Raw genomic sequence first — 109,902 nt, forward strand, 5'->3', positions numbered from 1 at the left:
AGAGCGGGCCATCCTCGGTGTGCTCCGGCGCGATCTTCAGGTAGCCGCTCACGTGGTGGGTGACCAGCTCCTTAACGTATTCCGGTGATTCCACCGCGAGGTCGTACCGGAGGCCGGAGCCGATGGTGATCTTCTTCACGCCGGGAATGGCGCGCGCCTTGCGATAAAGCTGGATCAGGCTGCTGTGGTCGGTATCGAGGTTCTCGCAGATGCCTGGGTACACGCACGAGAGGCGTCTACAGGACTGCTCGATTTTCGGGTCCTTGCACGCCAGCCGGTACATATTGGCGGTGGGGCCGCCCAAGTCCGAGATATGGCCCTTGAAGCCCTCGGTCTTGTCACGGATGTCCTCGATTTCCTTGAGGATCGAGCCTTCAGAGCGGCTCTGGATGATGCGGCCTTCGTGCTCGGTGATCGAGCAGAAGGTGCAGCCGCCGAAGCAGCCGCGCATGATGTTGATCGAGAAGCGGATCATTTCCCAAGCCGGGATATGCGCCTTGCCATAGCTCGGGTGCGGATTGCGCGCGTACTGCAGGCCGTAGACGTAATCCATCTCCGGCGTGGTGAGCGGGATCGGCGGAGGATTGATCCATACATCGCGCTCGCCGTGCAATTGCACCAGCGCGCGGGCGTTGCCCGGATTGGCTTCCAGGTGCAGCGTGCGGCTGGCGTGGGCGTACAGCACCGGATCGTGCGCGACGGCCTCGTAGGCGGGCAGGCGGATCACTGTTTTCTGCCGCTCGGCCTGCTTGGCGGCAAGGCGCTCGGCCTTACTGATGATGCGGATCGGCTGGGCGCCTTCGGGCATCGCAGCCTTGGCGGCGGCCTGTTTTTCCTCTTCCATCGCATACGGATCGGGATGCGGTTCCACCCGACCGGGTAGGTCGACGGTGGTTGAATCGAGCACCGCCCAGTCGCGTGCCGGCATCCAGCCATGCGACGTCATGAAGGCGGTGCCGCGAATGTCGCGGATGTCCCGCAGCTTTTCACCGGCGGCGGCGCGATGCGTCAGTTCGACCAATGCGCGCTCGGCATTGCCGAACAGCAGGATGTCGGCCTTGGCGTAGACCAGTGCCGATTGCCGCACCTTGTCGCTCCAGTAGTCGTACTGGGCGATACGGCGCAGGCTGGCCTCGATGCCACCCACCATGATCTGCACGCCGGGATAGGCTTCGCGGCAGCGTTGCGCGTACAGCGTCACCGCCCGGTCCGGCCGCCGCCCCGCCACGCCGTCCGGCGTATAGGCGTCGTCCGAGCGCGGTTTACGGTCGGCGGTGTAGCGGTTGATCATCGAATCCATGTTGCCGGCGGTGATGCCGAAGAACAGCCGCGGGCGGCCCAGCGCCTTGTAGGGCTCGGCGCTGTCCCATTCCGGTTGGGCGATGATGCCCACCCGGAAGCCCTGCGCTTCCAGCAGCCGCCCGACCAGCGCCATGCCGAAGCTTGGATGGTCGAGATAGCAATCGCCGGTCACCAGGATGACATCGCACTCGTCCCAGCCCAGTGCCGCCATTTCGTCCCGGCTCATCGGCAGGAAGGGGGCGGGCTGGGGGCGGCGTGGCGGCGCGTAGTCGTAGAGGGCGGTAGCAGCGGGATTCATGGCGGCGTGAACAAGGCTAATCGCGGATTGTCGCAGATTTGCCCGGTGCTGCCAAAATCGATCAGCGGAAAAACCTGAAAATTCAGTTGGATATGATCAAACGGGGGTCGCTTGCATGGTACGCAGCTGGGCCTGGATCGCGGCGCGCAGCAAGCGCACTGCTGCCCGCAACAGCCAGAGCAGCAAGCCCAGCGCCAATCCGCCCAGCAGCAGCAGGGCCAGGCCGAACAGCGCAGAGCCAGTGCGGCTGGGTGCGAGTCCGTGCAGGGTGAATTGCGCTTCGCCATCGCGCAGCAGCAGGCGCCCGCCTTCGAGCCGCACCGCGTCGTCGCCCGACTCGATCAGCACAGAGGCTCGCCCGGCGGCATCCGGCTGGATTAGTATCCGGTCCGTGCCGTCGCTCACGGCAATGCGTGCCTGCGGCGCCAGCCAGCGCTCCAGCGCGGCATCCACGCTGCCGCTGTTGCCAAACAGGGCGCTGCCGAGCACGACGATCCCCAGTCCGGCGATCAGTGCGGCCACCAGGCTGGCACCACTCAGCAGCAATAGCCAGAGCAGGGTGGGCAGTGCCAGCAGCAGATTGACTGCACCGAGGCTTGCCGTGGCCAGCACCACTTGCCACAGGGCCGGCAACGAGCGCCGGGTTTCCCAAGCAGCAACCGAGCGCTCCACCCGCAGGGTGCGGCCCAGCTCGCGCGGATCGCCCAGCGCGGCTGCGATCTCGGTTTCGTTGCGCCCTTCCGCCAGGCCCTCGCGAAAATACTCACGGTAATCGGCCAGGATGTCGTCCCGTTGTGCCTGCTGCAGTCCGGCCAAGGCGGCAGCCAGTTGTTGCAGGAATTCGTGCTGGGTCATGACGATGCTCCAGATGCGTCGGGCGCGAATACCACGGCCTCGACCTCGTTGACGAAACTGCGCCACTCATCGCGCATGGTGGCAAGCGCAGCGTGCCCGGCCGTGCTGAGCCGGTAGTACTTGCGGGAGGGGCCGCTGGCCGATTCGACCAGGTAGGTCTCCACCCAGTCTTCCTGCTGCAGCCTGCGCATCAGTGGGTAGATGGTGCCCTCGCTGATGTCCATGCCCGCGCTCAATTGCGTCACCAGCTGGTAGGCATAGCTGTCGCCGCGGGCGAGGACGGCAAGCACGCACATGTCGAGCGTGCCTTTCTTCAGTTGGATTTTCATCGTTCAGGGCCGCAGTGAATGAGCGCAATATATGGCAAGGTATCTTGTATTGCAAGATAGTTTGCGTTGCGTGTCGAAGCGAGCGCTCGTACCCGCTGGTCCGGTTGTCTTTGAGGGAGAGGCTAGATGGCGTTCCCGCGCAGCATATGGCACTCCAGCTCAGCCGCAGTGCGCCCAACCAGCAGGGTCAGCAGGCCCTGCATCCGTTCCAGGCGATTCAGCGCGCGATCGTCCGCGACTGCCAGTAGTCCGATTACCTGACCATCGCTACCGGGCAGCGGCAGGCCACAGTAGCCGGAGTACACGCCGGTGGCGGCTGGGAATTGCTGCTGCACGTCGCACGGCATTGATACCGCATTGCCAGCCAGCACGCTGGCGCATGGTGTGTTCTGCAGCTGGTAGCTGACGGGTGCCTTGGGATTGGCACCGTCGACGAACACCAGGCTATAGCCCTGGCCGGCATGCCGGGCGTCGCGCAACGTGACAAACGCGAAGCGCGCGCCGGTGAGCCGGGTCAGGCACAGCGCCTGCGCCACGAAGAACTTGGGGCCGCGATAGTTGGCCGTGGCGCGGGCGATGTCGGCTTGGGTCTGGTTGATCCACTCGGTTTCGGTCATGACGTACTCCGCTGGCAGATGGTGGCAGTATGGCAAAGCTGTCACTCAAGCCCAGAGGAAACATGGCCAATCTTTACGACCAGCTGCCGATTGCCTTGCCGGACGAGGTGTTTACCGATCTGGTGCGCCAGGACGGCGTGCGGATCGAACGCATCGTCTCCCATGGCCAGGCCACGCCGGATGGCGTGTGGTACGACCAGGCCGAATACGAGTGGGTGCTGCTGCTGGCTGGGGCCGCCGGACTGATGTTCGACGACGGCACGCCGCCGCTCGAACTCGCGCCGGGCGAGCATGTGCTGCTGGCGCCGCACCGGCGCCATCGCGTCAGCTATACCGCGCCGCAGACGGTGTGGCTGGCGGTGTGGTGGTCGCCCCAGGCCTGAATCACGGGCATGCCACCCGCCAGGCATCCAAGTTGCGCCGCTTGAGTACGCCGGAGAACTTCAGCTGCTTTGCCTGCGGGCAGAACTGGCTGGTGTCGCCGGTGAGATCGGTGTACTCGGCCATGAACACCGCCTTGCCGGCGTCGGTATAGGGCTTGAGGTCGGCGCACCAGCCGTAGTGCGCGCAGTCTTCCGTTTTTGCCCACCTTTTCTTACATCGCCGTTCGTCGGCTTGTTGGTCTAATCTGTCAATTGTCGCCAACAACATACAGAACAGCATGCTGATTGGATACGCACGGGTTAGCACTGATCATCAAGTAACTGACGTCCAACGTCGGGAATTGCAGCGTGTTGGCTGCAAAGTCATCTACGAAGAAACGCGATCAGGCGCCACCATGCGCCGACCAGAACTAAGAGCAATGCTTGAACGTCTCCAGCCCGGGGACGTTGTTCTAGTCTACAAGCTGGATCGCATCGCACGATCCCTGAAAGACCTGCTGACCATCATCGAGCACATCGAGGACTCGGGAGCAGAGTTCAAATCCCTGACCGAAATCATCGACACCACCCAGCCATCGGGACGCATGATCCTACAAATCCTCGGGGCATTTGCCGAGTTCGAGAAAGAGCTAACCCGGGAACGCACGAAAGCTGGACTAAAGGCAGCCAAAGAGCGCGGTGTCCGGCTAGGCCGAGAGCGTGTGCTATCCGACGATGAGGCTGCAAAGATAGTAGCGCTATGGTCTAACGGATCATTCAACAAGCTGCAGCTATCCCGCAAATTCAACATATCTCGCCGAACCATCAGCAGAGCAATTGACCGCGCTAACCGCGAAGCTCAACCCGAGCTGTTCGCCCATGTCCTGGCCGGGGATTAACCCGGCCACCCTACGGGCAAGGGACGGCATGGGCTCTACCCACATCCGCTACGACGACACGCCGCCCGGCTAGCAGAAAGACCGTCTGGCCCGTCACGGCCCGGTGTCGGCTTCGCCTGCCCCCGGCCGTGCCCAGCCATCGACGTAAAAACCACCCGGGCGGCTTTTCGTGACGGTCGCTTTATTCCGACAGACGGCTTTGCGTATTTATGTGACAGTCACTATAATTTGAGTGTGGGCAACGTGCGTTAAGGGGATTGAAATGCGTGACAGTCACGATGACAAAACACTGCAGCTAGATGTGGGCGAAACACCAAAGAAACGCGGTAGGCCAGCACTGGGCGATAAGCCAATGACTGCTGCTGAGCGCAAAGCCAAATCCCGACTTCAAGCAAAGCGCACAGCCTTGAGCATCGACCTCGATAACTTGAAAACCTTAAGCGATGAACAACTCCTTTACCTAATGAGAAACATGGTAGGCATAGCTAGTCGCGCCAGGCTTGCATGGGCCGAATATGGTCGCCGTCACGAAATCCTTGTTTTCGATCCTAGCGATGCGGTGCGAGCTCAGATACAGAGCCTGAAGGCAGCGGAAAGCAGACTTCAAAAAGCTATCGAGGTGACTGTCACAAAAGAAGCGCCCGCTCCTGGAAAGCCGAATAAAGTGACTGGCACAAAAGAAAAGAAGGACGAAGCGGCCCCACCAGTGCAAGAACGCCTGCCGATGGCAGACTTGATCCGCGAAGCAAAGACGCGAGGTAAATTCGCGACTGTCACTAATTCAAAGCCTACACAGAAGAATAAAGCGGCAGTCACTAAAACGCCCGCTGCAAAGTACCAGCATCCTACCGAGGCAAACGCCACGTGGAGCGGGCGAGGGAAGAAGCCTCAATGGGTTATCGACTGGATGGCATCAGGTAAATCGCTCGAGGCTCTCGAGAGCAAATGAAGCTGACGCCGGCATGTAAGCACTCATGTCAGCAATGGCCACACTAATTTCTCTGAAAACAGAAAAGCCCGCGATCGCGGGCTTTTTGGTCTGTAGCTATCAAGAATCAGCGTTTTTAACTCGTCGACGGCTTCGGCCGGGGTCCACCTGGTTGTTTTCCAATAGGTTGCATCTATCCAGATCAACCACACGCCGCCCACTCTCTTCACGCATCTGCCGCAGCAACTCAGCCTCAAATAGCTTCGTCAACCGTCCCATATGCCACGTAAACGCACTACAACCAACATAGGCGTATGAAGCAAAAGCAGCATGACGGCTGGACCAGTTGCAATAACGTCCATTGCGTCGGCGGAAGCGCCAATACAGAGAGCTGAGCTCGCCCCAAAACGCCCAAGCCATTACCGCCACAAACAGCATAAGCAACACACCGAGCTGAAATCCCGCCCAAAACACCTGCATGGCGGCCTCAGCAAGTTGCTGCGTTTCCAATTCACTCATTGTCTTTCCTTTTTGTGACCGTCACTCAGCGGCAATCCGTCGGGCGAGGTGAACGTATCGGGCACTCAGCCCATGCGATGAAATCGATCCGCCGTTGCTCTGGCGTTCTATCGAGAGATGCGCAGCCAGAAAGGATCAGCACAAGGAGAACGGCGCACCTCATACCGATGCCCCGCCGTGCTCAACTGGTTGTAGCTGCTGCTGCTGCTGCTGCGTCTGCTGCTGATCCGGTGCAAGGTGCGGCAGGAAGATGCCATTAGCGACGATGTTGCGGCACAAGTCATCGTCCATCTGAATCGGCGTGGCTTGATTGGTGTAGCACTTGCAGCGGTCGCCGATGGTGACGCATGCCTGAGGCGCCGGAATCTGCTGCGGCTTGGCCAAGTCGTCGTAGGCCGGGGCGGTGTGCGGGAGCCCGTCCAGGCGCGGCTGCTGTTTCTCGATCCACGACAGCTCTGGCTTTGCCATGGCGGTCTGCTGGGGTGTGTAGCCGGCAGGCATTGCTTGCCCTTCCGCCACTTCGGCAGCTTGAGGATTCTGCAAGCGGTTTAGGTACTTGGTGGCAGTCCAGATCAGCCCGGCCAGCACGAACGGCAGTAGCAGCAGGAAGAAGACGCGGGGCGGTATACGGCGCTTATGCGTGTGCATCTCAGCCGACTTGTAATAGCTAAATACCTCCTTCGGGTATCCCCACTTGGTTTTGACGGCATCGGCGCGGGAGGTATCGCAGTTGAGCTTTACTTGAGCCCATTCGTTGAGGTTAGCGGCATGCATGCCAAAGGCCCGCATGACATGGACGTGGCGCCCCACGAGCGGCCGCACGTTGCCATCGAGTAGGCGCGGGCCTTGCGTGATCAGAAACAGATCGTGGCCATTGTGACGGTGCGTTTCGCACTTGGAGACATGCTCGGGCACTTGCGATCCATTGGCACGGGGCCGAAACACGCGCTGGCACTCATCAATGACGATGATGGCGCCGGGCGGTAGCTTGTGCCAATCCTCGGCTTTGTCGAGCTCAAGCCACGGCAACTTGAGATCCGAGATCCCGGAGTAATAAACCTGCCGACCCTCTTTTTCGGCCATCTGGTTCACATACCAGAGCGTATATAGCGTTTTCCCAGCGCCGGGCTGTCCAGTAATGAGCGTAATCATTTAGTCACCCACTTTTTAACGGTTTCGCCGGTCAGGCCGTTGAGTACCATTCGCGCGACGATGGCCGAAAAGACAATAGAAAGCACGACGTCGAGCTTCATCACGCCGAGCACCTGTAAAACACCCGGCGGCGCACCTGAAATCACGGATTTGACGTTGTTGAATATGCTATCCAGACCAGTGCGCAGGCCGGTATAAGTCACGACGCCAACACCCATTGCAATAATGGCGCGACCGATAATCGTGCCAGCAGCACTGGCAAGGGCGCCAACAAGGGCGGGAACGAATACAGCAAGTAACGGTACTGGCATGATTAACCCCTAAATACGATCAATGCGGCGATGATCCATGCACCGGCAACCATTAATTCGCCGATGATTTGTAGCGTTGAACAGATTTTAGATAGCGCAATGGTGACGCTTCGACCCATTACCGACACCTGTATGTCTTGAGGGCAGGAGCGCGATAACCATGCATCGGTTTTGATGGCGCCTTGGAAGCTAATAGCATCGGACGAGTCGCCAAAAATTTGCCCTTTCACTTCTTCGAGACCAGTACCATCCATGGCACCTTGCCCTTTTTTATACAGGTCGCCCTCTTCAATTGTTTTAGCGTCTTGATCAGCCCGGCAGTACTCTTTCCAATTCACCTTTGCTATTTCACAACTGACCGCATCATCTGATTCACAGGTAAATGCTTCGCATGAAGCAGTTACGCTGCTTTTCGTGCCTTTGCATTGCTGTGCATTGGGATTGTTTTTGCAGTATTCCTCGGACGGTTGATCCGTCGTTTCCGTGCGCGTTGTCGTGCAACCTTCAGGCTTGGTGCACGTAGAACCGTCCGGCATCTTTCCACCATTGGGAACAGTCGTCGTCGTGGTGTCCGTAGTCTTTACACCAGTGCCGGTATCAGTAGTGCTCTTGGTTGTCGTTTCCGTTGTCGGTTGACCACTGTCGGTGGTAGTTGTCTTAGTCGTTTGCGTTGTCGTCGTTACCGGCGTATCAGGCGAAGGATTGACGCATCTCACTTCACCATTGACGTACCCGAACGACTTTCCCTTAGCCAAGCAATCCCCCTCGGTTGTTTTAGGAACCGGCGTGGGGCCGGGCGTAGGAGAAGGACCGGGCGTTGGATTGACGGGCGTAGGAACTGGCGTAGGCTGCGCCGCAGGGTCTAATTCACCCCTTTCGCACGCCTCACCTATTGAGCGCTTGGCAGTAGACGTGCACGTATAGAAACCATTTTGCTTATTGCCGCAATAGAGACCGCCCGATGCCGCATACAAACAACCGTTGTCGCAGCGCAATACAAAATCGTCTATCGAGCTAGATTTAAACGTCATGCGCCCACCCATTGTGCCCTCGGCAGGGCATGGCTTTGGCGTCGGAGTCGGTGCAGGCGTCGGAGTCAGCGCTACACATTGCCCAGTTACAGGATCAAGCGTTGATGGCGAATTACAGGCTAAACCGTCATCCGACAACATGGCAGCGGTTACAAGGCCCGTCCAAGTAGAGCCCGTCCACCGATCAACAGAACAGCCACTGCCAGCGACCTGCTTCATGTATGTATTCGTTTTGTACGAAGACGGCGTCGCCGCATACCAAGCTTCACATGCGCCCCAAGCAGTATTCCCATATGCAGTAATACCCGGTGACGAATATGGAGACTCGTTTGAAACGGCTTTCCATTTGGCAAGTGCTGGATTTGCGATTAGCAGCAGTGCAATTAATCCAATACCCAATAGAAGGCGACGAGCACCGCAAAAATATAGAGCCATACCATTCATTTCATCCCCGCCTAGGCAATAAAAAAGCCGCCGCCAGATAGCGACGGCTCGACCGGACCAGATGGATTTACAGCGCGCCGCGAATCCACTTGTAAACCTTGATGCCGACGTAGATCAGCACCACGGCAGCACCGATGACACCAACGGCAGTCGCTGCATCGGTAATGCCGGCCGTAATCGATGCGGTGTCGATGGCAGCAAAGGCCGCAGAAGTCGCAGCCATGAAACCTGCAGCGACAGGAGCAAAAAACTTAATCTTCTTGAACATCGTCTTTTTCCTTGATTTGACGGGCTATGGTTCGCCATCCCCATGCTATAGCCCAAAGCACGAGAATGGATGTGAGCAAGGAATTGGCTTCCGCCATGCTCAAATCTGGTAGTGTTTTTAACGACTGAATTTCGGCATGTGTCATCAGAATAAAACCCGGGCATTGTTCTGGCGGCACATCCCGATAGACCAAGGTATTACCCGTGCCCGGCGCATCCAAAGGACCACAACTAGCCGGCCCTGTACCACATAGCTTTACTTCAAAGCAGGTGGGCATATCAATTTCTCGACTTCCAAATTACAACGCCAATCACCAGAGCGAGACCGGCAATGCTCATTACAGTTAATGTGACAGTCACATATAAAGCAATTTGCGGAATCATGCGGCCACCCGTTGTGCATGCTTGTAATCGCGCATTGCCAATAGATCGCGAATATCCAGCGGATTCATATTGAATAGGCTGGAATTACGCACCGGCATGACGCAAAGGCGATTGCTCGATTTAAATGGCTTGAAATCGCGCGGCACTTTAAGCGCCTCATCGAGCAAATAGACATTGCTGGCAAGCCAAGAGACGCCCGCGTCAATCAGCTTCTTACGGTTTTCGTAGAATTGCGTCTTTGAATAGTCCATGCGCACAAGCGATTCACCTTCGGCCGCTAAGCGCATCCAGAAGGCGAGCAGGTTATTTGCAGAACGCGTGCCATACACGGATTGCAGACGGCTACGGACAGCTTCGTGATTGCGGACGGTTTCCATGTCGGAATCCCCCTCTTTAAGCAACTTTTGAACTTCGGTCGAATAAACGGATTCTAGGTATTCGTCAGTAATTTCTGAAACGAGCGGGTAACGGTCGCCAAAGTCATAATTCAATTTTGGCGCATTGATTTGCACTTCTACCCGTAGCCGTGAATCAGCTATCTTCGCAAGTGCGCGCAAGGTGCGATGAACTTTGTTAACTTTTCTTGATTCGGTCCATTCGGACATATTCTTGTATTTAGCATTAAGAATCACCGGCAGGATACGGCGGATTCTCGGCAAATCATGGGCGCGGAATTCCGGGCCTTTGTGATACAGCCGCAATGTCGTCATTTCGCCCGGAAAATGCAACGAGTGGTCGCCATGCTGGCTTGATTTATCTTTGCGACGCGGAAATACGGCTTTCTTCAATGCGCGGAAATATTCGGCTATTGCATCTGGGCTGAGATAGAACATATGCGCCCAGTCAATACGACGTACTTCCCAGTATTTTGCCGATGGCAATTCCCAATTCGGGTCTTGCTGCGGATTAAGCAGTAATTCGGTTGTCGATATCAGCAAAAAGCACAGGGTTTGCACGTCAACGGGATTGCCATAGACATTTTGGCCATATAGCACTTTATGAACCGAGCACTCCAAGAGAATGTACGGTTCGCAAGGTACTAATTCGCAGCGACCTTTGATGTTGACCCAATCATCGCGGCAGACACGGAAGCTAATGCGGCTGTCGTAGCTGCCATCCAATTTGCCTGTCGTCATTTCGTAGAGCATTTCGCCGCTACGCAGATCGATACCTTGTTTGAGCGTGCATTGCTGTTCGAGGTAATCGGCCAATTGCGGATTAATGATCGGCGAACGCAGCTTGATCGTATCGACGGCCATTATTCGATCACCGCCACGTTGATGGCCTTGAGATCTGCCACGTATCTGGCCCAGCGCGTCGGGCCGTAGACATTGAGCACGCCCGGCAGACCTTGGTGGTCCATCAGACACCACGCCATGAACAGCTCGGTGGCGTGAGGCTCTTTGTGGAACTCGTCGATGCGTTGCTGCACTGCCGGAGTCGTCCGGGCCATCGTCGAGAGGGCCACAGCGCGTAACCGCTCTTGCTGGTTCAGGGCCTTTTGGCGATGCGAGACACGTGTCATGGGGCTCTAGCGCTGTAAGGAAGTCGGTTTTCCGGTAAACCGGACTGATTCGGGGTGCTACATCCCGAACCCCGAAAAATCCGCCCCGGTTGGGGCGGCTTTTTGGGAAAGGTTTCCGCTGTTTTTCTGACGAAGCCTTTAAGCTGGCTTGTGTTGCGGCTGAGGATCGCCATAACCAATGACGATGGGCTGCAAACGGCCAAAGCGCATGACGTTGTCCGTCACCAGATCAAGCCAAGCGGGGAACTTGACCTTTTCGAACTGAGGAAGCGTCTCGACTGCGAGATCAATCTCGCCGGGCTCAAAACCAAAGCCCTCTTTGGTGAAGGCTTCAGTCGCTGCAGGCTGGATGGGCGACCCGATGATCAGGGTGCACATGTCGTAGGGTTTCTTGCTGGCTTTGGCGATGCCTTTTTGGCGGCGGACGCCCAGAACGAGAGCTTTCATGCTGCTTCCTTTGAACGGTGAACGCGAAACGGTTTAGGATTCGCAATGAACCACCGATTAAAAGAAGGCTTACCCCGTTCAACCAGTGATTGAATGCAAGCCGATAGAACCATTCAACGAGTGATTGAATCAATACCCGTAAAGAGGCCCAGTCATGAAGACCAGCATAGATTTGCTTACTGAGTACCTAAGAGAGCATGAACAAAACGACGCAGCAAAGCTCTGCAACGTAAGCGCAGCAGCCGTAAGCGCATGGAAGAAGCGAGGAAGGGTTAGCCCTGCAGCAACAGTCAAAATCGGACTGTTCCTAGACTATCCCTATGATTTTCTTGTGAAAATTGTTGCGATCGAACAAGAAACGACCGAAGAGGGCCGCAATTTTTTGACTCAACTGGCCCATACGCTACGCCCAGCGATGAGGACCGAGACTAATGGGCAGAAACGTCCGTCATGGCCCAGTCGAAGTGCGAGACCAGATCGCCGGTGAGCGCGGGCGCGTTCTTCTGGCCGATGGACAGCCCGCGTGCATGCGCCTCGTCCGCCAACCAGCGGTTGTAGGCCAACTGATCGGCGCGGGTCAACGTAAAGCCGGTGTCGTTGGTGTAGCCCTCGATATTGTCCGGCTCCACGCCGTCGAAACCCTTGTCACGGCACAGGTCCAGCCGCGCACGCATGATGGGCGCCAGCTCGTCGATGCGCCGGATGTCCAGCCAGCGCTCGCCCGCCCAGCTGGCGTAGTCCTTGCCGAGTACGGCGGCGGGGAAGGCGTTGCGGTCCGGCCGCCAGTTTTCCCAGGCGCCGGCGTTCAGGTAGCAGATCACCCGCTTGCCGCGCGCCTTGAGCTGGCTTACCAGCTGGCTGGGCGTATCGAACAGGTCCAGATCATAGATGGCAACGTCCTGCGTGCTGTCGATATTGCCGTCGAGCTGCCATTGCCAGCTGGCGCCGGGTGCGGGAATCCAGCGTGGCTGCGGATATGGCGTCGGGGTGGGTGTGGGATTCGGATTGATCACGATGCCGACCTCGGCATTGCAGCCGGCCAGCAGCAGCGCGGCACCGGCGACGGGCGTGGCCAGCCACCACAGCAGGGTTCGAGGCGAAGACATGGCGGTACTCCTGACGTTGCCGGCCAGCATACGCCGACGCGCTAGCGGTCGACGACGCCTGGGCTGCGGAATGGCGAGTGCATTTCCAGTTCGTCCCGGTAGCCGGCGACGAGTTCGCGTTCCTGCGCGAGGAAGCGGCCGACGGCATCGGCAAAGCCGGGGTGGGCCAGCCAGTGGGCGGAATGGGTGACGACCGGCGAGAAGCCGCGCGCCAGCTTGTGTTCCCCCTGCGCACCGCCTTCGAACACGGCGATGCCGTGGCGAATCGCCCAGTCTATGCCCTGGTAGTAGCACAGCTCGAAGTGCAGGCCCGGCACCCAGCCGGCCTGGTCCCATTGCGCGCCCCAGTAGCGGCCGTACAGGCGATCCGGACCCACCAGGTCAAGCGCACAGGCAATGGGCTGACCATGCCGGCGGGCAAGGAACAGCAACCACTGCTCCGGCGCGGCGGCGTGGCTACCGGTGAAAAAATCGGCGTTGAGATAGGGGCTGGAGCGGTGCTCGTGATAGGTCTGTGCATAGCAGCGCAGGAAGAACGCCCAATGCTCGGCAGTGATCGCCGCGCCGTGCAGGGCTTCCACCTCGACGCCGGCTGCTGCCACCTTCCGGCGTTCCTGGCGGATCTTCTTGCGCTTGTCGTGTGACAGGCTCATCAGGAAGTCGTCGAAATCGTGCCACGCGGGATCGCGCTGCCAATGGAACTGCAGCTGTTCGCGTCGCGCCAGCCCGGCCGCGTCGGCCGCGGCGAGATCGTCGGCGTCGCAGAACAGCAGATGCAGTGACGAGGCATCCTGCTGTCGCGCCAGCTCCTGCGCCGCGGCGAGCAGCTGCAGCCGGTCTTCATGGCTGCGTGCCAGAAGGCGCGGGCCGGGCAGCGGCGAGAATGGGATGGCCGACACCAGCTTGGGGTAATAGTCGTGGCCGTGCTCGGCATAGGCACGCGCCCATGCCCAATCGAAGACATATTCGCCGCGTGAATGGGACTTCAGGTACAGCGGCAACGCGGCAGCGAGGCGCTCGTTGCGCCACAGCGCCAGGTGGCACGGTTGCCAACCGCTGGCGGCACTGGCGCAGCCGCTGGCTTCCAGCGCGGCGAGAAAACCGTGCTGCAGCGCCGGATGCGGGCCGGCAAGGCGGTTCCAGTCCGCGGCGGGCAGTTCGGTGAGGTCGGTGTGGATGCGGATCATGGCTGACGGCCTGTAGCCAGGGGCAGACGAAGCGAGGGTGACAGCGCCGGGGCGGCGGCTTACAGTATCGCCCCGCTGCAGTGCAACAAACATACGCTAAAGCTGTAGCGGCGGCGATGGGGGACTGAGGGACATGCCTTAGCGACGCCTTGTAAGCATCAGACTACCATCGCCTCACGCTTTCGGAGAGTGGTACGCATGCCTCAGACTTTACGCGTCGGCCTGATCGGTTACGGTTACGCTGGCAAGACCTTCCACGCGCCGCTGATCGCTGCGACGCCGGGCCTTGATTTCGTGGCGGTGGCGAGCTCGCGCCCGGCCGACGTGATCGCCGACTGGCCCGATGTCGCGGTCAAGACCGATCCGGCCGCGCTGATCACCCGGCCCGATCTCGATGTGGTGGTCATCGCCACGCCCAATGATACCCATGCGCCGCTGGCGCGTGCCGCGCTTGCCGCCGGCAAGCACGTGGTGGTCGACAAGCCGTTCACCGTGACGGTGGCCGAAGCCGAGGAGCTGGTGGCCGCAGCGCAGAGCGCCGGCCGCGTGCTGTCGGTGTTCCAGAATCGCCGCTGGGATGCGGATTTCCTCGCCTTGAAAGCGCTGATCGCATCCGGCCGGCTGGGCCGCATCACCGAGTTCACCAGCCGTTTCGACCGCTATCGGCCGCAGGTGCGCCAGCGCTGGCGCGAAGGCGCCGGACCGGGTGCCGGCCTGTGGTACGACCTGGGCCCGCATGTGATCGACCAGGCACTCGATCTTTTCGGCATGCCGCAGGCGGTCAGCGCCGAGCTGGCGATCCGTCGCGATGGCGGCCTGTCGGTGGATGATGCGCTGGTGGTGCTGCACTACCCGGACAAGCGCGCGGTGCTGGGCGCCAGCATGCTGGTGTCCGGTGGCACGCCGCGCTTCCTGGTGCATGGCACCGCTGCGAGCTTCATCAAGCACGGGCTTGATGGCCAGGAGGACCAGCTCAAGGCCGGGTTCGACCCGCGCCACGCCGACTGGGGCATCGATGCCAACGCCGCCACCTTGTTCAGCCACGATGGCGATACGCCGCGGAACGAGCCGGTGACGCTGCCGCGTGGCGCCTACCAGGACTACTACGCCGGCGTGCGCGATGCCGTGCTCGGCATTGCGGCCAACCCGGTGCCCGCCACCGAGGCGGTGCGCAGCATGCGGGTGATCGAGGCCGCAGTCCGCGCCGCCAAGACCGGCAAGCGCGAGAAGCTGTAACGGCGGCAGCCAGCAAAAAGGCCGGGGTGACCCGGCCTTTTGCGATGTCGGGCTGCGCTACAGCGTGAAGCGCTGCACGCTGCTGCCAAGGTCATGCGCCAGCGCTTGCAGCCGCCGCGCCGCGCCGCTGCTGTCCTCGGCGGCCTGGCTCGATGCATGCGCCATCTGCACGATGCGCTCCACATTGCGCGCGATGTCCTGACTGGCGCTCGATTGCTCCTTGAGCGCGAGCGAGATGTCGTTGGCCACCGCCTCCAGCTCGTGCTGGCCGGACTGGATCTCGCCGATGGCAGCGCCGGCTTCGCGTGCGCCGGCCACGCCGGCGGTGACCTGGGCCACCGCCGACTGCATGGTGCCGACTGCTTCGCGCGAGCGCGATTGCGTGGTGGCGATCATTTCGCCGATTTCCTGCGTGGCCCGGCCGGTGCGCTCGGCCAGCTTGCGTACCTCGTCGGCGACCACGGCGAAGCCGCGACCTGTCTCTCCGGCGCGCGCCGCCTCGATGGCGGCATTCAGCGCCAGCAGGTTGGTTTGGTCGGCGATCTCCTTGATCACGGCGACGATGCTGGAAATACGGTCGGCCTCGCTGCCGAGTTCATCGATGCGCTGTGCGGCGGCGGTGATGGTCGTGGCCACCTGGTCGATCTCGCCGCCGACACGAGTGATCACGCGGTTGCCGGCCTCGGCGCGGCGCCCGGCATCGTCGGCCAGTTGGTGAGCGCTGGCGGCGTTGTCGGATACATGGTTCACCGACACGCTCATTTCCTCGATCGCCGCCGCCATGCTGGCGGCTGCATCGGTCTGGGTGCGAACGCCGCTGGAGAGCTGGCTGGCGGTGCTGCTCATGCGCTCGGCTTCGCGATCCAGGTCGAGCGCGTTCTCGCGCAGCGAGCGAATCATGTCGGCGAGGCGTTGCCGCACTTCTTCCACGGTGGCCATCACGCTGCTGCGATCGCCGGTCTTCACGGTCACCCGATTGGCGAGGTTGCCTTCGGCCAGCGCCTGCATGGCACGGCGCACGTCGGCCGGATCGCCGCCGAGCTGGCCCATCACGGTGCGCTGGATGCGCAGGCCCAGCACCAGCCCGACCACGATGGCAGCGATGGTGAGCAAGGCGGACAGCGTCAGCGCTGTGGCGTTGGCGCGCTTTTGCTCGCCGTGGCGCTCGGCCACGCGCTGGCGTGCCTCACTGGCCCAGGCATTGAGCTCGGCAGTCAGCGGCTGCGAGGCCTTCACTGCTTCCTCGGTATTGATCTTCTCGCGGGCGACGTCGAGCTGGCCGTTGTCGATATAGAGCGCGATCTCATCCTGCATCTTTTGCTGCAGGCCACGCAGCGCCACCACCTTCTGCAGCCGCGCTTCACCCGCAGCATCGCCGGCAACGAGCTTGGCGAGCTGGGCACGGGCGGCATCGAATTCGGCCGGCACGGCTTTGAGGATGGTCATCGCGGCGGGATTGGCCGGATCGACGAAGAAGCTGCGGATGGCGGTGCTGCTTCGGCTGGCCGCTTCTTCCAGTGCATTCACCGCGATCAGCTCGGCCTGGTAGTGCTCGACGAAATCGTCGAGTTCGGTCGAGGTCTTGAGCAGCGCCCCCAATGCCAGCAGCGTGGCGATGGTGAACAGAATGAAGGCGCCTCCCAGCGAGAACGCCATTTGCTTCGACAGTGTCATCTCTTTGCCCCCTGCATCGGCCGTATTTCGGCTCTGCGATCATCATTGCATGGCGTCCGTCATCCCAATGTAAAGAAGTCTTGCGCCGCACCGTTCGTCCGAGGACGCACAAATAAATTGTGTGCAATTTATTTGTGCGTTATGTTTGAGATGCCCCTTGGAAGTCCTTCCCCATACCCTCAGGAGAACACCATGCCCAGCCAGATCCTCTATACCGCCGAAGCGCGTGCCACCGGTGGCCGCGAAGGCCGCGTGCAATCGTCGGACCAGGTGCTCGATGTGGCGCTGGCGGTGCCCAAAGCGCTGGGCGGCCCCGGCGGCGAGGCGACCAACCCGGAGCAGCTGTTTGCCGCGGGCTACGCTGCCTGCTTTGAGTCGGCCGTGCGTTTCGTCGCGCGCCAGGCCGGGGTGAAGATCGAGCAATCGAGCGTGACTGCGCGCGTTAGCATCGGCCCGCGCGAGGCCGGCGGCTTCGGTCTTGCGGTATCGCTGGAGTTGTCGCTGCCGGGCATTGCCCGCGAACAGGCCGAGACCTTCGCCCGCACTGCGCATGAGCAGATCTGCCCTTACTCGCATGCCACGCGCGGCAATGTTGACGTCACCGTGACCGTGGCGTGAAATCGCGGGCCCGGCAATCCGCCGGGCCCTTTGCCGGATTGCCTGGATGACCACGCCTGACTGGCTGCGGCTCGACGCCCAGCTCTGTTTCCGCCTCTACACCGCCTCGCGACTGATGACGCGTTGCTACCAGCCGTTGCTCGCCGAGCTCGGCCTGACCTATCCGCAGTACCTCGCCATGTTGGTGCTATGGGAAGGGGATGGCGTGACGGTGAAGCAGCTGGGCGAGCGGCTGCGGCTGGATTCGGGCACGCTCACGCCCCTGCTGAAACGGCTGCAGGCGCTCGACCTGGTGGCGCGTACCCGCCGGCCGGACAACGAGCGTGAACTGGCGGTAACGTTGACCGCCGCCGGCCGTGCCTTGCGCGAACGGGCGGCGGAAGTGCCCGCCGCGATGCTGGAGCGCGTTGGGCTGGATGCGGGCGAGGCCGCCGAGCTGGTGGGCCTGCTCGACAAGCTGACCACCGCTGCGGGTCGCGCCGACTGAGCGCTCAGCGCAGCAGCGAGGGATCGGCGGCGAGCGCGCCGAGGTCGCCCTGGTCCGGCAGGCGAGGCCGCGCGGGATTGGGGTTTACCCGGCGGATCCAGATGCCGGCGATCCGGTCCGGATATCGCTGGCGCAGCTGGTCATAGATTTCCGGATCCTGCTCGCCATCGTCGCCGAACAGGTAGAACCGCACCTTGGGCAGCGCCGCCAGCACCGCTTCCAGCCGCGCCGTCTTGTAGCTGCGCTGGTCGGTCAGCGAGCCTTCGCCCCAGCGCTTGGTCAACAGCACGCCCTGCGGAAACGCCTGGGCGGCGAGAAAGCGCCGCAGGTTGTCGGTGAACTGGCGCGGCGACGCAGAAAGGTAGAACACCGCCATGGTCGCTGGCTGCGGGTTGCTCGCGGCGATGCGGGTGTAAAGCTCGGCAGTGCCGGCGAAGGCCTGCCGCCCTTCCGCCGGGCGCATCAGGCTGTTGCGCAGCAAGCTTGACTTGGCGTTCACCTGCGAGACCACCAGCGTGTCGTCGACATCGGAGATGATGCCGATGCGGTTGTCCGGATGCGGCACCAACAGGCGCGCTGTGCTGGATGCCGGCGGAATGCTGCTCATTGCGTGCCAGCCCGGCGCCAGCGGCAGTGGCGTGTCCTGCGCCAGCAGCCAGTAACCCTGGCTGTCGACATGAGTGCGCCACTGATAGTCACTGATCGAGAGCTCGACCACCGCCTCCTCGCCATCGGTCAGCAACTGGCGGGCGCTGCGGTACAGCGTCTTGAAGCCGTTGCTGCCTGCATGTGCCGCGGCACGTGCCTCGGTGACGCGGCCGGAGAGCTGGTAGCCGTTCGCACCCAGTACCGCGTCGTCGACAGTGTTATGCAGCGGGTCGTCCGCCCAGGCGAACACGTTCCACATCAGCAGCGTTCCCGCGAGCCAGCGCATGTCATGCCACTGCCTGCAGGGCCGCGGCCACTGCCTGTGCCGCGTCCGGGTAGGCGATGCGTTGTGCGTTGCGGCCCATCGCGCCGAGGCGCTCGCTATTGGCCAGCAGCCGGCTGACGTGGTGGCAGGCGTCGGCGCCGTCGTATAGCCGCACCGCCGCGCCGTTCTCCAGCAGGTATTCGCAGTTGCGCTGCTCCTGGCCGGGGATGGGCGCCACCAGCATCATCGGCTTGCCCTTGGCCAGGATTTCGCTGGTGGTGAGCCCGCCGGGCTTGGTCACGATCAGGTCGGCGGCATCCATCAATTGATGGATGTAGTCGACGAAGCCAAGCACGGTGACTTTGATGGGCAGTTCGGTGGCGAGGCGCTCGCACTCGGCCTTCAGCTCCGCGTTGCGGCCGGCGACCACGACGATGGACAACGGCACGGCGCATTCGCGGAACGACGCCAGCATCGCGGCAGTGGGGCCGACGCCGAAGCCGCCGCCGAGCAGCAGTACCGTGGGTTGCTCGGGCAGGCTCAGTGCAGCGCGGGCGGCTGGTGCTGGCGTACGTGCAGCGAACACCGGATCGATGGGAATGCCGGTGACGGAGATGCGCTCGGCCGGCACGCCCTTGCGCACCAGCTCGCGCGCACCGTCCGGTGTCGCGACGTGGTAATGGTCGATGTGCGGGTAGATCCAGAAGGCGTGCGGGCTGACGTCCGTGATCACCGCGTGCACCGGCACGGCGAGCTTGCCGCGCGCCTTGAGGTCGGACAGCAGCTCCAATGGCAGGAAGTGGCTGCAGCCGATGGCGGTCGGGGCGATCTCGGCGATCAGGTGCTTGAAGGTGCGGCTGTTCACCTTGTTGAAGGCCAAGCGGTTGCGTGCAGTCTTGGAGGTGGGCTTTACCGCGTCGGTGCGCTCGTACACATAGCCCCATAGCGCCGGCATTTTCTGCACCAGGTCGATATAGGCCTGCGTATACATCTTGCGGAAGAACGCCGTGGTGCAGTCCAGCGTATCGACGACGCGGTGCGTTGTATCGCCACGCTGGGCCAGCGCAGCGGAGATGGCCTGGGCGGCGCGGGTGTGGCCGGCACCGGCGGTGGCATGCAGCAGCAGGATCGACATGGTGGTAAGAAAAATGTAATGGGGTGGTCATTGTCCACGCCATGCCGGCTGCTGCAAAGTGCGCTGATGCGACGCTGTTCGGCGTGGCGCAACCGCATGCCTATCAGCCTTGGCTTATTTATCATGGCATCGGTATGATCGTGCGCATGCTGGCGCCCTATGCGTCCTCCACGCTATGCTTGGACGCAAGCGGGCCGGCCGGTCAAACACAATACGAATTCAGAGCGGCCCTCAAGGAGGAGTCCATGTCGAATCTCGCCGGAATCAAGGTGATGGTCATCGACGACAGCAACACCATACGCCGCAGCGCCGAGATCTTCCTCGGCCAGGCCGGCTGCGAGGTCATCCTCGCCGAAGACGGCTTCGATGCGCTGGCCAAGATCAGCGACCATCAGCCGGACGTGGTGTTCGTCGACGTGATGATGCCGCGGCTCGACGGTTACCAGACCTGCTCGCTGATCAAGAAGAATCCCCGCTACAAGGCCACGCCGGTGATCATGCTGTCGTCCAAGGACGGCCTGTTCGATCGCGCGCGCGGCCGCATGGTCGGCTCGGACGAATACCTGACCAAGCCGTTTACCAAGGACAGCCTGCTCGCCGCCGTGGGTGCGCACGTGCAGAGCGCGGCCTGAACCCGCTACAGACTAGGAAGCAAGCAATGAGCATCAAGAAAGTGCTGATCGTCGACGACTCCCCCACCGAGCGCCATTTCCTCGGCGAGTTGCTGACCAAGAACGGCTACCAGGTGGTGACGGCCGAGTCGGGCGAAGAAGCGGTCGAGAAGGTCAAGGACATCATGCCCGACCTTATCCTCATGGACGTGGTGATGCCCGGCATGAACGGCTTCCAGGCCACCCGCACCATCAGCCGGGAAGAGGCGACCAAGCACATTCCGATTATCATGTGCACGTCGAAGAATCAGGAAACCGACAAGGTGTGGGGCAAGCGCCAGGGCGCGGCCGAATACGTGGTCAAGCCCGTCGATCCGCAGGAACTCTTGACCAAGATCGCTGCGCTGTAACGCGTACCACAGAACAAGAACGGGGGGAGGGCACATGGCCAAGCGCATCAGCCTGCGTGAATACCAGGAAGGCGTCGTCGCACGTCTGAAGACGGCAGCGGCCACTGCGCAGGTCGACGCACGCCTCGGCGTGCGTGTGTACGACCGCAACTGGCTGCTTGACCTTGCCGATGTCGCCGAGGTGATGCCGGTGCCCACGATGTCCGCCGTGCCACTGGCCCAGCCATGGTTCCGTGGCACCGCCAATATCCGCGGCAACCTGGTCAGCGTCAGCGATCTGTCCACCTTCTTCGGCGGCCCCGGCCTTGTCGCCAACCCCGCCAATCGGCTCATCCTGTTGCATCCGCGCCACTTGCCGCACGCTGCGGTGCTGGTCGAGCGCATGCTGGGCCTCAAGCACTTGGCGGATCTGACCGAAATTACGGCCCACGGTGATGCACCCTGGGCCGGTGCCCGTTACCAGGATGCCGGTGGCACCGAGTGGCAGGTGCTGGATATTCCCAAACTCGCAACCGAAGCGGCCTTCCTGCAGGCCGGGATCTAAAAACAGCAGGATCGGGAGAGGAAAATGGCATTCAATATGAAGTCGCTGTTCGGCAAGGGCAACGCCAGCAGCACGGCCAAGAGCAAGTACGATCCGCTCAAGACCACGTGGATTCTGGAGCGCATCCGCCTGCCGGAAGCGGACGAGAGCAAGTTGCTCAAGCCCGTGCCCTTCATCGGCCACCTGCCCAGCCGCCAGCAGATGGCGCTGTTGCTGCTGACCATGATCGGCGCCGTGCTGCTGTTCGCGCTGGTGGCCTTCCTCTCCTTCCAGTCGACCAGTATCAATAGCGAACGCCGCTCGATCGCGACCGAGATGCAGATGTTGTCGCAGCGGATCGCGCGGGCCTCCACTCAGGCGGTGCAGGGTTCGCCCGAAGGCTTTTCGGTGCTGGAGCAATCGTATGCCCAGTTCAACGACAACCTGGAAAAGCTGAAGTCGCGCACGCTGTTCAGCTGGCTGGCCCGCCATCCGGGCGAGCTGCTCGATTCGGTCGAGACCACCTGGAATACCAATTACCGCCCTAACCCGAGCCGGCCGACGGTGCAGACCATCGTCGACCAGAAGCCCGCGCTGATTGCCGTGGGCAAGAGCGTGTCCGGCATCAACGCCAACGATGCCAAGCTGCTGGAAATGACGCAGCAGTTCACCACCATGCTGGCTGAGGGCGGTGGCAACATCCGCGAGCTGGACTACGCCAACCAGCTGTCCATGCTGAGCCAGCGGATGGCCAAGAACGCCAACGCGATGCTGGCCGGTGAGCTGATCAACCCCGAGGTGGTGTTCCTCTTGGGCAAGGACGTGTCGACCTTCAAGGAGATCGTTACCGGCTTCGTCGATGGCAACGACGAGCTGCAGCTGCGCCCGGTGCCGAGCTCGGCGATGGTCGAGCGCCTGAACGAGATTAGCAAGCTGTTCGGCGACTTCGAGACGGTGGTGGCCTCGTTTGCCAAGAACATGCAGCCGCTGGTCAACACCCGTCTGGCCAACCAGTCCATCGTCCGTGAATCGGACAAGCTGTTGAAGGAAACCCAGCAACTGGCCGACGTGTACGAAAACACCGCCGGCAACACCGTGATCACCGTGTTGGAACTGCTGCTGATCGTGGTGGCCCTCGCGGCGCTCTACTTCCTGATCCGCGTGTTCAACCAGGAATCGCTGCGCCGTCGCCTGATGCTGGAAGCGGAGAACAAGAAGAACCAGGAAGCCATTTTGCGGCTGCTGAACGAAATGTCGGACTTGGCCGACGGTGACCTCACCGTACGTGCCCAGGTGACCGAGGATCTGACCGGTGCCATCGCGGACTCGATCAACTACACCATTGAAGAGCTGCGCTCGCTGATTACCGAAATCAACCGCGCCACCGACCAGGTGAACCGCGCAACTGGCGAGGCGCAAACGATCTCGGGCGAGCTGTTGGCCGCTGCCGAGCGCCAGTCGCAGGAGATTGTCGACACCAACCAGAACGTCGAGCACATGGTGCGCTCGATCCAGGGCGTGTCGCACAGCGCGGCCGAATCGGCCCGCGTGGCGCAGAGCTCGCTCGTTGCCTCGGAAAAGGGTGCCGATGCTGTACAGAACCAGATCAAGGGCATGAACGAAATCCGCGAGCACATCCAGGAGACCGCCAAGCGGATCAAGCGCCTGGGCGAAAGCTCGCAGGAGATCGGCGAAATCGTGGAACTGATCTCGGACATTACCGAGCAGACCAACGTGCTGGCGCTGAACGCAGCCATTCAGGCCGCTGCAGCTGGCGAAGCCGGTCGCGGTTTCTCGGTCGTGGCCGAGGAAGTGCAGCGACTGGCCGAGCGCTCGGGCGAGGCGACCAAGCAGATCGGTGCCATCGTGAAGACCATTCAGACCGATACGCATGACGCCGTGGCAGCCATGGAAGTGTCGACGCAAGGCGTGGTCGAAGGGGCCAAGCTGTCCGACGCTGCCGGCACCGCGCTGACCGAGATCCGCCGGATTACCGACGAGCTGGCGCGCCTGATCGAGTCGATTGCCCGCGAAACGGAAGACCAGACTGCCCTGGCCGCACGCGTGAACACGTCGATGCGCGACATTCTGGGCATTACCGAACAGACCTCGCAGGGCACGCGCCAGTCGGCCGCTGCCGTGGGCCAGCTGACCGGCCTTGCGCAGGAGCTGAAGGAATCGGTTTCCGGCTTCAAGCTGTCCTGAACCTAGCCAGGGGGGCCGCGGCGCGGTACCCACAGACGCCCTGCAACCGTACGAGAACAAAGCATGAGCGTGCACACCGAATTCGATCAGGGCTCGCTGGTCTGGCTCAAGGGTGAGCTGGACCAGACGCTGGCCCGCGCCGGCGAGGCGCTGAAGAAATACGCGTCCGAAGCGGACTCCGCCCACCTCAAGCACGCCCAAACCCATCTGCACCAAGCCGTTGGCGCACTGGAAATGGTCGAGCTCGCCGGCCTTGCCCGCTTCTGCGAGGAAGTCGAGCAGCTGGTGGCCGCGCTGGGGCGCGGCGATGCCGAGCCGGCCGCTGCCGAGCTCGCGCAGGCGGCGCTGGCCGATGCCGCACTTTACCTCGACCGCATTGCAGCCGGTGCACCCAATGTGCCGCTGACGCTGGCGCCGCGCTTCGCCGAACTGGCCGCCGCCCGGCGTGGCAGCGGCAGCGGTTCCGAGCTGTTCTTCCCGCAATTGTCCGATCTGACGCTGCCGGGCGGCCTGCCCGCGCGCAAGATCGATGCGACCAACTGGCCCGCCTTCGTCAAGCAGCAGCGCACCCGTTTCGAAGCGGGCCTGCTGCACTGGCTGCGCAGTGGCGAGGCGGGGGCCGCCGTGGCGATGAGCCGCGCGCTGTCCGAGCTTGCCGCCTCGCAAAGCGGCGGCGTGGTGCGTACCTTCTGGTGGTCGGCGGCCGGCGTGCTCGACGCTGTGGCGCGCGAAGCATTCGCCTGCGATCTCGATCCCAAACTGCTGCTGATGCGGCTCAACCTGCAGCTGCGCCGTCTCGCCGACGGCTCGGGCAAGGTGGCCGAGCGGCTGTTCCGCGATCTGCTGTATGTACTGGCCAATGCCAAGGATCCGAACCACCTCGGCGGTCATCTGGCGCGTGCCTTTGGCCTCGAAACCCTCAAGCCCGATTTCTACGGTGATGCGCTCAGCCCCGAGGCTGAGGCGCACCGCCGCGAAGCCCGCGCGCTACGCGACGAGCTCGCGACGGCCAAGGAGCTATGGAGCCGCGTCGCCGCTGGCCAAGCGGAGCGCCTGCCCGCACTGGCGGGTGAGTTGCAGCGCCTTGCCGAGCGTTCGCGCGAGCTGAAGATCGAAGGGCTCGACGAGCTGTGGCTCGGTGTGGCCGAAGCCTGCGAGCGCTTGAAGCACAGCCGCATCAACGAATCCGACGCATTGGAAATGGCGACTGCGCTGTTGCTCGCCGACAACGCCCTCGCCATCTACCCACAGATTGCCCCTGATTTTGCCGATCAAGCGCAGGCGATGCGCCAGCGTTTGGCTCAGCCCGATGCCGATACCGCCGTGCCGCAGCTCGACGCAGTCAGCCGTGCGGCGCAGGAAAAACTGCTGCTGGCCCAGCTCGCGCAGGAAATGCGCAGCAACCTGCAGACGATCGAGGAAACGCTGGATGGCTATTTCCGCGATCCGGAGCGCGCTCAGGACCTGACGCGTCTCGATGGCAGCCTGCGCCAGCTCCAGGGCGCGCTGATGATGCTTGATCGCGCCGAGGCCGTACTGCTGCTGCAATTGTGCGCACAGCGCATCCAGCGCTATGCCTCCGGCGAGGAAACGCCGAGTGGCGAGCAGCTGGAAGAACTGGCCGAAGGCTTGTCCAGCCTTGGTTTCTATGTGGATGCGCTTGAGCGTGATCAGAACGAGGCCGACAAGCTGATTGGCCCGGCGCTGGCGCGCCTGGCCGGTACCAGCGAAATCGATACCACGCCGGATGAACTGACCACCACGCTGGAAGCCGAGCCGCCGATTGGCCCGGCTGCTGCCGAGCCGGAACCGCTGCCCGAGCCTGCTGCACCGCCGCGGCCATTGCCGCAGTCGGATGCCGCGGTCGATGCCGAGCTGCTCGACGTGTACCTCGAGGAAGCCGTCGAGGTGCTGGCCACCATCGCCGAGAACCTCGAAAGCAGCCGTGGCGCCCCGTCTGATCGCGAAGCACTGACGGTGATCCGCCGCGGTTTCCACACGCTCAAGGGCAGCGGCCGCATGGTCGGGCTCAACCACCTGGGCGAAGCCGCATGGGCGATCGAGCAGGTGCTCAACAAGTGGTTGCAGCTGGAACACCCGGCCTCGACCGGCTTGCTGGACCTGATCGCCGATGCCCACACTGCGTTCACCCGCTGGGTGGGCGAGCTCTCCAGCAGCGGCACGGCCCAGGTTGATGCCGACGAGCTGACCGACCGCGCCGATCGCCTGCGCCACGGTGCCGATCAGGCGCCGCAGCCGGCCGAAGCCGAGCCCGTGGTCGAAATGGCTGCCGCCGATGTGGTGCCGCCTGACGGCGAAACCCAAATCGGCGATGTCGTTGTTTCCAACACGTTGTTCGCCATCTTCCGCGAAGAGGCGCTGCATCACCGCGAGCGTCTCAACGATGGCGCCTCGCGCCTGAACCGCGGCGAAGCGCTGGCCGCCGATTTTCTGCTGTCCGCGCACACGCTGGGCGGCATTGCCTCTACCGCCGGCTTCCGCCCGCTGGGCGAGCTCGCCTATGCGCTCGAGCACGCGGTCCAGGAGCTCGGCGATCGCGTGCCGGCCCACGCCGCAACACTGCAGGCGGCCATCGCCCGTGTCGATAACATGCTGACCGACGTGTTGGCGTTGCATGCGCCGGCCGATCCGCACGAAGAACTGGCTGCGCTCAATGCGCTGCACGAGTCGTTGGCGCCGACGCTCGACGCCGCACCGGCCGGTGACGAACTGGCCTTCGAACTGCCGACCGAGCCGGAGCAAGCCCAGACCGAAGCCGAATTCGATCTTGGTGATCTGGGTCTGCTGGATGGGGCCGCCCCGGCCAGCCCGCCGGCGTTCGAGGATGCGCTGGCCGGTGTGCTTGATGTCAATCCGGCGGACGACGCATTCGCCGCCGATGTGCCGGTCGAACCGGCGGTCATCGTCGAGTCTGCAGCGCTGATCGAGGAACAGGCAGACCCGCTGGAAGGCCTGGCGCTCGACCTGCCGGAACTGCTTGATGCGTCCCAGTCGGTCGACGAGACGCAGGGCGCCGCAACGGAAGAAATCTCGCTTGATGCGCTGATGCTGGATGTGCCGGCCATCGAGTTGGGCGAAGCCGATCAGGTCAGTGTGGAAGAGCCCGCCACAGATCCGCTGGCTCCGTTTCAAGCGCTGCTCGATACCGCGTTGCAGCTCGATAGCGAAACCGTCGTTGAGCCACATGTGGCAACGCCGGTGCCGATGGACGAAGCACAACCGGCTGATCCAGAGCTGCAGGCGCTGACCATTGCGCTCGACGACTTCGACGTGCCGGCCCAGGAAACCCCGGCGCCCAGCCTGAGCTGGGACGAAGTGGTACCTGCAGTCGAGGCGAAAGCCGAAGCGCTGTCGGTTTCACTTGACGACGTGCAGTCGGCGCCGCTGCCGGCAGAAGCAGAAGCGGCTGAATCGTTCAGCATCGAACTCGATGCCACCGAGCCCGTTGTTGAAGCCGTCGAGCCGGAACCGGCCCCATCGTTCGACAGCATTGCCCCGCCCGAGGCAGAGGCTGACGCATTGCTGGTCAGCCTGGATGAAGAACTCGAGGTGGCCGAGCCCGCGCCGGCCAGCCTCGACAACATTGCCGAGCTGGCTGCCGCGCTGGAAACCGAATTCCGGACCGAGCCATCGCGCGATGACGTGCCGCCGGCCGAATTGACCGTGATCGACGAGACGCCATCGGCGTTGGAGGAAATCCTCGGCAGCGACAATCTCACGCTGGCCGATCGCAAGACCGAGCTTGAAGCCGCGCTGACCGACGATATCGACGACCAGCTGCTGCCGATCTTCGTCGAGGAGGCCGACGAGCTGTTGCCAGCGGTTGGCGCACAGTTGCGCGGCCTGCACCAGGGCGATGCCCATCAGGCCGACGAGCTCAAGCGGACCTTGCACACGCTCAAGGGTAGCGCGCGGATGTCGGGTGCCATGCGCATCGGCGAGGCGACGCACCGGATGGAGTCGCGGCTGCTGGCCACCGGCGAAACGCTGTCACAGGCGCTGCTCGACGAGCTGGAGCTCGATTACGATCTGATTTCCTCGTTGTTCGACGATCTGACCGGCCGCGGCAAACCTGCGCCGGCACAGGCCACGGCCGCACCGCAAGCGATGCCGGGCCTGGCCCAGCCGACTGCCGCCATGCCGCAGACGGTGGTGGCGGGCCTTGCCGATCCGGAAGCCAAGGCAACGATCCGCGTGAAATCGGAACTGGTCGACGAACTCGTCAACCAGGCCGGTGAAGTGTCGATCGCCCGCGCGCGGATCGAATCGGAAATGCTGGCGCTCAAGAGCTCGCTGCTCGATCTCACGGAAAACGTGACCCGCCTGCGTGGCCAGATGCGCGAACTGGAAATCCAGGCCGAATCGCAGATGCAGGCCCGGGTGAAGGAATTCGAGGGCAAGCACGAGAACTTCGACCCGCTGGAGTTTGACCGCTTCACCCGCCTACAGGAAGTGACGCGTTTCATCACTGAAAGCGTGAATGACGTCTCGACCATCCAGCAGAACCTGCTGAAGAACCTGGACGAATCGTCGCTGGCGCTGACCGCGCAGGCGCGGATGACCAAGGAGCTGCAGCAGAGCCTGATGCGGGTGCGCATGGTGCCGTTTGGCAGCGTGTCCGATCGCCTGTATCGGCTGATTCGCCAGACCGGCAAGGAAGTGGGCAAGAAGGTCAACCTGGAACTCAAGGGTGGCCGCGTCGAGATCGACCGTTCGGTGCTGGAAAAGATGGTGTCGCCGTTCGAGCATATGCTGCGCAACGCCATCGACCACGGCCTTGAGACCACCGACGAGCGCCTGGCTGCCGGCAAGGCTGAGTTCGGTGAAATCCAGCTCGAGGTGCGCCAGGAAGGCAACGAGCTGGTGCTGACGATCAGGGATGATGGCCGTGGCCTCAATCTGGAGAAGATCCGTGCCAAGGGTCTGGAACGCAACCTGATCACGCCCGAGCAGAAGCTCAACGAGCGCGATCTGATGCAGCTGATCTTCGAGCCGGGCTTCTCCACCGCTTCCGCGGTGACACAGCTCTCCGGCCGTGGCATCGGTATGGATGTGGTCAAGAACGAAATCAGCAACCTCGGCGGCCGCATCGAGGTGGGCAGCGTGATTGGCCAGGGCACCACCTTCACCATTCACCTGCCGTTGACGCTGGCCGTCACTCAGGTGCTGTTGGTGAAGGCAGGCACTCGCCTCTATGCGATTCCGTCGGTGATGATCGAGCAGGTCCAGGAACTGAAGCAGGAGGCGCTGGCCCACCTGTACGAGACGCGTTCGGCCGAGTGGCTGGGGTCGAGCTACCCGTTCGCCTACTTCCCGCGCCTGCTGGGCGACGGCGAGACCGTGCCGGAACAGAAGCGCTTCTCCACCGTGCTGCTGCTGCGTGCCGGTGCCAGCCGCATGGCGCTGCACGTCGACGAGCTGGTGAAGAACGTTGAAGTCGTGGTCAAGGCCATCGGCCCGCAGCTCGCCCGGATCTCGGGTGTGGCTGGTGCCACCGTGCTGGGTAACGGCGACATCGTGCTGATCCTGAACCCGATCGCGTTGCTGGATCGCGGTGAAGTGGCTGCGGGTGGTGGATCGATCGGCCAAGCGGCGCCGGAGCAGTTGCAGACGTCACCGGTGGTGATGGTGGTCGACGATTCGCTGACGGTGCGCAAGATCACCGGCCGCCTGCTGGCGCGCGAAGGCTATCAGGTGGTGACGGCCAAGGATGGGGTCGATGGCCTGCAGCAGCTGGGCGACGTGAAGCCGGCGGTGATGCTGGTCGATATCGAGATGCCGCGGATGGATGGTTTCGAATTCACCCGCAACGTACGTGCCAACGAAGGCACGCGCGATATCCCGATCATCATGATCACCTCGCGCACCGCGGACAAGCACAAGAACTATGCGTTCGATCTGGGCGTGAACGTGTTCCTGGGCAAACCGTACCAGGAAGACGAACTGCTGGGGCATATCCGTCACTTCGTGGCGCAGCAGTAAAGAAAACAAGGGGCGATTAAGTCGCCCCTTGTTGTTTCTACGCGCCGAATGTACTGCCAACGGATTGCCCGAGCCTCGTGCCTATCGTCGTTGTTTCCGGGTGGCTGCCCGGCTTCAAGAAAGTCGCTCACACCGAGGTGCTGCAGCGCCATGCCGGCATGTCGCTCATTGCGGCGAAGTCGTTCACCGACTGCATCCTGGCGGGAGAGCAGGTCTGGTTCGAGGTTGCGCAATGGGCGGATGCCGTGTCGATTGCGGCTCGATTGTTTGAGCTGGGGGCGATTGCCCAGGCCCGGCCTGATTGATCGTGCTGCGCAGTGGCAAACAAAAAGGGCAGGATTCCTGCCCTTTTTGTTTGCCAACTTGAGAACCCTACTTCTTGGCCGGTGCCGCCGGTTTGGCGGCGGGCTTGCTGCCACGCTCCTTGGCGAGCAACTCGTCAATCACCTGGAACACGCGGCTGTCCTCGGTGCCGACCATGCTGGGTGACGTCACGTACTTGCCGTTGACGATGAAGGTCGGCACGCCCTCGATCTTGTAGTCCTGCGCGGCCTGCGACAGCTTGGCCAGCGACACGCCCATGGAGAAGCCGTTGTACGCGGCCTTGAACTTGGCCTGATCGATGCCCTGCTTCTTCACCCAATCGAACAGCGTATCGGCGCGGCGCAGCTCAATGCGATCGGTCTGCACGGCGCGGAACACCGGCATGGCGTACTTTTCGCCGATGCCCATCTGTTCCAGCGCGACGAAGATCTTGGCATGGCCTTCCAGATCGCTGCGGCCGGGCCACATCACGTGCACGCGGCGGAAGTTCACGTCGGCGGGCAGCTTCTTGGCCCACGTCTCGACATAGGGCTCGACTGCGAAGCAGTGCGGGCAGCCGTACCAGAAGAATTCGACCACTTCGAGCTTGCCCGGCTTGGCGACCGGCTGTGGCTTGGCCAGCCGCTTGTATTCCTTGCCTTCGGTCGCGGCAAACGTCAGCGAAGCCGCCAACAGGCCGGCTGCGAGCACACCCCACTTCAACATCCGAGCAAACATCGTTACTCCCCTTTTGGTCTTGGTATCAGTTGCCGCGCACCACGGTGCCATCGACGCCATTGTTCTTCAACAGTTCGCGTGTTCTTTCCAGATCGCCGAGGCTGTTGAACGGACCAATGCGTACCCGGTGCCATACGCCCTTGTCCGGCACGTCCGCTGTGTAGATCGATGCCTCGACACTGACGAGCGCGAGTTTGGCCTTTAGGTTGTCGGCATCCTGCTCGTTCTGGAACGCGCCCACCTGCAGGTAGGTGCCCTTGGGCGCCTCGACCTTGGCCGGGACGCTGGCCTCGGGGGCCGGGACCGGGCTGGGCGCGGACGTCGGTTTGGCGTCTTGCCCTTCGGAGAGTTCCGGCAGCACCTTGTAGAAGTCGAAGTTGGTCTGGGTGTCGCCCTCTTTGTCGCTGCCCGGGCGCAGCACTTCCGGACCCTTGCCAGCAGGAGCAGAGGCATTGCCCACGGCATCCGGCGGGGTTTCCTTACCGGCACTACTGAACGGGTTGCTGCCGCGGTTCAGGTAGAACGCCAGCACCACGGCGGCGAGCACGCCGGCCAACAGGCCGATCAACAGCCCGGTCAGCAGCGACGAACCGCCGCCACCGGAACCGCTACTGCGGGAACGCTTCATGTCCTTGCTCATTGCCTCGCCTTTGTTCCTAGTCACTGCGCGTGCCTGTGGTCAAGCGCGGGATTATACGGCGGATCGCTGGTGCTGGGCGGCGCGGCGTGCGCAATCTGGATCACAAGCTGCTGTTATTGCTGCAGTGCGGTGCTGCGGACCGTATAATCGCGACCGTTCAAAAGCTCGCTCTGGGATGTCGTCATGCAGGATAACGCCAACAAGACTTGGTCCGGCCGCTTCAACGAGCCCGTGTCGGAACTCGTCAAGCGCTACACCGCGTCCGTTTCATTCGACAAGCGCATGGCCGAGGTCGACATCCAGGGCTCGCTGGCGCATGCCACCATGCTGAACAAGGTGGGTGTGCTGTCCGCAGAGGATCTGCGCGCCATCCAGGGCGGCATGGCCGACATCCTCGACGACATCCGCCACGGCAGCTTCGACTGGTCGCTCGATCTCGAAGACGTGCACATGAACGTCGAGCGTCGCCTCACCGAGAAGATCGGCGATGCCGGCAAGCGGCTGCACACCGGCCGTTCGCGCAACGACCAGGTTGCCACCGATATCCGTCTCTACCTGCGCGGCGCCATCGATACGCTGGTCGGCCTCGTCGGCGAACTGCAGGGCTCGCTGTTGGAGCTGGCCGACAAGCACGCCACTACCGTGATGCCGGGTTTCACCCACCTGCAAGTGGCGCAGCCGGTCACCTTTGGCCATCACATGCTGGCCTATGTGGAGATGCTGGGCCGCGATGCCGAGCGTCTTGCCGATTGCCGCCGCCGCGTGAATCGCATGCCGCTGGGCTCGGCAGCGCTCGCCGGCACCACCTTCCCGGTTGATCGCCGCTACACCGCAGAGCTGCTCGGCTTCGAGGCCGTGTGCGAGAACTCGCTCGATGCGGTGTCCGATCGCGACTTCGCCATCGAATTCACTGCCGCCGCCGCGCTGACGATGACCCATCTGTCGCGGCTGTCGGAAGAACTGATCCTGTGGATGAGCCCGCGCTTCGGCTTTATCGACATCGCCGACCGCTTCTGTACCGGCAGCTCGATCATGCCGCAGAAGAAGAACCCGGACGTGCCGGAGCTGGTGCGGGGCAAGACCGGCCGCGTCAACGGCAGCCTGATCTCGCTGCTCACGTTGATGAAGGGCCAGCCGCTGGCGTACAACAAGGACAATCAGGAAGACAAGGAGCCGCTGTTCGATACCGTCGACACGCTGACCGACACCCTGCGCATCTACGCCGACATGATGCGCGGCGTGACGGTGAAGCCGGAAGCGATGGAACGCGCTGCCCGCCAGGGCTTCGCCACTGCGACCGACCTCGCCGATTACCTGGTGAAGAAGGGCCTGCCGTTCCGTGATGCACACGAGGCTGTCGCGCTCGCGGTGCGCTATGCCGAGGAAAAGCGCAAGGATCTGTCGGATCTGACCCTGGTCGAGCTGCAGAGCTTCTCGCCATTGATCGGCAGCGACATCTTCGAGGTACTCACGCTCGAAGGCAGCCTTGCCGCGCGTGACCACGTCGGCGGCACCGCGCCGAACCAGGTGCGGATGCAGGTGGCCCGCTGGCGCGAGAAGCTGGTTGGCTGATCACCCGGTATCGCCGAAATACCCGATAGCCCCGCCACCGCGCGGGGCTTATCGTTTGCCCGGGAGAACATCATGCATATCACCTGGACCTGGCGCGCGCTTGCCGATTTTGACGCCTTAACGCTGTTCGACTACCTGCGGCTGCGGCAGGACGTTTTCGTGGTCGAGCAGACCTGCGCCTACCCGGATATGGACGACTACGATGCGCCATCTCTGCACCTGACCGGGCATGATGACGCCGGCCGGCTGCTTGGATGCCTGCGGCTGGTGCCACCGGGACTCAAGTACGCTGAGCCCTCGCTCGGCCGCGTGGTGATCGCGCCGGTGGCACGCGGCACCGGCATGGGCCACCTGCTGATCGCTGAGGCGCTGCGCCAGGCCGCTGCACGCTACCCTGGCCAAGGCCAGCGCATCGGCGCGCAGGCCCACCTCGAACGCTTCTACGGTCGGCACGGCTTCATCCGGACCGGTGACGAATACGACGAGGATGGCATCGCCCACATCGACATGGTGATCGATGCAGCGGCGATGGCCCGTTACGCGCCGGCTTGATCCGGCCTCAATTCTTCCACTTGATGTTGCAGCCTACGCTGGGCAGCTGCTCGGTCAGCGGCGGCTCGCCTGCGACCAGCGTGGCGACGGCCGCGCGGATGGCATTGCCAGTGGCGGGTGCGCCGCCAGGGCGGGAGTCGTCGAACTGGCCGCGATAGACCAGCTTGCCGTGTGCGTCGAACAGGTAGAGATCGGGCGTGCAGGCCGCGTCGAACGCCCGGGCGACGGCCTGGCTCTCGTCATAGAGATAGGGGAAGGTGTAGCCGTGCTCGGCGGCATGCGTGACCATCAGTTCGGGCGCATCGGCCGGATAGCTCGCGACATCGTTCGACGAGATCGCCACCATGCCGACGCCCTGCGCTGCGAACTCCGCGCCGAGTGGTGCCAGTGCCGCGTTGATGTGCTTCACGTACGGGCAGTGGTTGCAGATGAAGATCACGAACAGCCCCTTGGGGCCGGGCAATGCTGCGTGGCGATGAATGCGGCCTTCGCCGTCGGGCAGTTCGAAGCCGGGGAGGTGGCTGCCCAGCGGCAGCATGGTGGAGGGGGTGAGGGCCATGAGGTGTCCTTTGGTGAAATCGGGGTGAGGCGTTGATCGGTTAGTCCGGCATCGGCAGTGCCTGCGTTTCCTTCACTTCTTCCATCACGATATAGCTGCGCGATTCGGCGGCGCCGGGCAGGCGCAACAGGATGTCACCCAGGAGGCGCCGGTAGTGCGTCATGTCCGGCAGTCTGGCCTTGAGCAGGTAGTCGAAATCACCGGCGATCAGGTGGCACTCCAGCACTTCGGGAATGGTGGCCACGGTGCGGCGAAAGTCGTCGAAGATCTCGCCGGATTTGTGCGAGAGCTTGAGCTCGACGAACACCAGCAGCGGGGCGTCGAGCTTCTGTGGGTTGAGCCGGGCGTGGTATCCGGTGATGACCCCGGATTCCTCCAGCCGTTTCACCCGTTCGGCGCATGGCGTGGCGGTGAGGCCGACGCGTTCGGCGAGCTCGGTGATCGACAGCCGCGCGTTGGCCTGCAGCGCCTTGAGGATCTTGTAGTCGATGCGGTCGAGCTCGCGCCCGGTTTTGTATTGGGTTCTCATCGATAAACCTCCGAAAAACCGTTCATCATCAGAGAAAAGCACTGAGTGTTGGTCAATATACTCGGAGTATCAACTATGCGCATCGCATCCGAGGTGGACCATGAAAGTCACGGTGATCGGCGCCGGCGTGGTGGGGGTCACAGCCGCTTGGTATCTGCGGCAGTCCGGCTGCGAGGTGACGGTGCTGGAGCGGCATGCCGCGCCAGCGGAGGAAACCAGCTATGCCAATGCCGGCCAGGTTTCGCCCGGCTATGCGGCGCCGTGGGCGGCGCCTGGCGTGCCGCTGAAGGCGATGAAGTGGCTGTTGCAGCGTCATGCGCCGCTACGCATCCGGCCTGATGGCAGCCTGTTCCAGCTGGCCTGGATGGCGCGGATGCTGGCCAATTGCACGCCGGCTGCGTACGAGCGCAACAAATCGCGCATGGTGGCGCTGGCCGAATACAGCCGCGACGAACTGCGGCGGCTGCGTGATGGCCTCGGCATCGGCTACGAGGCGCGCAGCCTTGGTACGCTGCAGCTGCTGCGTAGCGCGGCGCAGATGGAAGGTGCCCGGCGCGATGCGGCCATTCTCGCGAACCTCGGCGTCCCGCATCGGCTGCTCGATGTGGACGAGCTCGCCGAGGTGGAACCGGCGCTCGAGCGCGTGTCCGGCAAGCTCGCTGGCGGCCTGCAGATGCCCAACGACGAAACCGGCGATTGCCGCTTGTTCACACAGCAGCTGGAAACCGCGGCAAGGGCAGCGGGCGTCGATTTCCGCTATCTGGTCGATGTCGAGCGGCTGATCGTCGAGCGCGGCCGCGTCACCGGCATTGAGCTGGACGATGGCGAGGCGCTGGCCACTGATGCGTTGGTGATTGCCGCCGGCTGCGCCAGCCGCGTGCTGGCTGCACCGTTGGGGCTGGATCTGCCGGTGTACCCGGTCAAGGGCTATTCACTGACCATGCCGCTGGCACACCATGCCGCCGATCCCGATGCGGCGCCGCGCTCCACCGTGCTTGATGAAACCTACAAGATCGCGCTGACCCGCTTTGATGATCGCCTGCGCGTGGGCGGCATGGCCGAACTGGTCGGCCATGATCGCCGGCTCGATCCGGCGCGCGTCGCCACATTGCAGATGGTCACCCGCGATCTGTTCCCCGATGCCGGCGATCCGGAACAGGCCGAGGCTTGGACCGGCTTGCGGCCGATGACGCCGGACGGCACGCCACTGGTGTGCGGCACAACACTGCGCAATGTGTTCCTCAACACCGGCCACGGCACGCTGGGCTGGACCATGGCCTGCGGTTCGGGCCGGGTGGTTGCCGACCTCGTCACCGGCCGGGTGCCGGAAATCGATGTGGCTGGCCTGTCGCTGGCGCGTTACCAGCGCCCCGATGCGGCGCCACGCCCGGTACCGCAGGGTGGCCGGCAGCCGGCGCATGCCTGAGGTCGGCAGACGCGCAGGATTAGCGGCCGATACGGCGCCAGTGCTCGTATTCGACGCAGACGCCGTTTTCCCAGCGCTCGTTGTGCCAGTCGTCACCGTCCACCCGGGCGCGGAACACGTAAGGACGCATGGCCTCGGCGGGAAACGTGCCCATGTCCGGGGTCTCGGTGTATTGCTCGCCGTCGAGCACGTAGCGGCCGCTGCCGGCAGACCAGAACTTTTCGCCCTGATGGCTCACGAAGGTGAAATGGCCCCCGGCCAAGAGCTTGCGCGAGCGCATGCCGAGGCTTTCGTAGTGCAGCGTTTCGCCGTTGTCGTCGCAGCGTCCGCCCACAAGCTCCCAGGCGCCGTCTAAAGGGGTGGACATCGTGTGTGCTCCTGCCATCTGAAAGCCGTCAACTTATGCCTGCGTCGTTCCGTTGCCCATTGCCCAAATTGCCCTCTCGCAATCCGCGCTGTTTCAGATGCTGCCCGGTTACGGTTTCGGGCGCTTGGCAAGCAGCGTATCGAGCGCGCGGGCGAAGGCCTGGCGGTCCGACTGGCTGAGGCCGGCAGGGCCGCCGGTTTCGACGCCGGCATCGCGCAGCCCTTGCATGAAATCACGCAGGTTGAGGCGCTCGCGGATGTTCTCCGGGGTGAGGCGTTCGCCGCGTGGGTCCAGCACCAGGGCGCCACGTTCGATCACGGCGCTGGCGAGGGGGATGTCGGCGGTGATCACCAGATCACCCGCCGCTACGCGCCGCACGATCTCGTCGTCGGCCACATCGAAGCCGTGCGGTACCTGCAGGGCGACGATCCATGGCGACGGCGGCACGGCCAGCAGTTGGTTGGCGATCAGCGTGGTACGCACCGCTGTGCGCTCGGCGGCGCGGAACAGGATGTCCTTGATCACGCGGGGGCAGGCGTCGGCATCGACCCAGATCTGCATGGCTTATTCCTTGGCGGCGGCGTGGCCCAGCCGCTCGGCTTGTTGTGGCTGGCGGAACCAGTCGGTGAGAAAGTCCACCAGCGCGCGCACCTTGGCCGGTTGCGGCAGGCGTTGCGGGTAGATCAGGTAGAGGGGCTGCGCGGGCAGCTGGTAGTCGGGCAGCAAGCGTTGCAGGCGGCCACCGGCGACATCGGCGGCGACGAGATAGGCAGGGATGCGCAGCGCGCCGCTACCGCGCAGCGCCAGGTTGCGCAGCAGTTGGTAATCATTGGCGCGCAATGCCACCGGCCCGGCGGCGCTGTGCAGTATGCCACCACGTGATAGCGGCCACGGCAGGTCCTGGCGGAAGAAGCTGTTGGCAAGGCAGGGCCACGCAGTGAGGTCGGCCGGGTGTTGCGGTACGCCGAGATGGGCAACGAGTTCGGGGGCGGCCACCAGCCAGTCCTGCGCCATGGCGAGCGGCCTGGCGACCAGCCGCTCAGGCGGCGGCAGATGCGAGCGGATCGCGGCATCGAAGCCGTCCGCTTCCAGATCACGCACCTCGCGGCTGAGGTCGAGCTCGATCTGCAGTCCGGGGTGGCGCTCATGCAGCGCGGCCAGTGCATCGGCCATGAACACACCGCCGAAGCTCGTCGGCACCGTCAGCCGCACGGTGCCGGCCACCGCCCGTCCCAGCTCGGCGATCGCCTGGCGTGCGGCGCTGAGCCCGGCGCCCCAATCGCGGCAATGCGCGAGATAGAGCTGCCCCGCCTCGGTGAGCGACAGCTTGCGCGTGCTGCGATACAGCAGTTGTGTGCCGAGCAGCGCCTCCAGCTGCGCGACCTGCTTGCTGACCAGCGCCTTGGAGCAGGCAAGCGCAGCGGCGGCGGCGGTGAAGCTGCCGTGCTCGGCGACCGCGGCAAAGGCGATTGCCCACTGCATCTGTTGCCCGGCGCTCGAGATTGTTTCCATTTGGTTGACGATATGTTCGATTGTGGGCCGATTATCGCGCGGTGTGGCGAGGAATAACATGGTTTCCGTCAACAACAAGGAGCAGCACCATGCGTATCCTCATCATCGGTGCCCACGGCACACTGGGCCAGGCCATCACCCGCGAACTCAGCAATCATGAACTCGTCACCGCCGGCCGCAGCAATGGCGATCTGCGGGTCGACATCAAGGACGCGGACAGCGTGGCGCGGATGTACCGCGAGGCCGGGCCGCTCGACGCGGTGGTGATCGCGGCCGGTGGCGGCGTGATGGCACCGCTGGCCGAGTTCACCGTCGAGCAATACCGCGCCTCGTTCAACGACAAGCTGCTGGGCCAGGTGAACGTGGTGCTGGCGGGCCAGCATGTGCTGAATGACGGCGGCAGCTTCACGCTGACCAGCGGCATCCTGTCGCACGAGCCGATTCCACTCGGCAGTGCCATGACCATGGGCTCGGCCGCGATCGATGCCTTTGCCGTCGCCGCGGCCATCGAGCTGCCGCGTGGCCTGCGCATCAACGTGGTCAGCCCCGGCATGCTGGTGGAATCGCTGCCGGTCTACGGCGACTACCTGCGCGGCTTCGAGCCAGTGCCGGCCGCGCGCGCCGCATTGGCGTTCCGCCGCAGCGTGGAAGGGCGTGACACTGGCCGGGTCTACCGCGTGTATTGAGCGTCGGCGTCAGTCCGCAGTGATGTCCAGGGCCTGCGGATTGCGCCGGATCATGAAACGCTCCGGCGTCGGATAGGCCTCGAAGCCGAAGCGGCGATAGAGCGGCTGCGCATCGCCGGTGAGCAGATAACCATTGGCTACCCGTTCCAGCAACGGGTGCGCCAACAGTTGCTGCACCAGCTTGCTGGCAATGCCACGGCCGCGCCAGGCTTCATCGACGTAGATGTCGGCCAAGTAAAGAAAGCGCACCGTATCGCTGACCGCGCGGCCATACCCGACCTGTTCGCCACCGACGTAGGCGCTGATCACCACGGTCGAGGCTCGTGCGCCCTGCTCGACATGGCGCCGGCTGATGCCGGGCGACCAGTAGCTGCTGGCGAGCCAGCCTGTTATGCGCGGCCAGTCCATGCGATCAAGGTCGGTGGTGAATTGGATATCCATTGCGGTTCATGATCCTGGGCGGCATGAGAAATGGCATGCCCAATCCGTGCTTTGAAGGGACGGAAGCGGGCGCGGGCGATTCTATCGGGATTTGCCGGTCGTTTCCTGCGATGACTGCCGCCGCCATCAGCAAGGTGGTGGCCGGCGGAAGCGGGGATTGATCCCGAACAAAGTCCGGGGCGGGGCGGGCCTCTAAGCTCCCTGCAGTCCACCCGGGAGTGCGTGCCTTGTCTGCCCTGCCTTGCCCCAAGCTCGTGTGTCCGGCCGGCAGCCTGCCGGCGCTGCGTGCCGCCGTCGATGCCGGGGCCGACGCGGTCTACGTGGGTTTTCGCGACGCGACCAATGCGCGCAATTTTGCCGGGCTCAACCTTGCGGATGCACAACTGAGCGAGGGGCTGGCCTATGTGCGCCGCCACGGCCGCGAGCTCTTGGTGGCGATCAATACCTATGCCCAGGCCGGGCAGAGCCGGCAATGGCAGCGCGCGGTCGATGCCGCCGCCGAACTCGGCGCCGATGCCATCATCGTCGCCGACCTGGGCCTGCTCGACTACGCGCATCGCGTCCACCCGCAGCTGAGGCTGCACCTGTCGGTGCAAGGGTCGGCCACCAATCCGGCGGCGATCCGGCTGGCACATGAGTATTTCGGCATCCGCCGCGCAGTGCTGCCGCGGGTGCTGACACTGGCGCAGGTGCAGCAGGTGATCGCGCAGACCGAGGTGGAGATCGAGGTGTTCGGCTTCGGTAGCCTGTGCGTGATGGTCGAGGGGCGCTGCATCCTGTCGAGCTATGCCACCGGCGCTTCGCCCAACACTGCCGGCGTGTGCTCGCCCGCGAATGCAGTGCGCTGGCAGGAAAAGGGCGGTTGCACCGAGGCACGGCTTGCCGGTGTGCTGATCGATCGCTACGGCGCAGGCGAGGCAGCGGGCTATCCCACGCTGTGCAAGGGCCGCTTCGATGTGGCGGGCGATACCTATTATGCGCTGGAGGAGCCGACCAGCCTCAACACGCTGTCCATCCTGCCCGAGCTGATCCGTGCCGGCGTTGCGGCGATCAAGGTGGAGGGCCGGCAGCGCAGCCCCGCGTACGTGGCGGCGGTCACTGCCACGTTGCGCGCGGCGCTCGATGCCGCGGCGCGGCCGGGTTTCTCGGTGAGGCGGTCGTGGGATGCCGCGCTTGCCAGCGTTTCCGAAGGCCACCAGCAGACGCTGGGTGCCTACAGCCGGCCATGGCGGTGAACGATGCGTGCCTGCTCAGGCCTCGGCCAGCCTTGCCGTATCACCCCACACCGCATCGAGCCGCACATAGGTGGAGAATTCCCGCGGATCGACCGTCTCGCGGATGGTGTAGAGGTCGACCGAGGTATCGCGGCGCAGCACCAGCGACAACGGGGCGCCGCGCGGGCCGATCAGGCTGGCGACGATCGGGCAGTTGGCCTTGCTGCCGTGCTTGGCGACGACGCCGATCTCCCCATTGGCGAGCCGCACCATCAGCCCCGGCGGGTAGACGCCGAGTGTCTTGATGAAATGGCCGGCCAGCACCGGATCGATGCCCTTGCCGCGCTCGAGCAGGATGCCGCGCAGCGCCACGTTCGACGCCACCGCGGCGCGGTAGGCCCGCTGGGTGACGCGGGCACAGAAGAGGTCCGCCAATGCCAGCAACTGTCCGCCGCTGGTGATCGCAGGGCCGGTCAGCTTGGCCGGGTAACCGCTGCCGTCGAGATGCTCGTGGTGGTGCAGCACCGCATCCAGCCACAGCGGATCGTCCACACCGGCACGCCGCAGCAGCGCCACCGCATCGGCCGGGTGGCGCTCCAGCGCCTCGCGTTGCGTCGGCGACAACGGATCGGTCTGCTGCTGCAGCACTTCCTGCAGCGTGATCATGGTCAGGTTCATCGTCAGTGCGGCGCAGACCATCGAGCGCACCTGCTCGGGCGGCAGGCCCATGGAAATGGCCACCAGCCGCACCACGATGGCGACGTTGACCATGTGCCGCGTGGCATAGCGACCTTCCTGGCGCAACAACACCATGGCGATCGAGACGTCGGGGTCGCAACGGCTGCCGTTTTCCACCGCAGCCGCCAATTCGCCGACGGCAGCGGTGAGCGCCTTCTGCTCGACCAGGGGGGCGAGGTTGAGCGCCAGCTGGTCGAGCTTGCGTCGCACCAGGTCGAGCATGCACAGCACCGATGGTGGCCGCGCCGAGCCGATGGTGAGTCGATCAGGCTTCTTCGGCGCGCTGCGCGTGCGTTCCAGTGCGGCGGTTTCGGCAAACACGCCGATCTCCAGCAGCCGCTGCAGCTGCGCTTCGCCCATCACCTGTTGGCCGCGCGACAGCAACAGCAGGCCGCGCTCGTCGTAGACATCCCAGGGCAGCGACTGGCCGACCTGCACATCTGTGGGCCGGATACGCGAAAAATCCATCGTCTACCCTCCACGCACCATGCCTACCACCCTGGTAAGCACGTCGGAATAACAGTTTTTTCTTACATACTGGGCTTGTCGCGGGAAAAGTCAACATTTGCCGATAAAACAGCGAGATAAGGCGATGTGCATCGCCAGTTCCGCCTCTTTCACGCAACACGAATGGATACATGAAAGTATGAAACTGACACTGGGCCCATTGCTGTACTACTGGCCGCGCGCCACCACGCTCGCGTTCTACGAAGCCGTCGCCGGCTGGCCGGTGGACGTGGTTTATCTTGGCGAGGCGGTATGCGGGCGTCGGCACGAACTGCGTGCTGCCGACTGGCTGTCGCTGGCCGCGTTGATGCTGGAAGCGGGCAAGACGCCGGTGCTGGCGAGCCAGGCGCTGATCGAATCGGCCGGCGATCTCGCCGCGGCGCGGCGGCTGGTCGAGAGCGGCTGCCTCACCGAAGCGGGCGACCTGGGCGCGGTGCAACTGGCGCGCGAGGCCGGCGTTGCCTTCGTCGCCGGTTCGCAGCTCAACCTCTACAACGGCGCCACGCTGGACTGGATGGTGCGCGCCGGTGCCATTCGCTGGCTGCCACCACTGGAGCTCGGCGGCAGCGCCATCGCCGCGGTGCTGGCCGAAGCCACGCTGCCGATCGAGACGGAGGTGTTCGGCCATGGCCGGCTGCCGCTGGCGCATTCGGCACGCTGCTTCACCGCGCGGCATCACAGCCTCAACAAGGACAGCTGCGAGTTCGTCTGCCAGCAGCATCCGGATGGGCTGATGGTGCTGACGCAGGACGAACAACCATTCCTGCGGCTCAACGGCATCCAGACCCAGTCCGCCGCGTGCCATGCGCTATGGGATCACCTCGACGAGCTGGGCGAGCTGGGCGTGAGCCATCTGCGCATCAGCCCGCAGGCCAACCACACCGGCGACATCGTTGCCGCCTATGCCGCCCGGCTGCGCGGCGAGGCGGTCACGCCGGACTGGGCGCGCTGGAATCCCGAGGGCCTGGTCGATGGCTACTGGCGCGGCACTGCCGGCATCGCGGCGCCGCAGGGGCAGGCGGCATGAAGCCGCCGCTGTGGATGCGCGCTGCGGCGCTGCTGCCGGAAACGCCTCCCAGCCACGCCGCCGCGCTGGCGCTGAATCTGCTGCGCCATCGGCTGTGGCCGCATGAGCCGTTCGACTGGCTGGCGGGCCGCACGCTGCGCTTCGAGGTGGCTGGGCCCGATCGTGGCGTGACGCTGGGTTTTGACGGTAAACGCTTCATTGCAGGTCAAACGCCGGCCGATTGCCGCTTCATCGCCAGCCTGGCCGACTACCTGCACCTGGCGTGCGGCGACGAGGATCCGGATACGCTGTTTTTCCAGCGCCGCCTGCGTATCGAAGGTGATGTCGAGCTGGGCCTGCGGCTGAAGAACCTGCTCGACGCCACCGACTGGCAGGTGCTGCGGCCCGGCCTGCAGCCTTATCGCTCACGGCAATAAACAAGCAAGCGCAAGTTTCTTTCGGCCGCGCAGGCCTGCTGATAGATTGCCGTCAGTTCCCACACCCTAAGCAGGAGCGCACGATGAAGTTCGACACCCAGGCCATCCACGCCGGCTACAGCCCCGATCCGACTACTCGCGCGGTGGCGGTGCCGATCTACCAGACCGTGAGCTACGCCTTCGACGATACCCAGCATGGCGCGGACCTGTTCGATCTCAAGGTGGCGGGCAACATCTACACCCGCATCATGAACCCGACCAACGATGTGCTGGAAAAGCGCGTCGCCGCGCTGGAAGGCGGCATCGCCGGGCTGGCGCTGGCCTCTGGCCAGGCGGCGATCACCTACGCGATCCAGACCATCGCCGAGGCGGGCGACAACATCATCGCCACCTCCACGCTGTATGGCGGTACCTACAACCTGTTCGCGCACACGCTGCCGCAGTACGGCATCGAGGTGCGTTTCGTCGATTACCGCGATCCGGCAGCGATCTCGGCGCTGGTCGATGCGCGCACCAAGGCGGTGTTCGTCGAATCGATCGGCAACCCGCTTGGCAACGTGGTCGATTTCGGCGCCTTCGCCGAGGTGGCGCACCGCAACGGCCTGCCGCTGATCGTCGACAACACCGTGCCGTCCCCCTACCTGACCCGGCCGATCGAGCACGGCGCCGACATCGTCGTGCATTCGCTGACCAAGTACATCGGCGGCCACGGCAACAGCGTGGCCGGCATCATCGTCGACTCGGGCAAGTTCCCGTGGGCCGAGCACAAGGCGCGCTTCAAGCGGCTGAACGAGCCGGACGTGAGCTACCACGGCGTGGTCTACACCGAGGCGCTCGGCCCGGCGGCCTTCATCGGCCGCGCTCGCGTGGTGCCGCTGCGCAACACCGGTGCTGCGCTGTCGCCGTTCAACGCCTTTTTGATCCTGCAGGGGCTGGAAACGCTGGCGCTGCGCATGGAGCGGCACAGCGAGAACGCGCTGAAGGTGGCCGAATTCCTGCAAGGACACCGCGCGGTGGAATGGGTGAACTACGCTGGCTTGCCAGGCCATGAATCGCGGCCGCTGATCGACAAGTATTTCGGCGGCAAGGCTTCGGGCCTGTTGACCTTTGGCGTGAAGGGCGGTCGCGAAGCGGGCGCACGCTTCCAGGATGCACTGCAGCTGGTGACGCGGCTGGTGAACATCGGCGACGCCAAGAGCCTGGCTTGCCATCCGGCCAGCACCACGCATCGCCAGCTCTCGCCCGATGAGCTGAAGAAGGCAGGCGTGACCGAGGAGACGGTGCGGCTGTCGATCGGGATCGAGCACATCGATGACATCCTCGCCGATCTGGAACAGGCGCTCGCCGCCGCTGCCTGACGCCGGGGCCGGGGCGCGGCCCCGGTTGTCATCGCAGAGCGGCTGGCAACATCCGGCGCAGCGGTTCTGGCTGACGCGCGAACCGTCCTGAAAGGCGATGAGCCGGACTACCTGCGGTTGCAGACAGTGCAAGGCGTACGGCTTGCGAGCGCGACGCAGCTTGAGGGGTTTGTCGGCCGCGCTCAGTCCGGCACGCCGTAGGCGGTGAGGATGTAGTCGTACCGGGTCGGGTCCAGCTGTTCGGCCACGTAGGGCTGCAGCTTGGCGACGCGCTCAGCGTCCAGCATGTAGGACAGCTTCATGTCCGGGTCCGGCTTGTCCTGCTCGTGGGCAAACAGCGACAACAGGAACACCGGGGAAATCGTCTCGGCGACGGGCAGATGGGCGAGGAAGGCGCCTTCCATGCCTTTTTCCCAGACTTCGATGGCGCGGACGATCTTCATGGCGTGTTTCCAGTGGGGAACATAAAGGGCTGACAGCGCCGATTATACCGCCAGCACCGTCACGGCCATTGCCACTGCCGCCAGCGCCAGCAGCGCGGATTCAGTCAGCTCGATGCCGGCGCCCAGGCAGTCGCCCGATACGCCCCCGAGCCGCCAGCGCAGCCACCACCGATAGGCCCAGACCAGCAGTGGCGCCGCCAGCAGCCACGGCGCCAGCCACGCCGACAGTGCGGACAGCACCAGCCACCACAGCCATGGCGCGTACCGGGAATGCGCCCAGGCGAAGCGCTCGGCCATGCCGGGCGCCAGCGGCGGCAGGGTCTGCCAGGCGTAGACGCCCCAGCGTGCCCATGCCGGCACGAGCAGCAGTATCGGCCAGGCGCCGGCACGGGCCAGCAGCATGGCCAGCACCAGCTTGGTGGCGCACTGCGCGATCAGCGCCAGCACGCCGAAGCTGCCCAGGTGGGGGTCTTTCATCACCGCCAGCAGCCGTTCCGGGCTGCGGTGCGCAGCCCCCAGCGCATCGGCCAGATCGGCAAGGCCGTCGAGGTGCAGGCCGCCGGTGATTCCCATCCAGCCCAGCAACACTGCGAGCGCTGCCAGCCACGGATCGAGCGACAGGCCCGCCCAGGCAAGGCCCGCCAGCAGCGCGCCGATGATCAGGCCCACCAACGGAAACCAGCGGCTCGAACGGGCCAGCAGCGCCTCGCTGAAATCGCGGACTTGCGGGGTGGGCAGGCGGGTGAGGAACTGGACGGCGAGGACGAATTCGCTGGCCGCGCTCATGGCAGCTCGCGGCTGATCGGGGAGTTGTCGATGCCGAGCAGGATGGGCGGATAGCCGTCGTCGCACCACAGGCTGACGGCCGCCGCATAGTCGAGCCACAGCTGCGACTGGCGTCGGCTGTGCAGCCCCAGCCAATCGCTGAGCAGCGCGCGCAAGGTGCCGCCATGGGCGATCAGCACGCGGTGGCTGCCCTCGCTGCTGGCCAGCCAGTGTTCGGTGGTGTCGAGCACGCGGCGCTGGAATGCTCGCCAGGTCTCGCCGCCGGGCAGCGTGTGGCGTTCCGGCTCGCGTTGCCAGTCGGTCAGCGCGGCCAGTTCGTCGATATCGAGCTCGGTGCGCACCCGGCCATCCAGCGTGCCGAAATGACATTCGCGCCAGCCGGCGTCAAGGCGCAGCGGCAGGCCCAGCGTCTGTGCCCGCTCGCGGGCGAAGGCGGCGCAGCGCAGCAGGTCCGAGGCGCCGACCGCGGTGACGGCGTGGCGCTCGATCTGGCGCCAGCGCGTGCGCAGCTGGTGCCAGCCCTCGCCGGTCAGCGCCGGATCGGTGTGGCCCAGCAGGCGCTCGGCGCTGCCCTCGGCCTCGCCGTGGCGCAGCAGGGTGAGGCGGAACGCGCTCACGCGGCGGCCCCCGCGACACCGGCCTGGGCAAAGGTCGCCATGTCGCGATGCAGCGTCAGCGCGGCCTGGACAAGGGGCAGCGCCAGCGCGGCGCCCGAAGCCTCGCCCAGGCGCAAGTCCAGCTCCAGCAACGGGGTGAGCCCGAGCGCGGCCAGTGCATGGCGATGGCCTTGCTCGGCCGAACGGTGGCTGGCCAATAGCCAGTGCCCGATCTCGGGCTGGTGCCGCACTGCGACCAGCGCTGCTGCCGTGGTGATGAAGCCGTCGAGCAGCACCGGCACGCCGGCTTGCGCCGCAGCGCTGTAGAAGCCAGCGAGCGCGGCAATCTCCAGCCCGCCCACTTCGCGCAGCCAGTCCATCGCGCTGGCGGCGCCGCCGACGCGGCGCAGTGCTGCTTCGACCACGGCGCGCTTGTGTGCATGGCGGGCGTCGTCAATGCCGGTGCCGCGGCCGACGATGGCCGCCGGATCGGCGTCGGCGAGCGCGCAGACCAGCGCTGCTGCCGCCGTGGTGTTGGCAATGCCCATCTCGCCGCCGATCAGCAGCGTATGGTCGGCTGCGATCAGTGCCTGTGCCACCTCGGCGCCAGCCTGCCAGGCAGCAGCACATTCGGCCTCGCTCATTGCGGCCTCATGCAACAGGTTGCGGCTGCCGGGGCGTACCGGCCGCGAAATCAGCCGCGCCGCGGCGCCTTCGGGCACCGGCACCGGGTGGGCCACGCCGACGTCGACCACCTGCAGGCTGGCGCCATGCTCGCGCGCTAGCACCGAGATCGCCGCGCCGCCGGTGACGAAGTTGGCGACCATCTGGCCGGTGACGGCCATCGGAAAGGCCGATACGCCCTCGACGGCCACACCATGGTCGGCGGCGAATACGGCGATGGCGGGCACCAATCGCGGCGGGCGCTCAGTGCCGCTGCGGTCGGCGAACCATACGGCAAGGTCTTCGAGCCGGCCGAGGCTGCCGGGGGGCTTGGTCAGTTGCGACTGGTGCGCGCGGGCGGCAAGGCCGGCGGCAGTAAGGATAGGCATGGGGACACAGCAGAAGGGATACAACGATGGATGCAGGCTAGCCTGCCGTTCGCGGACGGCGCAAGCGCAGGCTGCATGCGCAGATGGCGCGCGGTGCCCTGCCGGACGAGCGGCGGCAGTTGTAAGCTGATAGAATCGCGCCCTGCGTCGAGGTGTCGTGCCGGCCCAGCGGGCCGCGCACGGTGAAACGGGAACCAGGTGCAAGACCTGGGCTGCCCCCGCAACGGTAAAGCCGCAACAACGGATGTCCCCCGGTCTGACCAGACCAGCCACTGCGCCACGGCGCGGGAAGGCGGACATCCCGAGCGGCAAGCCCGGAGACCGGCCTCACGTTGTCGTTGCGCATGGCCCGGGGTGTGGCTGCTGCTGCCGTCGTGGCCTTGCCGCGACGCGGGGTTGCTCGTCCGGGTGCTGCGCGTGTTCCAGCCAGCCGTGCTCGCGTGGGGCGAGCACGAGGAGTCCCCAATGTTTCCGCATGCCCTGCGGCCCCTGCCGCTTGCCCTCGCCCTGATCGCCACCACTGCCGGTGCCGATACCACGCTCGACCCGGTGATCGTCACCGCCACCCGTATCGAATCACCGCGCTCGTCGCTGTCCAGCGATACCACCGTGCTGACCAGTGAAGATCTCGCCCGTAGCGGCGCCACCAGCGTCGGCGAAGCGCTGTCGCGTGTCGGCGGCGTCGAATTCGCCCGCACCGGCGGCCTGGGCCAGCCGGCCAGCCTCTATCTGCGCGGCGCCAATGGCAACCACACGCTGGTGCTGGTCGATGGCCAGCGGTTGGCGCCTGGTGCCGACGGCGCCTCGTCGTTCGATACCGTGCCGCTGGCGCTGATCGATCGCATTGAGATCGTGCGCGGCTCGGCATCCGGCCTCTATGGCGCCGATGCCGTTGGCGGTGTGGTGCAGATCTTCACCAAGACCGGCAACGGTGCGCCGGCAGGCAGCGCCAGCATCGACATCGGCAGCTTCGATACCGTGGGCGGCAGCGCCAGCTACGGCGGCGCGATCGGCAACACCCGCTTCAACGTCGGCGCCGATGCCCGCAACAGCCACGGTTACAACCTCACCAAGCCCGCCAGCAGCATGTACGAGGCGGACAAGGATGCCTGGCGCCAGCGCAGTGCCAACTTCAGCCTGGCGCACGACCTCACCGCGAACAACGAGATCGGCATCCGCGGCATGACCATCGATACCGACGCGGCCTACGACGGCGGCGCGTTCGATGACCAGCCGTGGTCCAAGCGCGAACAGACCAGCCTCGCGCTGTTCAGCAACAACCGCTTCACCGACAGCTGGCAAAGCGATCTGCTGCTGGGCCAGGGCCGCGACCGGTACGAGACCACCGGCAACTACCCGTCCAAAACCAAGCTCAAGCAGACCCAGGCGCAATGGACCAATACGCTGGCGAGCGCCGCCGGCCAGTGGCTGCTGGGCCTGGAATACCTCGAGGAGAAGCTCGCCAGCGATACCATGTACGACCAGACCCGCCGCGACAACAAGGCGGCACTGGTGGGCTGGCAGCAGGACTTCGGCACGCACCATCTGCAGGCCAACGCGCGCATCGACGACAACAGCCAGTTCGGTGACAAGACCACTGGCGGCATCGGCTACGCCTGGCGCTTCACCCCGGGCTGGCAGCTGTTCGCCAATGCCGGTACCAGCTTTCATGCGCCGTCCTTCGTCGATCTGTACTACCCGAGCTGGCCGGGCATGCCGCCCGCCGCCAATCCGGATCTCAAGCCCGAGCAGGGCCGCTCGATCGATGGCGGCCTGCGCTGGCAAGGCGCCGGTTGGACCGCCGATGCCACCGCGTTCTACAACCGCGTGCGCGACCTGATCGTGCTCGATGCCAACTACACGCCGCAGAACGTCGCCGAGGCCCGTATGCGCGGCCTGACGCTGAACACCGCCGGGCGTCTGGGCAGTCTGGAGCTGGCGGCCAGTGCCACCTGGCAGAACGCCGAAGACGAGGCCACTGGCACCATGCTGCCGCGCCGCGCCAAGACCTACGGCAACATGAGCCTGGCGCAGGACATCGGCGACTGGCGCTGGAGCGCGGCGCTCGCTGCATCCGGCAAGCGCTACGACCGGCGCGACGAAGTGGGCGAGATGGGTGGCTATGCCGTGCTCGATCTGGGCGTCGACTACCGCATCGCCAAGGCGTGGCGCGCCAGCCTGCGGTTGAACAATGCCTTCGACCGCGACTACGAGTATGCCGCCAACTACAACACCGCCGGCCGCAACTGGCTACTGAAGCTGGCCTACGACGCCCGCTGATCCGGCACACGGGGCGCCGCGCTACACTGCGGCGTCCCGTCCCTGCTGGCCCATTCATGCCCCACCTGATCACCGGCGGTGCCCGCTCGGGCAAGAGCCGCCATGCCGAAACGCTGGCCCTGGCACACGCCGGGCCGGTGGTCTACGTCGCGACTGCTGCGCTGCCGACGGGCGATGCCGAGTTCGCTGCGCGCATTGCCCATCATCGTGCCCGGCGGCCTGCGCACTGGGCGCTGGTCGAGAGCGATGCCGCGCTCGGCGCCTGCCTCAAGGCGCAGGCCGGTCGCGACACCTTGTTGCTGGTCGATTGCCTGACGCTGTGGCTGGCGCGCTTCTGCGCCGCCGAATGCATCGACGAGGCGGGATTTGCACACGAACGCGCCGCCTTGCTGCAGGCGCTGGCCACGTTGCCGGGGCCGGCGCTGCTGGTGACCAACGAGATCGGCTGGGGTGTGGTGCCCATGGGCAGCGTGACGCGCTGGTTTGTCGACGAGCTGGGCCGGCTCAACCAGGATGTGGCGGCCTGCTGTGAGCGGGTGACGCTGGTGGCGTGCGGGCTACCGCTGGTGCTGAAAGGCTGATCAGCCGCCGAGCAGTACGTCGGTCTCGTCGTCGCGCCGCGCCTTGGCCCGGCGCAGCGAGCCGTCGGCCGCCAGCAGCAGGTCTTCCGCGTCCTCGACATCGCTGACGAGTTCGGCCACGCCGATGCTGGCGCCGACCGGAAAGCTGCGGCCGTCCTCCAGTTGCACGCTGCTCGTTGCCACCTGCTGGCGGATGCGCTCCAGCACCTTGCGGGCACCGACCAGCTTGGTATCGGGTAGCAGGATGGCAATCTCCTGGCTGGAAAACCGGCCGCAGACATCGAAATCACGCACGTGGGCACGGCAGACTTCGGCCACATGGCGCAGCGCCAGATCGCCGCCGTGATGCCCGTACTGCGCATTGATGTGCCGCATGTCGTCGACTTCGACCAGCAGTACCGACAAGGCGTGGCCGGCACGCTGGCTACGGTTTACCTCGTGCTCGGCGCGGGCGAGAAAACCCGCCCGGGTGGCAAGGCCGGTGAGCACGTCCACGCCCAGGCGGCGCTCGATGCCGGCGCGCAGCAGGCGCCGGGCGCGGCGCTGCCGATACCAGGCGACGACGGCGAGGAGGGCAATCAGCCAGCCGATGACGGCCAGCCAGAGGGCGAAGTGCAGCGGTTCAGCCATGACGGAGATTCACGATGCTCACGGTAGCAGTCTAGTTGCGGTGTGAACTGTGTGCTCACTGTCTGTTTGCTTTCAATTAAATCAAGTGTTTGAAACTGGCCAAGGAAACGCATGCCGCATGGTGCCAACCCGGCATAGAATGCCGGCTATGCAAAAAACCGCGTTCCGCCCAACCGTGGCGGCTGCTTCCGCCGCGCCATGACCGTTTCCGCCACCACGCCGCTGCGCGTGTGCCTGCTGCGGCTGTCGGCGCTGGGCGATGTCGTGCTGACCTTGCCGCTGGTGCAGGCGCTGCTGGAGGCCGGTATCCGACCGACCTGGCTGATCGAGCGCCGCTGGCTGCCGGCCGCCGCGCACCTGGCGGACCGGGTCGAGCTCTACCCGGTTGACGGGCCGCGCAGCATGGCCGAGTACCGCCGCATTCGCCGCGACTTCGCCGAGCGCGAGTACGACGTGCTGCTGGCGGCACAGGCCAAGCTGCGCGTGAACGTGCTTTATCCGTTGATCCGTGCCCGCCGCAAGATCGGCTTCGACAGCCGCCGTGCCCGCGAAGGGCAGTGGCTGTTCGTGAATGAGCATATCCCTTACGCCGACCAGCACCTTGCCGATGGCATGCTGGCGTTCGGCCGCATGCTCGGCGTCGATGGCCCCAAGGGCGCCTGGACGCCACCGTTGTCCGACGAGGCGGTGGCCTGGCGCGAGGTGCTGAGCGGCGGCCAGCCCTATCTGTTGCTCAACCCCACTGCCAGCAAGGCCGAGCGCGACTGGCCGTTGGCGCGGCAGGTCGAGTTTGCCCAACGCCTCATCGAAACCGGCTGGCAGGGCCGATTGGTCGTCAGCGGTGGCGCCAGCGCGCGCGAGCGCGATTGGGCGGCGGCGATCGCGGCGGCGCATCCGCACGGGGTATCCGTGGCCGGGCAGACCGATCTGCCCAAGTTGTTTGCGCTGTGCGCCGGCGCCAAGGCGCTGGTATCGCCGGATAGCGCGCCGGTGCATCTGGCCGCGGCCTACGGCGTACCGGTGGTGGGACTCTATGCGGTGGCGCGCAGCGCGCTGTCCGGGCCGTGGCGCGCAGGGCAGTACTGCGTCGACCGCTATGCCAAGGCGGTGCGCACGCTGCTGAAGGCCGATCCGCACAGCGTGGATTGGCATCGCCGGGTGCACCATCCCGAGGCGATGGCGCTGATCAACGTCGACGACGTGCTGGCCCAGGTGCAGTACGCGCTGACCGATACCGGGGGCATCCGGTGATCGCGCGGCTGCTCTACACGCTGTTCCTGTACTTGGTCACCCCGCTGGCCATGCTCTATCTGCTGTACCGCAGCCGGCGCCAGCCGGCATATCGCCGGCACTGGCGTGAACGCTGGGCGCGCTATGGTCAGCCGCGGCCGTCGGGCCCGCGCCTGATCTGGCTGCATGCGGTGTCGGTAGGCGAAACCCGCGCTGCGGCACCGCTGGTGCAGGCCTTGCAGGCCCGTTACCCGAACCACCGCATCCTGCTCAGCTGCATGACGCCGACGGGTCGTGCCACGGCCGAGGAATTGTTCGGCGATCGCGTGGACATCGCCTACCTGCCCTACGACTATCCGGGCGCGGTGCGGCGTTTTCTCGACCACTACCGACCGGTGCTGGGTGCGGTACTGGAAACCGAGGTCTGGCCCAATCTGATCTACGCCTGTCGCCGGCGTGATGTGCCGCTGTACCTGGTGAATGCACGGTTGTCGGACAAATCGTTCCGCGGCTATGCGCGCTTGCGCTCGCTGGTCGGCCCCGCGTTCGCCCAGTTTGCCGGCGTGCTGGCGCAAAGCCAGGACGACGCCGATCGCTTGGCACGACTGGGGGCGCGCGACATCGGCGTGATGGGCAACCTGAAGTTCGACAACCTGCCGCCGCAGGATGCGGTGGCGCGCGGCTATCGCTGGCACCAACAGCTGGGTGAGCGGCCGGTGCTGCTGTTCGCCTCCAGCCGCGATGGCGAGGAGGCATTGCTGCTCGATGCGCTCGCCGGCAAGACCTTGCCCGAGCAATTGCTGACGGTGATCGTACCGCGCCATCCGCAGCGCTTCGATGAGGTTGCGGCGCTGCTCGATGCGCGTGGTGTCCGCTACGTGCGCCGCAGCAGTTGGGACGAGCAGGTGCTACCCGCTGAGGTGACGGTGCTGCTTGGCGACAGCATGGGCGAGATGGCAGCGTGGTACGCGCTGGCGGACGTGGCTATCATGGGCGGCTCGCTGCTCGACTATGGCTGCCAGAACCTGATCGAACCGGCGGCGCTTGGCACGCCGGTGCTGATCGGCCCGTCGACCTTTAATTTCGCCGATGTGGCGCGTGCCGCGCTGGCGGCCGGTGCTGCCTGGCAGGGCAAAAGCGCCGATGCTGTCGCCAGTCGTGCGCTGCGGCTGTTGCGCGATGGGGCCGTGCGTGGGCGGATGCGCGCTGCCGGCCTGGCTTTTGCCAGCGCGCATCGCGGCGCCACCGAGCGGGCGCTGTCCTACCTGGAAACCCGGCTGGCGCCACCACCGCGTTGATCGCCGTGACACCAAGGAAGCACGGCGGCCTGCGGGCCGCCGTGTCGTTTGCATGCGGGGTTCGATGGAATCGTCAGGCTGCGGCATCGACGGTTGCGCTAGGCCGGCGCAACAACCAAATCGCCAGGCCCGTTGCTGACAACACTGCTCCGATTGCCGACACCCCCAGCCAGCCAGCCTGCTGGTACGCAAAGGCCGAGAGCAGCGAGCCGCTGGCGCCACCGATGAAATAGCTCGTCATATAGGCGGCGGTGATGCGGCTGCGGGCATCTGGCCGCAGCGCGTAGATCACGCTCTGGTTGCTCACGTGCACCGCCTGCACTGCCAGATCCAGTACCAGTACGCCGACGATGAACGCGATCAACGAATACTGTGCCACCGCGATGGCGCCCCACGACGCCAGCAACAGAACAAGCCCCCACAGCGTGGTGCGATTGCCGTGGCCCTGGTCGGCCCAGTGGCCGGCCCGATTGGCGCCCAGCGTGCCGGCGGCGCCGACGAGGCCGAACAGGCCGATCACCGCATCGCTGTAGTGGTAGGGCGCACCGGCTAGCAAAAAGGCCATCGAGGTCCACAGCACGCTGAAGATGGCGAACGACAAGCCACCCAGCAACGCACGCTGGCGCAAGATCGGCTCGTCGCGCATCAGTGCCCAGACCGAAGCCAGCAGTTGCGGGTAGCGCAGCCGTGTCGGCTCGCGCCAGCTGGGCAGCGCGCGCCACAACGCGAAGGCGGTCAGCAGCAGTAGCGGCGCGGCGACGAAATAGACGGTGCGCCAGCCGCCCAGCTCGGCCAACAGGCCTGCTGCGGTACGCGCCAGCAGGATGCCCAGCAGCAGCCCGCTCATGATCAGCCCCACCGCGCGGCCGCGCTGCTGCGGTGCCGCCAGCGTCGCGGCGAATGGCAGCAGCACTTGCGCCACCACGGTGAAGAGGGCGGTAAGGGCGGTGCCGAACAGCACCATGCCGGCATGTTGGGCGCTGCCGGTGATCAACAGGCCGAGCGCGGCCAGCACCGTCATGCCGACGATCAGCCGGCGGCGCTCCAGCAGATCGCCCAGCGGCACCAGTAGCACCAGGCCGAGCGCGTAGCCGAGCTGGGCCGCAGTGACGATCAGCCCGGCCGTGCCGTGCGAGATGCCGAAGCGTTCGGACAGCGTGCCCAGTAGCGGCTGAGCGTAGTAGTTGCTCGCCACGGCCAGGCCGGTGGCGAAAGCCATCAGCCAGGCCAGCGGCCGGCTCAGGCCAGCGTGGGCCTGCGGGTTTGCGCTTGTCATCGTGTTCTCCTTGGCGCCCATCAAAAATCCCTGCTGGCATTGCAATGGGCTTTGTTGATTACGCTTGGTGTTGTTCTGCGAATCCTGTTGCAGCCATGGATCGCGAACTGGCTGTTTGCATGCATGATCCGCTCGTGTGATCCAGCGATCCAATGTATTGTTTTCATCAAATTGATCACGAAATCAGATCGATGAACCTGCGCCAGATCGAATACGCGCTGGCGGTGGCCGAGACTGCCAGCTTCACCCGCGCCGCCGAGCGCTGCCATACCGTGCAGTCCGCGCTGTCGCACCAGATTGCCCGGCTGGAGGAGGAGCTTGGCGCACCGCTGTTCGAGCGCAGCTCGCGGCGAGTGAGGCTCACGCCGGCGGGTAGCGCCTTTCTGCCTGCGGCACGCCAGCTGCTGCATGCCGCACAATGCGTGCGCGACGAAGTGGCGGCCGCCAGCGGCCAGGTGCGCGGCAACCTCGCGCTCGGCGTGATTTCGGCGCTGCCGCAGCTCGACGTGGTCGCGCTCGCTGCCGCCTTCCAGCACAGCCATCCGCGCGTGCACGCCAGCATCGCCATGGGGCTGTCCGAAATCCTGCTGGTCGATGTACTCGAGCATCGCCTCGATGTGGCCTTTGTCGGGTTGTGGCCAGGTGAGACGCTGACCGATGTAGAGGCGCTGCTGCTGGCGGAGGAGCCGCTGATGGCGGTGGTGGCGCCAAGCCATCCACTCGCCGTGCACCCGGCGCTGACGCTGGCCGATCTCGCGCCGTATCCACAGGTCGATTACTTCGCGGGCAGCCGCGCCCGCCGCCAGACCGACGAGGCGTTCGCCGCGGCCGGCAGCAGCCGGCGTATCACCTTTGAGATCGGTCATGTGGAACTGCTGGCGCGACTGGTGCGCCAAGGCGAGGCGGTCGGCTTCATGCCCACCGGAACGACCGCCGCCTATCCCGATCTCACTGCCATCGCGCTGACCGATGCGCCGCGCCGCCGTGTGTACTGCGTGTGGGGCCGGCACCCCACCCCAGCGGCGGCTGCTTTCGTCGAGACGGTACGCATGCACGTCGCCGGCACGGCAAGCCCGGACAAAGCCTGACTTGCCCGGCTGCCCCGCCTCAGCCACGCTGTGAACAGCTTCCAAGGAGAGCACCATGCAAGACGACATTCAGATTGAAATCTGTGCAGGTTCCATCACCTCGGCGCTGGCTGCGCAGCAAGGTGGCGCGGTGCGCATTGAATACTGCGACAACCTGCTCGAGGGCGGCACCACGCCCTCGCACGGCGCCATCGCCGCCGCGCGCGATCAGCTCTGGATCACCTTCAATGTGATCATCCGCCCGCGTGGAGGCGATTTCCTCTACAGCGAGCTCGAATTCGACGTGATGCGTCGCGACGTGCTTGCCTGCAAGAAGCTGGGCGTGGATGGCGTGGTGATCGGCCTGTTGACCGCCGATGGCGAGATCGACGTGGCGCGTACCCGCGAGCTGGTCGAACTCGCCGCGCCAATGCAGGTGACCTTCCACCGCGCCTTCGATGTGGCGCGCGAGCCGAAGCAGGCGTTGGAGGACGTGATTGCCACCGGCTGCAACCGCCTGCTCAGCAGCGGCCAGGCCCCCTCTGCGCTGGAAGGCGCGCTGTTGCTGGCCGAGCTCAACCAGCAGGCCGGCGGCCGCCTCGCCGTGATGCCCGGTGCCGGCGTGCGCGCCAGCAATATCGGCGAGCTGGTGAAGGTGACCGGCTGCCGCGAATTCCACACCTCCGCCCGCGCGCCACGCCCCAGCGGCATGGTCTGGCGTAATGAGCGGGTGAAGATGGGCGCGCCGGGGCAGGATGAATACGAGATTCTTGATACCGCTGCGCCGTTGGTGGCGGAGATTCTGGCCAATGCGCGGGCGGCGTTGCATCCGTAGACGATGCGTCAATGTCGCCCCGTGCGAGCATTGTTGGCTTGATGCTTTCCTTGGCGTTTTTAGGACTTATTACGCCGTGGGGGCTTTATGCCGTGGGGCTGCATGTGGCAAACGGGAGGCCTGAATTATCACAACGACAGGCTGTTGCCCTTGCTTGGCAAGTTGCATGGGAAAGTATCGGCGGTGTTGGTCAGCCTGTGATCCGACCGCTCAACCCATATACCTATTGGCGATTGGACGGTGCCGCAGCGCCAGAGTGCGCTTCGGCCAAGCTGGCCTGGTTGGTTGCCAGGCGGCAGGTGTCTGAGCATCGCCGCTACGACGGAGCGGGATGGTGGCATTTCTCGGGTATTGCCCTGACGATTTGGTTGACGAGGCATTGGACTGAGGAACAGCTGCTCAGCAAAGCAATCGAAGACCATCTGGTCGACGCAGATTTGCGGCGATCATCCTAAAGGCGACGGGTTGGGTTTGTCGTGGTGCTGAGCTGGTTTATGGGAATAATGGTCAGCGCCTGCGGCGCGGTGCTTTGATGCCGGTTCCGCCCGGCGGACGGGTTCATTTCTTTTGCTTCGCCAAAAGAAACGAACCAACGGAAAACGGAGTTTCGGCGTAGCCAAAAGAGCGTGCGCTGCATTGCGCGTCGCTTGGCGGCAAAGCCGCCAAGCTTTGGCGTGACCCGTGCCTTGCGTGCCGGCAAGCCGGCATCCCGCGTCGCCGGGCGGCGAAGCCGCCAGGCTAGGGCGTCACCCTCCGGGCTGCCCTCAGTCGGTCGCGAGCCTGAGGTCTCGCTCCACGCCCTCGGCGCTTGGCAAGGTGGAGGAAAACCAGGAGCCAGGATTTGCTGATCACTTTGCCGCAAGCGGTTTCGGAGATTTTCTTCACTCTCTTTTGTAAAAGGGAATCTGGCACGCCAAGAGTGAATGAGTTGCCCAGCGATCCTTGCATACCGCCCGAATCCCCTCAGGAGCGCCGAGCGAGGAACAAGTGCGGATTCCGGTCGAGTTGATCACCCATGCCGGCCCACGTCGACCGCTTCCGTTAAATACCGCTGGTTGTGACCTCTCCTGGCTGCCAATCAGATTTAGAGGTCATTTGAGTGGTGATGTGCTTGTCGGGTCATCGGCCAGAGCCGCCGTTGCTTACAAATCTCAAGCCCGGAGCCCTTGTAAATGCGCTCAGCGAGTGATCAAGCGCTGATAAGGCGCTGCGACTTTGTGTTTGCATCATGCCCGGCACGACGCTTCGACGCCGACTTCAAACGGGGGTGAACTGAAACGGATTGCTGCAATGCAACGTAAAACCATGCATAAGCTGCTGAATAATGTTTGGTTTTTTTAAGCGCGGTACATTTCCCCACCGCTTATGTACTGAAATTTAACGTCCGGCGGTTGCACGCGTGTAGTTAAATTCTATGGGCTACGGCTGTAGCCCGCGTTGCCAGCCAATACTCGTCTTGACGAAGGCGTGTTGTAGGGTAATGCATTTACTTGTGTCAGCTTGCGGTTCAAACAATCATGATAGCGCTTTCAAAAGGTGTGACCAGAACCGGAGAGACAACTAAATGCAAGGCAAGAATAAGTATGAAATGGGCCGGCAACGCTTGCTGGCATTGACGATGGCGGCTATCACCGCGATGCCGACGCCGCTGGTTGCAGTGGGTTTGGCGGCGATTGCGCCCGCAGCCCACGCGGCAGCGACCACCGGCTATACGCAGCTTGCGGGCGGCAAGGTCCAGTTTTATGTGAATGGTGCTGCATGGGTGGATATCCACTACACCGTTGCTGGTGGCGGCCAGCTGAATGTGCGCATGACCAATAGCGGCACCAACAACACCTATACCGTGAGCGGTATCCCCACGAACGCCGTAGTCACTTATTCCTTCACGATAGGCGCCAGCGACGGTTCCGCTATCGATACCGCAAAGTCCAGCTTTACCTATACCGGTGCCGTCACGACGCCGACACCGGCGCCAACGCCTGTACCCACACCAGCCCCGACCCCGGCCCCAACGCCCGCTCCTACGCCATCAGCGTCTTATGGGGCAACGCAGCTCAGTGGTGGTGTCGTCGCGTTCTATGCCAATGGTGGGGCATGGGCGGATATTCACTACACGGTGAATGGCGGCGGACAGATCAATGTGCGCATGGTCAATAGCGGCACCAACAATGCGTACCAGATCACTGGCGTGCCGGCCAACGCCAGCATCGTCTATTGGTACACCATCGGTCAGGCCAACGGCTCCGCCATAGATACCCCGAAACAGACCCTCACCTACACCGGATCTGCCACAACGCCGACGCCAACCCGGGCGCCGACTCCAGCCCCTACACCCGTTCCGACACCCGGCCCTACACCTGTGCCGACGCCTGTACCAACCCCGGCTCCTACACCAACGCCCGTACCGACATCACCCACTTCCGACACGCCAAACTTTGGCCCCAATGTGCAGATTTTTGACACCAGCACGCCGATCGGAACCATCCAGACTGCATTGAACAACGCGTTCAACCCGCAGCTGAATAACCCCAATGCACAGTTTGGCCCGCAACGTTATGCCTTCATGTTCAAGCCGGGCACCTATCGCGGCGTCTATGCCAACCTCGGCTTTTATATGTCGGTGATGGGTCTAGGCAAGCATCCTGACGATGTGACCCTGACCGGCAACGTGAATGTCGACAGTGGCTGGAACTACGGCGACATCTCCAATGCCACGCAGAATTTCTGGCGGTCGGCAGAAAACATGGCCATCGTTCCGGACGGCGGTACGAATCGTTGGGCCGTCTCGCAAGCGGCGCCAATGCGGCGTATCCACGTCATGGGTAACCTGCACCTCGGGCCTTCCAACCAGGGCGATGGCCAGGGCTATGCCAGTGGCGGATATCTTGCGGACAGCAAAGTGGATGGCAGCATCAGCTCGGGTTCGCAACAACAGTGGTACACCCGCGACAGCAATATTGGCCGTTGGTATGACGGCGTGTGGAATATGGTGTTCTCAGGCGTAGCCGGCGCACCTGCACAATCGTTCCCCGCGGTTTATGGCACCGCCAGTCCGTACACGACGCTGGCCACGACGCCGGTATCCCGCGAAAAGCCGTATCTGTATTTCGACACGGCGTCGGGCAAATACCTGGTGTTCGTACCGGCATTGCGCACCAACGCGTCCGGCGCAAGTTGGGCGAATGGTTCAACGGCGGGTACAGCCATTCCGATGAGCAAGTTCTACGTTGCGAAGCCCACGGACACATCGGCCACCATCAACGCGGCACTGGCGCAAGGCCTGAACCTGTTCTTTACGCCAGGTACGTATCAGTTGTCGGCGCCGATTCATATCACCCGGGCAGACACCGTGGTGCTGGGTATTGGTTTCCCGACCCTGGTGCCCACCAACGGTGTGACCGCCATGCAAGTGGATGACGTCAACGGCGTACGCATTGCGGGCCTGTTGTTTGATGCCGGCACGGTGAACAGCGCATCGTTGCTGACCGTGGGCCCGGCCGGATCATCGGCAAACCATGCGGCTAATCCGACCACGATTCAGGACGTGTACTTCCGTATCGGTGGTGCTGTGGCAGGGAAGGCCACCAACAGCCTGACGGTGAACAGCAACGACGTGATCCTTGATCATATCTGGGCATGGCGTGCCGATCATGGCATCTCGCCGACCGGGTGGACCGTGAACCCGGGAGAGACGGGCGTGATCGTGAACGGGAATAACGTGTTGGCGACCGGCCTGTTTGTCGAGCATTACCAGAAGCACAACGTCGTGTGGAACGGTCAGGGCGGCAAGACCATCTTCTTCCAGAACGAACTGCCTTATGACGTACCCAACCAGGCCTCCTGGATGAGCACACCCACCACCAATGGTTACGCCGCCTATTACGTGGCCAGCCACGTAACTTCACACACGGGTTACGGCATGGGTAGCTACTGCTACTTCAACGTGAACCCTGACGTGAATGCATACCACGGCTTTGAAGTGCCCAATGTGGCCGGTGTGTCGCTGCACGACGTATTTACGGTGTCGCTGGGTGGCGTGGGTACCATCACGCATGTGGTCAACAACGTAGGCGGTATGGCGCAGGGCGTTTCGACCCAACCGCAGAACGTGCTGAACTACCCCTGATCTGGCACTGGATCTGCCAGGGGCCGAGTAACAGTCAGGCCCTTCTGGCCCATAGCCACTGGGACTCAGGCTGATGATGAACCCCGCATCGCAAGATGCGGGGTTTTGTCTTACCTAACTCGCCCGACGCAATCATCCTGAAAGGCCCTGGTTTTCATGGCCAGGCAATGGCCGCTTTCCGCGGTAGAGCAAACTTGAGCTGCTGGGCGCATCAACGGCTGCTTTGGCCGACAAGTTGCCGCTCAGATCGTGCGTCCAGTGACGGCTCTACTTCGAGATCGCGTAGCGGTATTCAACACCAAAGCTGCCCACTTGCTGGCATCATCCCGTCATCCATCGCCACTCCCCAGCCGCAACCATGTCCATCACCCGCATCAACCCCACCCCCCGTTGGTCCGACGCGACCGTGTTCCAGAACGTCATTCATTTTGTTGAAGTGCCGAACGACGTGAACACCGACATGGCCGATCAGGTGCGGCAGGTGCTGGCGCAGGCCGAGGCCACCTTGCAGCTGGCGGGCAGCGACAAGTCGCGGCTGTTGATGGCGACGATCTACGTCACCGATGCGGCTGACGTGCCGGCGCTGAATGCCGCGTGGGAGGCCTGGCTGCCGGCGGGAGCGGCGCCGTCGCGTGCCTGCATCAAGGTGGAGCTGCTCAATCCGGCCATGAAGGTGGAGATCGCCTTCGTCGCAGCGCGCGCCTGATGCGTACCCTGGTGCTGTTTCCCACGGCGATGGAAGCCGCGGGATTCGCCTATCCGGGCGTCGAGGCGATGGTTAGTGGCGTGGGCCTGGCTGCCACCGCAGTGACGACGACGCGGTTGATCCACACGCACAATGTGGATTTGCTGATCCTCGCCGGGATTGCCGGCGTTTACCCGGATTCGCGGTTCGAGGTGGGCGACGTGGTGCTGGTGGCGAGCGAGACCGATGCCGATCTGGGCTTCTTTCATCGCGGCGGTTTCAGCCACCTGTCGCAGATCGACCTGGGCATGGATATCGCGGTGCCGCCGCGCTATGACTGCCCTTACCTTCCGGAAGAGCCACCATTGTCGCTGGCGCACAGCAACACGCTGAACGCCGCGCTGGCGCCGCATGCTGCACTCGCTGGCATTGATATCGAGAACATGGAAGGCGCTGCTTTTTTTCACGCTTGCCTCGAAGGCGATCAGCGCTTTCTGGAGGTGCGCGCCATTTCGAACGAGGCGGTGATCGATCATCTGCCGTGGGATTTCGCTGGTTCGATTGTCAGCCTGCACCGGGGGCTCACGGTGCTGCTGGATGCGCTCGAGGTCGGCTCATGAGTACCGGCGCAATGGTGCGCTGCAAGCATTGCGGCGGTATCTGTGACTGGTCGGCGACCCGTCACAAAGAGTTTTCGCGGGCCCGGCAATTCGCCGTATTTGCCGCGGCCCTGGCGCTGGTCGGGGTGGCGTTGCAGCTATCCGGTGTCGCCATCTGGCCGTGGTGGCTGTATGGCAGTGCGCTGTTCGTCGCTTCCCAGTCCGTGTTGAAGTGGTTCAACGGTTGCTGGCGCGTTTGTCGGGTTTGCCACCAGGGGCAGCGCGGCTTTCGCAACTGACGGCACAGCGTGCGCTGGCGCGCTACGCTGGGATGACTCACGTTGGGAGCTTGCCATGTTCGTGATCGAAGCCGATGCCCATCATGCCTTGCTCAAGGTGACGTTGCGCGACGTGGCCGACCACGATGAGCTGGCGCGGCTGCTGATGGGTATCGAAACCACCCGCCCCCATTTCCCCCATGGGTATCGCTTGTGGCTGGTCATCGCGGGCCAAGTCCGCCCACTGCAGGACGTGCCGGGCCGACAGTTCGATGTGCGTACGGCCGAACGCCATGCCCCACCATTGCGGCAGGTGGTGATCGAGCTGGCACCGGGTGATCGCCATGCGCGCGACGTGGCGTCGCAACTGGCGGATTTCTACCGCGCGCTGCCGGTGCCCGTGGCCCTGGTGCTGGATGCCAATGAAGCCCGCGACGCGCTGGCGTGGTCCGGCGCGTTGCCTGTTGGCGGAATTGCCTGAGCGGCGGGTTCAGTACGGCTCGTCACGGCGCGGCCCCCAGTTAGCTTGCCAGGATAGGCGTTCACCAGGTTTCCTGGCGCCCGCTCCGTCGAGTGGACGCAGACGTGGCAAAGGCAAGGAAGGCGCTCCGCTCGCGACAGGCCGTGTTTATTGCAAGCCGCTCAGCTACGGTCGGCCAACGCCGCCTTCAGCGCTTCCGGCAATTCGGTCAGGATCAGCATCTGGCGTTCGCGGTCGTAGATCACTGCGCCGGATCTGAGGCTGGCGCGGTCGAATTCGATCTTCCAGTGTTCGCCGTTGGCGGCGAAGCGGCGCAGCGGCTTGATGGCGCGGCGGTCGGGGACGAAGCCGTCGGCGAGCTCCAGCGCCTCGTCGTCCAGCGCCCGGCTCAGCCGCTCGGGCGCATCCGGATACGCGCGGCGTACCAGTTCGTCGAGTGCCAGCGGCGCGTGCTCGTCACCGCGTTCATCCAGGTACTGGTGGGCGCGCTCGAACAGTGCATCGCGCTCGGGCTGGGCCAAGGCTTCGGCCTCGGCGAACTGGGTGAGGCCCTGCACCAGCTTCTGTGTTTCCTTCAGCGCCAGGCGCACGTCGTTGCAGCCGAGGAACAGCTTGAAGTAGTTGGCCACGTCGCCCCGGCCCTTGAGGAAGCTGATGTAGCGCTCGGCGCCGGCGGAGAGGGCGGTCAGGTCGATGCGCCCGGCCACGCGCAGGTTATCGAGATCGAGCTGTGGGCTGTCCACCAGCTCGAAATCGCCGGTGATCGCCATGCCGACCACTTCGGTGACGAGGGCGACCAGCAGGCAATCGGCGCCACCATCGGCTATGCGGGCAATCAACACGTAGCCACCGCTCGCGAGCTGTTCCTCACCGGCACGCTGTTGCAGGTGCTGCATCATCAAGCGGGAGAGGTCGAGGAAATCGATGCTGTGATCGTAGGCGTACTGGCGCACGAAGCGCGGCATCGGGAAGTTGTCCTCGTCCTCCTCGAAGCGGCCGTAGCCTTTGCCGAAACGGCCGGCGTAGCGCTGGCACAGGTGTTCGATCAGGCGCTGGGCCGCACCATTCACTGGCATTTCGCCGGCGCGCAGCGCGATCGTGGCCTCGCCGTGTGGCGATTTCAGCAACTGGTGGACGACGAGATGGCGAACGGTGGGTGGCGTGGCGGTCATGGTGGATCCTGGATACTGGCCGCTATTTTCCCATGCCGGGCACCCGCTGGGGCGCCCGGCATGGTGGTTCAGTTTTCCTCGGCCAACGGTTGTGCCACCGGTGGTGCGGCGCTGCGGGTCAGCGCGTACCAGTCCACATGCCGCGTCAGCACCATCACCACCGCGAGCAGGGCGAAGAGGGCGATGCTGCCCATCAGGAGCGCCATGTCCTCCGACTGCAGGATGCCGAACAACAGGCCGTAGAGCCCTGCCAGCAATCCGGCGAAGCCGCTACCTGCGCGCCAACCGCCCAGCACATGGCAGCCGTAGTAACCGAGCAGCAGCGTGGAGGCGGCGGCGGCGATCCAGTAGGCGGCCCAGAAGGCGATGTGTTCGGACAGTGCCAAGGTCAAGAGGAAGAACAGCGCGAGCGCTAGGCCGACGAGGCCGTATTGCACCGGGTGCACCGCCACGCGGCGCAGCACTTCCACCGTGAGCACCGCGCCGAAGATCAACAGCAGAAAGAGTTCGCCGTATTTCACCGTGCGCTCGGTCAACAGGTAGCGATCAACCGGATCGACCAGCTTCAGCCCCAGCTGCTCGCCCTGGAACAGCGCGCATTGGGCACCCTGGGCCACGCATTGCGCCAGCGCCTGCTCGTTGAAGCCACTGGCCCAGTCGCTGGTCTGCCATTCCACGGCGAAACCCTTGGCGTCGATGTTGCGGCGCTGTGGCGCGAAACGACCGGCAAAGCTGGGGTGTGGCCAATTGCCGGACAGCGTGACATTGCTGCTTTTGCCCACCGGTGCGATGGCAAGCTCGCCAGTGCCGGAAAGCTTCAGTTGCAGCCGGAACGGCAGTTTCTGCTCGTCCTCTGCAAGCGCGACATCGAGCGCCGCGTGCAGGCCGGCGGGCAGCCACGGCATCACCGCGCCGGGCTTGAACGACAGCGGCAGCTCGTTCAGCGAGCCGGACAGTGCGCCGATGCCGCGTGCATCGCTCACGCCCAGCACCAGCATGGGCTTGCCCCACTGGTAGTCGTAGCGCTTGCCTTCGGCCGCGGCGACTTCCAGTGTCTTCTTCGCCGGGATGGTGAAGCCGCCGGCGACGCCGCTGTCGGCGTGGTAGAGCCGCGCCTCGTAGATGCCGCGCTGCAGCGCCTCGGTGGCGAGCGTGGCGTTCACCGTCAGTTGGTCCGGCTGCAGCACGGTCACGGCTTCCTCGCTGCTGGTGGCGTACCACTCCTGGCGTTTCTGGCCGTTCTCGGTGATCTCACGTTGTGCCCATTCGGTGCGGCGATAGGGCAGCACCAGCAGGGGGCCGACCAGCGTCTGCGGCCGCGCCGCGTATTCGGCCATCTCATTGCGCACTTCGGCCGCGCGTTGCTGCCGCTCTCCGGCGAGGCCGCGCACCATCGATAGCGGAATCATCAGCAGCAGGATCAGGAAACCGAGCGCGATCAGTTTCCAGGCCAGGGGTTTGTTCATTGCTCTCTCCTTGTGTAGCGCGAGTCGCGCCAGTGCCGGCACCTTAGGGCGCGCATGTCGAGGCTTGATGCGGCTGTGTGGAGATTGTGTGGAGATCGCGCGAGAAAGGGCGCGCAGCAAGATCGGTCAGGCTGGCCACTGACAGCCTTGCTACAGTGCCGCCATGAACGATGCGCTGAACCGTGTACTGGCCGGTATCGAGGCGAGCCTCGATGCGGACGAGTCCGCCTGGCCCGACCTGGTGGCGCTGGCGCACCTGGCCGGTTGCTCGCCCTGGCATTTCCACCGCCAGTTCGCCGCCGCATATGGTGTGGCACCGGGCCGTTACCTGCAGCTGCTACGGCTCAAGCGTGCGGCCTGGCGGCTGGCCTTTCGCAACGACAGCGTGATCCGCATCGCGCTCGATTGCGGCTATGGCAGCCCGGAAGCATTTGCCCGGGCGTTTCGCACGGCATGTGGGCAGAGCCCCAGCGCATTTCGTCGCCGGCCCGATTGGCCGGCTTGGCAGCAGGCCTTTGCCGCCACGCGGGCGGCCCGGAGCAGCAGCATGCAGATCACACCCCACGCAGACCAGGTCCGCATCGTCGATTTTCCCGCTACGCCGGTGGCGGTGCTGGCGTATCGTGGCGATCCGGCAGGGCTGGCGGACAGCATTCGCGCCTTCATCGGCTGGCGGCGCAGCGTTGGCCTGCCGCCGGCGAAGAGCGCCACCTACAACGTGTTGCGCAGCGGCCCACCCGGCGAGGTGGCGCCGGCCGAGTTCGCCATCGACCTGTGTGCCGTCACCGCCGCGCCCATTGCGCCCAATCCGGCTGGTGTGGCGGCGGGGTTGATCCCGGCAGGGCGCTGCGCGGTGCTACGGCACGTCGGTTCCGACGACGCACTCGAAGCACTGGCGCGCTGGCTGTATCTGCAATGGCTGCCGGCCAGCGGCGAAGCACTGCGCGATTTCCCGCTGTTCGTAGAGCGGGTGCGCTTCTTCCCGGACGTGCCGGAGCGCGAGGCAGTGATCGACCTCTTTCTGCCACTGGCCTAGGCCCGCGTGAAGGTCAGCGCCTCACCGTCCTCCGGCACCTGCAATCGGGACGACAGCCCGAGTTGTTCGGCGCGCTGCCGCAGCGTGGCGCGGCGCACCGGGCAGTGGTCGAGCGCTTCCAGGTGGTTGGCGATGAACACGCCGCTGCCGAGTTGCGCCAGCGCCAGCACCTGTTCGTCGTCCATGATCAGCTCGGCACCGAAATCCATGCTGGCGCCGCCGGCCGGCACGACGCTTACGTCCGGCCGCCGCTCGGTGATGCAGCGGCGCACGTCAATGGTGAGTACGGTGTCGCCGGCGATGTAGACGCTGGGCGCATCCGCCTGCTCGATGTGGTAGCCGTAGCCATGCATCATGAAGCGGCCGATCCAGCCCTCGCCGTGGCGGCAGGGTATCGGCGTGATGATGCCGTTGCGGAATGGCGTTGATCCCGCAGCATTGAGCGGCTGCACGTCGAGGCCGCGCCGGCGCAGGAAATCGGCATCGCCCGGCATGCACAGTACCGGCACGTCGCGCTCGCGCAGCCAGCGCGTACCGGCCCGGTCGAGGTGGTCGACATGGCCCTTGCGGCAATGGGTGATCAGCGCATGGGTGATGCCGGCCAGATGATCTGCCGTGCCCGCTGGCAGCGGCACGATGGGGTTGCGGCGACGCTGACCGGTGAGCCACTTGAATGGCGGGATCGCGCCCTGGTCGGCCAGCATCGGGTCGACGAGGATGCGGCAATCGTCATAGGCCACGACGATGGTGGCATTGCGCAGCTGGGTGATCTGCATGGCGGGCTCCGGGGTGGATTCGGCATTGATTGTGGTGCCCACCCTGGCCAGCTACCATGGCCTGATCTGCCATATGGATTGCATATCGTGCCAACGTTCCAGGTCGGCCTGTTGCTCTATCCCGAATGCATGCCGGCGGGCCTCTTGGCCACCGCGGATCTGCTGCAGGCGGCCAATCGCCGCAGTGGTCGGAAGCTGTTCGCCTGGCGCTGGCTGGGCTTGCATCCAGGGCCCGTTCGCTGTGCCCACGGCGTCACTTTGCAGGCCGATGCGCCGCTGGCCGAGGCCGCGTGCGATGCGTTGCTGCTGCCGGGGCTGTGGGCGGAATCGGTCGATGCCGTCGAATCGGCGCTGGCAGGGCAGCAGGCGCTGATTGGCGGCATCCATGCACTGCCGCCGACGGTGCGGGTATGGAGCTACTGCACCGGTGTTGCCCTGGTCGCCGAGGCGGGGCGGATCGCGGGGCAGGCGGCAACGGCCACTTGGTGGATGGCGCCGTGGCTGCAGCAGCGCCATCCAGAGGTGCGCTGGCAATGGGAGCACCACTGCGTGGTCAATCCCGGCAACGCCACCGCCTCGGGCGTGCATGGCTATCTGCCCATCGTGTGCGAGCAGCTGGAGCGGCAGCTGCCGGCCGAGCTATGGCGTGACTTGGCGCGAATGATGGTGTTGCCGCGGCCGCAGCCGGCGGCGCCGGTGTTCCAGTCGCTGGCACTGATCGGCACGGCAGATCCCTGGCTGCGGCGCCTGCGCCTTGCCATCGAAGCCTGCCCGGCGGCGGAGCTCACCGCGGCACGGCTGGCAGCAGCGCTGGCGGTGTCGCCACGCACGCTGGCGCGCAAGGCCAGCGCGGCCGGGGCTGCAGCAGTGGGGGACTATGCGCGGCGGGTGAAGCTCAACCAGGTGGCCGAGCAGCTGGCACATACGGCGCTACCCCTGGCACGGATCGCCGAAGTGCTGGGCTTTGCCGACGAATCGAGCCTGCGCCGCGCCTTCCGGCAGGTGGCCGGGATGACGCCGGCCGAGTATCGCCGCACCTACCAGCGCTGAATGCCAGTCAGGGATGCATGGCAACGCCGTACCGGACGCTGCTCGTCAGCGGTATTCCCGCAGGCTGCCTACTCACGCTCTGCGCGTTCCCGTTCCGCTGCCTCGTCCAGCGTCTTCTGGCGGACATGGGCGGCGCTGCCGAGGGCGGCGGTATAGGCCGTGCGTTGTTCGTCGGTCATCTCGGCCTTGAGGATTTCCAGCTGCTGCGCTGCCTCGTAGGCACGCAAGCTGCCGCTTTCCTGAACCTGGGCGATCAACGTGGCGAAGTGCTCGGGCAGTACCGGCATGGCGGGCTTCCTGATGCGATGGAGAGCCTCACTATACGCCGCCCTCATTGCGGCGCGATCGTGTAAAAGTCGCACCGCTTCGCCCGGTTGCCGCAGCCGGTTTCAGGTTGGCCGGGTCTTGTGGAAGGTGATGGGCTGCGCCGGAATGATGGAAGGCGGCGGCGAATTGAAGATATGCGGCTTCATCTTCCCGATCACATGCATCTCGCACGGCTTGCAGTCGAACTTGAGGGTGTAGGTCTCGTTGCCCGACTTCAGCGTCATCGGCTCGGCGCGCACCTGGCCCTTCACGCCGATCACGCCTTTGGCCTGCTTGGGGCAGAGGTTGTACGAAAAGCGCAGGCAGTGCTTGGTGATCATCACGCTCACCTCACCCGGTTCCTCGTGCGCCTCGTAGGCCGCGGCGATCAGCTCGACGCCATGCTTGGTGTAGAAGTCCCGCGCTTTCTGGTTGTAGACATTGGCCAGATAGGTCAGTGCCTTGTCCGGATAGGGTGTAGGCGGCTCGACCGGCGTCTTGCGTGTGGGGCGCAACCAGGCCTTGAGGCGGGCGGCTTCCAGGCGTTCGATCGCGTCGCGGCGCAGCGCGTTGATCGTGGAATTGGGCACGAACCATGGTTGCGTCAGCGCCAGTGCCACCTCGTGCGCGGTGAACATGGTGTTGCCCAGTTTGGCGAGGGCATCGCGCAGCCCGCCCTCGGCGCGGGCCGCATCCTTGGCCGCTTCGAGCACGGTGTCGACCGTGGCGGTCGCACGGATGCCATCCTCGTCGGTCACGGTCAGCGCGAGGCCAGTGGCGGTTTCCGCCAGGCTGAGCCAGACAGCGATGCGGCGATCCGACGACTTTTGCGTCAGCGCCTTCTCCCAGGCATGGTCGCGGTTGCGGTTGATGGAGAGGCCTGTTTTCAGCCCTTCCAGCGTATTCATCGGCTCGTTCGGGAATACGCGCCACACGGTGCTGCCGCCCTCGCCGGCGCCGATCTTTTCAACGGTATTCGCCTGCAGGCCGACCACTTCGCGCTTCTTCATGTAATTGAGGCCGTCGCCGTTGGCGAGCGGCTCCAGTGCCTCGAGCTCGAACCACTTCGGGCCGATCCGGGTGACGTGGCCCAGTTCGATGCCGACGTACTTGGGCGAATCGAAGGCGCCGATGTCGCCGTCCTCGCGGCCGTTCACGAAGTAGTCGGTGTGGCCGCGGTGGAAGTTCTTGTCGACGTTGGGTGAGAAGAAGATCTCGGTGCTGCCCGAGGCGGCGCGGGCCAGCTCGGGCCGGCGGGTAAGGATCTCGTCGAGCAGCAGCCGGTAGTGGGCGGTGATGTTCTTCACGTAGCCCATGTCCTTGTAGCGGCCCTCGATCTTGAAGCTGCGCACGCCGGCATCGATCAGTGCTTCCAGGTTGCGGCTCTGGTCGTTGTCCTTCATCGACAGCAGGTGCTTCTCGAACGCCACCACGCGACCGGCGCCGTCGGTCAGCGTGTACGGCAATCTACAGGCCTGCGAGCAGTCGCCGCGATTGGCGCTGCGGCCGGTGTCGGCGTGGCTGATGTTGCACTGGCCCGAGTAGGCCACGCACAGCGCGCCATGGATGAAGAATTCGATGGTGGTATCGAGTGGCAACTGCGCGCGCACGGCGGCGATCTTGTCCAGTGTCAGCTCGCGCGCCAGCACCACCTGGGAAAAGCCGGCGTCGGCAAGAAAGCGCGCTTTTTCCGGCGTGCGGATGTCGCACTGCGTGCTGGCATGCAGCTGGATCGGCGGAATGTCGAGCTCGAGCACGCCCATGTCCTGCACGATCAGCGCATCAACGCCCGCGTCGTACAGCTGGTGGATCAGCTTGCGGGCGGGTTCGAGCTCGCTGTCGTGCAGGATGGTGTTGAGCGTGACGAAGATGCGGCTGTGATAGCGGTGGGCGAATTTCACGAGCTCCGCGATCTCGCCCACCTCGTTACAGGCGTTGTGCCGCGCGCCGAAGGTGGGGCCGCCGATGTAGACCGCATCTGCGCCATGCAGGATGGCCTCGCGGCCGATCTCGACCGTCTTGGCGGGGGACAGCAGTTCCAGTTGGTGCGGGGCGAGGCTCATGGCGCGGAGAACAGAACGGGAAAGGGGCGGAAGTATATAGGATTCAACGACTTGTCGCTCACGCTTATCGCGGTCGCTTCACCTTGAGTGCGGCATTGAAACGGTGCAGCCAATCCTCGTCCACGCGCCGGCTGCAGATCAGGTAGAGCGGTTCGCCGATCACGTCGGCCAGCATCGGCGACTGCAGCTGGCTCTCCGGATGGGTGGCGAGATAGTGCTCCAGTACGTCCGGCGGCTGGATCGTGTAGTCGCCACGGCCGGCATCGAGCATGCGCAGCAGGTTGTCGGCGTCGGTGGTCACCCGGATGGCCGGCTGGCGGTGCAGCAGGCCGTCGATGTAGCTGCCGTAGCTTGCGCCGTCGAGCAGGATCAGCTGCAGCCGGTCGCTCGGCAGCAGTGCGTGCAGTGCGCCGAGCTGGCGCACGGCCACGGTGTGCTGGCGCCGGGTGACGACCAGCCAGGGGCGCTCGTAGTGGATGGGGGCGGAAAAGCGGGCATAGCGGCGGCGCTCTGCCGTCATCAGCCAGCCCAGCGCACAGACCGGCGCCTGATTGCGCTCGACTTCGGCGAGCTGGCGCTTGGCTGGCACCGACACGAACTGGGCATCGAGCCCGGCCGCATCGAGCGCGGCGCGCACGTTGGCGTAGACCGTGCCGGTGAGCCGGCCGCCGTGCCCCAGGTGATACAGCGGTGCGCGGTCGTGGTAGAGGATGGTCAGGCGCGGCTCGGCGGCCAGCACCGCCGGCATGGCAAGCAGCAGGGCAAGGCGATGCATGGCAGTGGCCGCAAGCGGAATGCTTACAGTGTCGACCGGGTGATGCCGATATGCCAGCCGGGGTGCTGCCGTTCAGCGCCCCGCCTGCCAGGCGGCGTTGAACTGCCCCAGCCAGGATGGCGGCACGCGCTTGTTGCACATCAGGTAGACCAGCTCGCCCTCGACATCGCTCGGCGTCACCGCGCGCAACGGGCTCTGCGGATCGACGCGCGTCAGGTGATCTTCCAGTGAATCGATGGGCACGATGGTGTATTCGCCGTGGCCGGCCTCGATCATCTTCAGCACCGTGGTCGGCCCGGCCGATACCCGCTCCACCGGATAGCGCTTCAGCTGGCTGTCGATGGTGTCACCGAACGAGATGCCGCCGATCAGCGTCGCCGACAGCGTGCGCTTGGCCAGCACGGCCTTCAGCGAGCCGAGCTTGCGGATCTCCGCCTCGTGCTCCGGCCGGGTCACGATCACCCAGGCGCGATCGCGATGCAGCGGCACCGAGAATTGCGCAAACGTTGCGCGCTCGCGGGTCTTGAACCAACCCATCGCGCACAGCGGCTCGGCGTTGCCCTTCACCTGCGAGACCACGCGCGCGCCGGGCATTTCGCGGAACTGCGCCTGCAGCCCGGCGCGCAGCAGCGCATCGCGCACCTTCTCGTAGACATGGCCGGCATACACCGGCTGGCCACTGGCATCGGCCTCGATGTAGTAGAGCGGCGGGCGCTGGTTGAACAGGATGGGCATGGGCTCGGTGGCGAGCACTGGCAGGGTGGTCAACAGCAGGCTGAGCGTCGGAAGCAGTTTCATGGAAGGTCGATTGCTGGCGGGGGCTATCTGGATATAGCCGAAGTGGTTGCCCCGGGCGTGGCCACGAGCCCCAGGCGCTGCGGATGGCTGTAGACCGTCAACCGTTCGCCCCGGGCGAAGCCGATCAGCGCGATGCCGGCTTGCTCGGCAAGGGAGACCGCCAGCCGCGTCGGCGCCGAGATCGCCGCGACGATGGGCAAGCCGGCGCTGGCCGCCTTGTGCACGATCTCGGACGAAGCGCGCGAGGTCATCAGCAGCACGCCGTCGCGCGGCGCGCGCGCGGCCGCGAGCGCACCGACCAGCTTGTCGAGCGCATTGTGCCGGCCCACGTCCTCGCGCACGGTGAGCGTGTCGCCAGCCAGCCAAGCCGCTGCGTGCACGGCACCCGTGGCCTGGTTCAATGGCTGCGCCGCTGCCAGCCGTGCCATGCCAGCGAGCACCGCATCGGGCGTGGTGCGGAAATCACTGGCGATCGGTGCAATGGCTGGCAAGGCCTGCTCCAGATGCTCGATGCCGCACAGCCCGCAGCCGGTACGCCCGGCGAGCTGCCGCCGCCGCGCCTGCAGTGCCTGGAATCGCGATTCGATCAGCGTGACCCGCGCCTCGACGCCGGCCGCCACCGGCACGATCGCCACGTCGACGATCTCGTGCCAAGCCGCGATGCCCTCGGTGAGCGTGAAGCCGATGGCGAAGTCTTCCAGATCACCCGGGCTCGCCAGCATCACTGCGTGCGAGACGCCGTTGTAGACCAGCGCCACCGGCGCCTCGTCGGCCAGCGCTTCCTCGCGCGCAGCGAGCGCACCCGCCTGCCAGCACAGGGCTGAGTGATTCACCGCGCCACCAGATAGACCGGAATCGCCTTGCTCGCCGGCGTCTGCGCGTCGACAGCGTGGTGGCTCAGCGGCACCAGCGGGTTGGTCTCGGGGAAGTAGGCGGCAAGGCTGCCGGGCGGGATGTCGTAGGGCTGTAGTCGGAAGTCCGTCACACTGCGCTCGCCGTCGAACCACACCGAGACCAGGTCGACCTGCTGCCCCGCCTGCCAGCCGCGCGAGGCGAGGTCGTCCGGGTGGATGAACACCACGCGGCGTTCGCCCTTGATATCGCGGTAGCGGTCGTTCAGGTCGTAGACGGTGGTGTTGTACTGATCGTGGCTGCGCACTGTCATCAGCGTGTAGAGCGGCTGATCGGTCAGTGCGGCGAGCCGGTCCAGCAGCGGGGCGCTGAGCGGATGCACCACGAAGCGGGCCTTGCCGCTTTGCGTGCGCCAGTCGAGTTCGCGCGCGCTGTTACCCAGATAAAAGCCACCCGGCTCGCGCACGCGCTGGTTGAAGTCAGTGAAGCCCGGCACCACGGCGGCGATCAGCTCGCGGATGCGGTCGTAGTCGCGGGTCAGCGCAATGAAGTCGACGGGGCTACGCTCGGCCAGCGTCGCCGCGGCCATACGCGCGATGATCACCGGCTCGGCCAGCAGATGTTCGGACGCGGGCGGCTTCACCCCGCGCGTCAGGTGCACCATGCTCATCGAATCCTCGACCGTGATCTGCTGCGGCGTGCCGTCCTGCACGTCGATCTCGGTGCGGCCAAGGCAGGGCAGGATCAGCGCGTCCCGCCCCACGATCAGGTGCGAGCGGTTGAGCTTGGTGGAGATTTGCACGGTGAGCGCCTGGCGGCGCAGCGCGGCTTGCGTTGCCACCGTATCCGGCGTGGCGGCGGCGAAGTTGCCGCCCAGCGCGATGAACACCTTGGCGCGATCCCCCGCCATGGCGGCGATGGCCTCCACCACGCTGTGGCCGTGCGCCTGGGGCGGCGTGAAGCCGCAGGCTTCCTCCAGCCTGGCGAGAAAGGCCGCACTCGGGCGCTCGTTGATGCCCATGGTGCGATCGCCTTGCACATTGGAATGTCCGCGTACCGGACAGGCGCCGGCGCCGGGCTTGCCGATGTTGCCGCGTACCAACAGCGCGTTGCACAGCATCTGGATGGTGGCGACCGAATCGGCGTGCTGGGTGATGCCCATGCCCCAGGTGAACATGGTGGCGCCGCTGGCGGCATAGATCGCGCCGGCCTCCTGCAGCTCGCCGATGCTGAGGCCACTATGATCGGCGAGTTCATCCCAGCCAGTAGCGGCAATGTCGGCGGCGAGCGCGGCAAAGCCGTCGGTGTGGCGGGCGATGAATTCGGCGTCCTCGCAACCCGTTTCCAGCACGTGCTTGATCAGCGCCTTGGCGATGGCGAGGTCACCACCGATGCGCGGCTGGAAATAGCGGGTGGCGATGGCGGTGGCACCATTGCCCAGCATCTCGGTGGGGCTCTTTGGGTCCTGAAACGCGATCAGCCCGCGTTCGCGCAACGGATTGAACACGACGATGCGACAGCCGCGCCGAGCGGCCTCGCGCAATTCACCCAGCATGCGTGGGTGATTGGTGCCGGGGTTCTGGCCAAAGATGAAGATCGCCTCGGCGGCCTCGAAATCGGCCAACGTCACCGTGCCCTTGCCGGTGCCGATGCTGGCGCTGAGCGCCCGGCCGCTGGGCTCGTGGCACATGTTCGAGCAATCGGGCAGGTTGTTGGTGCCGTAGGCGCGCACGAACAACTGGTAAAGAAAGGCCGTTTCATTGCCGGTGCGCCCGGAGGTATAGAACAGGGCTTGATCTGGCGTGATGGCGTTGAGGTGCTGCGCAATCAGCGCGAAGGCATCGTCCCAAGCGACAGGCAGGTAGCGGTCACTCGCCGCGTCGTAGCGCATCGGCTCGGTGAGCCGGCCCTGCTGCTCCAGCGTGTAGTCATCCCAGGTGTTGAGTTCGGTCACCGTATGCGCGGCGAAGAATTCGCGGGTGACGCGATGGGCGGTGATCTCGTGCGTGATCGCCTTGGCGCCGTTCTCGCAGAACTGGATGGCGGCACCCGGCTTGTCCGGCCAAGCACAGCCGGGACAGTCGAAGCCTTCGGGCTGGTTGGCGCGGATCAAGGCTTTCAACGTGATCCGGGCATTGCCCGGTTCGATCCGCTGCAGCGTGGTCTTCAGCGCGCCCCAGCCGCCGGCGGGGGGAGTGGTCGGTTTGCTCATGTGGCATCGCTCGCGTGATCGATTGATGGTGCGATGCCGTCACCGCTTTGGCAAGCCGCTTGCCACCCGTCACCCCTGACCGGCAGCCGGTTGGGTACGCGCCACGGCGCGGATGCCGTTCGCACCGCGAAAGCGTCTGGCCGTCGTCGCTGCGTTGCGCGCATGGGCCGTCAATTGCAAGCTGCGCGCCAGAGGCCAGACCATGGCCCGGCCCGCTCGCCCACGGGATGCTTGGAGTCGAGACGCGAGTGCAGTCATCCAACTGCATGCAGTCTTGAGGAGTAAACACGCATGAACCATCCCGTGCACTGGCTGGCGCGTTCGCGCCTGGCTGTCGCGCTGGCGAGCCTGGGCCTGTCTGCCATCGCGCTGGGCGCATCGCCCGCCTGCTTCTACGAACACATCAACTACACCGGGGCGAGCTTCTGCGTCGGCGAAGGCACGGCCAACGTCGATCTGCGCAGCTGGAACGACCGCATCTCCTCTGTAAAGCTGGAGTCGGGCTATCAGGTACAGCTGTTCGAGCACATCAACCAGGCTGACCGCGCACTGGCGTTGAGCACGAGCGAGGCCAATCTGGTCAACCGCCGCTTCAACGATGCCGCCTCGTCGTACCGCGTGGTGAAGGTGGCCGGCCCGACGCCGCAGCCGACGCCACGCCCCACCGCAACGCCCACGCCGCGGCCAACCCCGACATTGGCGCCAACGCCCCGGCCTACTTCGTTGCCGACGGCCACGCCGACCCCGCGTCCAACCCCGGTGCCGACGCTTGCCCCGACACCGACTCCGCGGCCCACGCCCATCCCGACGCCAACGCCACGCCCCACCGCCGTGCCGACGCCGGTACCGGGCGGCCTCGTTGCCGCGCTGCCGAACAGCGCGCAGTTCGATCCAGCGTGCAATCCGACGGTGGTGATCGATCTGCAGGATCCGGTGGGCTTTGCCGCCTTCACCAGCAAGGCCACGCTCGATCAGTTGCGCCAGGCCATCGCCCAGTTCGCACGCAACGATTGTGCAGTGCTGTTCAAGTCGCCGACCGAGGTGGAGAACCAGCCGGCCACGCTGCGTGTGGTGATCAAGGCCATGGACGGCGTCGCCTACGCCGGTGGCAACGAGATCACGCTGTCGAGTAGCTATATCGCCGGCCATTCGGATCCGGTGAAGGAAACGCTGGGCGTGTTCGCCCACGAAGTCACCCACATCTACCAGAACAACGACCGCGATGCGGCCGAAGCGGAAGGCCGTGGCGCCATCATCGAAGGCATCGCCGACTTCGTGCGCTATCGCAACGGCTACAAGACGCTGGCCAATCGCCGCCCCGGCGGCAGCTGGAAGGATGCCTACGACACCACCGCCTTCTTCCTCGACTGGCTGGACCAGCGCTATCCCGGCTTTGTCTACCGGTTGAACCAGGCGCTGAGCTCGCGTGATCGCAAGCAGTGGACCTCCGCCTTCTTTGCTAGCGACACCGGCAAGTCGGTCGACACGCTGTGGGCGGAATACCAGCAGGCGCTGAACCCGGCCCTGCCGACCACCGGCGCGGTGTGCTTCTACGAGCACATCAACTACGCGGGCAAGGTGTTCTGCAGCAACGAAGGCGCGACCGAAGTGCTGAGCGGTGGCTGGGACAACGGCGCCTCGTCGGTGAAGGTGCAGGCCGGCTACCAGGTCGAGCTCTATGACGGCACCAGCTACACCGGCAGCCGGCTGGCGCTGACCGCCGACGAGCCCAATCTGGTCGGCCGCGGCTTCAACGACGCGATGTCCTCCTTCCGCGTCGCCAAGACCGGCAGCGGTGGCGTCACGCCAACGCCCACACCGCTGCCCGGCGGCGTGCTGACCGGCGATACTCCGGCGGCGCAAGGCCTGTTGGCCGCGCATAACACGGTGCGCGCCGGGGAGAACGCTGGCCTGCCCGCAATGCGCTGGGACAACGCGCTCGCCGCCAGTGCCCAAGGCTGGGCCGACGAGCTTGCCGCCACCAACAACTGCGATCTCAAGCACAGCGGCCACAGCTTCCAGGGCCAGTGGATGGGCGAAAACCTGTTTGGCGGCTGGGGCTCCAACCCCACGCCGGACTATCGCTGGAGCCCGGCCCAGGTGGTCGATTCCTGGGCGAGCGAGAAGCCCAACTACAGCTTCGCCACCAAGAGCTGCGCCGCCGGCAAGGTGTGCGGCCACTACACGCAGGTGGTGTGGAAGAACTCCACCCAGCTCGGTTGCGGCCGCGCCCGCTGCGGCGGCAATACCAAGGAAGTGTGGGTGTGCAACTACTTCCCCGGTGGCAACTACGTGGGACAGAACCCGTATTGATCCTGAACCTGCCGGTTCGGGGCCGTGCCCATGTGGCATGGCGCCGGCCGGGGCGACTTTCCTTCTCCTCCTGATTGCACACCGGCCTTGCGCCGGTGTTTTTTTATCAACAAGGTGCGTGGTCAGTTTCTGCTGGCAGGGCTCAGCACAGCGCCACCGACTTGATCTGCGCCCACACCGCCATGCCCGGGGCCAGCTGCAGCTGTGCTGTCGAGCGCCGGGTGATCCGTGCGACCAGCATCGTGCCGTGGCAATCGAGTTCGACCAGCATGTGGGCTGTCTGCGCCGCGGGGGCCAGCCGGGCGACGCGTGCCGGCAGGCGATTGACGATACTGGTATCCGCTTGGTCGGAGAGGGCGATGCTCACATCGCGCGCGGCGATGCGTAGCCGCAGGGATGATCCGCTACGGGCGGCATCGAGCGGCGCCCACAGCGTGATGGCGCCGACATGCAGCGCGGCGAGGCCATCCGCGGCGACCTCGCCCACCGTGGCGTCGAGTACCACTGACAGCGCATCGTCGAACGCCGGTGGCAAGTCGAAGCGCGATAGCGTGGCGGACAACGGCCCACTGGCGCGCACGCGGCCCGCCTCCAGCAAGACCAGGTGGTCGGCCAGTTGTGCCACCTCGGCGATCGCATGGCTGACCAGCACCACCGGCAGATCGAAGGTGCGTGGCAGCGCGGCGAGGTAGGGCAGGATGTCGGCCTTGCGCGCCGCATCGAGCGCGGACAGCGGCTCGTCGAGCAGCAGCAGCGCCGGCGCTGCCAGCAGCGCACGGGCAATGGCTACGCGCTGGCGCTCGCCGCCGGACAATTGCGGCGTGCGCCGCTCGAGCAAGGGCGAGAGATCAAGCGCATCGATCACGCGATGCCAATCCGCTTGGCACGCGGCGCGGGTCCAGCCGAATTCGAGATTGCCGCGCACCGACAGGTGCGGGAACAGGCTGGCTTCCTGGAACACCAGCCCCACGCTGCGCTGGTGCGTCGGCACGAACGCGTCGCCGTCCTGCCAGCGCGCGCCGTTCACGGTGAGCGAGCCATCGGCGCGCTCCAGCCCCGCCAAACAGCGCAATAGCGTGGTCTTGCCCGATCCCGATGGCCCGAACAGCGCGCTGATGCCACTGCCGGGCAAGGTGAAGGTGGCGTCGAGCGTGAATTCGGCGCGGGCGAGGCGGAAATCGGCACCGATGCTCATCGCTTGCCCCGCCACAGCTGCAGCGCCAGCAGCACGGCAAAGCTGAATACCAGCAGCCCGCCAGCCAGCCAGTGCGCCTGCGCGTATTCCAGCGCCTCCACATGGTCGTACAGCAGTACCGATACCACCCGCGTTTCGCGCGGAATGTTGCCGCCCATCATCAGCACCACGCCGAATTCGCCCACGGTATGGGCAAAGCTCATCACCAGCGCGGTGATGAAGCCAGGGCGGGCCAGCGGCAGCGCCACGTGGCGAAAGGTATCCCATGGTGCAGCGCGCAAGGTGGCCGCCGCCTCGAAATGGCGCACGTCGATGGCGGCGAACGCCTGTTGCAATGGCTGCACCGCGAAGGGCAGCGAATAGAGCACCGAGGCGATGACAAGGCCCGTGAAGGTGAACGGCAACAGCCCCAGGCCCATGGCCTGCGTCAGCGCGCCGACGGGGCCGTTGGCGCCCATCAGCACCAGCAGGTAGAAGCCCAGCACCGTGGGCGGCAGGATCAGTGGCAGCGTCACCACTGCGCCAATCACGCGGCTCGCTGCCGTGCGCGAGCGTGCCAGCCACCACGCCAGCGGCGTGGCGAGGATCAGCAGGATGACGGTGCTCACCGCCGCAAGGCGGGCGGTGAGCCAGATGGCGGACCAGGTTTCGGCGTTCATTGCTCGGCATCGTACCAAGGGAGCGGCGCGTTTGGCCCCGCACAACCGGCTGGCTTCAGCGCAAGGGGCCGAGATAGCGCGCGGTCATCCCGTCGAGCAGGAACAGGTGCTTGTTGCGCAGATCGGCGAAATCGCCCTGATTGAGCACGATGTCGATCTGGCTGTCGGTCCAGCGGGTGGGCACCTGGACCACGGCGCGGCTGCGCTCGGCCCAGACCGCCGAGTCGGCGAGCTCGATACGGCGATGGCTGAAATCGAGGTAGGGCATGGCGTGGCCGATGAACTCGCCGGCTTCGCCGTTCATGTCGACGGTGTTGGACAGCAGGAAGTAGTTGAGCCGCCCGCTGGTGCCCAGCCAGCCGCTGATCTCACCGTGGTAGTTGCGCGATACATCGCGCAGCAACTGGCCGTCGGCGTAGAAGGCGATGCGGTCATTGGCGAAATCGGCCAGGATCTCGTAACGCATCCAGCGGTTGTTGCTGTAGCCGGCGGGTGGGTCGGCGTAGAGGCCGGGCATGCCGTCGTTACTACCCTCGGCGCGGGCGGTCAGCGTGCTGCCTTCCTTGGCCACCCAGACGTTGTGGTTGATCACGTTGGAGTTGGTCCAGTAAAAGCGCATGAACTTGCCCGGCGCGGCGATGGTGGAGAGGTTCACGTAGCACGACACATAAAGCTGCGGGTAGTCACCGTTGCGCTCCCACAGGTTCCAGTTGCGCAACCGGTAGTTGGCTGGATAGGCATCGCGGATGGACTGGGTGATCTGGCGGCGCAGCCAGCGCCCGGAATGGGTGACGCCGCCACTCAGCTGCACCGTGGCGCCGGAGGCCGTGGCCTGGCTGTTGAAATCGGTCGAGGTCAGGATAGGGTAGATGCCGTCGAGCTGCGCCTGCCAGCCGGCCTTGGTGTTGCTGGCGGGTGCGCCACCCACGGCGTTGTCGAAATCACTGAATCGAGCCAGCAGGTGGCGCTGGCCGAAATAGCGATGATTGTCGGTGTTGTAATCGGCTTTGCTGCCAAACCCGCTTCCCTGAATCACATAGCGCGCACCGTGGCTGGTGGCAGGGACAACCGCTGGCGTGGGGCTGGGTGACGATGCCGCGGCCGACTGGGGGGCTGCATCGTCGCTGCCCTCACCTCCGCCACAAGCGGCAAGCAGCACGGTGAACAAGACCGGGAGGGCGCGGCGGGTCATGGCAGTCTCGATAGTCGGGGGCTTCGTTGTACGAAGCCCTGCCCGGGCTGGCAAGTACGATGGCTTTCCGGCCGGCCAGTGGCTGCTCGGCGATGATCGGCGGAGAGGAATCAGCGATAGCCGAAGCGGGTCAGCACTTGTTTGGCTGCCGCCGATTTCAAGTAGTCCAGCAACGCCTTCGCCGCCGCATTGTCCGCACCACGCTTGAGTAGCGCGGCATCCTGGCGGATCGGCTGGTGCAGTTGCTCGGGCACGATCCAGCCGGCGCCGCTGGTGATGTGGCCGTCGTCGAATACCTGCGAGAGCGCCACGAAGCCGAGATCGGCATTGCCGCTGGCGACGAACTGGTGGGTCTGCGCAATGTTCTCGCCCTGTACCAGCTTCGGGATCACGGCCTCGTAAAGCTTGAGCGCAGTCAGCGCCTCGACGGCGGCGCGGCCGTAGGGGGCGACCTTGGGATTGGCGATGGCGAGCTTGCGCCAGTTGCCGGCTTTCAGCGTGGCTTCGTCCACCGGGCCGGCTTCGGCGCGCCACAGCACCAGCCGGCCAACCGCATAGGTGAAGCGGCTGCCGGCCACGGCCTGGCCTTCGTCTTCCAGCTTTTTCGGCGTTTCGTCGTCGGCAGCCAGCAGCACGTCGAACGGCGCGCCGGCGACAATCTGCGCGTAGAACTTGCCGGTGGCGCCGGAGGACATGACCACGGTGTGGCCGCTGGCGCGCTCGAAATCGGCAGCGATGGCCTTCATCGGTCCGGCGAAATTGGCGGCGACGGCGATGCGCACTTCGGCGGCATGCAACGGCAGGGCGGTGAACAGGGCAAGCAAGGCAAGGCGCAGCATCGGCAAGCTCCAAGGACGATGCGCGGACTGTAACGGCCTTGCGCGATGCTGACCAGCCTCTGCCGATGCGCAATGAGCAGTGCTAAGCTGACGCCGATCGAACAGGAGTCAAAATGACCGACCAGCCCGCCTTCCTGCCGCCCGCCCGTTTTGTCGATGCTGGCGAGGCGCTTGCCCGCGTGTGTGAAATCTACGAGGCCAGCGTGGCCCACCTGCGCGAGGCGATGCAGCGCTTTGTCAGCCAAGGCACGCTGCCCGAGCGGGTACGGGCGTGCTATCCCTATGTGGCGGTGCAGACGCACAGCTCCGCCCGGCACTTCCCGAGCGATCTGTCGCACCTCTCCTACGGCTTTGTCGCCGGCCCTGGTCGGTTCGAGACCACGCTGACCCGGCCCGACCTGTTCGCCGGCTATTACCTCGAGCAGTTCGAGCTCTTGCTGAAAAACCACCAGTGCGAGATCGAGGTCGGCGTCAGCAGCCAGCCGATGCCGGTGCATTTCTCCTTTGGCGAGAACGACCATGTGGAAGGCCAGATGACCTCGGCCCATCGCGTGCTGCTGCGCGATCTGTTCGATCTGCCGGATCTCGCGGCGATGGACGACGGCATTGCCAACGGTACCTACGAGCCGGGGCCGGGCGAGCCGTATCCGCTGTCGCTGTTCACCGCGCCACGCGTCGACTACTCGCTGCATCGGCTGCGTCACTACAGCGGCACCAACCCGCAGCATTTCCAGAATTTCGTACTGTTCACCAACTACCAGTTCTATATCGACGAATTCGTGAAGCTGGGCCGCGAGGAAATGCAGAAGCCCGATAGCGAGTACATTGCCTTCGTCGAACCGGGCAACGTGATCACCCGCCGCAGTGGTCTGCCGGCCGAGCCGGGCGACGCCGCCGGCACCGTGCCGCCGCGCCTGCCGCAGATGCCGGCCTACCACCTGATTCGGTCCGACCGCAGCGGCATCAGCATGGTCAACATCGGCGTCGGCCCTGCCAATGCCAAGACCGTCACCGACCACATCGCCGTGCTGCGCCCGCACGCCTGGATCATGCTTGGTCATTGCGCCGGGCTGCGCACCACGCAGCAGCTGGGCGACTACGTACTGGCGCACGGCTACGTGCGCGAGGATCACGTGCTGGACGAGGACCTGCCGTTATGGGTGCCGATCCCGGCACTGGCGGAAATCCAGGTGGCGCTGCAGCAGGCAGTAAGCGAGATCACCCAGGTGCCGCCGGCCGATCTCAAACGCATCATGCGCACCGGTACGGTGGCCAGCACCGACAACCGCAACTGGGAGCTGCTGCCGGACAACACGCCCCAGCGCCGTTTCAGCCAGAGCCGCGCCGTGGCGCTGGACATGGAAAGCGCCACCATCGCCGCCAACGGTTTCCGCTTCCGCGTGCCCTACGGCACCTTGCTGTGCGTTTCCGACAAGCCGCTGCACGGCGAGATCAAGCTGCCGGGTATGGCCAACCACTTCTACCGCGAGCGGGTGGACCAGCACCTGCGCATCGGCATCCGCGCCGTGGAAATGCTGCGCAAGGGCGGCTCCGCGACGCTGCATAGCCGCAAGTTGCGCAGTTTTGCGGAAGTGGCGTTTCAGTAGGCTTGGCGCTATTTGGCGCAGAAAAGGGCAGTCGGACTTAGGAGTCGGGCATGGCCGGCGGTATGGCGCATTTTGGGTTAACCGGAATAGGGGCCGTATCGCCTTCCTGCAAACGGAGAATCAGGGAATTCAGGTCGTCGGGTAGGGTGGGGCTGTCGTAATCTGGATCTTCAACATAGATGTTGCTATCCCAATAAAAACGCAAATTGGGTTGTTCGGTCGTATTGTTGCTTAGTAGTAAATAAGCATACCCGTCCTTGTCTTTACGGATTGTTGTCGTGCCGTACGTGTTCAACAGCAAGGAGCAAATGGCGGTGTAGGGCTCTTGGCGGATATATAAATCCTCATTCTGTTCCTGAATGCGAATGCCTTCCTCTGTTCTGACTCGACGCTTGCTGACTGAAATGGTGGCAACCCCTTGTCGTTCTTGCAGCTGTATGCCTGCCTGCCCGGATAGACGCCCATCGGATGAGATGCTGAACTGGGCGGCCAGATTTGATTCTTCGATGGCATCCTCCTCTTGCTGGCGATGGATAGTGAACAAACGAGGGTGGGCAGAGGGATTCCAGAGGTCGAATAACATCAATTTGCTATAGGGGTGGCCATAGTTATAGGTCACCACATATCTCTCATCAGGCGAGAATTTTATGGGTGTGTCATCGACGCAGCGCCTAGGCAAACGAAGGAGTTTTCCTGTTTTGATGTTGAGAAGATTTTGGGCATCCAACATCAGATATTTTGCAGTTGGATCGAGTGAGGAGCTTGTTTTGGCGCCATGTTCGTCAATGTAGAAAAAGCCGTTGTTGAGTGATACATAGGTCATGCGCTGGCATTGTCTGGTTGGCAGGGGCGCAGTGCTCGACAACCGGGAAATCGAAGGTCCGCCGTCGACAACATTGAGCAAGAACATCCCCGGTTTTGCCGCGAAATCGCGATCGCTTGCTTCCGCCAGGACCAATAGTGCAGATTTGCCAAGGGAAGGGAGTGGCGTGTAGATCCGGCCATGGATCGGGGCGCAACGATCGCGATCTCGTTCGCGCTCGCAAATTACAATTGGTTTCTTCTTGAAGAACAAGCGGGAGGTTTTCATTGCCTCCTGTTGTTGGTCGACGTAATCGATGGTTGTTCTGATGGGTGCCTGGAATGTGAATTCCCCGATCTGCAGGGATTTCTCGTTGTAGTGATTGATCTTTGCCTTTTGGTCTTCGTTTGCCTTGATCAACCACACGATTATGGCCAGTGCGGGAATTAGAAGCCAATACGCATTTTTCTGTTTTGCGGCGCAGATGCTGCTGAATAAAATGCTCATCAAGAAACAAAAGCCCAGCAAGAGCAGGTTCAGGGCCAGCCAGAAAACGCCTCCTGCTAGGCTGGTGTCGTTCTGCCCTAAGGGAATCGCGAGCAACAGCAGAAAGCAGAGCAATGAAACAATCGCGATCGTTGCCAGGGCGGGTGGGAGAGGGGGTTGGGTCGATTTTGAATCGCGATGAGTGTTATCCATAAATCAATAATAGAGATTGCAAAAAGGGTTGGTTCGGCAAGTACTAGATTCGCCCCGTATCCATCCTATAGGGATTTCGCTGAAGGGTTTCACTGGGTTGGCGTGGCCTGTGTGCCAGAGCCGGCCTTCATCCTCATCAACACCGCATGCAGCATCTCGGTCGATAGCCCGTGCAGCACCAGGCGATAACCGGCGCGCAGCGTACTCATGGGCAGTAGCGGATGCTTGTTGTTCAGCAGCACCAGGTGCTCAGGCGTACCCAGCAACGTTGCGGCGTAAAGGCCGATGGTTTCGTCGAGCTGCAGCGAGTTGGCGGCGCGCCAGAAATCGTTGTCGGTGAGGAACAGCTGGTACACCGGGGTGAAACATTCGATCGCGGTCTGCAAGTCGATGAAGTTGAGCCGGCTGTGCGGGAAGTCGGCCAGCATCAGCGGTGGCTCCTCGATCATGCTGAAGTCGGGGGCTGCCACCGGCGCGAGCTGGCGGTCGGCGAAACGCAGGCCCTGGCCCAGGCGGATCACGAAGTTGAACAGGTTGAGATCGTGCTTGAGAAACAGGTCGTCCTTCAGGTCGTCGAGCACCAGCGGCTTGAGCGGGGCGGTTTCCACCGGCACCGGGGCGTTCCTGGCGATGAATTCGAGGATCTGCGCGCCCAGATGAAAGTGGCGCATCACCAGCCAGTTGGCTTCGGGCGAGACGAAGCGTTTCAGGCCTTCGGCCAGCAACCAGTGCAGCAGGCGCGAGGCGGCCCAGCGGCGCGGTAACACCGTCTTGATCACCTGGATCAGCACGATGGTGATGCGGGCCAGCGGCCGCACGAAAGGCAGCAGGAACTGGCGTGAGGCAGAGCTGGAATCGGCCAGCCAAGCCTGCTTCACGTGATCCGGCAGTGGCGTGCTTTGGTCGAGATAAAGCGCCAGCCAGGGATTGGGGTCGCGCGGGTCGTGTTCCTGCGCGAGGAAGTCGGGCAGACGCTTCATGCGATGGCCTCGATATGATCGAACTGCATCAGGTAGAGCTGGGCGGTGCGGCGTGCGGTGGCGACGATGGCGGCGGCGGCCTGTGGATCGATGGTGAGTACCAGCTCGACCGCCAGCAGCCAGCGGGCCAGGTGATGCTCGTCGTTGGCGCCGTGGTATTCGAGGAAGCGGAACGCGGCAGGCGGCAGCGCCACCTGCCGGCGCAGCAGCGGCAACAGCGCCGGTACGATGCGCTGGCCGGTACCTTCGATGATGTAGATGGCGCCGAGCAGGCCGACCGGGTTTGGCGTGGCGGCCAGCGCGTGCAGATAGGCGTTGAGCGCTTCGCCGCCGGGGTTACGCCGTAGTGCATCAAGCGGCTGCGTACCACCGGCAGCTTGGTAGTCCTGGTAGAGGATCATGAAGTCGTTCTGCTCGTCGCTGGCGTGGGTCTCGATCAGTGCGGCCAGTGGTGCGTAGTCGCCGGTCAACGAGGCCACGGCCTCGCGCATCCAGCGGCTGCCCTCGCGCACCTGCGGTACCCATTGCCCGGTCCAGTTGCGATAGGCCGCCACATCGAAGCGGCCGGACACCAGCTTGTGGATCACCGGGCTGCGCCACACTTGCGAGCGGTAGTCCTGCCACAGGCTGGCGAGTTGCAGCAGCAGCGGTTGCAACGGTTCCGGGGCGCTGGCCGGGTCGTGCGGCGCGGCGACGGTGCTGCCGGCTGGCGCAGGCGTATCGCGCAGCTGCCGGCCCGCGGGAGGCATCGGCGCATCGGCTGCCTCCACTTCCAGCAGCATGTAGGCCGCGCTGATGCGGCCCGATTCCGGGATGAAGCACAGGATCTGCTCGCCCGGCTTGATCGCGCGGGTATCGAGGAACTCGGCCAGCATCACGAAGATGGAGGCGGCGCCGGTGTTGCCGCGCGTGGTGAGGTTGCTGTACCAGCGCTCGCGGGGGATGCTGAGCCCCGCCTTGTAGAGCAGATCCTCGACCACCGGGATGAACTTGGCCGACGAGTAGTGGCAGAGGAAATGATCGATCCGTGTGGGCTGCACCCAGCCGGTTTCGACCAGCTTCACGTATTCGTGGATGGCCACGTCAAAGAGGTGGGGTAGCAGGCGGATGTCCTGGCGCAGCGACAGCGCCCCGGCCGCCTCGGCCTCACTGCACGAGGGGAAATCGAGGAATGAGGTGCTGCGGTCCTCGGTCAGGCCGAGCTGCATGCAGACCGGATAATCGCCGGCGAAGCTCTGCTGGTGTATCCATTTGAGCTTGAGCCGTACACCGCCGCGCCCGCTCGGCGTATCGGTCAGCAGCACGGCGCCGGCGCCGTCCGACAGCATCCAGCGCAGGAAATGGGCGTCGAAATCACTGTCGTAGCCACGCGGTGCAAAGCGGCTCTGCTTGAACATCCGTGATGGCATCTCGGCGGCCACGGTCAGCGCCTGGCGGTGGCCGCCCAGTGCTATCCCTTGCGCGGCATGCGCCAGGGCGGTGACGCCGGCGGCGCAGATACCCTGGCTCGACAGCGTGCTCATCGGTGGCGCGCCGAGCTCGCCCTGGAGCATGCTGGCAAAGCCCGGCATCAGCGCATCGCCACCGCTGGAGCCCACGGCCAGCAGCGATACATCGGCCAGCGTCGTCCGGGCGCGGTTCAGGCAATCGCGCACTGCTGCAGCGGCGAGCGCAGCGTGCGACATCGTGGTGCTGCCATCCGGGGCGATCGCGTAGTGGCGCGTGGCGATGCCGTTCTCGGCTAGGATGCGCGCCTTGATCCGGCCGGAAATCCGGTTGATCGGTGCGATATAGACATCCATCTCGTCGTTGGCGATAGCCGGGCCGGGCAGGTGGAAGCCGGCGGCTTCGATATAGACGCGGTCGAACGCGGTGGGCATGTCAGGTTTCCTCGTGGCGCATCAGGGAACGGCTGCGCCAGCGCGGCACCACGGCGCTGGCGATGAAGGTGCGGAACATGTAGGGCAACAGCGGCCCGGCATTCAGCGCCGGGTGCAGTCGCTCGCGGTAGTGGCGATGCAGCGCGGGTAGCTCGGACCAATGCACGCGTGGATGCTCATGGTGCGCGGTGTGCAGGCCGATGTTGAACAACAGCGGATTGATCCAGCCCTCGAAGTTGCGGGCGTAGTCGAGCCGCGAATGGCCATCGGCGTGTGCGTGCTGCAGGTAGTTGGTCGCCAGCAGCCAGTGCAGGCCGTGCAATTGCGGAATCAGCACCAGGACCAGCCAGCGCCGCCAGTCCAGCATGGCAAGGCCCAGCCACAGCGCGGCCACCAGCGCATATTGCTGCAGGCAGTAGCGCCAGGCGCCGGGCTGGCGGTGGCGCAAGCGTGCGAGCCAAGCAAGGAACAGCGGATACAGCGCCCATACCGCATGGAACGGATGTGCGAGGTAGCCCCACAGGTCGTTGCTGTCGCCGCCGAAGCGGTAGGTACGCGCCACGTCGTGCGGGCCATGCCGGTAGCGGTGATGATTGCCGACATGGGCCGGGTAGAACACGAAGGTTGGATGGCCCTGCAGGGCAGTCAACCACAGGTCGGTCAGCCGGTTGAGACGGCGGTGACGCCACATCCGCCGGTGAGTGTGATGATGGTGAATCACCCCGACGCCCAGCGTGAGAAACAGCGTGATGACGTAGGCCAGCGGATGCCAGCCATGGCGCCACTGCCAGGCCACCAGCGCTGGCAGGGCGATAAGGTAGGCAAGCGCGTGCAGATCGCGCCGGTTATGCAGCATCGTGGCCCTGCTGCTGGCGCCACGTGGCAATGCGTTCGGCGGCGGCATTTGGCGGCAGCGCAGTGCCGCACAGTCGGTCCATGAACGGGAACATGAAGCCGTAGTTGCCAGTAAAACAAGCGTGATGCAGATGGTGGCGTCGCGCGCCGTTCAGCCACCAGCGGTCGTGATGGGCGTCGGGCAGGAAGTCGTAATTGGAATGACCGATGCTGTTGAACAGCAGGCTGAACAGCGGCACGGCTGCCAGTGCCCACACCGAGAAATCGTGCAGCAGCATCGGCAGCAGGATCACGTTACCCAGCATCACCGCTTCCACCGGATGGAAGCTGTAGGTCGCCCAAGGCGTCACCACCACCGAACGATGGTGAGGCGCGTGAAAGCGCCGCAACCAGCGTGTGTGCAGCAGCCAGTGGTTGAGGTAGAAGTGCACTTCGTTCCACACCAGCAGCACCGCGATCTCGATGGCGGTCTGCCACCATGGCGGATCGATGGCGAGTCGGGCCCAGCCGAGCTGCAGCAAACCCCAGGGAAACACCAAGCCACAGCCGAAAATTGCGACCGATAGCGCCGATTGGCCGAGTTCGCGCCGTACTTGGCCGGCGGGGACCGGCCGCGGATCGAGTACGCCGCCATAGCCAATGGCAGGCAGCAGGTGACGCGTGAGCAACAGATTCACGAGGCCGAAGGCGAAATAGATGCCACCAAAGAAGATCAGCCCCGCCAGCATGATCTGTCCCGCGTTGGCGCCGAGGATGAAATCGCGCATTGCACTGCAAGCATGATGAAAAGATGCGGCGATTCTGTGCCAGCGTCATGCGTGCCGCAATGACGTGGCACTATTTGCGACGTTTTTGTAAGTAAAAGCACAAACGAATGTGCGCTTAGCGGAAACATGAAAGCAACGATGAGCAGTTGCTTCAGCTGGGCGTCATAGCTTGCTGAACGCTGAATATTTCGTTAATTTTCTCCAACCTCATTGCATATATTCAACTCATGAACGATTCGGTCCGGCTGGTATTGACGGGCGAAATTCTTCCCGGCAACGAGCGTGGCGACGTACGCGACCGACTGGCCGCATTGCTGAAGATCGATGCTGCGCGTAGTACCCAGCTGCTCGATGAGGCGCCGACGGTGATCAAGCAGCAATTGCCGCTGGCGCATGTGCACACCTATCTTGGCTTGCTGGCAAAGGCCGGTGCCGGGGTGCGGGTGGAGCACCTCGATGGCCGGCCCTGGCAGGCACCGGCGGATGATCAGGCCTTCCCGGCGCTGTTCGCTGAAATCGAGGCACGCCCCATCCATCCTGAGTCGGTGACGCCGCGCGTGCCGGATCCAGTTCCGGCCGCGCCTGCAGCGTCGATTGCCCAGGTTGCGCCAGTGGTGGTTGCCTCCAATGCAGCCGAGCTCGCGCTGGTCGAGCCTGCGCCGCCCGAAACCATCAAGTGCCCGTCGTGTGGGCTGGAACAGAACAAGCGCACCCTTTGCACGGGCTGCGGCGTGGACATGCCGCGCATGATTGCTGCGCAGAATCAGGCCAAGGTCGAGGCTCGCCAGGCGCAGCAGGCGGCAGGCCCCCGCAGCGTGTCGTCGTTGCGGCCGGATGATGCGGCGCTGCTGGATATCGCCGAAACGCCCAAGCTGTTCGGCGTTGGCTTGAACGGCCGGCTGGGCCGCATGCGCTACCTGGCCTACGGTGTGCTGCTGATTCTGGCTATCATTCCGATCACGCTACTGTTCTCGCTGGCGCTGGCCTTCCTCAAGGGCTTCTGGGTGGTGTTCGGCATGGCTTGGGTGTGGTTGTTCCTGCGGCTGGTGGTGTTCCGGCTGCACGACATGAACCTGTCCGGCTGGTGGGTGAGCGGCGCCGTGGTTGTGCCACTGGTGATCAGCCTGATCAACGTGCGCTTCGGCGCCATGGCGTCGGGCCTCGTCACCTTGGGGTCGCTGGCGCTGTGTGTCTGGCCGGGGTCGACGAGTGACAACCGCTTCGGCCCGCCGGCCGAGCCGCCGACCATGCTGATCAACGTGCTGGCGGTGGTTGGCTTGCTGGTGTCCTTGTTGTCCATCCCGGCGATGCTGGCTTCGGTCGCGGTCCCCGGCTATGCCGACTATGTCCAGCATCAGAAGCTGAAAGCCGGCCAGTTGAGTGACGAGCAGCTGGAGGAGATGGCGGCCGCAATGCGCGAACAGGGCATGGAGATCACAGCGGACGAGCTGCGCGAGCAGATGAAGCACGACAACGCCGGCAACGAGTGATACGGAAAACCCGTATACGGTGACACCTGCCGTCGGCCTAGCATGGCGGAACACGGAGATCGCCATGCTCGAGACCACGCTCGTCGTCACCACCATTGCGCTGCTGGCCATGCTGTCGCCGGGGCCGGATTTCTTCCTGGTGATCCGGAATGCCGCGCGCTATCGGCGCAGTGCTGCACTGGCCACTGCGGCCGGGGTCAATCTCGGCATTGCCGCACACATGAGCTACTGCGTGGCTGGCCTCGCGGTGGTGATCGCTACCACGCCATGGTTGTTCAACATCCTGAAGTACGCTGGCGCGGCCTATCTGGTGTGGATCGGCATCCAGGCATTGCGCTCGCGCGGCGGCGCTGCCATCTCACTCGACAGCGCACGGGAGGACGTGAGCCTGAGGCAGGCCTTCATGCAGGGGCTGCTGTGCAACCTGCTCAATCCCAAGGCCACGTTGTTCTTCCTTTCCGTGTTCACCCAGATACTCAGTGTGGACACCACCTTGCTCGCCAAGCTGTGGTACGCCTTCATCATCTGGATGCTGGGCGTGATCTGGTGGCCGCTGCTGGTGTTCATCATCCAGAGCCCCGTGGTGCGCCGCGGCTTGGCACGGGTACAGACCGCGATCGACAAGGTGCTTGGCGGCGTGCTGGTGGCGCTGGGGGTGAAAGTGGCGCTGTCGTGAACAGGTTCCAAGCTTGCGCCGACGCAAGGCGCGCGCGTAACGCCTTGTTCCGGCGGGCGGATGGCGTGGGGCGTCGGGTATACTCGGGGCTTCCCCGAATTGCCCGTGTCTTGCCATGATCCGCCGCCTCGATTCCGCCGCTCCCGAATTCCAATCCCAGTTGCAGGCGCTGCTGGCCTTCGAAACCTCGCAGGATCCGCAGGTCGATGCCCGCGTCGCGGCGATCCTGGCCGACGTGAAGGCGCACGGCGACGCAGCGGTGGTCGAATACACCAACCGCTTCGACGGCACCAGCGCCCAGACGCTCGCCGATCTGGAGCTGACGCAGGAAGAGCTGAAAGCCGCGTTCGAGCGCCTGCCGGCCGAGCGCCGCGATGCGCTGGTCGCCGCCGCCGAGCGTGTGCGCCGCTACCACGAGCGGCAGAAGATGGCATCGTGGAGCTACCAGGACGAGGATGGCACGCTGTTGGGTCAGCAGATCACCGCGCTCGATCGCGTCGGTATCTATGTGCCGGGCGGCAAGGCGGCGTACCCATCGTCGGTGCTGATGAATGCGATCCCGGCGCATGTCGCTGGCGTGCCTGAGATCATCATGGTGGTGCCGACGCCCAAGGGCGAGAAGAACGATCTGGTGCTGGCCGCTGCCTATGTGGCCGGCGTATCGCGCGCTTTCACCATCGGTGGTGCGCAGGCAGTGGGCGCGCTGGCCTACGGCACGCAGACCATTCCGCAGGTCGACAAGGTCACCGGCCCGGGCAATGCCTATGTTGCCGCCGCCAAGCGCGCGGTGTTCGGCATCGTCGGCATCGACATGGTAGCGGGGCCGTCCGAAATCCTGGTGATCTGTGATGGCGGCACCGATCCGGACTGGGTGGCGATGGACCTCTTCAGCCAGGCCGAGCACGACGAAATCGCCCAGGCCATTCTGCTATGCCCGGACTCGGCCTATATCGATGCGGTGGAGGCCAGCATCGCCCGGCTGCTGCCGACCATGCCGCGCCGCGACATCATCGCGGCGTCGCTCGGCAATCGCGGCGCGCTGATCAAGGTGGCCGATCTGGCCGATGCCTGCGCCATCTCCAACTACATTGCGCCGGAGCATCTGGAGCTGTCGGTGGCCGAGCCCGAAGCCTGGGTTGGCCAGCTGCGTCACGCCGGCGCCATCTTCATGGGCCGTTTCACGTCCGAGAGCCTGGGCGACTACTGCGCCGGCCCCAACCACGTGCTGCCGACCGCACGCACCGCGCGCTTTGCCTCGCCGCTGGGCGTGTACGATTTCCAGAAGCGCACCAGCCTGATCAACGTCTCCGAGGCTGGTGCGCAGCAGCTCGGCCGCATCGCCAGCGTGCTGGCGCACGGCGAAGGCCTGACGGCGCACGCGCGCGCCGCCGAGCTGAGGTTGAAATAAGCCATGCGAATAAAAGAGGCGGCTGCAAGCCGCCTCTTTTTCTATGATGCAGCTGTTGTGTCACCCAAACCCGGACCGAGATGCCGACCCCGTTCACTCCGCCCAAGACCGCCGCCGAATTGCGTGGCGAACGCTTCGCCATGCTGGAGGACATTGCCCGCGAGCTTGGCGGCGAAGTCACCTTTCCGATCTGTTTCGATGCGGCCATCCGCATCGGCCGGGTGCTGCGCAACGAGGCATCATCGATCCAGTCCGTGGTGCACGAGGTGCAGCGCGATCCGCTGATCACCGCCAAGCTGCTGCGCATGGCCAACAGCGCCGCCTACGGAGCCAGCGGCAAGCCTTTGCTCGATGTGGGGCAGGCAGTGGCGCGGCTGGGTTTTGCCACCGCGCGCTCGGCCGCACTCGCCTGCGCGATGCAGCAGATGGTGCGCTCGCGCGAGCTGGTGGCGTTCGATGCACTGGCGCGCGGCTACTGGGTGCACACGTTGAAGGCCGCGGCGATGGCCCGCGTGCTGGCACGTCGGCTGACGCGCATCGATCCGGAAGTCGCCATGCTAGGCGGGCTGATCCATGATCTTGGCGCCTTCTACATGCTGGAGCGTGCGGCGCGCTATCCCGAGCTCGTCGAGCGGCCGAGCACCGTGCAATACCTGGTGGCGCAATGGCACGACAGCGTGGGCATGGTCCTGCTCGATGCACTCGGCCTGCCCGAGGAGCTGATCGAGGCGGTGCGCGACAACGACACGCCACGCACCCAACCGGTGACGATGCGCACGCTGTCCGACGTGCTCTACGTGGCCAACCTCTTTGCTGGCGGCGTCGACGAGATGCGCATGCTCGATCTGGTCGAGGACGACTACACCCCGCCCGAGCTCACCGACGAGCGCTTCACCGCGTTGCAGCAGGAAATGGACGAAGCGGCCGACGAATTCGTCTCGCACTGGTAGGCCCCGCCTTACGTCCCCGCTTCCCGCCGCGCCGGTTCTGCGAGACAATCGCACACTGCCCAGAACCGCTAGCAGCCATGCGTCAAGTTACCGTTACCCGCAACACGCTGGAAACCCAGATCACCATCACGCTCAACCTCGATGGCACCGGTGTTTCCAAGTTCGACACCGGCGTGCCCTTCTTCGAGCACATGCTCGACCAGGTGGCGCGCCATGGCCTCTTCGACATCGAGATCAAGGCGGTCGGTGATCTGCATATCGACGCGCACCACACGGTGGAGGACGTCGGCATCACGCTGGGCCAGGCCTTTGCCAAGGCGGTCGGCGACAAGAAGGGCATCGTGCGCTACGGCCACAGCTATGTGCCGCTGGATGAGGCGCTGTCGCGCGTCGTGGTCGACCTGTCTGGCCGTCCCTGTCTCGAATACGAGTGCGAATACACCCGTGCGATGATCGGGGGCTTCGATGTCGACCTGTTTGGCGAGTTCTTCCGCGGCTTCGTCAACCACGCTGCCATCAGCCTGCACATCGACAACCTGAAGGGCAAGAATGCCCACCATCAGGCCGAGACCATCTTCAAGGCGCTGGGCCGCGCGCTGCGCATGGCTGTGAGCTTCGACGAACGCATGGCCGGCATCACGCCGAGCACCAAGGGCACGCTGGTAGGCTGATCACGATGCAAAAAATCGCCATCGTCGACTACGGCATGGGCAACCTGCACTCGGTGGTCAAGTCGATGCAGCTGGTCGCTGCCGACCGCGCCGCCGTGATGCTGACGGCCGATGCCGCCGAGATCGCCGCCGCCGACAAGGTGGTGTTCCCCGGCCAGGGTGCCATGCCCGATTGCATGGCTCATCTGGAGGAATCCGGTGTGAAGGCCGCAGTGCTCAAGGCCGCCACCGAGAAGCCGTTCCTCGGAATCTGCGTCGGTGCGCAGCTCCTGTTCGAGCGCAGCGAGGAAGGCCCGACCGACAGCCTTGGCGTGTTCGGCGGCCAGGTGATCCGCTTTCCGGCCGAGCGTATGGTCGGCGCGGACGGTGAGAAGCTCAAGGTGCCGCACATGGGCTGGAACGAGATGTTCATCAAGCGCGATCACCCGCTGTGGACCGGCATTGCGGATGGCGAGCGCTTCTACTTCGTGCACAGCTACCATTTCGCCCCGACCGACGATATCGCCGTGATCGAATCGGCCTATCCCTATCGCTTTGCCGCCGCGGTGGCGCGGGACAACATCTTCGCCATCCAGTGCCACCCGGAAAAGTCGGCCGACGCTGGCCTCAAGTTGCTGAAAAATTTCGTAGACTGGGACGGTCGCCGCTGACCGGCCCCTTGTATTGACCTGTAGAACCTAGATCCAGACCATGCTCATCATCCCCGCTATCGATCTCAAGGACGGCCAGTGCGTACGCCTGCGCCAGGGTGAAATGGACGACGCCACCGTCTTCTCGGACGACCCGGCGAGCTTCGTCAGCCACTGGCTGGGGCAGGGCGCGCGCCGCATGCACCTGGTCGACCTCAACGGCGCCTTTGCTGGCAAGCCGAAGAACCTGGATGCGGTGAAACGCATCCTCGAAGCGGTGGGCGGCGACGTGCCGGTGCAACTGGGCGGCGGCATCCGCACGCTGGAAACCATCGAGATGTACCTGGATGCCGGCATCGACTACGTGATCATCGGCACCGCCGCGATCAAGCAGCCCGGTTTCCTGCACGAAGCCTGCGACGCCTTCCCCGGCCACATCATCGTCGGGCTCGACGCCAAGGACGGCAAGGTGGCCACCGATGGCTGGGCCAAGATCACCGACCACGACGTGATCGACTTGGCCAAGCGCTTCGAGGGCTACGGCGTCGAGAGCGTGATCTACACCGACATCGGCCGCGACGGCATGCTGTCTGGCGTCAATATCGAGGCGACGGTGAAGCTGGCGCAGGCGCTGACCATCCCGGTGATCGCTTCGGGCGGCCTGACCAACCTCGACGACGTGAAGCAGCTGTGCGCGGTCGAGGCCGAAGGTATCGAAGGCGTCATCACCGGTCGTGCCATCTACGAGGGTACGATCAACTTCAAGGAAGCGCAGGAACTGGCCGACCAGCTGGTGCCAGCCTGAGCGCGTCCGTGTTTCATCATGGCGGCGGGGCGCATGGGCGCCCCTTCGCCTTTTGAGTAGATCGTCATGCCGTTAGCCAAACGCATCATCCCTTGCCTCGACGTCACCGCCGGCCGCGTGGTCAAGGGCGTCAATTTTGTCGGCCTCAGGGATGCCGGCGATCCGGTGGGGATCGCCAAGCGCTACAACCTGCAGGGCGCCGACGAGCTCACCTTCCTCGACATCACCGCCAGCTCCGACAACCGCGACCTGATCCTCCATGTGATCGAGGCGGTGGCCTCGCAGGTGTTCATCCCGCTGACCGTCGGCGGCGGCGTGCGCCAGGTGGGCGATGTGCGGCGGCTGCTCAATGCCGGCGCCGACAAGGTGTCGATCAACACCACCGCCATCACCAATCCCGAGGTGGTGCAGGGCGCGGCCGAAAAGTTCGGCAGCCAGGCCATCGTGGTGGCGATCGATGCCAAGGCCGTCGACGACAGCAACAGCCGCTGGGAGGTGTTCACCCACGGCGGCCGCCGCGCCACAGGGCTCGATGCGGTGGAATGGGCATACAAGATGCAGCAACTGGGTGCGGGCGAGATCCTGCTGACCAGCATGGACCGCGATGGCACCAAGATTGGCTTCAACCTGCCGCTGACACGCGCCGTCTCGGACGCAGTCGACATCCCGGTGATCGCCTCGGGCGGCGTCGGCAACCTGCAGCATCTGGTCGATGGTGTTACCGAAGGTCATGCGTCGGCGGTGCTGGCGGCCAGCATCTTCCACTTCGGTGAATACACGGTGCGCCAGGCCAAGGAAGCCATGCGCGACGCCGGCATCGAAGTCCGGCTGTAAGTCTCATGCTGACGCGCGTCGGCCTTCATCCGCTGGCGATGGAGAACGGGTTAGCGTGTCGGTTTGCTCATTCGAGGATGTTCCCATGCGCTCCTTCCTGCTGATGCTCGCCCTGTTCGCCACGGGTTCCGCGCTTGCGTGCGATATCGCGGTAAAGAGCCGCGATGGCCTGTCGGCCACCATCGACAAGAGCCGCCATGGCCTGAAAAACGAACTCACGCTGTTCGTCACGCTGGAAAATCAGGGTAAGGCGCCGCTGAAGCTCGCCGATGCCAAGCTGCTGGTCGAGGACGAGCATGGCGAACGTGTTGCGCCGGTCAAGGTCGAAGTGCCGGCGGCCGAACTTGCGCCGGGCGCCAAGGTCCAGCTGGTCAGTCACTACCTGCCAAGCGCCAGCTACACCGCCGTGAAATTGAATGTCGAATGAAAAAGGATGGACCGTGAGCGCCTGGCTCGACGAAATCAAATGGGATGACAAGGGCCTGGTGCCCGTGATTGCGCAGGACGGCGAATCTGGCCGTGTACTGATGTTCGCCTATGCCAACCGCGAGGCGGTGGCACTGACGGCCGAGCATGGCACCGCCCACTATTACACCCGCAGCCGCGGCCGCCTGTGGCACAAAGGCGAGGAGAGCGGTCATTTCCAGCGCGTGAGCGAGATCCGCCTCGATTGCGACGGCGACGTACTGATCTACCGCATCACCCAGGAAGGCGGCATCGCCTGCCACACCGGGCGCGAAAGCTGCTTCTTCCGCATCTTGAAGGATGGTGCATGGCAGGTGGTCGACCCGGTGCTGAAAGACCCGGCCGACATCTACAAGCATTGAGCCGCCCAGCCGCTGCAGCCGGCTGATCCCGCCCCGAGGAGCACAACGTGCATCCTCGCCACGAACTTGCAACGAAACGGCAATATAATTGCGGTTTCATTGCGCACCCGGAGTGATCCCGCGATGGTTTCCGCCGACATTCTCGAACGCCTGTCCGGCACCCTGGCCGAGCGCCGTGGTGCCGATCCCTCGACCTCCTACGTGGCCAAGCTCTACGCCAAGGGCACCGATGCCATCCTGAAGAAGGTGGGCGAGGAGTCGGTCGAGGTGGTGATGGCCGCCAAGGATGGCGACAAGCTGCACTTGGTGCGCGAGGTTGCCGACCTGTGGTTCCACACGCTGGTGCTGCTGTCGCACCAGGGATTGAGCCATGAGGATGTGCTGGCGGAATTGGCACGCCGCGAGGGCATTTCTGGGATCGAGGAAAAAGCAGCACGCAAGGAAGGCTGACCATGACCGACTGCATTTTCTGCAAGATCGCCAACGGCGCGATTCCCTCGAACAAGATCTTCGAAGACGACGACGTGCTGGTGTTCCACGATATCCATCCCGTGGCACCGGTGCACTTTCTGGTGGTGCCCAAGGTCCATATCACATCGCTTGCGCACGCCGACGAGGCCCAGCAGGCGTTGCTCGGCAAGCTGCTGCTGGTTGGGGCGCGCGTGGCACGCGAACTGGGCCTGGCCGATGGTTTTCGCACCATCGTCAATACCGGCGCGGGTGGCGGGCAGACGGTGTTCCACCTGCATGTGCACGTGCTGGGTGGCCCGGGGCTGTCGCCACGCATCGCCGAAGTCGTCACCCACTAAATACGCAATCGGAGCAACACATGGGTTCGTTCAGTATCTGGCATTGGCTGGTTGTGTTGGCCATCATCATCCTGGTTTTCGGCACCAAGAAGCTCGGCAACGTCGGCAAGGATCTCGGTTCGGCCGTGCGCGGTTTCAAGGACGGCATGAAGGGCGAGGATGAGCCCAAGCAACTGGCGGATGCCGGCAGCGACAAGGACGGCGGCCGCGTGATCGACGTGGCCGAGCGCGACAAGCGCTGAGGCCGGCTTGTTCGAAGTCGGTTTTTCCGAGCTGCTGATGATCGGCGCCGTGGCGCTGATCGTGCTCGGCCCCGAGCGCCTGCCCAAGGTGGCGCGCACGGTCGGGGCACTGGTTGGCCGCGCGCGGCGCTTCGCGGCCAGCGTCAAGGCTGACCTGGACCGCGAGATCGCCCAGACCGAGCTCGCCAAGATCGAGGCCGAGTTGCGCGCCGAGCAGGACGCCTTGCAGCACACCATCCATCAGCCGCTGGTCGAAGCACGACAGGCGTTGAGCGTGGCCGACGAGCCGGCGACGGCCGACGGCGCGGCCGAAGCATCGCTTGCCGTCGAACCGGTGGCTGTCCAGCCTCAGCCGGTTCTGCCTGCAGCGGGCAGCGCCACCTCTGCCAATGGGGTCGATCCGGATGAACCCGTCCGCGTGGTCGACGAGCGCCAGCTAGACCTGTTTGCCGCGCCGTCATCCTCCCTTGCCACCGCGGTGCCGCCGCGCGATCGCCGCTGACTGCCATGAGTGATCTGCAACCCCTGATGGTGCACTTGCTGGAACTGCGCAATCGCCTGCTACGCGGCGTGCTGGTGTTCCTGGCAGGTTTCTTTGTCTGCTTCTATTTCTCGCAGCAGCTGTACGACGTGCTGGTGGCGCCGCTGGCCACCGTGCTGCCGGGGCAGAAGCTGGTGTCGATCGGCATCGCCTCGCCCTTTTTGCTGCAGGTGAAGATTGCTGCGATGGCCGCCTTCGTACTGACGTTGCCGCACACGCTGTACCAGGGCTGGGCCTTTGTCGCGCCGGGCCTCTATCAGCATGAGAAGCGGCTGGTGCTGCCGCTGGTGGTGTCGTCCACGCTGCTGTTCCTGCTCGGCATGGCCTTCGCCTACTTCTTCGTGTTCGGCACGGTGTTCCACTTCATCGCCACCGTGGTGCCGACCTCGATGCAATGGCTGCCGGATTCCGGCGAATACCTCGATTTCGTGCTCGGCATGTTCCTCGCCTTCGGTCTTACCTTCGAGGTACCGGTTGCGGTGGTGGTGCTGGTGCATCTGGGCATCGTCTCGGTAGCCAAGCTGCGCGAATGGCGACCCTACATCATCGTCGGTGCCTTCGTCGTTGCGGCCGTGGTGACGCCGCCGGACGTAGTATCGCAGTGTCTGCTGGCGGTGCCGCTATGGCTGTTGTTCGAGCTAGGCTGCTTTGTTGCGCAATGGACTGGCCGGCGCGATACCGAGGCCGCGCCGTCGCGCTGAGGCTGGCCTTCAAGCGGTTACAAGCGCCGGCCTGACTTGGCGCTACACTGCGCGCTTTGCCGATCACGGTTTGCCCGCCATGCTGCGCGTGTTTCAGACCCTGCTGTTCCTGCTGGCCTCGGCCCCCTTGGTGGTGCCATTCCGCTGGGCGCCCAATCCCGTCTTCCCCTCCGAGCTGCTGGCATTCCTGCTGTGCGCCGCGCTGGTGCTGGCTGCACTGGCCCTGCCGCGTGCCCGCACACCGCTGCCGTGGTTGTCTTGGATGTGGCTCGGGCTGCTGACCGCACTCGGATTGCAGTTGTGGCTGTTGCAGCCACCATTCCTCGCAATGCACCTGATTGCGATGAGCTATGTCGGCGTCGCTGCACTGGTGGGCGTGGCGCTGATGCGTGCGCGGGAGGCCTATGGCTGGGAGCGGCTGGTGACGGCACTGGCCTGGGGCCTGCTGGCAGGCGCGCTGGTCAACTCGGGTATTGGTGCGGGGCAGGCGTTCCAGAAGTTCACCAGCGGCGGCGCCACGGTGTTCGGTGCGATCGGACAGGCCAATATGTACGGCCATTATCTGGCCTGGGGTTTGGGCGCGCTGGCCTGGCTGGTGGCGCAACGCCGCGCGCCGCGTGTGCTGTTCTGGGTACTGGCCCCGTGGTTGGCGCTGCTGCTGGCTTGGTGCGGCTCACGCTCGGTGCTGATGTATGCCGGTGCCTGGCTACTGCTGGGCGCGGCGATGGCCTGGCGCAGCCGACCCGACGACGTTCGCCGCTTCGGCCGCTATCTGCTGATTGCTGCGGGGTTGGTGGTGGTGGCGCAGTTCGTCGCCCCGCTGCTGGTCGATGTGATCAACGCCATCGCCGGTGGCCGTGGTGGCAAGGCCAGCGCGCTGGAACGTATCTCGTCCAACGGCGGTCGCCGCCTCGTCGAGTGGCAGAAGGCGTGGCAGACCTTTGTCGATGCACCGTGGCTGGGTGCGGGCTGGTCGGCCTACCCGGCACATAGCGTGGCGCTGCAGGTGGAGCCGCGCTTTGCCCAGGCGCTGGAGAGCCGGCTGTTCACCCATAGTCACAGCGGGCCGCTGAACCTGCTGGCCGAGACCGGGCTTGCGGGCTCGCTGCCGGTGTTGGCCGGCCTGCTTGCCACTGCTGCTGGTGTCTGGCGCCGCCGCGACAGCGCGGTTGCTTGGTTCGGCGGCACGCTGGTGGTGGTATCGCTGCTACACAGCCTGGTGGAATACCCGCTGTGGTATGCGCATTTCCTGCTGCCGTTTGCGGTGCTGATGTTCATCGCGTGGGACGGTGCGCCGCGCTGGCGGTTGCCGGACTGGAGCGTACGCACACTGTGCGTGGTCGGTGGCGCCTTCGCGCTGGCACTTGCCGCCGTCGGCTTGCAGACCTATCTGCTGATCTACCCGCTGGTGCAGCCGGCCAAGAATGCCGCGCTGAACGTGCAACGCATCGCCCAGCTGGAAAAGCTGCGCAAGCATCCGCTGGTGGATTTCTATGCGACCTTTGCACTCTCGAACTACGTAGTGGCGAGCGAGGCGGACGTGGCATGGAAACTGGCGGTATTGGATCCGCTCAATGCCGTGCGGCCCTATCCGGCGCAACTGGGCCGTGCTGCGGTGCTGCATGCGATGCAGGGGGACGTGGCACTGGGCCGTACGCTGATGCGGCAGGCGGCGTTTGCCTATCCGGCGAGCCTGGCATGGTTCCGTAGTGAGCCGGCGAGGTTCCAGGATCGCTATCCGGCCATGCGTGAGCTGGTGGCGGAGGTGGATGCGGCGGATGCCTACTTCACCCGGCTCAAGGCCGAGCGCGCCGCGCGTAAATGAAGAATTCGCGGTTGCCGTCGCCGCCGGCGATGGCGCTGTCGTAGTAGCCGAGCACGGTGAATCCTGCGGCTTCGGCCGCAGCGCGGATCCGAGTCTCGACTTCGGGGTAGAGACTGACGTCGCGCACGATGCCGCCGCGCGCCAACCCTTGCGGGCCCACCTCGAATTGCGGCTTTACCAGGAACAACAATCGCCCATCCTCCTGCAACAGCGTGGCGAGCGCGGGCAGGATCAGCGTCAGCGAGATGAACGAGACATCGCCGACGATGAGGTCGATCTCGCCATCAACGTGAGTGGCGATATCGTCACGGGTGACATGACGCGCATTCACGCCTTCCAGCGTGGCCACCCGCGCATCGTTCGCCAGCCGCGGGTGTAGCTGGTCGTGGCCCACCTCCAGGCCAAGCACGCGGCGCGCGCCGGCCTGCAGCGCGCAATCGGTGAAGCCACCCGTGCTCTGGCCGACATCCAGCACCTGCAATCCGGTCACGTTGAGTCCAGCAGCCTGCAACGCGCCGGCCAGCTTGAGCCCGCCACGTGATACATAGCGATCGGCCTCGTCCGGCGCGATGGCGATGACCGCGTCGTGGTCGAGCTTTTGGCTGACCTTGTCGACCACCTTGCCATCGGCGCTGACGCGGCGGGCGGCGATCATGTGCTGGGCTGCGGTGCGCGATGGCGCAAGGCCCAGCTCGACCAGCAATACATCGGCGCGCGGCATCAGAAGCGCTCGTCGGCCCGCAAATAGCGCCACTTGCCCTGCGGCAGATCACCCAGCGTGATGCGGCCGATGCGGATGCGCTTGAGGCCGACCACGCGCAAGCCCACCAGCTCGCACATGCGGCGGATCTGCCGCTTTTTGCCCTCATTCAGGATGAAGCGCAGCTGGTCCTCGTTCTGCCAGCTCACCTTGGCGGGCTTCAATGCCTCGCCGTCCAGCGACAGACCGTGGTTCAGCCGCTGCAAGCCCTCGGCCGAGAGCCGGCCGGTCACGCGCACCAGATATTCCTTGTCGACGGGTGAGTTCTCGCCGATCAGTGTCTTGGCGACGCGGCCGTCCTGCGTCAGCACCAACAGGCCCACCGAATCGATATCCAGCCGGCCTGCAGGCGCCAGCCCCTTGAGGTGATCGCGCTCGAAACGGATGCCGCTGTTGTCACCGGCCCAATGGTGCTCGGGGCGGACCAGCACGCTGGCGGGTTCGTAGCCTTTCTCGGCCTGGCCCGAGACATAGCCGACCGGCTTGTTGATGAGAATGGTCACGCGCTGCGCCTGTGCAGCCTGGGCCTGGCGCTGCAGCTCGATCTTCTGCTCGGGCAATACTTTGCTGCCCAGCACGTCGACGACCACGCCATCGACCCGGACCCAGCCGCGTTCGATGTACTCGTCGGCCTCGCGCCGCGAGCACAGCCCCAGCTCGGCCATGCGTTTGGAAAGTCGGATCGGTTCGGTCATGGCGGTGTTCGTGGCAAAACGGTGATTTTACGCCAGCGCCCGCCGTGCGGTCATGCGGCCTGCCAGCTGCCGGACTTGCCGCCATGCTTTTCCAGGAGGCGCACGTCGGTGATGGTCATGCCGCGATCAACCGCCTTGCACATGTCGTAGACGGTGAGCAGCGCGACATTCACCGCCATCAGCGCCTCCATCTCCACACCGGTGCGGCCCACCGTCTCGGCGCTCACCGTGCATTGCACGCTGCTGCCGGCAAGATCGAGTGCGAAATCGACGGTGACGCGGGTCAGCGGGATCGGATGGCACAGCGGGATCAGGTCCGCGGCCTTCTTGGCGGCCATGATGGCGGCGATGCGGGCGATGCCGAGTACGTCCCCCTTCTTGTGGCCACCGCTGGCGATCAGCTCCAGCGTGGTGGGCAGCATGCGGATATGGCCGCTGGCGACGGCGATGCGCGCGGTTTCCGCCTTGGCGCCGACATCGACCATATGTGCCTGGCCGTTGGCATCGAAATGGGTCAGCGTCGCCGCGTTGCCGACGCGTTCATGGCAGGCCGCCAGCTCTTCGGGCGTGTTCACATTGGCGAAGGCGGTATCGGGGAATTCCACGTAAGCGGGCTTGAGCGTGGCAATCCAGTCCGCCACCTTGAGTTCCTTGCAGTTGAGACGCTCGGTCAGCGACAGCAGCACGCCACGCCGCAGTAGGCAGGTGGTCGGATGCAGCCGGCCATTCTCGCTTTGTGCCACGGCGACGGGGGCGTCACCGATGCCGTCGAGCAGGCGCTGCAGCAGGTCGCCGGGCAGGAACGGCACATCGCATGGCACCACCAGCATCAGTTCGGCCGGCGAGGCGAGCAGTGCGGCATGGATGCCGGCCAGCGGACCGGGGTAGCCGTCGTGCACGTCGTGCAGCACCGGGTGGCCGAAGCGGGCGTATTCGGCCAGGTGGCGGTTGGCGGAGATCAGGATCTGGTCCGGCCGCGGCTGCTGCTGCAACAGTGCGTCGATGGACCAGGCCACCAGCGGCCGGCCGGCGAGCTCGACCAGCCCCTTGTCCTGACCGCCCATGCGCAGGCCCTGTCCGCCCGCGAGGATGACTGCATCGATCTTGCGCACTACTCGCTCCATCTGTTCTTGTCGGCCTCGTCACTGGCCTTGGCCTCGACCCAGCACCGCCCGGCCGCGCTGTGCTCCAGCTTCCAGAACGGCGCTTCGGTCTTCAGGTAGTCCATGATAAAGGCGTTTGCCTCATACGCCGCCCTGCGGTGCCCGCTGGCTGTCAGCACCAGCACGATCTCGTCCGCTGCGGCGAGTTCGCCCACCCGGTGGATCACTGTCACCGCCGTCAGCGGCCAGCGCGCTTCTGCCTGGGCCACGATCGCCGCCAGCGTCTTCTCGGTCATGCCGGGGTAGTGTTCCAGCGTCAGCCGGGAATCGAGGCCGAAGTCGCGCACCCGGCCGACGAAGGCGACCACGGCGCCGCTGTCTACATCGTTCGCTGTCAGCGCTGCGTATTCGTGGCCCAGGTCGAACCGCTCGGGGCCGACCACGATGCGCACCCGGTTCATCCGCCGGTCACCGGCGGGAACAGCGCCACTTCGGCGCCATCGGGCAGCGGGTCGCCCTGCTGCGCCATTTCCTGGTTGATGGCAAGGCGGAACAGCCGTTGCCCGGCCAGCTCCTCGGCCCAGGCGCCGCCGCGCGCGGCCAGTTCGGCCACCAGCGCCGCCGCGGTGGCGGCTTCGGTGCTCACCGTTTCGCCGCTGCAGCCGAAGGCTTCGCGCAGGCGGGCAAAGTAGACGAGGTGCAAGGTCTTCATCTCCACCTCATTGCGTCAGCAGCGCCAGCGGCAGGATGCGCACCGGGTCGCCTTCCTCGATGCACTGGCCTTCCGGTACGATGGCCAGCGCTTCGGCCCAGGCCACCGAGGTGAGCACGCCAGAGCTCTGGTTGGCATAGGGCACGGCGTGGCCATGCTCCAGCCGCACCCGCAGGTATTCGCGTCGGTCGCCGGCACGGCGCCGCTCGAACCGCGCTGGCAGCCACAGATGCGGCAGCGTCTCGCTCACGCCGAGCCGCGCCAGCAGGAACGGGCGCACCAGCAGCACGAAGGTAACGAAGGTGGAGACCGGATTGCCTGGCAGGCCGATGAAGTCGGCCTCGCCGACCCGGCCGAAGGCGAACGGCTTGCCGGGCTTGATGGCGATCTTCCACATCGCCAGCCAGGCGTTGGTTTCCAGCGCCGCACGCACGTGGTCTTCCTCGCCGACCGACACGCCACCGGTGCTCAGCACCACATCATGGTCTGCGGCGGCTTCGCGCAGGATACGCGTGGTCAAGGCCAGCTCATCGGCGACGATGCCATAGTCGGTCACCACACAGCCCAGCGCCTGCAGCAGTTGCACCAGCTGGTAGCGATTTGAGTTGTAGATCTGCCCCGGCCCCAGCGGCTGGCCCGGCTCGACCAGTTCATCGCCGGTGCACAGCAGTGCCACTCGCAACGGCCGCAGCACCTCCACCTCGGCCAGGCCCACCGCGGCGATCAGGCCGCGTTCGGCCGCCGACAGCCGCCGCCCGGCCGCGACCACGATGCCGCCGGCCGCCACATCCTCGCCGGCACGGCGGATGTGCTGGCCATGGCGCAATGGGCTGCTGACCTGGACCTGGTCGCCCAGCAGCGTGCAATCCTCCTGCATCGCCACCGCATTGGCCCCTGGTGGGATCGGTGCGCCGGTGAAGATGCGCGCCGCCTCGCCAGGCTGCAGGGCCTGGCCGACAGCGCCGGCGGCGATACGCTGGGTGACGATGTACTGCGCCGGCGGCGCAGCGAAATCCGGCACATGCAGCGCATAGCCATCCATCGCACTGTTGTCGAAACCGGGCACCGCCAGTGGCGAGATCAGATCGTGCGCCAGCACCCGGCCCAGCGCCTGCGTCAGCGGCAGGCGTTCGGTTTCAGTGATGCGGCGGGCGGCGGCGGTCAGTTGTTCCAGGGCGTGTTCGACGGTCAGCATGGGGCAGCGTGCAGCAGAATGAAATCGGCAAGGGCCGCAATTTCGGTCAAGCCGAAACGCGGCAGCGTGGTGGCGACGGCATCGTCGCTGGCAATCGCGACGATGGAGCCGTCATCCGGCCAGAGCATAGGCTGGCCCACCGCGGCACGCCATACCTCGAGCTTCGGGCACTTGGCATGCTTGTAGCTCTCGACCAGCGTCAGCTCGGCCGGCGCCAGGCGCGCCAGTATTTCGGCCAGTGATGGTTCGGATTCGGCGCGTAGCTCGTGGACGATGGCGTAGCGGTACGGCGACACGACGGCCACCTCACCCGCCCCGGCCGCGCGCAGCCGGGCGCTGTCCTTATGCGGCGGCTCCAGCGGGATATCGTGGTGCGAATGCTTGATGGCGTTGACCACGATACCGCGGCGGGCGTACTCGGCTATCAGCGCTTCGAGCAGCGTGGTCTTGCCGGCGCCGGACCAACCGGCGAGGCCGAAGGCGCGCGGACTCAACATCCACGCCGGAAAAGGAAATGCATGGTTCAGCCTCCCGTCTGCGACATGAAGCGCATGATCTTCGTCGGCTGCTCGGTGAACTCGTGCCGCTCGGGCTTGAGATCGATCGCATGGCGGATCGCTGCCTCAAGCTCGGCATCGGTCGCGCCGCCGCGCAGCAAGGGCCGGAACTCGAACTTGGCTTCCTGGCCCAGGCACAGGTAGAGCGTGCCATCGACGGCGAGTCGTACCCGGTTGCAGCTGGCACAGAAGTGCTGCGAGATCGGGGTGATGAAGCCGATGCGGCCAGCACCGTCAACGGTACGCCAGTAGCGTGCCGGGCCACCACCCAGCTCCAGCGCCTCGGGCAGCAGCCCGAACTGCGCGACCAGCGTGTCGCGCACCGGGCCGAGATCCAGGTATTGCGCGTTGCGGCCGGTGTCGCCCATCGGCATGGTCTCGATCAGCCGCAGGATGAAGCCGTGCTCGAAACAGAACTCGGCCATGCGGGCGATCTCGTGCTCGTTCACGCCGCGCATTGCCACCATGTTGAGCTTGATCGGCGCCAGCCCCGCCGCCTTGGCGGCCATCAGCCCGTCCATGGTCTGAGCGTAGGCATCGCGGCCGGTGATGTGCTCGAAACAGCCACGATCGAGGGTATCGAGGCTGACATTGATGCGATCGACGCCAGCGGCCTTCAGCGCCTCTGCGTGGCGGGCCAACTGAGTGGCATTGGTCGACAGCGACAGGTCGGCAAGGCCCAGCGCCTTGAGTCGGCCGGCGAGCTGCGGCAGATCGCGCCGCAGCAGCGGTTCGCCGCCGGTGAGCCGCACCCGGGCCACGCCCAGGCGGGCGAATGCACCGATCAGCCGTTCCAGCTCAACAAAGCTGAGCCAGTGTGCCGGCTCCTCGAAGCTGGTGTGGCCCTTGGGCAGGCAGTAGCTGCAGCGCAGGTCGCAGCGGTCGGTGACCGAGACGCGCAGATACCTGATCTGGCGGCCGTAGCGGTCGATCAAGGCAGGGGAGGCGGAAGGATGGGCGAGAGCGTGCACGGCGAAAGCGGCGAATCCGGGTCAGACCGGTAACGACAGCGTATGCGCAGCAGCATACACCGTGGCATCGGGTAAGGGCCTTAGCGCAGCATCGCGCCGATGCGCGTGGACTGTTGCCGGATCAGGGCTTTTCCAGCCGCAGCAGGTGGCCCAGCTTGCTGCGCTTGGTTTCCAGGTACACGCGGTTCTCGCGGTTGGCGGCGATCTCGTGCGCTTCGCGCCGGGCGACTGCGATACCGGCCGCTTCCAATGCAGCAAGCTTGCGCGGATTGTTGCTCATCAAGCGCACGGTGCATACGCCCAAGTCACGCAGGATGGCGGCGGCGGCTTCATAGCTGCGCGCGTCGATCGGCAGGCCCTGCGCGGCGTTGGCCTCGACGGTGTCGAGCCCATCGTCCTGCAGCGCATAGGCGCGAATCTTGTGGGTGATGCCGATGCCGCGCCCTTCCTGGCCACGCAGGTAGAGCAGTACGCCGCGGCCTTCGCGCTCGATCCGCGCCAGTGCCAGCTCCAATTGCTCGCCGCAGTCGCAGCGCAAGGAGCCGAACACGTCGCCGGTCAGGCATTCGGAATGCAGCCGTACCAATACCGGCAGATCGCCCGAAACGTCGCCCTTGACCAGCGCCACATGCTCGACGCCATCGAGGCGGGCGCGGTACACGTGGGAGATGAATTCGCCATGGCGCGTGGGCAGGCGGGCAGAGGCCACCTTGTCGGCGAGCAGCTCACCGTCGCTGGCGCACAGCACCCCGTGGCCGGCAGCGGCAAGGCGTTGGTCGTCGGTGAGGGTGTCGGTGGGGTGGGACATGGCAGGCCTGGAGGTTATGCAACAACACATGGTTGCGCCCGGCCGCTTCTTCAAGCGGCATGCCGAAAACGGACAGCGCAACCCCAAAGCGTACGCCGTCGATTCTGCCTTGTTAGTTCAAATTAGTCTAAAAAATATAATCAACAGAAGAAAACACTTAGATAACGTGGCGTGGGATAGCCGATCTGCATCAGCTGGAATGGTTGCCCCTGCTTGGCCAGCGCTGCAGCGAGTCGTTTGGCCGCGTCCGCTTCGTCAGGGTTGTAGCGGATCAGCCTGCCGCTGATGCGGTAGCCGGGTTGCAGGTTGATTTCGTCCGGCAGCAGTCGAGGGCGCCAGCGCGCCGTGCTGCCGGCGGGGCGCAGGCTCAGCGCGGCATTCGCCGCGGTACGGGTGGCTTCGCCGCCGCGCTCGCAGTGGAAAAAGTCCACGTTGTAGCTGCCATAGGCCTGGCCGGATTCGGCTGGCGCCGTGCTGGTGGCCGGGGCAACGGCGTTCACCGCTTCATCGCGGTAGAAGCTGGCGGTGGTGCCGGCTTTGCGCTGCACGTCCTCACTCGACGCACCGACTGCCAGTGCCTGTAGCAGCTTCCAGCGGAACGGATCGTCGGCCAGCGATTCCACCAGCACGCGGACCGCGTCCTCGCGGCGCGGGTCCTTGCGATCGAGCGCCAGCACCGCCTGCACTTCCTTGTAGAGCTCCAGCGTGAGCTTGCGTTCTGATTCCGCGCGCTGCAGCTCGGCGTTGGCCTGCTTGAGCTGGTTGTCGAGCTCCACGGTGCGCTGGCGTTGCTCCTCGGCAACCTGGCTCAACCGTTTCACTTCTTGGTCCAGCGGCAATGCGCGCCATGCCGCATAGGCTGCGATGGCGAGCGAGAAGAGGGAAATGCCCTTGGTCGAGGCATCGAGCCAGCCACCAATCTTCCCAGGTTCGCCCATCGTCAGGCTCCGAGTAGTGTGCGGGTACGCGCCAGCAGGCGCTTGCGATCGGGCAGGCCGTTGAGCCCGCCGTTGATGGCGCGGGTGACGGCCTCGATGTCGTCGCGATCGGCCAGTGCGTTGATGCGTCGCTTGTCCCAGTACCAGCCGGCCACATCGACCGTCAGCCGATCATCGCTGGCGACAAGGGCGGGCTGTTCCAGCACGTCGACCCCGAAGCGGTTGCTGCGTGCATAGTCGCCGTAGTTGGCACGGCCGGTGAGCTGGATCAGCCCACGGCCCTTGTAGCGCACGCCGTCGCCGGGCTGGGTGTTGCCCAAGTCACGCCGACCTTCGTAGGCAGCGCCGCTGGCGAGCTCTTCGCGAAAGCGCAGCTCACCACTTTCGTGGCCGATCTGGGCGAGGAAATGCGCCTGCCGCAATGGCGTGTTGATGTCGTAGGCCACCATGGTGTCGGCAATCGGCCCGGCGAAGGCCTCGGTCACCGCGTCGGCGGCATTCAGGTACGCCAGGGCGCAGAGCATGGCATCCCACGCCTTGGGCAGCGCCATGCAGAGACCCGCCAGCGTGGCATCGCGTGGCTTGACCACCACGTCGGCTTCGTCGACGCCGAGCACGGCGAGGCGGAAGGCACGCAGTGCGTTCATCGTCTTCTCGCCGATGATGCCGTCGGCCTTGAGCGGAGTGGCGAGGGCAAAGCGGCCTGCATTGAGGTTGAGCAGCCGCTGCAGCGTCTCCACATCGGCGTGCTGGTTGCGGGCGCGAAAGCCGACCGTGTCGGCCAGCAGCGCCAGCCCGCGGGTCGGCGCGGGCGGTACCTCTACCGTTTCGACAACCGCTGGCGGGGCCGGCCGC

At 64.8% G+C, this 109,902-nt stretch carries 116 protein-coding genes, 1 pseudogene and 1 riboswitch (2 of these 118 cut by a window edge); of the genes and pseudogenes, 52 read left to right on the top strand and 65 right to left on the bottom strand.

Annotation, left to right across the window (positions count from 1 at the left end):
• The 4 genes from FLM21_RS02345 to FLM21_RS02360 all read right to left on the bottom strand — a co-directional run.
• On the bottom strand, nt 1–1,600 hold the 5' portion of the coding sequence (locus FLM21_RS02345) for a YgiQ family radical SAM protein (protein ID WP_148714022.1). It extends 587 nt beyond the left edge of the window; 1,600 of the gene's 2,187 nt are visible here — the first part of the coding sequence; the start codon lies at nt 1,598–1,600; its stop codon lies beyond the left edge, outside the window.
• Between the two features lie 96 nt (nt 1,601–1,696).
• Nucleotides 1,697–2,455, bottom strand: a complete 759-nt coding sequence (locus tag FLM21_RS02350) for a DUF1700 domain-containing protein (protein ID WP_148714023.1) — start codon at nt 2,453–2,455, stop codon at nt 1,697–1,699.
• Complete coding sequence (locus FLM21_RS02355) at nt 2,452–2,784, bottom strand: PadR family transcriptional regulator (protein WP_148714024.1); 333 nt, start codon at nt 2,782–2,784, stop codon at nt 2,452–2,454. The genes FLM21_RS02350 and FLM21_RS02355 overlap by 4 nt, the downstream gene beginning before the upstream one ends.
• Before the next feature lie 122 nt (nt 2,785–2,906).
• A complete protein-coding gene (locus FLM21_RS02360; protein WP_148714025.1) occupies nt 2,907–3,401 on the bottom strand; it encodes a hypothetical protein in 495 nt (164 codons plus the stop codon).
• A gap of 62 nt (nt 3,402–3,463) precedes the next feature.
• Between FLM21_RS02360 and FLM21_RS02365 the strand changes: the two genes are divergently transcribed.
• The gene (locus FLM21_RS02365; protein WP_148717423.1) at nt 3,464–3,784 is read left to right on the top strand and encodes a cupin domain-containing protein; all 321 of its coding nucleotides are present in this window, start codon (nt 3,464–3,466) and stop codon (nt 3,782–3,784) included.
• Nucleotide 3,785: 1 nt separating this feature from the next.
• Here the strand turns inward: FLM21_RS02365 and FLM21_RS02370 are convergent, their stop codons facing one another.
• A complete protein-coding gene (locus tag FLM21_RS02370) occupies nt 3,786–4,064 on the bottom strand; it encodes an endo alpha-1,4 polygalactosaminidase (RefSeq protein WP_148714026.1) in 279 nt (92 codons plus the stop codon).
• Between FLM21_RS02370 and FLM21_RS02375 the strand changes: the two genes are divergently transcribed.
• Nucleotides 4,063–4,662: a recombinase family protein gene (locus FLM21_RS02375; RefSeq protein ID WP_148714027.1), complete on the top strand. Its 600-nt coding sequence runs from the start codon at nt 4,063–4,065 to the stop codon at nt 4,660–4,662. The two genes, FLM21_RS02370 and FLM21_RS02375, sit on opposite strands and share 2 nt — an antisense overlap.
• Before the next feature lie 262 nt (nt 4,663–4,924).
• Nucleotides 4,925–5,611, top strand: coding sequence for an H-NS histone family protein (locus tag FLM21_RS21190; RefSeq protein ID WP_246120809.1), 687 nt, complete (start codon nt 4,925–4,927; stop codon nt 5,609–5,611).
• Nucleotides 5,612–5,710: 99 nt separating this feature from the next.
• Here FLM21_RS21190 and FLM21_RS02385 read toward each other — a convergent pair whose 3' ends face one another.
• The 11 genes from FLM21_RS02385 to FLM21_RS02435 all read right to left on the bottom strand — a co-directional run bounded on the left by FLM21_RS02385 (nt 5,711) and on the right by FLM21_RS02435 (nt 13,963).
• Nucleotides 5,711–6,109, bottom strand: coding sequence for a hypothetical protein (locus FLM21_RS02385; protein WP_148714028.1), 399 nt, complete (start codon nt 6,107–6,109; stop codon nt 5,711–5,713).
• Between the two features lie 159 nt (nt 6,110–6,268).
• Nucleotides 6,269–7,261, bottom strand: a complete 993-nt coding sequence (locus FLM21_RS02390; RefSeq protein WP_148714029.1) for a zonular occludens toxin domain-containing protein — start codon at nt 7,259–7,261, stop codon at nt 6,269–6,271.
• Nucleotides 7,258–7,572 (bottom strand): DUF2523 domain-containing protein, encoded by a 315-nt coding sequence (locus FLM21_RS02395; RefSeq protein WP_148714030.1) that lies wholly within the window; start codon nt 7,570–7,572, stop codon nt 7,258–7,260. The genes FLM21_RS02390 and FLM21_RS02395 overlap by 4 nt, the downstream gene beginning before the upstream one ends.
• Before the next feature lie 2 nt (nt 7,573–7,574).
• Nucleotides 7,575–8,603: a virulence factor TspB C-terminal domain-related protein gene (locus tag FLM21_RS02400; RefSeq protein ID WP_148714031.1), complete on the bottom strand. Its 1,029-nt coding sequence runs from the start codon at nt 8,601–8,603 to the stop codon at nt 7,575–7,577.
• Between the two features lie 511 nt (nt 8,604–9,114).
• On the bottom strand, nt 9,115–9,315 hold the full coding sequence (locus FLM21_RS02405) for a major capsid protein (protein WP_148714032.1): 201 nt from the start codon (nt 9,313–9,315) through the stop codon (nt 9,115–9,117).
• Entirely contained in the window at nt 9,299–9,592 is a 294-nt protein-coding gene (locus tag FLM21_RS02410) for a hypothetical protein (protein ID WP_148714033.1), read from the bottom strand. Before FLM21_RS02410 ends, FLM21_RS02405 begins: the two co-directional genes overlap by 17 nt.
• Nucleotides 9,593–9,694: 102 nt before the next feature.
• The gene (locus FLM21_RS02415; RefSeq protein WP_148714034.1) at nt 9,695–10,957 is read right to left on the bottom strand and encodes a phage/plasmid replication protein, II/X family; all 1,263 of its coding nucleotides are present in this window, start codon (nt 10,955–10,957) and stop codon (nt 9,695–9,697) included.
• A complete protein-coding gene (locus FLM21_RS02420) occupies nt 10,957–11,151 on the bottom strand; it encodes a hypothetical protein (RefSeq protein ID WP_148714035.1) in 195 nt (64 codons plus the stop codon). The genes FLM21_RS02415 and FLM21_RS02420 overlap by 1 nt, the downstream gene beginning before the upstream one ends.
• A 210-nt stretch (nt 11,152–11,361) precedes the next feature.
• A complete protein-coding gene (locus FLM21_RS02425; RefSeq protein WP_148714036.1) occupies nt 11,362–11,670 on the bottom strand; it encodes a CTX-RstB family phage integration protein in 309 nt (102 codons plus the stop codon).
• 428 nt (nt 11,671–12,098) lie between these two features.
• The gene (locus FLM21_RS02430) at nt 12,099–12,776 is read right to left on the bottom strand and encodes an endo alpha-1,4 polygalactosaminidase (protein WP_148714037.1); all 678 of its coding nucleotides are present in this window, start codon (nt 12,774–12,776) and stop codon (nt 12,099–12,101) included.
• A 41-nt stretch (nt 12,777–12,817) separates the two neighbouring features.
• On the bottom strand, nt 12,818–13,963 hold the full coding sequence (locus tag FLM21_RS02435; RefSeq protein ID WP_148714038.1) for a GNAT family N-acetyltransferase: 1,146 nt from the start codon (nt 13,961–13,963) through the stop codon (nt 12,818–12,820).
• 198 nt (nt 13,964–14,161) lie between these two features.
• Between FLM21_RS02435 and FLM21_RS02440 the strand changes: the two genes are divergently transcribed.
• A complete protein-coding gene (locus FLM21_RS02440) occupies nt 14,162–15,199 on the top strand; it encodes an oxidoreductase (protein WP_148714039.1) in 1,038 nt (345 codons plus the stop codon).
• Between the two features lie 57 nt (nt 15,200–15,256).
• Here the strand turns inward: FLM21_RS02440 and FLM21_RS20720 are convergent, their stop codons facing one another.
• Nucleotides 15,257–16,873: a methyl-accepting chemotaxis protein gene (locus tag FLM21_RS20720; protein WP_187360054.1), complete on the bottom strand. Its 1,617-nt coding sequence runs from the start codon at nt 16,871–16,873 to the stop codon at nt 15,257–15,259.
• A 192-nt stretch (nt 16,874–17,065) separates the two neighbouring features.
• Between FLM21_RS20720 and FLM21_RS02450 the strand changes: the two genes are divergently transcribed.
• A complete protein-coding gene (locus FLM21_RS02450; RefSeq protein ID WP_148714040.1) occupies nt 17,066–17,491 on the top strand; it encodes an organic hydroperoxide resistance protein in 426 nt (141 codons plus the stop codon).
• A gap of 46 nt (nt 17,492–17,537) precedes the next feature.
• Nucleotides 17,538–17,978 (top strand): MarR family winged helix-turn-helix transcriptional regulator, encoded by a 441-nt coding sequence (locus tag FLM21_RS02455; protein ID WP_148714041.1) that lies wholly within the window; start codon nt 17,538–17,540, stop codon nt 17,976–17,978.
• A 4-nt stretch (nt 17,979–17,982) separates the two neighbouring features.
• On the opposite strand, the gene FLM21_RS02460 is transcribed toward FLM21_RS02455, so the two are convergent.
• Both FLM21_RS02460 and FLM21_RS02465 read right to left on the bottom strand, forming a co-directional pair.
• On the bottom strand, nt 17,983–18,912 hold the full coding sequence (locus tag FLM21_RS02460) for a phosphatase domain-containing protein (protein WP_148714042.1): 930 nt from the start codon (nt 18,910–18,912) through the stop codon (nt 17,983–17,985).
• 1 nt (nt 18,913) lies between these two features.
• Nucleotides 18,914–20,026, bottom strand: coding sequence for an MGDG synthase family glycosyltransferase (locus FLM21_RS02465; RefSeq protein WP_148714043.1), 1,113 nt, complete (start codon nt 20,024–20,026; stop codon nt 18,914–18,916).
• 245 nt (nt 20,027–20,271) lie between these two features.
• Between FLM21_RS02465 and pilG the strand changes: the two genes are divergently transcribed.
• The 6 genes from pilG (at nt 20,272) to FLM21_RS02495 (ending at nt 30,083) form a co-directional block, all read left to right on the top strand.
• Entirely contained in the window at nt 20,272–20,658 is a 387-nt protein-coding gene (gene pilG / locus FLM21_RS02470) for a twitching motility response regulator PilG (protein ID WP_148714044.1), read from the top strand.
• A 26-nt stretch (nt 20,659–20,684) separates the two neighbouring features.
• Entirely contained in the window at nt 20,685–21,047 is a 363-nt protein-coding gene (locus FLM21_RS02475) for a response regulator (protein ID WP_148714045.1), read from the top strand.
• Between the two features lie 34 nt (nt 21,048–21,081).
• On the top strand, nt 21,082–21,591 hold the full coding sequence (locus tag FLM21_RS02480) for a chemotaxis protein CheW (RefSeq protein WP_148714046.1): 510 nt from the start codon (nt 21,082–21,084) through the stop codon (nt 21,589–21,591).
• Nucleotides 21,592–21,615: 24 nt separating this feature from the next.
• Nucleotides 21,616–23,775: a methyl-accepting chemotaxis protein gene (locus FLM21_RS02485; RefSeq protein ID WP_148714047.1), complete on the top strand. Its 2,160-nt coding sequence runs from the start codon at nt 21,616–21,618 to the stop codon at nt 23,773–23,775.
• Nucleotides 23,776–23,838: 63 nt separating this feature from the next.
• Complete coding sequence (locus tag FLM21_RS02490; RefSeq protein ID WP_148714048.1) at nt 23,839–29,778, top strand: Hpt domain-containing protein; 5,940 nt, start codon at nt 23,839–23,841, stop codon at nt 29,776–29,778.
• Nucleotides 29,779–29,855: 77 nt separating this feature from the next.
• Complete coding sequence (locus FLM21_RS02495) at nt 29,856–30,083, top strand: hypothetical protein (protein ID WP_148714049.1); 228 nt, start codon at nt 29,856–29,858, stop codon at nt 30,081–30,083.
• Nucleotides 30,084–30,150: 67 nt separating this feature from the next.
• On the opposite strand, the gene FLM21_RS02500 is transcribed toward FLM21_RS02495, so the two are convergent.
• The gene (locus FLM21_RS02500; RefSeq protein ID WP_187360055.1) at nt 30,151–30,819 is read right to left on the bottom strand and encodes a thiol:disulfide interchange protein DsbA/DsbL; all 669 of its coding nucleotides are present in this window, start codon (nt 30,817–30,819) and stop codon (nt 30,151–30,153) included.
• Between the two features lie 25 nt (nt 30,820–30,844).
• Nucleotides 30,845–31,447 (bottom strand): SPOR domain-containing protein, encoded by a 603-nt coding sequence (locus FLM21_RS02505; protein WP_148714051.1) that lies wholly within the window; start codon nt 31,445–31,447, stop codon nt 30,845–30,847.
• 195 nt (nt 31,448–31,642) lie between these two features.
• Here FLM21_RS02505 and argH point away from each other — a divergent pair, with 195 nt between their 5' ends.
• Together argH and FLM21_RS02515 are read left to right on the top strand one after the other, a co-directional pair.
• Nucleotides 31,643–33,031 carry an argininosuccinate lyase gene (argH, locus tag FLM21_RS02510; protein ID WP_148714052.1) on the top strand — a complete coding sequence of 463 codons (1,389 nt, stop codon included), beginning with the start codon at nt 31,643–31,645 and terminating at the stop codon, nt 33,029–33,031.
• A 72-nt stretch (nt 33,032–33,103) separates the two neighbouring features.
• Nucleotides 33,104–33,583: a GNAT family N-acetyltransferase gene (locus FLM21_RS02515; protein WP_148714053.1), complete on the top strand. Its 480-nt coding sequence runs from the start codon at nt 33,104–33,106 to the stop codon at nt 33,581–33,583.
• 7 nt (nt 33,584–33,590) lie between these two features.
• Here FLM21_RS02515 and FLM21_RS02520 read toward each other — a convergent pair whose 3' ends face one another.
• Both FLM21_RS02520 and FLM21_RS02525 read right to left on the bottom strand, forming a co-directional pair.
• Entirely contained in the window at nt 33,591–34,142 is a 552-nt protein-coding gene (locus tag FLM21_RS02520) for a thioredoxin family protein (protein ID WP_148714054.1), read from the bottom strand.
• A 40-nt stretch (nt 34,143–34,182) separates the two neighbouring features.
• Nucleotides 34,183–34,671, bottom strand: a complete 489-nt coding sequence (locus FLM21_RS02525) for an Lrp/AsnC ligand binding domain-containing protein (RefSeq protein ID WP_148714055.1) — start codon at nt 34,669–34,671, stop codon at nt 34,183–34,185.
• 100 nt (nt 34,672–34,771) lie between these two features.
• Here FLM21_RS02525 and FLM21_RS02530 point away from each other — a divergent pair, with 100 nt between their 5' ends.
• A complete protein-coding gene (locus tag FLM21_RS02530; protein ID WP_148714056.1) occupies nt 34,772–36,097 on the top strand; it encodes a D-amino acid dehydrogenase in 1,326 nt (441 codons plus the stop codon).
• A gap of 19 nt (nt 36,098–36,116) precedes the next feature.
• On the opposite strand, the gene FLM21_RS02535 is transcribed toward FLM21_RS02530, so the two are convergent.
• From FLM21_RS02535 to FLM21_RS02545, 3 genes are all read right to left on the bottom strand, one after another.
• Complete coding sequence (locus FLM21_RS02535) at nt 36,117–36,464, bottom strand: hypothetical protein (RefSeq protein WP_148714057.1); 348 nt, start codon at nt 36,462–36,464, stop codon at nt 36,117–36,119.
• Nucleotides 36,465–36,572: 108 nt separating this feature from the next.
• A complete protein-coding gene (locus FLM21_RS02540; RefSeq protein WP_148714058.1) occupies nt 36,573–37,025 on the bottom strand; it encodes a YaiI/YqxD family protein in 453 nt (150 codons plus the stop codon).
• A 3-nt stretch (nt 37,026–37,028) separates the two neighbouring features.
• Entirely contained in the window at nt 37,029–37,976 is a 948-nt protein-coding gene (locus FLM21_RS02545; RefSeq protein WP_148714059.1) for a LysR family transcriptional regulator, read from the bottom strand.
• 89 nt (nt 37,977–38,065) lie between these two features.
• On the opposite strand from FLM21_RS02545, the gene FLM21_RS02550 reads away from it, so the two are divergent.
• Complete coding sequence (locus FLM21_RS02550) at nt 38,066–38,662, top strand: short chain dehydrogenase (protein ID WP_148714060.1); 597 nt, start codon at nt 38,066–38,068, stop codon at nt 38,660–38,662.
• Nucleotides 38,663–38,671: 9 nt separating this feature from the next.
• On the opposite strand, the gene FLM21_RS02555 is transcribed toward FLM21_RS02550, so the two are convergent.
• A complete protein-coding gene (locus FLM21_RS02555) occupies nt 38,672–39,103 on the bottom strand; it encodes a GNAT family N-acetyltransferase (RefSeq protein WP_148714061.1) in 432 nt (143 codons plus the stop codon).
• Between the two features lie 236 nt (nt 39,104–39,339).
• Between FLM21_RS02555 and ubiU the strand changes: the two genes are divergently transcribed.
• Nucleotides 39,340–40,338 (top strand): ubiquinone anaerobic biosynthesis protein UbiU, encoded by a 999-nt coding sequence (gene ubiU / locus FLM21_RS02560; protein WP_148717425.1) that lies wholly within the window; start codon nt 39,340–39,342, stop codon nt 40,336–40,338.
• Between the two features lie 15 nt (nt 40,339–40,353).
• Here ubiU and FLM21_RS02565 read toward each other — a convergent pair whose 3' ends face one another.
• A complete protein-coding gene (locus tag FLM21_RS02565; protein ID WP_148714062.1) occupies nt 40,354–41,523 on the bottom strand; it encodes an HD-GYP domain-containing protein in 1,170 nt (389 codons plus the stop codon).
• Between the two features lie 178 nt (nt 41,524–41,701).
• On the opposite strand from FLM21_RS02565, the gene FLM21_RS02570 reads away from it, so the two are divergent.
• From FLM21_RS02570 to FLM21_RS02580, 3 genes are all read left to right on the top strand, one after another.
• Complete coding sequence (locus FLM21_RS02570; protein WP_148714063.1) at nt 41,702–42,589, top strand: U32 family peptidase; 888 nt, start codon at nt 41,702–41,704, stop codon at nt 42,587–42,589.
• The gene (ubiT, locus tag FLM21_RS02575) at nt 42,586–43,005 is read left to right on the top strand and encodes a ubiquinone anaerobic biosynthesis accessory factor UbiT (protein ID WP_148714064.1); all 420 of its coding nucleotides are present in this window, start codon (nt 42,586–42,588) and stop codon (nt 43,003–43,005) included. The genes FLM21_RS02570 and ubiT overlap by 4 nt, the downstream gene beginning before the upstream one ends.
• Before the next feature lie 83 nt (nt 43,006–43,088).
• Nucleotides 43,089–44,363, top strand: a complete 1,275-nt coding sequence (locus FLM21_RS02580) for an O-acetylhomoserine aminocarboxypropyltransferase/cysteine synthase family protein (RefSeq protein WP_148714065.1) — start codon at nt 43,089–43,091, stop codon at nt 44,361–44,363.
• 182 nt (nt 44,364–44,545) lie between these two features.
• Here FLM21_RS02580 and FLM21_RS02585 read toward each other — a convergent pair whose 3' ends face one another.
• Genes FLM21_RS02585 through cobT form a run of 4 tightly spaced genes read right to left on the bottom strand, consistent with a single transcriptional unit; the run spans nt 44,546 to nt 47,240 of the window.
• Nucleotides 44,546–44,806, bottom strand: a complete 261-nt coding sequence (locus FLM21_RS02585; protein WP_148714066.1) for a hypothetical protein — start codon at nt 44,804–44,806, stop codon at nt 44,546–44,548.
• A 42-nt stretch (nt 44,807–44,848) separates the two neighbouring features.
• Nucleotides 44,849–45,592, bottom strand: coding sequence for an adenosylcobinamide-GDP ribazoletransferase (gene cobS, locus FLM21_RS02590; RefSeq protein ID WP_148714067.1), 744 nt, complete (start codon nt 45,590–45,592; stop codon nt 44,849–44,851).
• Nucleotides 45,589–46,209: a histidine phosphatase family protein gene (locus FLM21_RS02595; protein ID WP_148714068.1), complete on the bottom strand. Its 621-nt coding sequence runs from the start codon at nt 46,207–46,209 to the stop codon at nt 45,589–45,591. Before FLM21_RS02595 ends, cobS begins: the two co-directional genes overlap by 4 nt.
• Nucleotides 46,206–47,240: a nicotinate-nucleotide--dimethylbenzimidazole phosphoribosyltransferase gene (gene cobT, locus FLM21_RS02600; protein WP_148714069.1), complete on the bottom strand. Its 1,035-nt coding sequence runs from the start codon at nt 47,238–47,240 to the stop codon at nt 46,206–46,208. Before cobT ends, FLM21_RS02595 begins: the two co-directional genes overlap by 4 nt.
• 132 nt (nt 47,241–47,372) lie before the next feature.
• Nucleotides 47,373–47,584: riboswitch (cobalamin riboswitch) on the top strand.
• Between the two features lie 121 nt (nt 47,585–47,705).
• On the opposite strand from cobT, the gene FLM21_RS02605 reads away from it, so the two are divergent.
• Nucleotides 47,706–49,520: a TonB-dependent receptor domain-containing protein gene (locus tag FLM21_RS02605; RefSeq protein WP_148714070.1), complete on the top strand. Its 1,815-nt coding sequence runs from the start codon at nt 47,706–47,708 to the stop codon at nt 49,518–49,520.
• A 56-nt stretch (nt 49,521–49,576) separates the two neighbouring features.
• Nucleotides 49,577–50,101 carry a bifunctional adenosylcobinamide kinase/adenosylcobinamide-phosphate guanylyltransferase gene (gene cobU, locus FLM21_RS02610; protein WP_148714071.1) on the top strand — a complete coding sequence of 175 codons (525 nt, stop codon included), beginning with the start codon at nt 49,577–49,579 and terminating at the stop codon, nt 50,099–50,101.
• On the opposite strand, the gene FLM21_RS02615 is transcribed toward cobU, so the two are convergent.
• Nucleotides 50,102–50,731 (bottom strand): GGDEF domain-containing protein, encoded by a 630-nt coding sequence (locus FLM21_RS02615; RefSeq protein WP_148714072.1) that lies wholly within the window; start codon nt 50,729–50,731, stop codon nt 50,102–50,104. It lies immediately after the preceding gene.
• Nucleotides 50,732–50,929: 198 nt separating this feature from the next.
• On the opposite strand from FLM21_RS02615, the gene FLM21_RS02620 reads away from it, so the two are divergent.
• Both FLM21_RS02620 and waaA read left to right on the top strand, forming a co-directional pair.
• Nucleotides 50,930–51,982 carry a glycosyltransferase family 9 protein gene (locus tag FLM21_RS02620; RefSeq protein WP_148714073.1) on the top strand — a complete coding sequence of 351 codons (1,053 nt, stop codon included), beginning with the start codon at nt 50,930–50,932 and terminating at the stop codon, nt 51,980–51,982.
• Nucleotides 51,979–53,259 (top strand): lipid IV(A) 3-deoxy-D-manno-octulosonic acid transferase, encoded by a 1,281-nt coding sequence (gene waaA / locus FLM21_RS02625; RefSeq protein ID WP_148714074.1) that lies wholly within the window; start codon nt 51,979–51,981, stop codon nt 53,257–53,259. Before FLM21_RS02620 ends, waaA begins: the two co-directional genes overlap by 4 nt.
• Before the next feature lie 73 nt (nt 53,260–53,332).
• Here the strand turns inward: waaA and FLM21_RS02630 are convergent, their stop codons facing one another.
• Nucleotides 53,333–54,535, bottom strand: a complete 1,203-nt coding sequence (locus FLM21_RS02630) for an MFS transporter (protein WP_148714075.1) — start codon at nt 54,533–54,535, stop codon at nt 53,333–53,335.
• Between the two features lie 191 nt (nt 54,536–54,726).
• Here FLM21_RS02630 and FLM21_RS02635 point away from each other — a divergent pair, with 191 nt between their 5' ends.
• The 3 genes from FLM21_RS02635 to FLM21_RS02645 are packed head-to-tail and all read left to right on the top strand — an operon-like array spanning nt 54,727 to nt 56,892.
• Nucleotides 54,727–55,623 carry a LysR family transcriptional regulator gene (locus FLM21_RS02635; protein WP_148714076.1) on the top strand — a complete coding sequence of 299 codons (897 nt, stop codon included), beginning with the start codon at nt 54,727–54,729 and terminating at the stop codon, nt 55,621–55,623.
• Between the two features lie 55 nt (nt 55,624–55,678).
• Nucleotides 55,679–56,437 (top strand): copper homeostasis protein CutC, encoded by a 759-nt coding sequence (locus FLM21_RS02640; RefSeq protein ID WP_148714077.1) that lies wholly within the window; start codon nt 55,679–55,681, stop codon nt 56,435–56,437.
• Between the two features lie 11 nt (nt 56,438–56,448).
• Entirely contained in the window at nt 56,449–56,892 is a 444-nt protein-coding gene (locus FLM21_RS02645) for a hypothetical protein (protein ID WP_148714078.1), read from the top strand.
• Here FLM21_RS02645 and FLM21_RS02650 read toward each other — a convergent pair.
• Nucleotides 56,889–57,137 (bottom strand): hypothetical protein, encoded by a 249-nt coding sequence (locus tag FLM21_RS02650; protein ID WP_148714079.1) that lies wholly within the window; start codon nt 57,135–57,137, stop codon nt 56,889–56,891. The genes FLM21_RS02645 and FLM21_RS02650 overlap by 4 nt on opposite strands.
• 864 nt (nt 57,138–58,001) lie before the next feature.
• On the opposite strand from FLM21_RS02650, the gene FLM21_RS02660 reads away from it, so the two are divergent.
• The 5 genes from FLM21_RS02660 to FLM21_RS02680 all read left to right on the top strand — a co-directional run bounded on the left by FLM21_RS02660 (nt 58,002) and on the right by FLM21_RS02680 (nt 62,606).
• Nucleotides 58,002–60,563 carry a pectate lyase-like domain-containing protein gene (locus tag FLM21_RS02660; protein ID WP_222846756.1) on the top strand — a complete coding sequence of 854 codons (2,562 nt, stop codon included), beginning with the start codon at nt 58,002–58,004 and terminating at the stop codon, nt 60,561–60,563.
• A 358-nt stretch (nt 60,564–60,921) separates the two neighbouring features.
• On the top strand, nt 60,922–61,269 hold the full coding sequence (locus FLM21_RS02665; RefSeq protein ID WP_148714080.1) for a RidA family protein: 348 nt from the start codon (nt 60,922–60,924) through the stop codon (nt 61,267–61,269).
• Nucleotides 61,269–61,868, top strand: a complete 600-nt coding sequence (locus tag FLM21_RS02670; protein ID WP_148714081.1) for a phosphorylase family protein — start codon at nt 61,269–61,271, stop codon at nt 61,866–61,868. The genes FLM21_RS02665 and FLM21_RS02670 overlap by 1 nt, the downstream gene beginning before the upstream one ends.
• An 11-nt stretch (nt 61,869–61,879) precedes the next feature.
• A complete protein-coding gene (locus FLM21_RS02675) occupies nt 61,880–62,146 on the top strand; it encodes a hypothetical protein (RefSeq protein ID WP_148714082.1) in 267 nt (88 codons plus the stop codon).
• Between the two features lie 55 nt (nt 62,147–62,201).
• Complete coding sequence (locus FLM21_RS02680) at nt 62,202–62,606, top strand: hypothetical protein (protein WP_148714083.1); 405 nt, start codon at nt 62,202–62,204, stop codon at nt 62,604–62,606.
• Between the two features lie 161 nt (nt 62,607–62,767).
• On the opposite strand, the gene FLM21_RS02685 is transcribed toward FLM21_RS02680, so the two are convergent.
• Together FLM21_RS02685 and creD are read right to left on the bottom strand one after the other, a co-directional pair.
• Nucleotides 62,768–63,778: a nucleoid-associated protein gene (locus FLM21_RS02685; RefSeq protein WP_148714084.1), complete on the bottom strand. Its 1,011-nt coding sequence runs from the start codon at nt 63,776–63,778 to the stop codon at nt 62,768–62,770.
• Nucleotides 63,779–63,846: 68 nt separating this feature from the next.
• Entirely contained in the window at nt 63,847–65,244 is a 1,398-nt protein-coding gene (gene creD, locus FLM21_RS02690; protein WP_148714085.1) for a cell envelope integrity protein CreD, read from the bottom strand.
• Between the two features lie 163 nt (nt 65,245–65,407).
• Here creD and FLM21_RS02695 point away from each other — a divergent pair, with 163 nt between their 5' ends.
• Nucleotides 65,408–66,280, top strand: a complete 873-nt coding sequence (locus tag FLM21_RS02695; RefSeq protein ID WP_148714086.1) for an AraC family transcriptional regulator — start codon at nt 65,408–65,410, stop codon at nt 66,278–66,280.
• Here FLM21_RS02695 and FLM21_RS02700 read toward each other — a convergent pair.
• Nucleotides 66,277–67,056, bottom strand: coding sequence for an MBL fold metallo-hydrolase (locus tag FLM21_RS02700; RefSeq protein ID WP_148714087.1), 780 nt, complete (start codon nt 67,054–67,056; stop codon nt 66,277–66,279). The two genes, FLM21_RS02695 and FLM21_RS02700, sit on opposite strands and share 4 nt — an antisense overlap.
• An 87-nt stretch (nt 67,057–67,143) precedes the next feature.
• Between FLM21_RS02700 and FLM21_RS02705 the strand changes: the two genes are divergently transcribed.
• Nucleotides 67,144–68,106, top strand: coding sequence for a helix-turn-helix domain-containing protein (locus FLM21_RS02705; protein WP_222846757.1), 963 nt, complete (start codon nt 67,144–67,146; stop codon nt 68,104–68,106).
• Nucleotides 68,107–68,174: 68 nt separating this feature from the next.
• Here the strand turns inward: FLM21_RS02705 and FLM21_RS02710 are convergent, their stop codons facing one another.
• The 6 genes from FLM21_RS02710 to FLM21_RS02735 all read right to left on the bottom strand — a co-directional run bounded on the left by FLM21_RS02710 (nt 68,175) and on the right by FLM21_RS02735 (nt 75,112).
• Nucleotides 68,175–68,393 (bottom strand): hypothetical protein, encoded by a 219-nt coding sequence (locus FLM21_RS02710; RefSeq protein ID WP_148714088.1) that lies wholly within the window; start codon nt 68,391–68,393, stop codon nt 68,175–68,177.
• Between the two features lie 102 nt (nt 68,394–68,495).
• The gene (locus FLM21_RS02715) at nt 68,496–70,475 is read right to left on the bottom strand and encodes a peptidase U32 family protein (protein WP_148714089.1); all 1,980 of its coding nucleotides are present in this window, start codon (nt 70,473–70,475) and stop codon (nt 68,496–68,498) included.
• A gap of 64 nt (nt 70,476–70,539) precedes the next feature.
• The gene (locus tag FLM21_RS02720; RefSeq protein WP_148714090.1) at nt 70,540–71,250 is read right to left on the bottom strand and encodes a substrate-binding periplasmic protein; all 711 of its coding nucleotides are present in this window, start codon (nt 71,248–71,250) and stop codon (nt 70,540–70,542) included.
• A 72-nt stretch (nt 71,251–71,322) separates the two neighbouring features.
• Nucleotides 71,323–72,048 (bottom strand): hypothetical protein, encoded by a 726-nt coding sequence (locus FLM21_RS02725; protein ID WP_148714091.1) that lies wholly within the window; start codon nt 72,046–72,048, stop codon nt 71,323–71,325.
• 23 nt (nt 72,049–72,071) lie between these two features.
• Nucleotides 72,072–72,881, bottom strand: coding sequence for a formate dehydrogenase accessory sulfurtransferase FdhD (fdhD, locus tag FLM21_RS02730; RefSeq protein ID WP_148714092.1), 810 nt, complete (start codon nt 72,879–72,881; stop codon nt 72,072–72,074).
• The gene (locus FLM21_RS02735) at nt 72,878–75,112 is read right to left on the bottom strand and encodes an FdhF/YdeP family oxidoreductase (RefSeq protein WP_148714093.1); all 2,235 of its coding nucleotides are present in this window, start codon (nt 75,110–75,112) and stop codon (nt 72,878–72,880) included. Before FLM21_RS02735 ends, fdhD begins: the two co-directional genes overlap by 4 nt.
• A 291-nt stretch (nt 75,113–75,403) precedes the next feature.
• Here FLM21_RS02735 and FLM21_RS02740 point away from each other — a divergent pair, with 291 nt between their 5' ends.
• Nucleotides 75,404–77,425 (top strand): basic secretory protein-like protein, encoded by a 2,022-nt coding sequence (locus tag FLM21_RS02740; RefSeq protein WP_148714094.1) that lies wholly within the window; start codon nt 75,404–75,406, stop codon nt 77,423–77,425.
• Nucleotides 77,426–77,567: 142 nt separating this feature from the next.
• Here FLM21_RS02740 and modC read toward each other — a convergent pair whose 3' ends face one another.
• From modC to modA, 4 genes are all read right to left on the bottom strand, one after another.
• Nucleotides 77,568–78,620: a molybdenum ABC transporter ATP-binding protein gene (gene modC, locus FLM21_RS02745; RefSeq protein ID WP_148714095.1), complete on the bottom strand. Its 1,053-nt coding sequence runs from the start codon at nt 78,618–78,620 to the stop codon at nt 77,568–77,570.
• Nucleotides 78,617–79,279, bottom strand: coding sequence for a molybdate ABC transporter permease subunit (gene modB / locus FLM21_RS02750; RefSeq protein ID WP_148714096.1), 663 nt, complete (start codon nt 79,277–79,279; stop codon nt 78,617–78,619). Before modB ends, modC begins: the two co-directional genes overlap by 4 nt.
• Before the next feature lie 55 nt (nt 79,280–79,334).
• A complete protein-coding gene (locus FLM21_RS02755) occupies nt 79,335–80,471 on the bottom strand; it encodes a hypothetical protein (protein WP_148714097.1) in 1,137 nt (378 codons plus the stop codon).
• Between the two features lie 110 nt (nt 80,472–80,581).
• Nucleotides 80,582–81,310, bottom strand: a complete 729-nt coding sequence (gene modA, locus FLM21_RS02760; protein ID WP_148714098.1) for a molybdate ABC transporter substrate-binding protein — start codon at nt 81,308–81,310, stop codon at nt 80,582–80,584.
• Nucleotides 81,311–81,423: 113 nt separating this feature from the next.
• Between modA and FLM21_RS02765 the strand changes: the two genes are divergently transcribed.
• Nucleotides 81,424–82,917, top strand: coding sequence for an AMP nucleosidase (locus tag FLM21_RS02765; RefSeq protein WP_148714099.1), 1,494 nt, complete (start codon nt 81,424–81,426; stop codon nt 82,915–82,917).
• A 37-nt stretch (nt 82,918–82,954) separates the two neighbouring features.
• On the opposite strand, the gene FLM21_RS02770 is transcribed toward FLM21_RS02765, so the two are convergent.
• The 5 genes from FLM21_RS02770 to FLM21_RS02790 form a co-directional block, all read right to left on the bottom strand.
• Entirely contained in the window at nt 82,955–84,418 is a 1,464-nt protein-coding gene (locus tag FLM21_RS02770; RefSeq protein WP_148714100.1) for a hypothetical protein, read from the bottom strand.
• 89 nt (nt 84,419–84,507) lie between these two features.
• A complete protein-coding gene (locus FLM21_RS02775) occupies nt 84,508–85,398 on the bottom strand; it encodes a DUF6999 family protein (protein ID WP_148714101.1) in 891 nt (296 codons plus the stop codon).
• Nucleotides 85,395–87,278, bottom strand: coding sequence for an iron-containing redox enzyme family protein (locus tag FLM21_RS02780; protein ID WP_148714102.1), 1,884 nt, complete (start codon nt 87,276–87,278; stop codon nt 85,395–85,397). The genes FLM21_RS02775 and FLM21_RS02780 overlap by 4 nt, the downstream gene beginning before the upstream one ends.
• A 1-nt stretch (nt 87,279) precedes the next feature.
• The gene (locus tag FLM21_RS02785; RefSeq protein WP_148714103.1) at nt 87,280–88,134 is read right to left on the bottom strand and encodes a fatty acid desaturase family protein; all 855 of its coding nucleotides are present in this window, start codon (nt 88,132–88,134) and stop codon (nt 87,280–87,282) included.
• Complete coding sequence (locus tag FLM21_RS02790) at nt 88,124–88,900, bottom strand: sterol desaturase family protein (RefSeq protein WP_222846759.1); 777 nt, start codon at nt 88,898–88,900, stop codon at nt 88,124–88,126. Before FLM21_RS02790 ends, FLM21_RS02785 begins: the two co-directional genes overlap by 11 nt.
• A gap of 227 nt (nt 88,901–89,127) precedes the next feature.
• Here FLM21_RS02790 and FLM21_RS02795 point away from each other — a divergent pair, with 227 nt between their 5' ends.
• The 16 genes from FLM21_RS02795 (at nt 89,128) to FLM21_RS02870 (ending at nt 101,308) form a co-directional block, all read left to right on the top strand.
• On the top strand, nt 89,128–90,390 hold the full coding sequence (locus tag FLM21_RS02795; protein ID WP_148714104.1) for a DUF805 domain-containing protein: 1,263 nt from the start codon (nt 89,128–89,130) through the stop codon (nt 90,388–90,390).
• Nucleotides 90,391–90,454: 64 nt separating this feature from the next.
• Nucleotides 90,455–91,066 (top strand): LysE family transporter, encoded by a 612-nt coding sequence (locus FLM21_RS02800; protein WP_148714105.1) that lies wholly within the window; start codon nt 90,455–90,457, stop codon nt 91,064–91,066.
• Between the two features lie 115 nt (nt 91,067–91,181).
• Nucleotides 91,182–92,474 carry a histidinol dehydrogenase gene (gene hisD, locus FLM21_RS02805; RefSeq protein WP_373281799.1) on the top strand — a complete coding sequence of 431 codons (1,293 nt, stop codon included), beginning with the start codon at nt 91,182–91,184 and terminating at the stop codon, nt 92,472–92,474.
• An 80-nt stretch (nt 92,475–92,554) separates the two neighbouring features.
• Complete coding sequence (locus tag FLM21_RS02810) at nt 92,555–93,424, top strand: HDOD domain-containing protein (RefSeq protein ID WP_148714106.1); 870 nt, start codon at nt 92,555–92,557, stop codon at nt 93,422–93,424.
• A 77-nt stretch (nt 93,425–93,501) separates the two neighbouring features.
• Nucleotides 93,502–94,095, top strand: coding sequence for an imidazoleglycerol-phosphate dehydratase HisB (gene hisB / locus FLM21_RS02815; protein ID WP_148714107.1), 594 nt, complete (start codon nt 93,502–93,504; stop codon nt 94,093–94,095).
• 5 nt (nt 94,096–94,100) lie between these two features.
• Complete coding sequence (hisH, locus tag FLM21_RS02820; RefSeq protein WP_148714108.1) at nt 94,101–94,745, top strand: imidazole glycerol phosphate synthase subunit HisH; 645 nt, start codon at nt 94,101–94,103, stop codon at nt 94,743–94,745.
• A 40-nt stretch (nt 94,746–94,785) separates the two neighbouring features.
• The gene (gene hisA, locus FLM21_RS02825) at nt 94,786–95,529 is read left to right on the top strand and encodes a 1-(5-phosphoribosyl)-5-[(5-phosphoribosylamino)methylideneamino]imidazole-4-carboxamide isomerase (protein WP_148714109.1); all 744 of its coding nucleotides are present in this window, start codon (nt 94,786–94,788) and stop codon (nt 95,527–95,529) included.
• A gap of 66 nt (nt 95,530–95,595) precedes the next feature.
• Nucleotides 95,596–96,363 carry an imidazole glycerol phosphate synthase subunit HisF gene (hisF, locus tag FLM21_RS02830; protein ID WP_148714110.1) on the top strand — a complete coding sequence of 256 codons (768 nt, stop codon included), beginning with the start codon at nt 95,596–95,598 and terminating at the stop codon, nt 96,361–96,363.
• 85 nt (nt 96,364–96,448) lie between these two features.
• The gene (locus FLM21_RS02835; protein WP_148714111.1) at nt 96,449–96,790 is read left to right on the top strand and encodes a hypothetical protein; all 342 of its coding nucleotides are present in this window, start codon (nt 96,449–96,451) and stop codon (nt 96,788–96,790) included.
• Nucleotides 96,780–97,190: a phosphoribosyl-AMP cyclohydrolase gene (gene hisI / locus FLM21_RS02840; protein ID WP_148714112.1), complete on the top strand. Its 411-nt coding sequence runs from the start codon at nt 96,780–96,782 to the stop codon at nt 97,188–97,190. Before FLM21_RS02835 ends, hisI begins: the two co-directional genes overlap by 11 nt.
• A 123-nt stretch (nt 97,191–97,313) precedes the next feature.
• Nucleotides 97,314–97,640 (top strand): phosphoribosyl-ATP diphosphatase, encoded by a 327-nt coding sequence (locus FLM21_RS02845; RefSeq protein WP_148714113.1) that lies wholly within the window; start codon nt 97,314–97,316, stop codon nt 97,638–97,640.
• Nucleotides 97,641–97,642: 2 nt separating this feature from the next.
• Complete coding sequence (locus FLM21_RS02850; RefSeq protein ID WP_148714114.1) at nt 97,643–97,999, top strand: histidine triad nucleotide-binding protein; 357 nt, start codon at nt 97,643–97,645, stop codon at nt 97,997–97,999.
• A gap of 20 nt (nt 98,000–98,019) precedes the next feature.
• A complete protein-coding gene (gene tatA, locus FLM21_RS02855; protein WP_148714115.1) occupies nt 98,020–98,241 on the top strand; it encodes a Sec-independent protein translocase subunit TatA in 222 nt (73 codons plus the stop codon).
• Nucleotides 98,242–98,248: 7 nt separating this feature from the next.
• Nucleotides 98,249–98,743, top strand: a complete 495-nt coding sequence (gene tatB / locus FLM21_RS02860; RefSeq protein ID WP_148714116.1) for a Sec-independent protein translocase protein TatB — start codon at nt 98,249–98,251, stop codon at nt 98,741–98,743.
• Between the two features lie 5 nt (nt 98,744–98,748).
• The gene (tatC, locus tag FLM21_RS02865) at nt 98,749–99,483 is read left to right on the top strand and encodes a twin-arginine translocase subunit TatC (protein ID WP_148714117.1); all 735 of its coding nucleotides are present in this window, start codon (nt 98,749–98,751) and stop codon (nt 99,481–99,483) included.
• 79 nt (nt 99,484–99,562) lie between these two features.
• On the top strand, nt 99,563–101,308 hold the full coding sequence (locus FLM21_RS02870) for a PglL family O-oligosaccharyltransferase (protein ID WP_148714118.1): 1,746 nt from the start codon (nt 99,563–99,565) through the stop codon (nt 101,306–101,308).
• On the opposite strand, the gene FLM21_RS02875 is transcribed toward FLM21_RS02870, so the two are convergent.
• From FLM21_RS02875 to FLM21_RS02925, 12 genes and pseudogenes are all read right to left on the bottom strand, one after another.
• Nucleotides 101,280–102,029, bottom strand: coding sequence for a TlyA family RNA methyltransferase (locus tag FLM21_RS02875; protein ID WP_148714119.1), 750 nt, complete (start codon nt 102,027–102,029; stop codon nt 101,280–101,282). The genes FLM21_RS02870 and FLM21_RS02875 overlap by 29 nt on opposite strands.
• Nucleotides 102,029–102,763 carry a pseudouridine synthase gene (locus tag FLM21_RS02880; RefSeq protein ID WP_148714120.1) on the bottom strand — a complete coding sequence of 245 codons (735 nt, stop codon included), beginning with the start codon at nt 102,761–102,763 and terminating at the stop codon, nt 102,029–102,031. The genes FLM21_RS02875 and FLM21_RS02880 overlap by 1 nt, the downstream gene beginning before the upstream one ends.
• 50 nt (nt 102,764–102,813) lie before the next feature.
• Entirely contained in the window at nt 102,814–103,281 is a 468-nt protein-coding gene (gene moaC, locus FLM21_RS21195; protein WP_373281828.1) for a cyclic pyranopterin monophosphate synthase MoaC, read from the bottom strand.
• Nucleotides 103,282–103,326: 45 nt separating this feature from the next.
• Nucleotides 103,327–103,887: pseudogene (mobA, locus tag FLM21_RS21200) on the bottom strand (molybdenum cofactor guanylyltransferase MobA); the annotation flags it as partial.
• Nucleotides 103,875–104,327, bottom strand: a complete 453-nt coding sequence (gene moaE / locus FLM21_RS02890) for a molybdopterin synthase catalytic subunit MoaE (protein WP_148714122.1) — start codon at nt 104,325–104,327, stop codon at nt 103,875–103,877. The gene moaE and the pseudogene mobA, both read right to left, overlap by 13 nt.
• Nucleotides 104,324–104,578 (bottom strand): MoaD/ThiS family protein, encoded by a 255-nt coding sequence (locus FLM21_RS02895; RefSeq protein ID WP_148714123.1) that lies wholly within the window; start codon nt 104,576–104,578, stop codon nt 104,324–104,326. The genes moaE and FLM21_RS02895 overlap by 4 nt, the downstream gene beginning before the upstream one ends.
• A gap of 7 nt (nt 104,579–104,585) precedes the next feature.
• Complete coding sequence (locus FLM21_RS02900; protein ID WP_148714124.1) at nt 104,586–105,773, bottom strand: molybdopterin molybdotransferase MoeA; 1,188 nt, start codon at nt 105,771–105,773, stop codon at nt 104,586–104,588.
• Complete coding sequence (mobB, locus tag FLM21_RS02905; protein WP_148714125.1) at nt 105,767–106,270, bottom strand: molybdopterin-guanine dinucleotide biosynthesis protein B; 504 nt, start codon at nt 106,268–106,270, stop codon at nt 105,767–105,769. The genes FLM21_RS02900 and mobB overlap by 7 nt, the downstream gene beginning before the upstream one ends.
• Nucleotides 106,271–106,296: 26 nt before the next feature.
• Nucleotides 106,297–107,301: a GTP 3',8-cyclase MoaA gene (moaA, locus tag FLM21_RS02910; RefSeq protein WP_148714126.1), complete on the bottom strand. Its 1,005-nt coding sequence runs from the start codon at nt 107,299–107,301 to the stop codon at nt 106,297–106,299.
• A 121-nt stretch (nt 107,302–107,422) separates the two neighbouring features.
• The gene (ribA, locus tag FLM21_RS02915) at nt 107,423–108,109 is read right to left on the bottom strand and encodes a GTP cyclohydrolase II (protein ID WP_148714127.1); all 687 of its coding nucleotides are present in this window, start codon (nt 108,107–108,109) and stop codon (nt 107,423–107,425) included.
• A gap of 140 nt (nt 108,110–108,249) precedes the next feature.
• Nucleotides 108,250–109,047, bottom strand: a complete 798-nt coding sequence (locus FLM21_RS02920; protein ID WP_148714128.1) for a hypothetical protein — start codon at nt 109,045–109,047, stop codon at nt 108,250–108,252.
• Nucleotides 109,048–109,049: 2 nt separating this feature from the next.
• Nucleotides 109,050–109,902, bottom strand: the 3' portion of a protein-coding gene (locus FLM21_RS02925; protein WP_148714129.1) for a M15 family metallopeptidase. The gene runs 371 nt beyond the window's last position; the window shows 853 of its 1,224 coding nt (coding positions 372–1,224); the start codon falls outside the window, past its right edge; it ends in the stop codon at nt 109,050–109,052.

This window comes from Chitinolyticbacter meiyuanensis, from assembly GCF_008033135.1.
GTDB lineage: Bacteria > Pseudomonadota > Gammaproteobacteria > Burkholderiales > Chitinibacteraceae > Chitinolyticbacter > Chitinolyticbacter meiyuanensis.

Excerpts from the sequence above, each read along its gene's own strand:
- FLM21_RS02350 (WP_148714023.1), bottom strand. The coding sequence starts at position 2,455 with ATGACCCAGCACGAATTCCTGCAACAACTGGCTGCCGCCTTGGCCGGA.
- FLM21_RS02355 (WP_148714024.1), bottom strand. The coding sequence starts at position 2,784 with ATGAAAATCCAACTGAAGAAAGGCACGCTCGACATGTGCGTGCTTGCC.
- FLM21_RS02360 (WP_148714025.1), bottom strand. The coding sequence starts at position 3,401 with ATGACCGAAACCGAGTGGATCAACCAGACCCAAGCCGACATCGCCCGC.
- FLM21_RS02365 (WP_148717423.1), top strand. The coding sequence starts at position 3,464 with ATGGCCAATCTTTACGACCAGCTGCCGATTGCCTTGCCGGACGAGGTG.
- FLM21_RS02375 (WP_148714027.1), top strand. The coding sequence starts at position 4,063 with ATGCTGATTGGATACGCACGGGTTAGCACTGATCATCAAGTAACTGAC.
- FLM21_RS02370 (WP_148714026.1), bottom strand. The coding sequence starts at position 4,064 with ATGCTGTTCTGTATGTTGTTGGCGACAATTGACAGATTAGACCAACAA.
- FLM21_RS21190 (WP_246120809.1), top strand. The coding sequence starts at position 4,925 with ATGCGTGACAGTCACGATGACAAAACACTGCAGCTAGATGTGGGCGAA.
- FLM21_RS02385 (WP_148714028.1), bottom strand. The coding sequence starts at position 6,109 with ATGAGTGAATTGGAAACGCAGCAACTTGCTGAGGCCGCCATGCAGGTG.
- FLM21_RS02390 (WP_148714029.1), bottom strand. The coding sequence starts at position 7,261 with ATGATTACGCTCATTACTGGACAGCCCGGCGCTGGGAAAACGCTATAT.
- FLM21_RS02395 (WP_148714030.1), bottom strand. The coding sequence starts at position 7,572 with ATGCCAGTACCGTTACTTGCTGTATTCGTTCCCGCCCTTGTTGGCGCC.
- FLM21_RS02400 (WP_148714031.1), bottom strand. The coding sequence starts at position 8,603 with ATGACGTTTAAATCTAGCTCGATAGACGATTTTGTATTGCGCTGCGAC.
- FLM21_RS02405 (WP_148714032.1), bottom strand. The coding sequence starts at position 9,315 with ATGTTCAAGAAGATTAAGTTTTTTGCTCCTGTCGCTGCAGGTTTCATG.
- FLM21_RS02410 (WP_148714033.1), bottom strand. The coding sequence starts at position 9,592 with ATGCCCACCTGCTTTGAAGTAAAGCTATGTGGTACAGGGCCGGCTAGT.
- FLM21_RS02415 (WP_148714034.1), bottom strand. The coding sequence starts at position 10,957 with ATGGCCGTCGATACGATCAAGCTGCGTTCGCCGATCATTAATCCGCAA.
- FLM21_RS02420 (WP_148714035.1), bottom strand. The coding sequence starts at position 11,151 with ATGGCCCGGACGACTCCGGCAGTGCAGCAACGCATCGACGAGTTCCAC.
- FLM21_RS02425 (WP_148714036.1), bottom strand. The coding sequence starts at position 11,670 with ATGAAAGCTCTCGTTCTGGGCGTCCGCCGCCAAAAAGGCATCGCCAAA.
- FLM21_RS02430 (WP_148714037.1), bottom strand. The coding sequence starts at position 12,776 with ATGTCTTCGCCTCGAACCCTGCTGTGGTGGCTGGCCACGCCCGTCGCC.
- FLM21_RS02435 (WP_148714038.1), bottom strand. The coding sequence starts at position 13,963 with ATGATCCGCATCCACACCGACCTCACCGAACTGCCCGCCGCGGACTGG.
- FLM21_RS02440 (WP_148714039.1), top strand. The coding sequence starts at position 14,162 with ATGCCTCAGACTTTACGCGTCGGCCTGATCGGTTACGGTTACGCTGGC.
- FLM21_RS20720 (WP_187360054.1), bottom strand. The coding sequence starts at position 16,873 with ATGACACTGTCGAAGCAAATGGCGTTCTCGCTGGGAGGCGCCTTCATT.
- FLM21_RS02450 (WP_148714040.1), top strand. The coding sequence starts at position 17,066 with ATGCCCAGCCAGATCCTCTATACCGCCGAAGCGCGTGCCACCGGTGGC.
- FLM21_RS02455 (WP_148714041.1), top strand. The coding sequence starts at position 17,538 with ATGACCACGCCTGACTGGCTGCGGCTCGACGCCCAGCTCTGTTTCCGC.
- FLM21_RS02460 (WP_148714042.1), bottom strand. The coding sequence starts at position 18,912 with ATGCGCTGGCTCGCGGGAACGCTGCTGATGTGGAACGTGTTCGCCTGG.
- FLM21_RS02465 (WP_148714043.1), bottom strand. The coding sequence starts at position 20,026 with ATGTCGATCCTGCTGCTGCATGCCACCGCCGGTGCCGGCCACACCCGC.
- pilG (WP_148714044.1), top strand. The coding sequence starts at position 20,272 with ATGTCGAATCTCGCCGGAATCAAGGTGATGGTCATCGACGACAGCAAC.
- FLM21_RS02475 (WP_148714045.1), top strand. The coding sequence starts at position 20,685 with ATGAGCATCAAGAAAGTGCTGATCGTCGACGACTCCCCCACCGAGCGC.
- FLM21_RS02480 (WP_148714046.1), top strand. The coding sequence starts at position 21,082 with ATGGCCAAGCGCATCAGCCTGCGTGAATACCAGGAAGGCGTCGTCGCA.
- FLM21_RS02485 (WP_148714047.1), top strand. The coding sequence starts at position 21,616 with ATGGCATTCAATATGAAGTCGCTGTTCGGCAAGGGCAACGCCAGCAGC.
- FLM21_RS02490 (WP_148714048.1), top strand. The coding sequence starts at position 23,839 with ATGAGCGTGCACACCGAATTCGATCAGGGCTCGCTGGTCTGGCTCAAG.
- FLM21_RS02500 (WP_187360055.1), bottom strand. The coding sequence starts at position 30,819 with ATGTTTGCTCGGATGTTGAAGTGGGGTGTGCTCGCAGCCGGCCTGTTG.
- FLM21_RS02505 (WP_148714051.1), bottom strand. The coding sequence starts at position 31,447 with ATGAAGCGTTCCCGCAGTAGCGGTTCCGGTGGCGGCGGTTCGTCGCTG.
- argH (WP_148714052.1), top strand. The coding sequence starts at position 31,643 with ATGCAGGATAACGCCAACAAGACTTGGTCCGGCCGCTTCAACGAGCCC.
- FLM21_RS02515 (WP_148714053.1), top strand. The coding sequence starts at position 33,104 with ATGCATATCACCTGGACCTGGCGCGCGCTTGCCGATTTTGACGCCTTA.
- FLM21_RS02520 (WP_148714054.1), bottom strand. The coding sequence starts at position 34,142 with ATGGCCCTCACCCCCTCCACCATGCTGCCGCTGGGCAGCCACCTCCCC.
- FLM21_RS02525 (WP_148714055.1), bottom strand. The coding sequence starts at position 34,671 with ATGAGAACCCAATACAAAACCGGGCGCGAGCTCGACCGCATCGACTAC.
- FLM21_RS02530 (WP_148714056.1), top strand. The coding sequence starts at position 34,772 with ATGAAAGTCACGGTGATCGGCGCCGGCGTGGTGGGGGTCACAGCCGCT.
- FLM21_RS02535 (WP_148714057.1), bottom strand. The coding sequence starts at position 36,464 with ATGTCCACCCCTTTAGACGGCGCCTGGGAGCTTGTGGGCGGACGCTGC.
- FLM21_RS02540 (WP_148714058.1), bottom strand. The coding sequence starts at position 37,025 with ATGCAGATCTGGGTCGATGCCGACGCCTGCCCCCGCGTGATCAAGGAC.
- FLM21_RS02545 (WP_148714059.1), bottom strand. The coding sequence starts at position 37,976 with ATGGAAACAATCTCGAGCGCCGGGCAACAGATGCAGTGGGCAATCGCC.
- FLM21_RS02550 (WP_148714060.1), top strand. The coding sequence starts at position 38,066 with ATGCGTATCCTCATCATCGGTGCCCACGGCACACTGGGCCAGGCCATC.
- FLM21_RS02555 (WP_148714061.1), bottom strand. The coding sequence starts at position 39,103 with ATGGATATCCAATTCACCACCGACCTTGATCGCATGGACTGGCCGCGC.
- FLM21_RS02565 (WP_148714062.1), bottom strand. The coding sequence starts at position 41,523 with ATGGATTTTTCGCGTATCCGGCCCACAGATGTGCAGGTCGGCCAGTCG.
- FLM21_RS02570 (WP_148714063.1), top strand. The coding sequence starts at position 41,702 with ATGAAACTGACACTGGGCCCATTGCTGTACTACTGGCCGCGCGCCACC.
- ubiT (WP_148714064.1), top strand. The coding sequence starts at position 42,586 with ATGAAGCCGCCGCTGTGGATGCGCGCTGCGGCGCTGCTGCCGGAAACG.
- FLM21_RS02580 (WP_148714065.1), top strand. The coding sequence starts at position 43,089 with ATGAAGTTCGACACCCAGGCCATCCACGCCGGCTACAGCCCCGATCCG.
- FLM21_RS02585 (WP_148714066.1), bottom strand. The coding sequence starts at position 44,806 with ATGAAGATCGTCCGCGCCATCGAAGTCTGGGAAAAAGGCATGGAAGGC.
- cobS (WP_148714067.1), bottom strand. The coding sequence starts at position 45,592 with ATGAGCGCGGCCAGCGAATTCGTCCTCGCCGTCCAGTTCCTCACCCGC.
- cobT (WP_148714069.1), bottom strand. The coding sequence starts at position 47,240 with ATGCCTATCCTTACTGCCGCCGGCCTTGCCGCCCGCGCGCACCAGTCG.
- FLM21_RS02605 (WP_148714070.1), top strand. The coding sequence starts at position 47,706 with ATGTTTCCGCATGCCCTGCGGCCCCTGCCGCTTGCCCTCGCCCTGATC.
- cobU (WP_148714071.1), top strand. The coding sequence starts at position 49,577 with ATGCCCCACCTGATCACCGGCGGTGCCCGCTCGGGCAAGAGCCGCCAT.
- FLM21_RS02615 (WP_148714072.1), bottom strand. The coding sequence starts at position 50,731 with ATGGCTGAACCGCTGCACTTCGCCCTCTGGCTGGCCGTCATCGGCTGG.
- FLM21_RS02620 (WP_148714073.1), top strand. The coding sequence starts at position 50,930 with ATGACCGTTTCCGCCACCACGCCGCTGCGCGTGTGCCTGCTGCGGCTG.
- FLM21_RS02630 (WP_148714075.1), bottom strand. The coding sequence starts at position 54,535 with ATGACAAGCGCAAACCCGCAGGCCCACGCTGGCCTGAGCCGGCCGCTG.
- FLM21_RS02635 (WP_148714076.1), top strand. The coding sequence starts at position 54,727 with ATGAACCTGCGCCAGATCGAATACGCGCTGGCGGTGGCCGAGACTGCC.
- FLM21_RS02640 (WP_148714077.1), top strand. The coding sequence starts at position 55,679 with ATGCAAGACGACATTCAGATTGAAATCTGTGCAGGTTCCATCACCTCG.
- FLM21_RS02645 (WP_148714078.1), top strand. The coding sequence starts at position 56,449 with ATGTCGCCCCGTGCGAGCATTGTTGGCTTGATGCTTTCCTTGGCGTTT.
- FLM21_RS02660 (WP_222846756.1), top strand. The coding sequence starts at position 58,002 with ATGCAAGGCAAGAATAAGTATGAAATGGGCCGGCAACGCTTGCTGGCA.
- FLM21_RS02665 (WP_148714080.1), top strand. The coding sequence starts at position 60,922 with ATGTCCATCACCCGCATCAACCCCACCCCCCGTTGGTCCGACGCGACC.
- FLM21_RS02670 (WP_148714081.1), top strand. The coding sequence starts at position 61,269 with ATGCGTACCCTGGTGCTGTTTCCCACGGCGATGGAAGCCGCGGGATTC.
- FLM21_RS02675 (WP_148714082.1), top strand. The coding sequence starts at position 61,880 with ATGGTGCGCTGCAAGCATTGCGGCGGTATCTGTGACTGGTCGGCGACC.
- FLM21_RS02680 (WP_148714083.1), top strand. The coding sequence starts at position 62,202 with ATGTTCGTGATCGAAGCCGATGCCCATCATGCCTTGCTCAAGGTGACG.
- FLM21_RS02685 (WP_148714084.1), bottom strand. The coding sequence starts at position 63,778 with ATGACCGCCACGCCACCCACCGTTCGCCATCTCGTCGTCCACCAGTTG.
- creD (WP_148714085.1), bottom strand. The coding sequence starts at position 65,244 with ATGAACAAACCCCTGGCCTGGAAACTGATCGCGCTCGGTTTCCTGATC.
- FLM21_RS02695 (WP_148714086.1), top strand. The coding sequence starts at position 65,408 with ATGAACGATGCGCTGAACCGTGTACTGGCCGGTATCGAGGCGAGCCTC.
- FLM21_RS02700 (WP_148714087.1), bottom strand. The coding sequence starts at position 67,056 with ATGCAGATCACCCAGCTGCGCAATGCCACCATCGTCGTGGCCTATGAC.
- FLM21_RS02710 (WP_148714088.1), bottom strand. The coding sequence starts at position 68,393 with ATGCCGGTACTGCCCGAGCACTTCGCCACGTTGATCGCCCAGGTTCAG.
- FLM21_RS02715 (WP_148714089.1), bottom strand. The coding sequence starts at position 70,475 with ATGAGCCTCGCCCCGCACCAACTGGAACTGCTGTCCCCCGCCAAGACG.
- FLM21_RS02720 (WP_148714090.1), bottom strand. The coding sequence starts at position 71,250 with ATGCATCGCCTTGCCCTGCTGCTTGCCATGCCGGCGGTGCTGGCCGCC.
- FLM21_RS02725 (WP_148714091.1), bottom strand. The coding sequence starts at position 72,048 with ATGAAACTGCTTCCGACGCTCAGCCTGCTGTTGACCACCCTGCCAGTG.
- FLM21_RS02735 (WP_148714093.1), bottom strand. The coding sequence starts at position 75,112 with ATGAGCAAACCGACCACTCCCCCCGCCGGCGGCTGGGGCGCGCTGAAG.
- FLM21_RS02740 (WP_148714094.1), top strand. The coding sequence starts at position 75,404 with ATGAACCATCCCGTGCACTGGCTGGCGCGTTCGCGCCTGGCTGTCGCG.
- modC (WP_148714095.1), bottom strand. The coding sequence starts at position 78,620 with ATGAGCATCGGTGCCGATTTCCGCCTCGCCCGCGCCGAATTCACGCTC.
- modB (WP_148714096.1), bottom strand. The coding sequence starts at position 79,279 with ATGAACGCCGAAACCTGGTCCGCCATCTGGCTCACCGCCCGCCTTGCG.
- FLM21_RS02755 (WP_148714097.1), bottom strand. The coding sequence starts at position 80,471 with ATGACCCGCCGCGCCCTCCCGGTCTTGTTCACCGTGCTGCTTGCCGCT.
- modA (WP_148714098.1), bottom strand. The coding sequence starts at position 81,310 with ATGCTGCGCCTTGCCTTGCTTGCCCTGTTCACCGCCCTGCCGTTGCAT.
- FLM21_RS02765 (WP_148714099.1), top strand. The coding sequence starts at position 81,424 with ATGACCGACCAGCCCGCCTTCCTGCCGCCCGCCCGTTTTGTCGATGCT.
- FLM21_RS02770 (WP_148714100.1), bottom strand. The coding sequence starts at position 84,418 with ATGGATAACACTCATCGCGATTCAAAATCGACCCAACCCCCTCTCCCA.
- FLM21_RS02775 (WP_148714101.1), bottom strand. The coding sequence starts at position 85,398 with ATGAAGCGTCTGCCCGACTTCCTCGCGCAGGAACACGACCCGCGCGAC.
- FLM21_RS02780 (WP_148714102.1), bottom strand. The coding sequence starts at position 87,278 with ATGCCCACCGCGTTCGACCGCGTCTATATCGAAGCCGCCGGCTTCCAC.
- FLM21_RS02785 (WP_148714103.1), bottom strand. The coding sequence starts at position 88,134 with ATGCTGCATAACCGGCGCGATCTGCACGCGCTTGCCTACCTTATCGCC.
- FLM21_RS02790 (WP_222846759.1), bottom strand. The coding sequence starts at position 88,900 with ATGCGCGATTTCATCCTCGGCGCCAACGCGGGACAGATCATGCTGGCG.
- FLM21_RS02795 (WP_148714104.1), top strand. The coding sequence starts at position 89,128 with ATGAACGATTCGGTCCGGCTGGTATTGACGGGCGAAATTCTTCCCGGC.
- FLM21_RS02800 (WP_148714105.1), top strand. The coding sequence starts at position 90,455 with ATGCTCGAGACCACGCTCGTCGTCACCACCATTGCGCTGCTGGCCATG.
- hisD (WP_373281799.1), top strand. The coding sequence starts at position 91,182 with ATGATCCGCCGCCTCGATTCCGCCGCTCCCGAATTCCAATCCCAGTTG.
- FLM21_RS02810 (WP_148714106.1), top strand. The coding sequence starts at position 92,555 with ATGCCGACCCCGTTCACTCCGCCCAAGACCGCCGCCGAATTGCGTGGC.
- hisB (WP_148714107.1), top strand. The coding sequence starts at position 93,502 with ATGCGTCAAGTTACCGTTACCCGCAACACGCTGGAAACCCAGATCACC.
- hisH (WP_148714108.1), top strand. The coding sequence starts at position 94,101 with ATGCAAAAAATCGCCATCGTCGACTACGGCATGGGCAACCTGCACTCG.
- hisA (WP_148714109.1), top strand. The coding sequence starts at position 94,786 with ATGCTCATCATCCCCGCTATCGATCTCAAGGACGGCCAGTGCGTACGC.
- hisF (WP_148714110.1), top strand. The coding sequence starts at position 95,596 with ATGCCGTTAGCCAAACGCATCATCCCTTGCCTCGACGTCACCGCCGGC.
- FLM21_RS02835 (WP_148714111.1), top strand. The coding sequence starts at position 96,449 with ATGCGCTCCTTCCTGCTGATGCTCGCCCTGTTCGCCACGGGTTCCGCG.
- hisI (WP_148714112.1), top strand. The coding sequence starts at position 96,780 with ATGTCGAATGAAAAAGGATGGACCGTGAGCGCCTGGCTCGACGAAATC.
- FLM21_RS02845 (WP_148714113.1), top strand. The coding sequence starts at position 97,314 with ATGGTTTCCGCCGACATTCTCGAACGCCTGTCCGGCACCCTGGCCGAG.
- FLM21_RS02850 (WP_148714114.1), top strand. The coding sequence starts at position 97,643 with ATGACCGACTGCATTTTCTGCAAGATCGCCAACGGCGCGATTCCCTCG.
- tatA (WP_148714115.1), top strand. The coding sequence starts at position 98,020 with ATGGGTTCGTTCAGTATCTGGCATTGGCTGGTTGTGTTGGCCATCATC.
- tatC (WP_148714117.1), top strand. The coding sequence starts at position 98,749 with ATGAGTGATCTGCAACCCCTGATGGTGCACTTGCTGGAACTGCGCAAT.
- FLM21_RS02870 (WP_148714118.1), top strand. The coding sequence starts at position 99,563 with ATGCTGCGCGTGTTTCAGACCCTGCTGTTCCTGCTGGCCTCGGCCCCC.
- FLM21_RS02875 (WP_148714119.1), bottom strand. The coding sequence starts at position 102,029 with ATGCCGCGCGCCGATGTATTGCTGGTCGAGCTGGGCCTTGCGCCATCG.
- FLM21_RS02880 (WP_148714120.1), bottom strand. The coding sequence starts at position 102,763 with ATGACCGAACCGATCCGACTTTCCAAACGCATGGCCGAGCTGGGGCTG.
- moaE (WP_148714122.1), bottom strand. The coding sequence starts at position 104,327 with ATGAACCGGGTGCGCATCGTGGTCGGCCCCGAGCGGTTCGACCTGGGC.
- FLM21_RS02895 (WP_148714123.1), bottom strand. The coding sequence starts at position 104,578 with ATGAAGACCTTGCACCTCGTCTACTTTGCCCGCCTGCGCGAAGCCTTC.
- FLM21_RS02900 (WP_148714124.1), bottom strand. The coding sequence starts at position 105,773 with ATGCTGACCGTCGAACACGCCCTGGAACAACTGACCGCCGCCGCCCGC.
- mobB (WP_148714125.1), bottom strand. The coding sequence starts at position 106,270 with ATGTTGAGTCCGCGCGCCTTCGGCCTCGCCGGTTGGTCCGGCGCCGGC.
- ribA (WP_148714127.1), bottom strand. The coding sequence starts at position 108,109 with ATGTCCCACCCCACCGACACCCTCACCGACGACCAACGCCTTGCCGCT.
- FLM21_RS02920 (WP_148714128.1), bottom strand. The coding sequence starts at position 109,047 with ATGGGCGAACCTGGGAAGATTGGTGGCTGGCTCGATGCCTCGACCAAG.